We start from the raw sequence: 87,808 nt of genomic DNA on the forward strand, positions 1-87,808 counted from the left end.
TCGCTGAATGTTTTGTTCTGGCGCATGGAGTCATTCATGGCTGTTTGCATCATGCAGCCTTTCATCATGCAGGGCATCATTTTTCCGGCTTTCATGTCGTCCATCATATTGCCCATCATGCCCTGCATCATGGGCATGTTCATGGTGCCATTATGTGCCATGGGTGCGCCCTTGCCGCTGCCCTGCATGCCGCCATGTTGCATGCCTTTGGGGGCGTTGCCCTGCATGCCGCCGTGGTCCATGCCCTTTGGGGCGCTGCCCTGCATGCCGCTGTGCTGCGTTCCATTTTGGGCGTTGCCTTGCATGCCACCATGTTCCATATTTTTGGGGGTGGCAGCAAAGGCCACGCCAGCAAATGCCATGGCAGCCAGAAGCCCCAGGCCCATAAACCAGTTCTTGGTGCGGATCATATTATTTCTCCGTAATGGTAAGAGGGTGTTTTGGGGAAAATTGAAGTATGTTGAATTCAATACATTATAGTAAATATAAAATAACTATACGCTTCTTGCAATTATTTGCAATGGTAATGGCAAGGCATCTGCATGGTGCCTGCCCTGCCAAAGCCATGGGTACTGTGGCGCAAAAAAGGGCATTGCTGAGTGCAATGCCCTGTGGTGCCGTTGACTTTCTGTTGTGGGTGGCGCTTTTATTCGCTAAGCAAAGGCGGGGTGGGGCGCGTTACAGGCTTTATAAGCTTTTGCACCACCATGTGGGCCACCGGGGTGCCGTCTTCCCCCATATCTACCGTGAGTATGCCACGGCCAAATTCAAACAGGCGTTGTCTGTCTTCCTGGGTCATTTCCTGCAACTTGCCGTCGGGGCTTACCACCAGGGCGGCACGCAGTTCAAACTCGCCATCGGCAATGGCCTTGCCCAAGGCCACGGAAAGGGCGGAAAGGGTCAGCTCTGGTTTGGCGTTTTCCACTGTGCAGGCGCTGAACATTTTGCCCGTTGCGGTAAGCACCGTTGCGCCCTGGGGGCTTGCCTCATAAGGGGCGTATGCCGGAATAGCTGCTTTCTTGGCCTGATCTGTCATCATAATAATTTCATTGTTTTCTAAATCGCGCACAAACCATTTGCGGTATATTCTGTCGTATTCGCCAGAGTCAATAATGCGTTGCATACCCTGGTTCAGCAGGCGCTGAATGTCGCCCCGGCCTCTGTTCACGGCAAAGCGCAATTCCGTAATGCCAAGGGGGGTGCCCACCGTGGTAATGGCCCCATAATTCATTTTATTGATAAGGAAATAGGTGTTGGGCACCGGGCCAAAATAAGCAGCCACTTCGTCATTATACAGGGCGCGAATGCCCGCCAGTTTGCCTTCCATGGGCTTGATATTCATGCCCCCGAATTTTTCCAGAAGGCGGTGCTGGTAGGAGCTTTTTTCCACACTCACCCGCTGGCCACGAAGCAATGCAGCCGAAGGAAAGCGCTGGTATATTTTAGTGAACAACCGCATTTGCAGCAAAAAGTTGGGCTTGTTGGCAAACAGGAACATTTTTTCGCGCTGTTCAGTACGGACCATGCTGGAGGTAATGTTAATGGCACCGGATGAAAGCTCCAGCATCACGTTTTCCCATTGTAAGGGCCGCGTGCTCAGCACCACTCCTGGCTGATTGAAAATAGCCCGCACCAGGTCTACCTCAAAGCCCACAGGTTCTCCCCCTGGGTCTTCAAAAGAAAAAGGCGGGAATTCCCTGTCAAAGCCATATACCACGCGGATGGGGGTAGCACCCACGGCAGGGGCCGCGCCAAAAGCAGGCACTGCGTAAAGCATGGTCAGGGCCAGGCACAGGGCCATGCAGCCAAGCACGCAGCGGGAAAAATGGGGGCGGAGCAAGCTCATATGGTTTCCTGTACCCTCATGGGGTGTTTGCACGCCGGGCGCATTCCAAGTTATGTTGCGGTGCGGGGCGTGTGTACGTTACAGTTATTTTTACGTGTGTTCCCGTGGGTGGCAAGAGTACCCCCAGCCAAGGGAACGTAATTTTCATTTTCATGCCATGAAAAGGAGCAGCAATGCCAGCTCAGTATGAAGCAAATGCCCAGCTTTCTTCCCAGGTTGCAAGCCTTATCGGCAGGGTAAGTCAAAAACTTATGGCCTGTGGAACAATGCTTGCCACGGCAGAATCGTGTACCGGGGGGCTTGCTGCGGCCCACTGCACCGAAGTTTCCGGCAGTTCCGCCTGGTTTGTGGGGGGCGTGGTGGCGTATGCCAATGGGGTGAAGGAGCAGGTGCTGGGCGTGCCGGGGGCTGTGCTGGCAGCTCATGGGGCGGTGAGTGGCCCGGTGGTGGAGGCCATGGCCCGTGGGGTGTGCCGGGTGACTGGGGCCGGGGTGGGGGTTGCGGTTTCCGGGGTGGCGGGGCCCACCGGGGGCAGTGTGGAGAAGCCTGTGGGCACGGTGTGGGTGGCGGCTGTTATGGCGGGGGAGCAGGAGCGGGTGCTGGTGCAGCGGTTTGTGTTTGCGGGTAACCGGGGGCAGGTGCGGGAGCAGGCTGTGCAGGCTATGCTGGAAATGGTGGAGGCTGTGCTGGGGTAGGGGAGTGGCGTGTGTTTTTTTTCGGGCATGGTACGTTGGTAAAACTAGCCTTTTTCGCGCAGACGGCGTTGGCGGCGTATTTTCCGTCGGGGCAGACCGTGAGGTCAGCCCCCTTGAAAAATCCACCGCCGCCTTGTTTGCGCCAAAAATTCTATCTTTTCACCAGGGCCTGCTCATACTATGCTCTTTTGCCCTCCCACTGCGTCAGATTTCGTCGTGTATTTCCGTCATGTACCAAAGAGTACACTCCGTCATACACGACTTATCTTCCTTGTGGGAGAACAAAATTTCTATAGTCTGAACAGGCCCTACACGCCATGCCCGAACACCACGTCCGCTCGGTATTGCCTTGCCGAGAGGCAAGGCAAACCTGCGCGGAGGCTAAGGTAGCTGCGCGTTTATTAGCCCACAAAGAAAAACTACCTCCACGCAGGTTGTATTGCCTTGCTCCAAGGCAATACGTTGCGCGGTCATGTGTTGATTTGAGGGAATAATGCTGGAGAGGCGAGCTTCAGGAGGGCATTGCATGGAAGCTTCAGAGGATTTTGTGTGGGTGTTTACATCTCCGGGGGGGAATTTTCCTGGGGGAATTTTTGATTCCAGAGAAGAGGCCACAGCCTGGATTGAAAAGCACACACTGACAGGGACATTAACAAAGTATCCTGTTGGTATAAGCGCTTTTGATTTTGCAGTGCGCAATGGTTGGTATAGTCCAAAGGGCAATTCGCATGACCACAAGATTATGGAAACGTTTAGTTGTGCATCCATGGAACATTATCATTTTGAAGATGGTACTTCTTGAATAAGGAGGGGCTGATGGAAATATCTGATGAAGTTGTGTTGAAGAAAGCGACAATTGTGCGGTGGAATTCTGTACCCTTATTTAATAATAAAGATGCCCTGTTGTTTGTTGACTACCTAGAGCAAATGGACTGTCGTCTTTGGGGGTTTGATGGGTTTGCAGTGACAGATGAATACATTATGCCGTATATGGATTATATTCTTGATTGCTTAAACTCGGATAACGCACCACGGCACGTGGCCCAGGCCCAATGTTTCAAAGTTGCCCGTACCATACTTGCAGAGCCAGGAGCCCAGGATTTGTTTTTTGAATTTGTAATTGGGGATGACTGATTACGGCTGTGGGGGAGAGCTTTGTCCATTTTAACAAAATGCTAACGAGTCTTCCAGGGAATGAAACATGATAGCACTTTATGTGATGTTACTCTTGGTGAGTACAACAATATTCTATGCCATACGCGGTATCATCAGCAATACGAAAGTCCGGTTTGCTATTGCCGCAGGCCTTTTTCTGGTGCTTGCAACCCTCGCTACAGGTATGCTCATCAGGGGGCATATGCCCCCGCCGGGGGCTAAAGCAGTAGACATGGAAGAAATGAAGAGGAAATACCATGAGCTAGGGAATGGCACACCATAGTTGTTACAACCTAATTGTACGATAGGTTATGTCGTATGGTCAGGCTCATAACTCGTGGAACTTGCGCCACATCTTCCAATAATTTCCGCACCTCCTCACTCATACGCAATGCGGTGGTTTAGTCTACCCCTTCTCTATGTCGTGTCCCTTACCTTATGAGGCAGTATTATTTAAAAGTACTTTCAATAATCGCCTTAAATTGCAATGCAACCTCTCTGTCGAATCTCATTGACTGACTTTTTTTGCCAGCCTCTTGTCTTTCTTGGGATCCATAAGTGTCAATTTGTAAAAAAGTAGCTCCATTTGATTTAATTATTGAATATGTAGCAACTACGTCTGTATGGGGTGAGTCTTTTGTTAAATTGATAGGTTGAATTTTTTTAATAAGTGCCATTGTAGTACTCCAATTATTAAAAGTTAATGCCCAATGGATGAAAAAATTACAACAAATGCTTCAACTGCACCGCAACCCGTTTTTCCGTTTTGCCGTCAATTGCGCTTCTGAACGCCAAATAATGCGGGGTGGTGCCATGGAATTCAATAGCTTCCATGTTTTTCCACGTTTCAATAACAAACAGGTGGTCAGGGTTATTCAGGCTTTCCGTGAGCTCATATTCAATGTTTCCATCTTCGGCCCGGCTGCCAGCCACCAGTTTTTCAAAAATGGGCATCAGCTCTTCTTTCATTCCAGGCTTAAGCAGAAGTTCAGCAACGATACGTACAGTGGGCATAATAAGCTCCTTGTTTGAATCCAATAATCAAGGTTCAGGAGGGTGGGAGTCAATTAAATGGCATTTGGGAAACGCTCAGTTATTTCGTTTGGCAAGGCGCTAGCTTTTCTTGAAGCAGGAGTGGACTCTTCCGTCCTCGACTGTTTCAAGAAAAGCGAAGCAACGCCGTCAAACGGAATAAATCAGCGTTTCCTAATTATATTTACACGCCTCTAAACAAGCCATAGCCATGGCCACGGCAATGGCGGCGTTAAGCGACTCCACCTGCGGTTGCATGGGAATGGACAACCGTTTGTCCAGGGGCCAGTGGTCGTCCAGGCCGGGGCCTTCCATGCCCGCCACTAGGCCAACGGCTTTGGGGAAGGCAAAGGAAAATATATTGCTGCCTTTGGGGGAAAGGGCGAACAGGGGCAGGTGGTGCAGTTCTGCTAACCGTGCCAGAGGCGGGCCTTGCATAACCGGGGTCTGGAACAGGGCCGGGCCGGAAGCACGCAGGCTTTTGGGCAGGTATGGGGTGGCGGCTTCTTGCAGCAACACAACGCTGGCCCCAAGGGCCGCAGCGCTGCGCAGGGTGGTGCCCAGGTTTATGGGGTTCTGGAAGGGCAGGAACAGGGTAAGCCCCTCGGGCACGGTTCCATCCCATTCCGGCAAGGGCGGGGCGTGCAACAGCAGCAAAGGCCCTTTGGTGCCATAAATGTCCAGCTCTGCAAACAGGGGCGGGGTGGTAATGAACACGGGCATGCCAGAAGGCACGGGCAGGTGTTCCAGTTCTGCCTCCGTTGTGGCAATAAGGCCCGCCACCCGCTGGGGGAACTGCTGCAACACTTCTGCCAACACCTTGCGCCCCGCCATAATGGCTTCGCCATGTTTTTTAATGCCTTTGGCCTCTGTCAGGCGCAGCCAGGCCTTGTAGCGCGGGTTCTGGGGGCTGGAAATTAGCGTAATGGGGTAATTTTGAGGAAGTGGCATAAGCAGGCAGTGGTGGCAAAAGGGTTGTGCTGCAAAATGGGTTGTGAAGCAAAAAAGGGCTGCAAAGAAAATACCATGCAGCCCATTCCTATCAAATAAACGTCGGAAAGTGAATCTTCTCTGGAGAGCACTGCCTGGACGGGCCGCGTCAATTCTTCCGTCCAGCCCCCACTCCCTAAAGCCGACGGCAGTCGCGAGCGTAGCGAGCCGTGGAGCGACAAGGCGGGGCGCAGGCGGCTATGCCGCCGAAGCATATACCCCGCAGCAGGAGCGTTTTCCTACAGGAATCCCTTCATGGTGGCGAGCACGTAGCCTACAACGCATGAGGTCAGAACCCCCACAGCACCGGGCAAAATAAAGCTGTGGTTAATAACAAAGCGGCCAATTTTTGTGGTGCCGGAACGGTCAAAGTTAATGGCAGCCAGGTCGCTTGGGTAGGTTGGCAGAATAAAGTAGCCATAGCAGGCCGGGGCAAAGGCAATAATCACGCCGGGGTTTACCCCAGCCTTCAAGGCCACAGGCACCAAGGCGGTAAGGGCTGCTGCCTGGGAGTTTACGAACTTGGAAATAATAAGCAGCGCCACGGCATAGCTCCAGGGGTATTTTTCCACCAGGGGCGGCAGCAGGCGCTTCAAGTCTTCAATGTGCGCACCAAAAATGGTGTCTGCCATCCAGGCAATACCAAACACTGCCACAATGGCCACCATGCCGGAGCGGAACACTTCATTCTTGGAAATGCTGGCAGGGCTTGTTTTGGTCACAATAAGAATAAGCGCACCTGCGCACAGCATGAACATTTGAATGGTCAGCACCATGGAAAGGCGCTTGGGGGCAGGGGCTTTTTTAGCGGCTGGGGCTGCCTCGGCCTGCTTTACAGGGGCAGTGCTGGCAGGGGCTGCTTTTGCATCAGCCATTTGTGCTGCCGGGGCAGCAGTGGCTACTGTAGCGCTGGCTGCCTGGGGTGCGGCATTGGTTGCGGTTACCACAGGGGCTGCCGGAGCTGCCGGGGCCTTGGCGGTTGCAGCAGGCTTGGGCATGCTGTCAAAGGGACGCAATTGTTCAAATGCTCCCAAAATACCCACCAGGGCAATGGCACCAAGGAAAATCCACATGGCATACCAACTGGCGCGGGGCAGCTTTTTGTGCAGCAGGCTTTCCCCTTCACCATACACGTACTTGCGGTTTTCAGGTGTTTTGATGAAATTCTGGAAGTCTTCGTCTTTGTCCAGGTCTTTGCCGCGGTGCCAACTGAACAGGCCAATGGCAAGCACGCCGCACAGGGTGGAAGGAATGGTAATGGAGAGCAGCCCGGTGTAGGTAAGTTCAGTACCATGGAAGCTATAGCCTGCCAGCATAGCCACCATGGCCCCCACAGCCACGGAAACAGGGCTGGCAATAATGCCTAGCTGGGCGGCAACGGAACTTGCCGCCATGGGGCGTTCCGGGCGGATATTGTTGGTTATGGAAATATCATAAATAATGGGCAACAAGGTGTACACCACGTGCCCTGTGCCGCAAATCATGGTCAGGCTGGTGCTTACCAGGGGGGCCAGAACAGAAATGTATTTTGGGTGCTTACGCAGCAGGCGCTCGGCTATTTGCAGCATAACGTCCAGCCCGCCAGAAGCTTGCAAGGTGGCAGAAGCGGAAACCACAGCAAGAATGGTGAGCATCACATCTACAGGCGGTTTGCCTGGGGGAATGCCAAAAATGAAGGCAAGCACCACAAGGCCTGCGCCGCCAAGCAACCCAAGGGCTACCCCGCCTTTGCGTGCGCCGTAAAAAAGGCACACCAGTACAAGACCAATTTGTAAAAAAAACTCCATAAATCCTCCATGATAATGTAATATAACAGGGGGAAAGAGCTGGGTGGGGGGTATGCCGCCCCCAGGGAAACATTGAGAACGTGTTTTTATATGTCTTTTCTCAACAAGCGAAAAGCATTTGTTTGGGCATGAAGCTGATGAATACGAATTAATCAGCTATTCCCTAAAAGAAACATGGTGGCAAGGCCAAGGAACAGGAAAAAGCCTGCACCGTCGGTAATGGCGGTCAAGAAAATGCTGGAAGCCTGGGCAGGGTCGCGGCCCAGTTCCTTCAGCACCAGGGGAATGGCCCCGCCAGCCAGGGCGCCCAGTACCATGTCCAGCATCAAAGCGGCCACCATAACAGTGGTCAGGGCAAGGCTGCTGGTGAAGAAATAGACGCTGATAAATACCAGTACACCAAGAATAACGCCATTGGCAGCGCCAATTTTGCCTTCCCGTAGCACGGCAAGCCACGCTTTTTTTCGGTCAAAGCGTTCTGTGGCAAGCTGGCGAATCATTACCGCCAGGGCCTGCTGCCCTGTGTTCCCGGCCTGGTTGGCCACCATGGGCATGAACACGGCAAGAATGGCCATTTGAGCAATGGTGCCATCAAAAAGGTATACCACGCTAGCGGAAAGGGCAGAGTTGACCATGTTCACAATAAGCCAGGGCAGGCGCATGCGCACGGAATCCAGCCAGGGGGTGTCTACTGTTTCGTCCTGGCCTGCACCCACCATGCCCAGCATGTCTTCGCTGGCAAGGTCATGGATAATGTCAATAACGTCGTCGTGGGAAATAACGCCCAGCAGGCGGTTTTCATAGTCCAGCACAGGCAGGGCCATAAGGTTGTAGTGGGCAATAAGCCGGGCCACTTCTTCGCGCCCCTGGTCAAAAGTCACGGAAATAAGGTCTTGGCCCTGGGCCGCTTCGCGCAGGGTTACCCCTGTGGGGCACACCAAAAGGTCGCGCAGGGAAAGAACCCCTACCAGTTTGTCGTCGTGGCTCACTACATAGGCGTAATAGGGAATTTCCTTGTCGGCTATTTCCTGGCGCAGTTTAATAACAGCCTGGTCGGCAGTGAGGCTTTCATCCAGAATCACCACCTCGGTGTTCATAACACCACCAGCGGTTTCCGGGTCAAAAGACATCAGGTTCCGAATCTCTTCTGCATCAGACTGTTCCAGCTTGCTCAGCAGCACGTCACTGTGGTCTTCGTCCAGCTCTTCCAAAACGTCTGCCGCGTCGTCAAACGACATTTCCCCTACAATGCTGGCAGCTTTGTCCGGGTCCAGGCTTTCCAGAATCTCCACCCGCATGTGTTCATCAAGTTCTGTCAGCGCCTCTGCCACTTCATCTTCCGGCATTTGGCTAATAAAGCACACCTGCTGGTCCAGGGAAAGGTTTTCCAGGTGCGCGGCTATGTCTGCCGGGTGGGCCATTTCAGAAGGGTCGAAGGTGCCGCCACAAGGGTGCGGGGCGCTTGGCACAGGGGTGGCAGGTGCTTCAGGGGTGTGGTGTGGGGTAGCTTGGGGTGCCTCGGGGGAAGCTTCGGCGTGCGGGCGGCTGTTGGGGGTCTGCATGGCGTTTGTCCTGGAAAGCTGATAAGGTGAAGGCAGCACCGTGCCAAGCAAGCCAGCACAGCATGAAAAGCGTTGGCCCTATGGTACAAGCAGCATACGAGAGTTTGAACACTTGAAATAGTCGTTTAATGGCGAGCAACGCTCGCCTACGCCTATTGAGTGGCAAGGATTTTTCGTACAAATCCTTGCAGAGCAATGAACTCATTTCATTTGTAATTGCTCTGAAATGGCAGAAAGAGCCTTGGCAAAAAAGAGCGTGTGGGATACACCAGCCTTAGGCACAGTGTGTGGCGTACGCATTCCCACACAGCCCCAGCCGGGTTGTGCAAGGCGGCGGCTGCATGTATAGTCGTTGGTTCAGTTTGTTTCGCGTGTCTTTGGTGGTTCCTGTAAACGGATACCAGCACCTGCTGCATGGGCTTTTACCGTACTCTGGTGTGTTCCGTCAAACATATCAAGGAAACGCTGATTTATTTCGTTTCGCTGCGTTACTTCTCTTTTTTTGAAACAGTCAAGGACAGAAGAGTTGACTCCTGCTTCAAAAAAAGCTCGTGCCTTGCCAAACGAAAAACTGAGCGTTTCCAAAACTCCATTTAAACAATGGCGTCTTAACTTCTTATCACCTCAACCGTGCGGGCACAATCCATGACCCCCCCTTCTTTTTCCGATTTTTTCCAAGGCACTGCCCTTCATTTTTTAGAAAAAGCCGTGGCGTTTGCTCTGGAAGAAGACGGCCAGGAACTTACCAGCGAGCTTGTGTTTACCCACCATGAACGCATGGCTGCATTGCTGGTGGCCAAGCAGCACACCCTGTTGTGTGGCCTGCCCATTGCCCAACTGGTGTTTGCCGCTGCGGCACGCCCAGGGGACGTGTGGCACTTTGAGCCGTTGGTGGAAGAAGGCAGCCAGCTTGCCCCCGGCCAGGTTGTGGCCCGCATGGAAGGCCCGGCCCCCCTGGTGCTGCGGGCAGAGCGCACTATCTTAAATTTTATCATGCGGCTTTCCGGCGTTGCCAATACCACCCGGCTGTATGCCAATGAACTTGAAGGCACTGGGGTAACACTTTTGGATACCCGCAAAACAACGCCGTGCCTGCGCTACCCTGAAAAATATGCCGTGCTTGTGGGCGGTGGGGCCAACCACCGTAAAAATCTTGAAGAAATGCTCATGCTGAAAGATAACCACATTGACGCAGCGGGAAGCATAACCAAGGCCGTGCACTTGCTGCGGGCCAGCCACACAGCCTTGCCCCCCCTTGAAATAGAATGCCGTACCCCGGAAGAAGTGGCAGAAGCCGTGGCCATGCAGCCAGAGCGCATTATGCTGGACAACATGCCCCTGGATATGCTGCAAAAAAGCCTTGCCCTTGTGCCCGGTTTTATTGAGGTGGAAGTGAGCGGCGGGGTAACCCTGGAAACCATACGGGAAAAAGCCCTGGCTGCCGGGGCCCGCAAGCCGGACTTTATTTCCGTGGGGCGGCTTACGCACACGGCGGCTGCGGCAGATTTCAGCATTATTATTAACCGGGCGTAGCCCCTGTGTGCCCGTTTCCCTAAAGGACTGAGTATGTCTGTTGCTGCAAAAATAGAAACCCTGCGCCGCACCCTTGGCGGGCGGCTTACCATAATGGGGCACCACTACCAGCACCAAAGTGTTATTAATCACACTGATTTACGGGGCGATTCCCTGGAACTGGCCCGCAAGACCGCTGGCGTTACTTCCGACTTTATTGTGTTCTGCGGCGTTTTTTTTATGGCAGAATCCGCAGCCCTGCTTGCCCGCCCAGGGCAAACCGTGTGCATTCCCGACCCTTCCGCTGATTGCAGCATGGCCCTTATGGCCCCGGCAACGCGGGTGCGCCGTATGCTTGAACTCCTTGGGACCAATGGGCGCAAAATTATTCCCCTGGCTTATGTGAATTCTTCGCTGGAAGTAAAAGCGGTGGTGGGGGAATACGGCGGGGCTGTGTGCACTTCCGCCAATGCTAAAACCATGTTGCGCTGGGCCATGGAGCAGGGCGACGCGGTGCTGTTTCTGCCAGACAAATGCCTTGGGGCCAACACGGCAAAGCTTTTGGGCGTGCCGGAAGAGGCCATTATGGCCCTGGATATTCGGGCAGACGGCAAGCACATTGACCTTGCCGAGGCCGACAAGGCCAAGCTTTTGCTGTGGCCTGGGCATTGCTGCATTCACACCCGCTTTACCCTGGAGCAAATGGCTGCCATGCGGGCTGCCCACCCTGGGGCGCGTATTGTGGTGCACCCGGAAAGCTTGCCAGCCATTGTGGATGCGGCAGACGCGGCGGGGTCCACCTCGTTCATTATTGACTATGTGGCCAAGGCCAAAGCCGGGGAAACCATTGTGATAGGCACAGAGGTGAACCTGGTGAAGCGCCTTGCCGTGGAACACGCAGGCCGCGTCACTGTGCTGCCCCTGCTGGAAACGGAATGCAGCCACATGGCCCGCACCACGGAAGAAAACCTGCTTGAATTGCTGGAAAGCATTGCCGCAGGCAAGCCCCTGCACGTGGTACAGCCAGATACGGCCCTGTTTGCCCCGGCTAAGGCTGCTCTTGAGCGCATGCTTACCGTCTGCGCTTAGGGACACGCTGATTTTGTTATTTCTTTATTTGGGGAGGCTCTGCCTCCCCAAAGCCCCTCCGCCAAGGGCATCATGCCCTTGGATCCCCACATCGGCGTTCAGTTTTTCGCTTCGCGAAAAACTGAACGATTATGGAGGTCAAGGGGAATGATTCCCCTTGCAGGGGGCATGGGGGATCGGGGAGACAGGCCCTGTGCAGCGCCCTCCGATACACTATGTGCACTATTCCCTCGACTGGATTATAATAAAAGACGCACTGATTAAATAGCAATTTGGAAACGCGTAGTTACTTCGTTTGGCAAGGCGCGAGTTTTTTTGAAACAGGAGTGGACTCTTCCGTCCATGACTGTTTCAAAAAAAGGAAGCAACGCCGCCAAACGGAATAAATCAGCGTTTCCTAAGGAGTGAGCATGGCTTTTCGCATGAGAACCCCAGTACTCGTTATTGGTGCTGGCCTTGCCGGGTGTGTTACAGCGCTTCGTCTGGCAGACCACGGGGTGGACGTTACGCTGTTGGCTTCAGGTGCCGAAGCGGAAAATGCCAACTCCTGGCTGGCTCAGGGGGGGGTCATTTTTCGTTCCAAAGACTCAGCGGATGCCAACGCCCTTGCCAAGGATGTGATGATTGCCGGGCGGCAGCACAACAATGCCTCTGCCGTGCAGTTTCTTGCCCAGGAAGGCCCAGGCGCGGTGGAAGATATGCTCATGCAGCGGGTGGGTGTGCCCTTTGATAAAAGAGGTACCAGCGCCAGCGCTCCGGAAGGGGAGTGGGACTTAACGCGGGAAGGGGGGCATTCCACCCAGCGCATTGTGCACTGTGCCGACCACACGGGCCACACCATTATGGAAAACCTTATCCGCACCGTGGAAGCGCACCCGCGCATTGCCTTTTTGCGTGGCTACACGGCGGTAGACCTGCTTACTTCCCACCACCACACTCGCGGCATGACCTACCGTTACCAGCTTGAAAACCGCTGCTGTGGGGCCTATGTGCTGTGCGAGGCCACCAACGAAGTGCAGTGTATGCTGGCAGACATGACCGTGCTTGCCACAGGCGGGGTGGGGCAGGTGTATTTGCACACCACCAACGCCGCTTCTGCCACGGGTTCCGGCATTGCTATGGCCAGCCGCGCCTTTGTGCGCCTGGAGAATTTGGAGTTCGTGCAGTTTCACCCCACAACCCTGTTCCACATGGAACCACGCCGCTTTTTGATTACAGAAGCCATGCGCGGGGAAGGGGCTGTACTGGTAAACGCCAAGGGCGAGCGGTTTATGCAGCGTTATGATGCCCGCGGGGAACTGGCCCCGCGTGACATTGTGGCCCAAAGCATTGTCACAGAAATTTTGGAAAATGGCGAGCAGTGCGTGTTTCTTGATGCCCGCTCTGTGCCCCATAATTTGACAGACCGATTCCCCACCGTATTCCAGGCCTGCCTGGACAGGGGTATAGATATTCGCCGCCAACCCATTCCTGTGGTGCCTGCGGCCCACTATTTTTGCGGCGGCATTTTAACGGATGAACGCGGGCGCACTTCCCTGCAAGGGCTGTATAGTGTTGGCGAATGCAGTTGCACGGGGGTGCACGGGGCCAACAGGCTTGCCAGCACTTCCCTGCTGGAAGCTGTGCTGTGGGGCCGCAATGCTGGCGATGATATTTATTCCCGCATGCAGGGTGGCCTGCCAGACATGCAAGCCCTGCATGCCGCCATTGTGGACTGGGAATCTACCGGTGATGAAAATAATGATGACCCGGCCCTTATTGCCCAGGACTGGGCCACCATACGCCATACTATGTGGAATTATGTGGGCATTACCCGCACCCAAACGCGCCTGGCCCGTGCCTTTGAAGACCTGCGCGACCTTTCCCGCCGCTTGCATGCGTTTTACCGCAGCACGCCGCCTTCAAAAGATATCATTGATTTGTTTCATGGATGCCAAACAGCGTACCTTATTACGCAATCTGCCTTGCGGAATCGCGAGAGTTTGGGGTGCCATAACAGGGTGTAGGGGGCCGCTTCGCTTGGGGTGGAAACACAAAGTTTTTTCGTTTGGCAAGGAATAATCCCTTGGCACCGTCATCCCTGCGAAGGCAGGGATCCAGTATTCCTAGTGTGTTAGCAGGTTCTTGCGGCGCAAGCGCCACACCATTCTTTTTTTCTTGTTTTGTTTGCCGCTCTGCTAGGGTCAGGGGGCCGCACAAGGGCTCCCTAACCCTAGCGGAGCGGCAAACATAAAAAGGAAAGAGGTAGGAGGCGGCGACACGCCGCACAACTCCCTCGTCTTTTTTTCTGCAATACAACGCATAACGGCAGGGTGTTCCCTGCCGTTATGCCAGCCCTTCATGGTGGGCAATTTCTCCAAAACCTATTTCGGAAACGCTTCCCCACCCTGAATAACCAGTTCCCGCAGGATAAGGTCAATAAAGCGCTGGAAGTTTTGCTGCACTACCGGGGTCATTTCCATTTGCAGGGTTTTCCAGTCTTCCGGTTCCATGCCAATAACCACGGCTTCTGGCCTGTGGCCTGTCAGGTCGCAGGAAATAAGAATATCCACAAGGTCAACCTGATGTTGTGAATCGCTAAACCCAAGGCTTTTGCGCAGGCTGTTGTCTGTAAGGCGGTATATGCTGCCGGGTTTTTCCCCGCCCAGCACGGCGTCCATAACCAGCACCCTGTCTGCATCCAAAAGCTGGGGCATAAGCAATTTGCCCAGCACGCCTCCTTCCATAAGGGTAACGTTGGGGGAAAATGTATAATGCTTTTCCAGGTAATTGGCGGCGTGTACCCCCACCCCTTCATCTGAGTACAGAATATTCCCTACTCCAAGTAGCAGTATGCGCGGTGCGTCCATGGTGTGTTCCTTTGTGAGTTATTGCGCTGTGAAGCGCTCAAATATTTCCTTTGCCATGGCAACACAGCACGGGAATTTTATATTGTACCAGAAATAAGCATATGAAGAAACCGTAATACAGGGAAAAACTGAACATTCCAGTTCTTCTTGAAGAAAGCCATATTGCTTACGGTAAAGGGCAGTGCCTACCGTTCTTTTTCCAGTACCCGATAAAACACGGGCTTTACCTTGGAAAGGCCGCGCTCTTCCAGGCTGCGCAGGGCTTGCTCAATGCTTTTGGTGCTGGCTTCATGCGTCATAATAATAAAGGGAACGCAAGCGGGTGCTTCGGACTGGTCATAATCGCAGGCGTCGCCGCGCTGAATGGCCTGTGCCACAGAAATGTCGTTTTCCGCCATAATGGCGGCAACGTCGCGCAGCACGCCGGGGGAATCAGGCAGTTGCAGGCGAATGTAGTAGGGGCTGGTGGTTTCGCTTTGGGGCAACATGGGCAACTGCGCTTCCCCGGCAGAGCTGGAAAAGCCTGTGTTGTTGGGGTTGGCGTTACGGGCAATGGCAAAAATGTCTGCTGCCACGGCGCTGCCTGTGGGCAAGTCGCCTGCGCCTTTGCCATGCAGGAACAGCGGGCCAACAGCATCGCCATGAATGCGAATGGCGTTAAAGGCACCGTTTACACGGGCCAGCAAAAAGTCCTGGTGCACCAGGGCAGGGTAAACACCGGCTTCCAGCTTGCCATTTTCCACCTTGGCGCTGCCCACCAGCTTAATGTGGTAGCCAAACTCCCGGGCAAAGGCAATGTCTTTGGGCTGAATTTGGGAAACACCCTGCACCGGCATTTCTTCAAACGGCACCACATGGCCCCAGGCAAGGCGAATGAGCAGGGCCAACTTGTGGGCCGCGTCAATGCCTTCCACGTCCAGGGTTGGGTCGGCCTCGGCATAGCCCAGTTCCTGCGCTTTGCGCAGTACGCTTTCATAGGGCAGGCCTTTGCTGGACATTTCCGAAAGAATATAGTTGCTTGTGCCGTTTAAAATGCCCACCAGGGCAAGAATGTGGTTTGCCACAAGCCCTTCACGCAGGGTTTGCACCACAGGAATGCCCCCGCACACGCTGGCCTCAAAGGCAAGGTGCAGGTTTTTTTCTGCTGCCAGGGCAAACAGGGGGGCACCCGCTTCCGCCAGCAAGGCCTTGTTGGCCGTTACCACATGCTTGCCGGCCTTCAGGGCGCGCTCAATAAGGGCGTAGGGGGTTTCAATGCCGCCCATAAGCTCTACCACCACATTAATGGCCGGGTCGTTCAGCAGTACGTCCGGGTCGTCTGTTAGGGTTGCTCCTTCCGGCAGGGAATAGTTCCGTTTTTTGGCGGTATCGCGTACCAGTACGGTACGAATATGAATTTCCCGCCCGGTGCGTGCCATAACGTTTGCTTTGTTTTCATGCAAAATACGCGCAAGGCCAGTACCAACAGTACCATAACCTGCAAGGCCAAGGGTGAGGGGGGCAAGCGTAGGGTTTGTCATGGGGCATCCTTCTTAAACGGTCTCTGTGGGCAGGGGCAAAAAACAGAAGGGAGTAACTGCTGCGTGCCTCTGCACGTGTGCTGTCTGTCCTTGCCATGGGGCACATAGGATTTTCTTAGCCTGTCTTCATGGGTTCTGTAAAGCTCCTTGTCCTCCTTTTCCTGCGGGAAGGCGCGGGGCAGGGCAATGCTGGCAGTTGCCATATGGGGGTGAATCGTTTATACGAAAGCAGATCTTCTATCCAACGCCGCGGTATGCCTTAAGAGCATTTGGCAAGAGACAACGGGTGCAGTGCTCTGCGCAGATTTATCGTAAAACCTGCGTGGCAAATGGGTACATGGCGCACCGCGTTGTCTGCTTTCTTGCAGTGCAACGTGTTCAGGCACAAAAAAACTCGCTTGCAGGTTTTTTTATTCCGCCCGGCGACCACCGCAACCATACGGAGGGGCCATGCTGCACAGCATGACAGGTTTTGGAAGGAGCCTCCTTGAAGAGGAGCGCTGGACGCAGGTTTGGGAAATTCGCAGCGTAAATGGCAGGCACCTGGACATTCGCTGGCGCTTGCCTTATGAGGCGCGGGCCTTTGAAGGCCTGTTTGAAAAAAAAGTCAAAACCTTTGCCTGCCGGGGGCGGCTTGAAATTTCCCTGCACATGCAGCGCCACCGGCAAGATGGCATGTATGCCCGTTTTAATGAAGGCCAGGCCGATGCCATGCTGGAAGCTGTGGCTGCCTTTGCCGCTTCCCGCGGGGACGAATTTGTTCCGGATTACAACCGCTTCCTTTCTCAAACGTCGTTTTGGGAAGACAGCTCCCAGGATATGGAAGATGACCTTGCCCAAAGCCTGGAAGCGGGCCTTGCTGCTGCCCTGGAAGACTGGAATGAAGCACGCATAACCGAAGGCCGTGCCCTGGAGCGTGACCTGCTGATGCGCCTTGCCCACATGGAAGAATGGGCGCAGCGTATTGAGGCACGTGCCCCTGCCATTAAGGAAGAACGCTTTGCCCTGGTGCGTGACAGGGTGGGCGACATTTTAGCCAGCCTTGGGCAGGAACTGGACGAAGGCCGCTTTTTGCAAGAAGTGGTGCTGCTTGCGGATAAAATGGACGTAACAGAAGAACTGACCCGGCTGCGGGCGCATTTTGCCCGCCTGCATGAACTGGTGCCCCTGGGGCGCGACGCCGGGCGCAAGCTGGATTTTACCCTGCAAGAATGCTTTCGTGAAGTTTCCACCTGCGGCAACAAGGTGCAGGACATGCACGTTTCCCGCCTGGTGGTAGATTTGAAAAATGAACTGGAAAAATGCCGGGAGCAAGTGCAGAATGTGGAGTAACGCTCCGGTAGGCGCGGGCCTCTTTATAACGGGGGGCACCGCGTGAGCACAGGAAAACAGCATCTTCTAAACGTGGGGTTAGGAAACTTTGTGGTGGCTTCACGGGTGGTGGCAGTGGTGAACCCTGCCTCTTCCCCCATGCGCCGCCTGCGTGAAGAGGCCCGCCAGGCTGGGCGTATTATTGACGCCACCCAGGGCCGCAAAACACGATCTTTGATTATTACAGACTCCAACCATGTCATTCTTTCCGCGGTTCAGGCGGAAACCATGCGCCAACGCTTCCAGGAGGAAGACGAGTGACTACGATCCAACGAAGCGGTATTGCCTTGGTAATATGCGCCCCTTCTGGCACTGGTAAAACAACGCTGACCAAGCGGCTTATTGCCGAATTCCCCCGGTTTGCATTTTCCATTTCCTGCACCACCAGGGCTCCTCGCTCCGGGGAAGTAGACGGCAGGGATTACAACTTTATTTCGCCGGAAGAATTTAAGCAGCGCCGGGACGCAGGCTTTTTTGCGGAATGGGCTGAAGTGCATGGCAATTATTACGGCACCCCGCTGGAAGCTACCCGTGTGCTGCTGGCCCAGGGGCGCGATGTGCTGTTTGATATTGATGTGCAGGGCGCTTCCCAGTTGCGCCGCACCATTCCTGGGGCGCGCCTTATTTATATTCTGCCCCCCAGCCGGGCTGAATTGGAAAGCCGCCTGCGGGGTAGAAATACGGAAACGGAAGAATCCGTGGCCCGCCGCCTGCAAGCTGCCCACATTGAGCTGATGCAAGCCAGGTGGTTTAACGTGTGGATTGTCAATGACAACCTGGACCAGGCCTGGGAACATTTGCGTGCAGCGTACCTAGCTGCCACTCTCTCCCCAGACTGCCAAACCGACTTGCTGGATGAGCTGCTCAAGGAATGGAGCGTTGGGGCTAAGTAACGCCTGCCGTGCTTCTGCTAGGGAAACACGGATTTATTCCGTTTGGATGCGTTACCCCTAAAGCCGACGGCAGTTGCGAGCATAGCGAGCTGTGGAGTGAGGACTGAGGGTGCGGGTGGCTTTGCTACCCGCACATATCCACGAAGCCCGAGCGGATAGTTGTTGCCGCTGCATAATGTTCTTTTTTTTATGTGCCTTCTGTGCGAGGATGACCATGAGTGTTTTGATTGCCGCCATAGATGTGGCAGATGCTGCCGCCGCCCGCAACGCTGTGGCCCAATTGCCCCAAAGCGTGTGGCTGAAAATTGGGCTGGAACTGTTTACCGCAGAAGGGCCTGCCCTGGTGCGTGAACTGGCAGCCCAGGGGTGGCCCATTTTCCTGGACATGAAGTTCCACGACATTCCCAACACTGTGCGTGGGGCTTGCCGCAGTGCGGCAAAACTTGGGGTGCGTCTTTTGACCATTCATGTGGAAGGCGGGGTCGAAATGGCGCAGGCCGCCATGCAGGGCGCTGCTGAAGGGGCTGCCCTTGCCGGGTTACCTGCCCCGCGTGTGCTGGGCATTACGTTGCTTACCAGCGGGCAGGCAGGCACCCAGGAAGAAACCGAGGCTCTGGTGGTGGCGCGTGCTCTGCAAGCCAAGGCCAGTGGTATTGACGGTGTGGTATGTTCCGGGCTGGAAGCCGCAGCGGTGAAGGCCGCTTGCGGACCTGACTTTTTGTGCTTGTGCCCAGGCATTCGCTTTGCCGGTAGCGGTGCTACGCAAGACCAGAAACGCGTGTGCACACCCGGTGAAGCTGTGGCTGCCGGGGCTGATTACCTTGTTATGGGGCGGCCACTGTTCGGGGCGGAAAACCCCCAGGCCGCTGCCATGCGTGCGTTAGCCGAAATGCAAATTTCAGTGCTTCCCTAGTTTTTGGCAATACTCTGACCATCAGGGAAATAACTATATGAGCGAACAAACAGCAAAGCGTGAAGCAATTAACGGGGTTTTTTCCTCCCAGGAAATGCGCAAGGTGGGCACAGGTACCACCACACGGAAAAGTATTCAAAAAACCATGTGGATTGCCGCGGAACTGCCAGACGGGCAAATTGAAGTGCAGCCCCTGAACCTGAATTATATTCCTTCCGGGCCCAAAAAAGTAGTGAGCCGGGAAGACTTCCTGCAAGGTTTTTCCCCGGAACCTGAGGTGTACCAGTCTCAGGTATTCCCCAAAATGCGGGAATTGAATAAAACCATTGCCACAGCAGAACGCCACCGCAAAAATAAAGAATATTTCAGCGCGGAAATGGAATATAACAACGTGCTGCACGTGGATGAAGAAAACGTAAGGGCCAACTTTGGCCTGGGTATTACCTACCTTGAACGTGGAGATAATGCCAAGGCTGACGATATTTTTGAACGCCTAGTCAAGCTGGACGCTGCCTTTGAACCGGAACACAAGCACCTGTTCAATGAGTTTGGCATTAACCTGCGTAAATCGGGTATGTTGGACCAAGCTATCAGCTATTATTCCAAAGCTCAGGAACTTTCCGGGCAAGACGCCAACCTGTGCTATAACATGGCACGGGTGCTGTATGAAAAAAAGGAACTGGAAAAGTCCCTTGACTTTTTGATCCGTTCGCTGGAACTTGACCCCCGCCTTGAGGTTTCGGTGAAGTTTCTGCTGTGGCTCCTGAACCGCAAGGAAGTGCCTGAATTTTACATTCCTAACGTGGCTGCTGCCTTGCAGCGGGTGAAAGACGCGCAGGAATCCGGGCAAGCAGTTCCTGCACCAGAATAGCACACAGGCATGTAGTTTTTTGGGCGGGGCAGGGTGCAGGGTATGCACTTTTCTCCGCCTTTCATTCTCTAATCCTCTACAATGAACTTTTCCCATGATCCAAATCGTTCGCGCCAAACTCCATGGCATTCGCGTTACAGGCTGCGCCTTGAATTACCACGGCTCCATTACCCTGGACCCTGAAATGTGCGCCCAGGCTGGTATTTATCCGCTGGAATTTGTTGATATCTGGAACAAAAACAGCGGGGCCAGAATTTCCACCTATGTCATTCACGGGCAACCCGGTTCCCGCTGTTGTATTTTGAATGGTGCCGCAGCGCGCACCTGCCAGGAAGGGGATGAAGTGATTATTTGTGCCTCGGAATGGCTGCAATCGCCGCAGGAACTTTATGACCGCGCCCCTGTGGTGCTTACCTTTAACCCGGACAATTCTGTGCAGGAAGTGCTGCGCTACCGGGTGGATGGGAAAGAAAGCGATGCCTTTAATTTTCATATTGAACACTGCGGCACCCCTGGTGAGTCCTAGTAATTTTACTCTCTGTTGAGTTTTATGGGGGGACGCTGTCCCCCCCCACACCCCTTGCAAGGGACGTGAAGCCCCTTGTACACCCCCAAATTTGTTTTACTTTTCTGCAATACGGGAAAGGAAACGCTGATGCGGGGTTTCAAGTGGGAAAGCTGCAAAGGAATAACTATGCATTGGGTGTTACGAAATACGGCACAGCCCCCTGCGGAACACGTGCAGGAGTGGGCAGAGCAGCTTGAAATTTCAAAAGTTCTTGCTGCCCTGCTCTGGAGCCGTGGTTTGCAAACGCCCAAAGCCATGCAGCACTTCATGAACCCTTCCCTGCGTTTTTTGAGTGGGCTTGAAGGGTGGCCCGGCCTGCAGGAAGCGGCCGATTTTTTGGCAGGTGCCCTGCTTGAAGGCCAGAAAGTGGCGGTGTGGGGTGACTACGACGTGGACGGCATTACAGGCACTGCTCTGGTACTGGAATTTTTGCAGGAACACGGGTTCAGCGCTGCGCACCATATTCCCAACCGCCTGGAAGAAGGCTATGGCCTGAACACCGAAGGGGTGGAAATGCTGCACTCCCAAGGGGTGCAGGTGCTGGTTACGGTGGATTCTGGCATTAGCGATATAGAACCCATTGCCCTGGCCCGTCGCCTTGGCATGGACGTTATTGTTACCGACCACCACCTGCCAGGGGACGCTTTGCCCCCGGCTACCCATATTTTGAACCCCCGCCTGCATGAAAACCACCCCTGCCCAACCCTTGCCGGGGTGGGCGTGGCCTTTTTCCTTATGGCAGCTGTGAACGCTGCCCTGTATGCCCGTGGCAGGCAGAAGGTGGATGTGCGCCCCCTGCTGGACCTGGTGGCCTTGGGTACCCTGGCAGACGTGGTAGACCTGCACGGGCAGAATCGCATTTTGGTGAAAAATGGTCTGCTGTTCATTGGTTCTGGTAAACGGGTGGGCATTGCCGCCTTAAAAAGTGCCTGCAACCTTGCCCCTTCAGCCTGGCTGGGGGCTGGGCAGGTGGTGTTTTCCCTTGCACCCCGGCTTAACGCCGCAGGTCGCCTTGGCTCTGGTGAAGCAGCCCTGGAGCTGTTGCTTACCCAGGACAGGGTGCGGGCAGGGGAACTGGCCCAGGAACTTTCCCGCCTGAATGCCGAGCGCCGAGAAGAGGAGGACCGCATTTTGCTGGCCGCCAAGGCCCAGGCTGAACAGCAGGTGGCCCAGGGGCGTAGCGCCATTGTGGTGTACCACCCCACATGGCACCCCGGAATTATTGGTATTGTGGCTTCGCGCCTGGTGGAAGCGTTGCACCGCCCCAGTGTTGTGTTGTGTGAAATGGGCAGTTGTATTAAAGGCTCTGCCCGCAGTGTGCCGGGCTTTGATGTGCATGAAGCGTTTGGCCTGTGCGCCAAGTTCCTTTTGGGCTTTGGCGGGCATAAAATGGCTGCTGGGCTAAGCATGTTGCCGGAGCAGTTGAAATCGTTCCAGGACCAGTTCAACGCCATTGTCGCCAGTACCCATGGGGCAGGAAAGCCGCCACTGTGCAAGCTGGATGGGGAACTTTCCTTCATGCAGGCGTGCGATTTTGATTTTCTGAAAGAACTGGAAATGTTGCAGCCCTTTGGTATGGGCAATGCAGAACCTGTTTTTTATTCGCAACGTGTGCTGCTGCGGGCCATAAAGCCCCGGCGTAATTTTATACAGCTTGAACTGGAAGATGAAGGCTGCGGCATTGTATTGCAGGCAAAGGCCTGGCGGCTGGCACAGGAAATTCCCGCTTCCATGAAAGGAAAGCGTGTTCATGTGGCCTACACCCCGCGCATAGACCGCTATAATGGAGCAGCAACGGTGGAACTTCGCCTGAAGGACTGGAAAGAGGCGGGGGTGCCTTTGGTGATTGAGGCTGAATGAGAGTGTCCGGCTCAATGCGGGCCGTTTTGAGGCAGAAGAGGAAGGAATATTCAGAAGGGGGCAAATGCCCTTTTTTTTATTCCTGCCGGGGGCGTATTCCAATAATATTGGGCAGGGGGGCATTGGTATTGCCTTTGCTTAACAAAAAGCTTTGCCTGCCTTTTAAAATGCTGAACGGAGCATTGGCATCTTGCCGGGGGGCAAGGGAGGCAGGAAAACTGCCTGCGCTGGCAGCCGTGGCAAGGCCGCTAAAAAATAGCCCGGCCTGAGCGCCGCCTTCCACATACATGACTGTGCCAAGGCTCAGGGAAAGGGATTGCAGCAGGGTTGCCAGTTCCACAGGGGTCAGGGGTTCTTCGCATAAAATAAACAAAATACGGCCTTGGGTGTCTTTACCAACCACAGCAATGCTGGTGCGCGTGCCCCCTTCGCTCCAAAGAATGCGCCCGCTGCGGGCAATAAGGCGATAGTTCTGGGCCACCACGTTATATTCTTCCAGCCGCTCGTGCAGGGTGGGGTCGCTTGCTTCCAGCAGGTCTGCCAGGGGCAGCCCGGGTTTTTTGGGTTCTGCCACGAAAAAGGCCCCAAGGTTGGTGCCTACCCGGCTGTTGTTCACATGGGTGCCACCACGCATGTAGCCTGTACTGGTTATGTTGTCTTGCAAATACATGCTGGCGTTTATGCCTGCAGTTAGCCCGTGGGCGTTACCCCAGCCAGCCAGGGGCAGGGCTTTGCCCTGTTCACTGGCCATGTGCAGGGAAAAGCGAAAATGGGAAGGGGCAATGCGCAGCATGGCCAGCAGTGTTCCTTCCGTGGAATGAGGGCTGCTGTTGAACGTTGCTGTGCCAAGTTCCAGGCCAGGCGCCAGGGTGCGCCATTCAAGGGGGGTGGCCAGGGAAGGGGTGGGGCCTGCCACGGCAGGGGGGGCGCTAAGGCAAAGCAGTGCCAGGCTGCATATGAACCGGGCAATGCAGCGGTGCAGCAGGAAAGGGGAGAAGTTCCAAAAAATACCAAGCATAACAAGGCTGCCTACGCTGCGCGGGTGGGAAGGTGGCAAGAAAACCGCAAGGAATGCAGCGGTTGGTGCAATTTAGCCCTTCCTTTTAGAAAGGGCAAGTTCTTTTTATATTGACATATCAGGTTATCCTTATATAATAGGCAACGCACAGAAAAAAACGTCAAAGATTTGGGTATGTACTTGGCTTTGTTCTTTCTTTGTGTAACTATGCAAGCAAGAATTTTCCCCTATATAAAGGGTTTGCGGGGCGAGGCTTGCCTGTTTCTTTCTTTGTGGTTTTGGGAACATTATTTCCCCCGGAACATATCTTCCTTGCTGGAGAACAAAAATCCTTTAGTGTCAATAGCCCTAAAGCGAGGCGCATTTATGAAGTTGGCAGAATCCATTGCGGGCAGCAGCCCCTTTTATTCATTAGAATTTTTTCCGCCAAAAGATGCTGATTTACAGCCAAAATTTTTTGCTACCGTGGAAAAACTGCGGGCGCTGAACCCGTTGTTTGCTTCTGTTACATACGGTGCAGGTGGCGGCACGCAGGAAAATACCCTTGGTATAACTGCACGCCTTGCGGAAAGTGGCCTTGCCCCCATGGCGCACCTTACCTGTGTGGGTGCCACGGAAGAACGCATTGAAGCGTTCCTGACCAGGCTGAATGAAGCCGGGGTAACCAACGTGCTTGCCCTGCGCGGTGATGAACCCCAAGACAGCCAGGAAGACTGGGAAGCAGGCCCGTTCCGCTATGCCAGCGACCTTGTGCGCTTTGTTACGCATCGCTTCCCTCACTTCGGTGTGGCGGTGGCTGCCTACCCCACACCCCACCCGCAGTCGGAAACGTTTGCCAGCGACAGGGCCTATACCCGCCTCAAGCTGGAGGCAGGCGGCGACTTTGCCGTAACCCAACTGTTTTTTGACGTGCGCGAATATTTTGAATTTGTTGCGCAAATGCGGGCTCTTGGGGTAGATAAACCCATAATTCCCGGCGTGTTGCCCATTCAAAGCCTGGAATCCATCCGCCGCATTCTTTCCTTGAGTGGGGGCAGCATTCCTGCCAAGCTTTACCTTTCCTTGGAAGCCGCACAGGAACGCGGCGGCCCGCAAGCCGTGCGCGATGCAGGCATTGCCTTTGCCGTGGAACAAATTCGCCGCCTGCTTGATGGCGGAGCCCCCGGCATTCACCTGTATACCCTGAACCAGGCCGAAACCTGCTTGCGTATAGCGGAAGCAGTGGGGCCATTGTAATTTTTGTTTTCTTCTGTAACAAAGCAGCCCGGTGGTAACACCGGGCTGCTTTGTTTTGTCCAACGTGTAATGAAGGTGCGTTATCTATCGAAATTGGGGAAAGCAAGCCGGAGATATTATTGTTTTTTCAGCGGTTCAATGCGGTCAAACCCCGGCAGGGTAACGCTGCTCACCTTGTCGCCAGAGCAGCCCTGGGCCTGGCCGCTGCCCTTGGGGCATTGCGGGCGCAGGTGGCATGCTTCACAGGCACCTTTAAAAGGGAGGAATGTCAGCACAGCGTAGCGGCGCTCTAGCCCTGGTTCACCCGGCCTAAGGGGGGCAACCCCTGCCTGGGTAAGGGCTGCTTCAAGTGCCGGGGTAATGGCCGGGGCTGCGGCGCAGCCTGCTTCTTCCACTTCCGGCAACAGGTTATGCACCATGCCCATGCACATGACCTGGGCCAGGGCATTAAACATGAATGCTTCTGAAGGGGTTGTTTCCCAAGCGGTGTCCACCGCTTCTTCCACCGGTTCACCCAGCCACACCAGCAAGTAGCTTTGCTCGCCCGCTGTAATTTTGCGTGCCTGGGCGCAGGGTGTCCAGGTATCCCATGCATCGGAAAGGCGGTTCATAATGTCGCCGCCAATGCGTGTTTCCTGGCAGGTGCTCATAAACAGCTCCAGGTCAAACTGGGGGTATGCCTCAATAACGTCTACGGTAAAATCAGCCATATGTTCTCCTTGCTCACCAAGTGGCGCTTGCGGGGGGTGGTAGCCTAATGCGGTGAAGTGTAAGCAAGAGAGGCGTGGAAGTAAAGCAGCGTTTCTACCCGGCCATTTATTCAGGGCTCATTGAGGTTGTGTCTCCACAGGGAGTGTTTTCACAACGTCTCAGGATCTTTTCTTCTGGGCCATTTAATTCATTCTTGGGTGCTTGTGGCCCGCAGCGCAACTTTTACATTGCCATGGGGGTGGCGTATAGCGTAAAAGGAGATACAGTATTTTTTTGCCTATTTCCCCTGCCTTGGGCACGGGGTGCCTTCAATAGCCCATGGCCTGGGCGTATTGTGCAGCGTGTACAGCGAGTACATATCTGTGAAACTTACCAGTAAGGAAACAATCATGAAAAAATCAGACTTGGGACTGCATGTCCGGTTTGAATATGAGCAAGCCCCTGATATGACGCTTACCTATGCCCACGGGGTGTGGGGCGGCGTAAACCCCCAGGGTGAAGTTGAAATGAACTTTTATACGGAAAGCGACAAATTTCCTGATTTTTCTGAGCGGATGGTGGAACCTGATGGCGGCGTTGGTGAAGAAACCGCCCATTACGGGGAACATGGGCGTTCTATTGTGCGCCGTATTAATAACAAGCTCATCCTCAATTACCACACTGCCCGCGCCGTGTGCGACTGGCTGGAAGATAAGCTGGCCATGCTGGAGGCAGAGGCAGAAGACGAAAACCTGCTGCTGGACAGCGATATGCGGTTTCAATAACACCGGGGGCAGCCATGGCACATTCTTTTTCTTGTGTACTTCCCCCGTGTGAACAGGGGCAGCGACTAATTTTTACATGCGCTCCCGTGGAAGAACATCCTCACATTCTGGTGCCGCATTCCCTGTTATTGCCCCAGGGGGCGCTTGCCCCTTTTGCCGTAGGAACTGTGTTGCTGGCCCAGCATGAGTCTGAACCGCTATTCCAGGTGGAAGCCAGGCGGTTTTATGCCAGCGCACGTAACATGGTGGATGGGGCAGAAGCGGTTGTGCTGCGCCCTGTGCTGGGTGGGCAAACAACATTGGGCATTGCCCGGCAGGGCATTTCCCTTGCTGTGGTGACTCTTTCAGATAAAGGGGCAGCAGGCCTGCGCGAAGATGAAAGCGGCCCCCTTATTGCCAGCATGGTAGCACAGGCAATGCCTTTGTGCCGAATTTCGCATTTTCTGCTGCCGGATGACCCAGGTGCCCTGCGGGCCCTGGTGGCAGACCTGGCTCTGCGCCAGGGCTATGACCTTGTTATTACCACTGGCGGAACGGGCCTTTCCCCGCGTGACTCTGCACCAGAAGCTCTTGCCCCGTTGCTGGAGCGTTCATTGCCGGGCCTTACCCAAGCCATGATGGCGGCTTCCCTGGCCAAAACCCCGCGCGCTGCACTTTCACGTGCTGTGGCGGGCACCGTGGGGGCAAGCATTGTGTTTACGCTGCCGGGCAGTAAAAAAGCTGTGCAAGAAAATTTGGAAGCTGTTGTGGGTGCCCTGGAACATGGGTTGCAAAAGTTGCAAGGCGACACCCGGGATTGCGGCATTATGTAATGTACTTCAAGGCTATGGCATGTCATTTTCCCATACACGGGGGCATGTGTTATGAATACAAAAACGGCAGTACCAATGGTGCTGCCGTTTTTTGCTGTATGTTGTGAATAAGTAATGGCGTAACAGGACGTGGCGCTAGGCCAGCTTTTCGTTCTCGTCCAGGCCCAGCAGGTATAGGCACAGGTGGGAGCGCAGTGTTTCCCAGTTTGGGTAGGCTGTGGCGCCTTCTACTGTGGGTGCGTTGCACAGGGTGAACACCCGCTTGCCAAACTGGAGGGAAAGGGCAATTTCCGAAATGGTGCCAAGCCCGCCGCCAATGGCCACCACTGCCACGGCAGCGCGGCTGATAAGGGCGTTCCTGGCAATGCCAATGCCCGTGGCCACAGGCACGGTGACATACGGGTTGCCGCTTTGCCAGTCGCCTTCCGGCAGCAGGCCTACTGAAATACCGTTATTTTCAGCAACGCCCTTGCAGGTGGCTTCCATAACGCCCTGGCGGCCACCGCACAGCACGGTTATGCCCATGTGGGCCAAATCACGCCCCACCTGGTGGGCCACCACAAGTTGTTCCTCCGTCGCTTCCCGTGGGCCAATAACTCCAAGGGGGGGGCGCAGCGGGCTGCCAGATTCTTTTTGCATCCAGCGCAGGGCTTCTTCCGGGCTCAGGGCCTGCATGGTGGCAGTGTCTGCTGCCTCACAAGGAATCCAGGTGCGGTTGGCCGGGTTCCAACGGGTTGTGGGGCTGGCATACAGGGTGTTGTTGTGCAGGTAAAGAGTCATGGTAATATCCTTGAATAAAACTGGTTGTTGGCGAGTGGCAACCGCCCGCAGGCCGGGGCCGAAGTCCGGGATTAAAGACGGGCGAACCAAGTTTTTGGTGCAGCCCCTTGTCTGCTAACCCTAAAGCCGACGGCAGTCGAGAGCGTAGCGAGCCGTGGAGCGACGCAGCGGGGCGTTGGCGGCTTCGCCGCCAGAGCATGTACCCCGATGCTGGAGCGAAAAAAGGTCACGCCGCCAAAAGGAATAAATCAGCGTTTCCCTAATTCTCGGCGTGCTTGCGGTGTTCATGCCGCAACGCAGACATTTCCGCCACGCTCATCATCAGGCTGCACACGCCCAAAAGCACCAGGGAAATGGCCGCAGCCTGGGGAAAGTCGCTGCCCGTGTCGGAAATGCGGCTATACAACAGCAGGGGCAGAATATTTACTTGCGAGCCCACAAGGGCAAGGGCGGTGCCGTAAGCACCAAAGGCCACTGCTGCCACCAGGAAAAAGGCCACTTTAAGGGTGGGCATCATTTCCGGCAGCAGAACATCGCGCAGGGCGGCAAAACGTGAAGCCCCAAGGGAGGTGGCAGCCGTGAGCAGCCGGGTGTCGAAATTGCTCACAACCGGCAACAGCAGCAGCACCACGCGGGGAATAAGGTAGTAACAGTAAGCCAGGGCCAACCCCACAGGGCTGTACACAAGGCCTGCTACCCATTCCGGGGAAACGCCTACTTCAGCCAGCAGCAGGGTGATAAAACCGGAGCGGCCAAAGCATAAAATAAATCCGTAGGCTACAATAAGGCCGGAAAAGGTCAGGGGCAGGGAAATGCAGAACATTACCAGCAGCCGTGCACTTTCCTTCATGCGGGCCAGCTTGAAGGCCACAGGCAGCCCCACAATAACGGAAAGCGCCCCGGCGGTTATGGCAAGCATTACGCTGCCCTGTAAACCACGCAAAAACAGGGGGTCTTGCCATAGGCGTAACAGGGCCTGCCCGCCATCTTGCACAAGTGAGCCAAGCACACTGCCAAGGGGCAGCACAAAAAACATGGCCAGGGTAATAAAACCCGGTGCGGCAAGAAGAAGGAATAGAGGGAGTTTACGGTTCTGGCTGGCGCTCATGCGGTGGGTCCTGCTGCAAGTAAAAAGAAAAGAGAATAAGGTTGAGAAAGCACTGCGTTACTCGTGTTTGGGAAACGCTGAGTTTTTTCGTTTGGCTAGGCGCAAGTGTTTTTGAAAAGGGGGGGTGGGCTCTTTGGCCCTGCCCCCTTTTCAAAAACATGCAGCAACAACGCTAAACGGAAAAACTCAGCGCTTATTTGCCAAGTACTTTTTGGGTCCACGCTTCATCAATAGTCTTTTTGGCCTGGGAAGACTTGATAATATCCAGGGGCTGCACCTGGGGGGCTTCGGGCATATACTGCTTCATGGCTTCAGGAATTTCCACACCCGGCACAGAGGGGCGCACGTAGCCATCCACAAAAATCTGCTGGCCCATTTCAGACATGACAAAGTTCAGCCACAGCTTCCCGGCGTTGGGGTTGGGGCCTTTTTTTACCAGACTCATGGCGTAGGGGGCACTCACGCTGGCTTCACGTGGAATAACCACGGCAATGTCGTCGCCCATGCCGTCCAGCAGTTTTGCTTTCAGGCCGTCCCCTTCATAGGCAATCCAAATGGGAATTTCCCCTTTAATAAACTTGGCATAGGGGGTGGTGCCTTCAGTACGCTGCACGTTGCCTAGCTTGTGCAACTTGGCAAGGTAATCAATGCCGGGCATGACGTTGTCCACAGAACCGCCAGCCCCATAAGCTGCGGCAATGGTCAGTACCTGGCCCTGCCCGGTGGAGCGGGGGTCAAGGTACACAATGCTGTTTTTGTATTCGGGCTTCAGCAGGTCTTCCCAGGACTGGGGCACGTTTTGCACCAGCTTCTTGTTCACCAAAAAGGCTACCACAAGCTGGTGTACCACAAACCATTCGTCGTCTTTATCTTTAAAAGCGGCGGGGAGCTTGTCGAAATTCACGGGCTTAAACCCGGTAAGCACACCTTTTCCCTTGGCATCTACAGCAGACTGGGCAAAATAGTAGGCTGTGTCAGCCTGGGGGCGGCGGCGGGCTTTATCCAGGGCCACCACGGTGGCGCCGGAGCCAAGGTCGTTGGCTACCAGCTCAATTTCCGGGTAGCGCTTTTTAAAGGCCTTGAACTGATTGCCCCAGTTGGCCCAGGTGGGGCCTGTGTCAAAGGAAACAACCATGCCTTCTTCTTTGGCGGCTTCATATAGGGCTTTTTCACCGGGGTAGAGTTCCGCGCCTTCAAAAGCCTGGGCAGACAAGGGCAGGGCAAGCAGCAGGGCTGCTGCCAGGGTTGCGGCGTAGCGTATCATACGTAGTTCCTTTTTGGGTTTATGGGTTGCAGTGGGGAAACATTGGTTGATTGGCATGTGGGAAACGCTCAGTTATTTCGTTTGGCAAGGCACACACTTTTTTTAATGGACTCTTCCTTTCATGAAAGTACCCCTAAAGCTGACGGCAGTCGCGAGCGTAGCGAGCCGTGGAGTGAGGGCGAAGGCTGCGGGCAGCTTTGCTGCACCGCACTTCCCAGCGATGCCCGAGCGGAGAAAGTACCGCTGCCAAACGGAATAAATCAGCGCTTCCTTAGGCCAGGGGAATATCCCCTGGCGGTAACAGGCGCACGTGGTGCGGGTCTATGTGAATGCACCCTACCGGGGTTCTGGCGGTGGTTTCCCCCAGAATGCGGGCGCTGGTCCCTTCTGCGGCCAGTTCAAACCGGCGCAGGGCACCCAAAAATGTGTCGCTTGCCAGTGGTCCACGGAATGTGTTGGGGCACAAGCCTGGGCTTGCGCTGGCTGGTTCCTGTAAGGGCTGCACATGCTCTGGCCGAACCAGCACCGTAACGGCTGCCCCTTCCTTATAAGCGCCAATTTCACATGCTAAGGTGGCAAAGCCAACATCCACCCGGCTTTGGCTGGTAACGGTGCCTTCCCACAGGTTGGCCTGGCCCACAAAGGCGGCTACCAGCCGCGAATTGGGGTTGTCATATAGTTCTTGCGGGGAGGCAAGCTGCACAATGCGCCCCTGGTGCATCAGGGCAATTTTGGTGGCCATGGAAAGGGCTTCTTCCTGGTCGTGGGTCACGTGCAGGGCGGTTATGCCGTGTTCGCGCTGCAATTCGCAAATCTGGCTGCGCATTTCCACCCGCAGGCCCGCATCCAGGGCGGAAAGGGGTTCGTCCAGCAAAAGCACCACAGGGTTGAATACCAGCGCCCTGGCAAGGGCAACCCGCTGCTGCTGCCCGCCGCTCATGCTGCCGGGAAAGCGCCGGGCAAAGGCCCCCAGCCCCACCCGGTCCAGCATGGCAAGGGCACGCTTATGGCGCTCGGCCTGGGAAACACCACGAATTTTCAGAGGGTAGGCCACGTTGTCCAGGCAGGACATAAGGGGGAACAGGGCATACGACTGGAACACCACCCCCATGTTGCGTTCCCGCGCGGGTACGTGGGTTACGTCTTGCCCGTTAACGCGAATGCACCCGCTATCTGGCTGTTCAAACCCTGCCACCAGCTTGAGCATGGTGGTTTTGCCGGAACCGCTTGCCCCAATAACGGCAATAAGTTCACCTTGGGCGGCGTTGATGGAAACATCAAACACGCCCACCCCTGTGCCGGGGTACTGGAAGTTGCACTGTTCAATATCGATGCTCATGAAATACTCTCAATATTATTTGACTCAATTTTACTTTAGTACAAGCTTTCCACCAACATGAGGGGCAAAAAGGAGTAGGCTAAAGGTAAACGACACGTTACGCGGTGTCATTTTGCAAGCAAAATGACACCAATGCTACCCGGCTTGCCAGCCGGACAGCATTAAACACTCTCTTTAGCTCGGGCCGCGGCGCGGGCGGTAAGTGCGCCTGCCCCGGCCCCAATGGCTGCCAGAAATAACAGAATAACGGTGGTAGCGCAGGCAAAGCCTGTGGCCCCATAAAATGCCTGCAACAAGACCACGGGGTAGGTTCTGTTCAGAAAGCCGGCAATGAGGTTGGTTACCTGAAATTCACCAATGGAAATGGCACTTACCACCACAAGCCCAGCCAGAATACTGTGCCGCAGGGAGGGCAGCACAATGTGGAAAAAACGCTGCCCAAAGCTGGCCCCCAGTGATTCTGCCGCCAGTTCCAGCCTGTCCAGGTGCAGGTGGCGAATGTCTGCCACCAGGGTTTGGAACATGTAGGGCAGGGTGGTTACCACATGGGCCGCTACTATAAGGGCGGTGGTGCCAAGCCAGGGGAAGGTGTCGGTGGAAAAAATGATGATATAGCCAAAGCCCAGCACCACAGGGGGGGCGGCAATGGGCATAACCGCTACCAGCCGGGCAACAAGTGTGGCTGTGCGCCCCATGCTGCGGGTAAGGGCATAGGCCAGGGGCACCGTAAGGGCAGTAACAATGGCGCTGGTGCCAAGGGCCACATACAGGCTCATAAGGAATGCCCGGCGAAAGCTTGGGTCGTGCCACACATCCAGGTACCAGCGCAGGCTGAACCCGGTGGGCAAGAGGGTGTTTGTCCAACTTTCACCAAAAGAGCCTACAATGAGCAATATGATGGGAAGGAAAATGTAGAGCAGGTAAATGCCTATAACCATTATTGTTCCTTGTGCAGGCAGCCAGGCTGCCATGGGTAATGTGAGCGCACTGTAGCAAATGGCGTTGTCAAATGCAAACAACACAAATGCCACAAAACATGGGCAAATTTTTGATAAATCTGTACACCCTTTGGCAGAGAAATGTGACAATTTGATGGCAACGCACCCCATATTTGCAAGTGCTCTGTGCTGGTTGTTCAGCGTTCACCTTCCCCTTGACGAAGGGCATTCTCTTTGCCAAAATGTTCTGTACAATAGAAAGGAGTGCGCAGCGAAGTGCTGCCAAAATATATGGAAAAGAAATCAATGCAGTATGATGTTGCCATTGTGGGCGGTGGCCCTGCCGGGCTTTTTGCCGCCTATTGGCTGGCCAAGAATAGCAAGTTGCGTGTGTGCCTTATAGATAAAGGCGAAAGCGTGAAAAAACGTCGCTGCCCCATTGCCAAAACAGGCCAGTGCGTGCAGTGCAAACCCAATTGCCATATTCTTGCCGGGGTGGGCGGGGCTGGCCTGTTTTCCGACGGCAAGCTGAATTTTATTCATAAGCTGGGCAAAACAGACCTTACCCAATTCCTGGGCAAGGCAGAAGCTGAAGCTTTGATTGTGGAAACTGAGGAAATTTTCAACCAGTTTGGCATGGATGGCCCGGTGTACCCCAGTAACATGGACGCAGCCGTGGACATTCGCCAAAAAGCCAAGCATTGCGGCATAGACCTTTTGCTTATCAAGCAAAAGCACCTTGGTAGCGACTGCCTGCCAGGGCACATTGACACCATGTGCATTTGGCTGGAAGAAAACGGGGTGGATATTTTGACCCGTTGCCTTGTGCAGGATGTGCTGGTGGAAGGAAATGAAGTGCGCGGGCTTGTCACCTCCCATGGTGAAATTCTTGCCAGGGCCGTTATTCTGGCCCCTGGGCGGGTTGGGGCAGATTGGGTAGGCGAAGTGGCCCGCAAGTTTGCCATTCCTGTAAGCCAGCGCGGCATTGAGGTAGGGGTGCGGGTAGAAGTGCATAAAGACATTCTCCATTCCCTGACCAACATTATTTATGACCCCACGTTTTTTGTGCAAACCAACAAGTATGACGACCAAACCCGTACCTTTTGCACCAACCCCCAAGGCTTTGTGGCCCTGGAAAATTACCAGGATTTTGTGTGCGTCAACGGCCATGCCTTTTTGCACAGCAAGTCGGAAAATGCCAACTTTGCCTTTCTTTCCAAGGTGGTGCTGACAGACCCGGTTTCCGACAACCAGGGCTATGGCGTGGCGCTTGGCAAGCTTGCCACCCTTATTGGTGGCGGCAAGCCCCTGCTGCAACGCTTTGGCGACTTGAAGCGCGGGCGGCGTTCCACCTGGAACCGCATTAATAAGGGGTACATTGAACCCACCCTGAAAAACGTGACCCCAGGGGACATTGCCATGGCCTTGCCGGAGCGTATTGTCACCAACCTTGTGGACGGCCTGGAGCAACTGCACAGAGTTGTGCCAGGGGTTGCCAATGAGGAAACGCTGCTCTACGCCCCGGAAATAAAGTTTTTTGCTACCCAGGTAGAAAGCGACAATAACCTGGAAACAAAAATCAAGGGGCTGTTTGTCGCGGGTGATGGCCCTGGCGTTTCCGGAAATATTGTGGCGGCGGCTGCCACAGGCATTATTCCCGCCAAGGTGTTAACCCAACGCCTGAAACCATTGTAACGCTGTAATTACTATGCTTTTTCCCTCGCATGGCAGCTTGCAACTGCTGTGCGGGGTTTCTTTTATGCAGACTTGTCAACGTACTTGAAAGCATGCTATTATTTATTAACCGCAAGAAAGCACCATGCGGGGCGTTTATTTAGAGCAGTTACCACCTGAAATAGCCGTTTAATGGCGAGCAAGCTCGCCTACGCCTATTTGACGAGCCACATACGGCTTGCCTTATAGCGGGCTTTTGTAAACTTCTTGCAGAATACATTGGCTTATTTCATTAGTAATTGCTCCCAGCTTTTTTGCTACGGCTATTGCGCATGTACGCCCTTTCTTTCTGCATGCTGTTTTCCATCGCGTAACAATATTGCGGCTTAATACCGCACCCCCCAGTATTTTAGTCCATGGATGCCTGTCTGTTTTCTACCCATTTACCTTAAAAAAACGAGAGTACTATGCCACGTTTTCTTCACGCCATTTGCGGCAATGCTGATAAAACACGTACCACGAAACTGTTTGCTCAAGATGACTGGGTTGAAGTGCGCCTTGACCCTACTGATGTGAACAAGCCAGACGTTGTGGGCTCTTTGCTGGAAATGGACAAGGTGGAAGATGCTTCTATGGATGCTGTTATTACCAGCCATTCCCTGGAGCGTTTGTACCCCCACGAGGTTATTCTGGCCCTGGAAAATATTATGCGCGTATTGAAAGATGACGGTTACTTCATTGTAACCTGCGCAGACATGCAAACCATTTGCAGCCTTGTGGCAGAAGATAAATACCTTGACCCGGTGTACACTTCTTCCGCTGGCCCGGTGGCCCCCATTGACATGCTGTATGGCTACCGGCCTGCCCTGGCTGCCGGGCAATTGCAGTTTGCCACCCATTGCGGCTTCACCAGTAAGGCGCTTACAGGCACTCTGGCTCAGGTGGGCTTTGCTTCCATTTGGGCAGCTCGTAATCCGGATATTCTCACCATTGGGGCCATTGCCACCAAGAAAGAATGCACTGAAGACGAACTGCGGGCTTTGGCTGACAAGCACTTCGGCTAAAGGGCCTATGTAAATGCAACAACGGCTTTTCCCCTTCAGTTGGGGAAAAGCCGTTGTTTTTTTGTATTGGTGCAAGTGGGGCTGCGGTTGTGTCAGTTCTCAACCGCGAGAGCATATTACCTTTGAAACGTTGTAGTCATTTATCCCTGGTAGGTATGAACTACTTCATACAAATGCGCGTCCACTGGGCATTTCAAAGTGAAATTGCTCTAGTTGCCAAATCGCTTTCCCCACTCTTTAAGAATAGCTTCTCTTGCAGCGCCTGCTTTTTCAGGGTCTATGGGCAGGAACAGGCTGAGAGTTCGTTTACTCGCTGCGGTTTGTTTGGCTGCCAGGGAAGGAATAAAGCCGAATTCAATGGCAATGTCGGCAGCTTGCGGGGAAACGGCAAAATCAATTAATGCTTTTGCTTCTTCCGGGTGGGCGCTGTTTTTCAGCAGGGCGGCTGTTTCAAAGTCCCAGCCAATGCCTTCACCGGGTTGGATTATCTGCAAGGCTGCGGGCTTGTTGTCCATCACATTGACGCATGTTTCTGCGGCAATGCCAATGGCAATTTCGCCTTTGGCAGCCATTTGGCAGGGCTGACACCCGTGGTTCGGGTAGCTGGCAATGTTCTTGTTCAGCGCCTGCATAAATTTCCAAGCCTTTTTTTCTCCCCACAGTTGCAGCCAGCCATTCACATTGAGCAGGGCAGTGCTGGAAGAAAGAGGGCTGGCCATGCTAATGGCCCCTTTGTACTTAGGCTTTGCCAAATCGTTCCATGCAGCAGGTACAGGCAGGTTGCGGCGCTGTAATTCTTCCGTGTTCACGCACATGGCCCCACCCCAGGCGTTCAAGGCTGTCCACACGGGCTCTTCTGCGGTGTCTTGCATTTGCGGGGAAACAGCTTCCAAACCCTGGGTGATGTACGGTTCGAGCATAGCTTCGTCACTCAGGCGCATAAGGGCATTGAGGGAAAGGCCGAAAACAACGTCCGCTTTGGGGGCGTTACGTTCAGCCAGCAGTTTTGCCAGAATGTTTCCGGCAGAATCGCGCACCCAGTGCAAGGAAATATCGGGGTTTTCTTCTTCAAAGGCCTTGGTATACAGGGGAAGCAGCTCAGGTTCAATGGCTGTGTACACAACCAGTTGGGTGGCAGCCTGCGCTGAAGGCAGTGCAAAGCAAAGGCATACAAGAATGGTGAACAGGCGCAAAGGCATAACCGCTCCGTAATACTGTTGGTACTGTGCCATGGGAATGTGGTGCGCAAGCCATGTACCTGCGCCAAAAGGCTGCCAGAACAACATTGGGGTGTTATGCAGCCATGTAACCGCTAAGGCAAAAAAGGGAATATTTATTTTGCCCGAAATTCACCACTTTTACCACCACTTTTATACACAAGGCGGCAGTTGGTGATAATAATGTCTTTTTGTACGGCTTTACACATGTCGTACATGGTAAGTGCCGCTACCTGCACAGCCGTAAGGGCTTCCATTTCAACCCCGGTGGCCCCGGCCGTGCGGGCTTCTGCCTCAATATGCACGGTGCTGTTCTGGGCGTCCAGTTCAAACCGCACATCGGCATAGGAAAGAGCAAGGGGGTGGCACAGGGGAATCAGTTCATGGGTGCGCTTTGCCGCCATAATTCCCGCAATTTTTGCTGTGGTCAGCACGTCGCCCTTGGGCAGAGCTTTTTCCTGCAACAAGGCAAATGTGGCGGGGGAAAGCACAACACTACAACGGCTAATGGCCGTGCGCTGTGTTTGGGCTTTATGGCCCACATCCACCATGCTTATTGCACCATCTTCATCCATGTGTGAAAAGCGTGAACCTTCCATATCTGCACCGTTGCTCTAGTCGTCAAGGCCCATGGCCTTGCCCACTTTTTTAATGATTTTCTTGGCCTTGTTCAAAGGCTTTTTTTCTTCCATTTTGGCAAATTCGCGCAGCAGGTCTTCCTGCTTTGCCGTAAGGTGGGTGGGGGTAACCACATTTATGCCTATAAGCAGGTCGCCAAAGGTGCCCCGATTGGGGTAGGGCAAGCCTTTTCCTTCAATACGGAAAATGTGCCCGTTCTGGGTGCCTTTGGGAATTTCCAGGGTAATGGGTTCATCCAGCGTGGGAACGGTGAGTTTTGCCCCAAGGGCCGCCTGCACAAAGGAAATATTTTGTTCCAGCAGCAGGTTTTGCCCCTCTCGGGTAAAGGTTTTGTCGTCTTCCACGGAAAGCACAACGTACAGGTCCCCTGGGGGGCCACCGTTGGCTCCTGCTTCCCCTTCACCGCGCAGGCGCAGGCGGTTTCCGTTATCTACCCCGCCGGGTACAGTAACGGAAAGTTCACGCACCTCACGCTGCACCCCTTTGCCGCGGCATGCGCTGCAAGGGCTGGTAATAACGGTGCCCTGCCCATGGCAGCTGGGGCAGGGAATGCTTACCTGGAAGAACCCCTGGTTGTGGCGCACCTGACCGCTGCCACCGCACTGGCGGCAAGTTTCCGGGCTGGAGCCCTTGGCTGCGCCGCTACCGTTGCATTCGGCGCAGGTGATGTGGCGGGGAATTTTCAGGCTTACCACATCGCCTTTGGCTGCCTGCTGGAAGTTGATGTTCAGGTTGTAGCGCAGGTCTGCCCCGCGCTGGGGCCTGTTACGGGTTGCTCGCCCGCCCATGGAAAAGCCGAACAGGTCGCCAAAAATATCGCCAAAATGGGCAAAAATATCTTCATTGGAGCTGAAGCCACCTTGCCCGGCATTCACCCCGTCATGCCCGAACCTGTCGTAGCGGGCGCGTTTTTCCTGGTCACGCAGCACGTCATAGGCTTCCGCAGCTTCTTTAAAGAAGTTTTCTGCTTCTTTGTCGTCTGGGTTCCTGTCCGGGTGGAATTCCATGGCCTTTTGGCGGTAAGCTTTTTTTATCTCTTCATCCGTGGCGGTGCGGGTAATGGAGAGAATTTCATAATAGTCGCGGCGGATCATTGCAGTAGCTTACTCGTCATTAGGTTCAAGAATGGTGCCCTCAGGCAGGGGGCTATAGTAGGTGTGGTCGTCGGGCTGCACTTTGCCAGCGGCAATTTCGCGCAGGGCAGTTACCACTTCTTTGTTGTTGGATTCCACAAGGGGGTCGTAGCCTTCCCGAAACTGGCGGACACGTTTGATGGCCATTTGCACCATAAGAAAGCGGTTGTTGACGCGTTCCTGGCAATCTTCAACGGTAATGCGGGCCATACAGCCTCCTGTTGCATTGAAGGAAACACTGTTCAGGTGGTTCCTTATGGTTTTGAGCGAAGGGAAACAAAAACACCTGCAGAAAGGACATGCCTTCTGGGGGCTAGGCGTTAGCGTTATTTCCCGTAGCGATTATTCGCTTTTATAGGGCAAGGGCTGATTATGCGGGCACAACCAGCGCTTCCTCGGTTTAAAATGGAAGGAACTCCCAAACAGCCTAAGTGTGTTTAGTGGGGTGAACAGTCAAAGCTAAAGCACATAAAAGAGGATGTCAAGGCAGGTGTGGGTAAAATACGGTGTTTTGTTTCATTATGCAGTGTGTAATACGCCAAAAGCCGCCCAGTGGCGGCTTGGTGGTGAATGGCGTTACTTTTGTAAGGGGGCAGGGGCTTGCGTAGTGCCTTGGGGCTGTGCCGCCAATTATGTGCGTTTTGCGCGTGCTTCTGCCTGCTTTTCAATAAGCCGAATAGCCTTTTGGGCCAGGGCTGTTACTTCTGGCTTGGAAATCTGTTCATCTGCTCCCACTGCATCGCCCTTGTGGCGCAGCTTGTCGGTAATAAGGGAGGAAAACAGCAGCACAGGCAGGTTTTTCAGTACAGGGTCATCTTTTATGCGCTTGCACAGGTTGTGCCCGTCCATTTGCGGCATTTCGATGTCGGAAACAATGCACTGGAGGAAGTCTTCCACGGGTTTGCCTTCGTCTTCGGCTTTGCGCTTAATGCTTAACAGGCGTTCCCAGGCGTCGCGGCCATTGGTAACGGCTTCCACATCAAAGTTGGCCTGCTGCAAGAAGTCCTTCAGCATTTCCCGGATAACGGTGGAGTCGTCTGCCACCAGGGCGCGGTAACGGGCCCCTTTCTTCCAGTCAATGGCAGTGTCCAGGCGCAGGGCAAGCTGGGGGTTCAGGTCGCCCACAATGCGTTCCAGGTCCAGCAAAAAGATAATGCGCCCTTCAAGCTTCACCACACCTGTAATGGTGTTTTGGGTGAGGCTTGAAACATACATGTTTGGGGCTTCCACTTCTTCCCAGCTAATGCGGTGAATGCGGTTCACCCCGGAAACGAGGAAGGCCGTGGTGACGTTGTTGAACTCCGTAACAATAACCTTGGAAACATCGGAGGCAATGCGTTTTTTCCCCAGCCAGCGGCCAAGGTCTACCAGCGGAATAATTTGCGAGCGCAAGTTGAATGCCCCCAGCACAGACTTGTCCCGCACTTCAGGCAGTTCTGTTACTTTGGGCATGCGGATAATTTCCAGTACCTTGGCAACGTTCACCCCGTAGTAGCCCTTATAGGGCTTGCCGTCGGGGCCGTCTACCTCGTCAAGGTAAAATTCAACAATTTCAAGCTCGTTTGTTCCGGCTTCCAGAAGAATATTGGTTTGCGTCATGCAATGCGCTCCTCGTCGTTGTGCTGGCGCACGGCCTTTTTTGAGTAAAGACGTTATTGTGGGTGCCTGCACAATGCTTGCAGGTGTGCTAACAGCAGGCTTACATGTAATATCGGTAGAATATATAAAAACTTGAGAAGAACACAAGCAGATTAATGGTTTTTTTTGCCAGAAGGGTGGAAGAATTATTTTGCGCTATGGCAGGCTAGGCTATTATGCGATTACTATAATAAAGTTGTGGGTATTTTCTGGGGTACATGGCAGGGAACTGCTCATGCGCCTCTCCCCTCAGCAAAATGCCCTTGACAGTATAAGGTAGGAGCGTTTAAGTTACTAACTACGTATTTTCACAAGGTTAGATTTTTTGGTATTATTTTTTTGGGAAGAGTTCGCTGCCACAAGCGTGCATTCCTTTTTTTTCACCATTAAACAAGCTGCGAGGCAAGGGCATGGATGAAAACAAGCACTGCGAGGAAAGTCAGGCTTGCCGTTCAAAATGTTGTTGTAACCCGTTGCCGTTTTTACTCGGCATAGCGGTGGCTCTGGCATTTGGCTGGTGGGTCTTCCCGGGAATGGTCTTCAGCCAGAAAGAACAACCTATCTTTTTTACCCACAAAACACATGTGGAAACTGCTGGCCTGAGTTGTGACACCTGCCACACCTTTGCTGCAGACGGTTCCTTCAATGGCTTGCCACGGCTGGATGCATGTAATTCCTGCCATGCGGGCCTCGACTCGCTGCAAACCCCGGAACCTAACAGTTCTGAAACCCGCCGTGCGCGTGAGGCGGAAGTGAACTTCATCAAAAATTATGTGATGACTGGGCAGGAAGTGCCTTGGATTGTTCACCAAAAACAGCCAGACAACGTATTTTTCAGCCATGCTGCCCACTACAAGCGCTGTTTTAGCTGCCACCTGACCATGAAGGGGAACCTGAACCTTGGTACCCCGGAAAATCCGCAGCGCTTGTGCCAAACGTGTCACCCTTCTCTTGAAGAGCTGGATAAAAACCTGCCAGTAAGTGTGAATGTGCTTACGGGGTACAGCAAAACTACCATGAAAATGGCTACTTGCGAGCATTGCCACGCGCACCCAGGCCACTTCTACAATGACGGCAAAGGGCGCGCTTTCGCTAACAACGCTTGCTTTACCTGCCACAGATAAGGGGTGCATCATGGCATTTGACAGAAGAGCATTCATAAAATTCATGGCTGGGGCAAGCGCTGGCATAATGGTCACCCCGCTTCCCTGGAAATTGTTAGACGACGTGAGTATTTGGACACAAAACTGGGGCTGGATTCCCCGGTTACAGCACGGGCCCAATTCCTTTGTGCCTGTGGTAAGCAAAATGTGCCCATCTGCTGTAGCCATGCAGGTACGCCTTGTGGAAGGCCGCCCCGTGCGGGCGCTGCCCCACCCGGAACATCCCCTTGGTGGCGGGGTTAGTGCACTCAGCGTTGCTGAAGTGCAAATGACCCAAAGCCCGGGCCGCGTGCATGCCCCGCTGCGCCGTTCTGCCGACGGTGCCTACGTTCGCATTACCTGGGCTGAAGCCGGGGAAATGCTGGCAGCACGGCTGAAAGAGGCTGGCGCTTCCACCGCTTTTGTGTGCGGTGATGAAACAGGCTCTACCCTGGACGTAATGGCAGGTTTTGCCGCCGCCATTGGCAGCAAAGACGTGTTCCTTATGCCTTCAGAAGGGCAAGCCGCCGCAGGCGCTGCCAAGGCCATGGGCGTTGAAGCCCAGTTGGGCTATGACCTGGAAAACAGCGATTATGTGCTGGCCATTGGTTCAAACATTCTGGAAACCTGGGGTACGGTGGTACGCAACCGCCGTATTCTGGTTGAAAAGCGCCCCCACCCAGGGGAAAAGGCTGCTCCGGCGGCTGCCCTTGTGTTCGCCGGCCCCATGCAAAACCAAACGGCAGCCCTGGCCAAGCCTTGGGTGCCCATTTTGCCCGGTACAGAAGTGACCTTTGCCTTAAGCCTTGCGGAGGAACTTATTCGCCGTGGGCGCACGGTGAACAGTACAGACTTTAACGCCTTCCGCCGCCTGGCAGAACGCAACAACGCCAAAGACGTTGCCAAAATCACCGGGGTTTCTCCGGAAACTGTGAAGACGGTGGTTGACGCCTTGCTGGCAGCCAAAGCGCCCCTGGTTATTGCCGGTGGTGAAGGCCAGGGCAGTGCCCCGGTAATGGCTGCTGTGGCATTGAACGCTTTGCTTGGCAACATTAACAAGCCCGGTGGCCTTACCCTGCTGCCAGACGCACCCCAGGTTGTGAAAGGGGCTGCTTCGCGCCGCGACGTGTATGCCAACAGCCTGCAAGGCTGGCTTGATGCCAAGAAAATGCCCAAGGCCCTTGTGCTGCATGAAGCAAACCCGGCCTATGCCTTGCCTAACCCGGCAGCGGTAAAGGCTGCCCTTGCCACCATTCCTTTTAAAGTGTGCTTCAGCACCTTTATGCATGAAACAGCCGCCCTGTGCGACCTGGTGCTGCCAGTTCCCATGGGTATTGAACGCACAGACGATATCTTCACACCCTACGGTGCTGGCAAAGGTATTTACTGTGTCACTTCCCCCGTTGTTCCGGCAGACGAAAATGCCAGGGCCACGGCAGACATGCTGCTGTTTATTGCCAAGCAAATGAAGAAAGACCTGGGCTTTGCCAAGTTTGCCGATGTGGTGAAGGCCAAAGCCGAAGGGCTTGGGGCCAAATTGCCCGCCCTGGCCAAAGGCACCCCCAAGGTGCTGGAAGCCACGGCCACAGCCGATGCCCTGCGCCTGCGCCCAGAGCTTATGGACAAGGCTACAGAAGCCAAGTTTGGCAGTGGCACAAAGCTTGTGGTGTTCAGCAAACTGAACCTTGGTACAGCCAATACGGGCATTCCGCCGTTCAACACCAAAACATTGCGGGCCACTGAACTTGCTGGCCACACCATGTTTGCTGTGATGAACGGTGCTACAGCCAAGGCAAAAGGACTGGAGCCCAACGCCCTTGTGGCGGTGCGCGCTGGCAAGCAAAGCATTCCGGCCCGCGTGCGTGTGTTTGAAGGGCTTACGCCTGAAAGCGTGGCCTTGTGCACCGGTCTTGGTCGGACGGCGCTGGATGAGTTCAGCCAGAACAAAGGCGCCAACGTCATGGAGTTACTGACGGCTACCACTGAACCGGAAACAGGACTTTGCGTGTGGTCTAGAACCAGCGTAGAAGTTGTTAAAGCATAAGGACGCATGCCATGTCAGCAGTAAAAGAATTCAATGTCAAATGGGGGATGGCCATTGACCTTGACAAATGCACGGGCTGCGGCGCGTGCATGGTGGCCTGTCAGGCTGAAAACAACCTGGCCCCTGTGCCTGATGCTTCCAACAAGCTTCGTGTGATGAACTGGCTTGTTGTTTATGAGCTTTCCAACGGAAAAGCTTTCCCTGAACACGACGTTGCTTACCTGCCGCGTCCATGCCAGCAGTGTGCCAAGCAGCCTTGCGCCACGGTGTGCCCGGTTATTGCCACTGAACGGAACGAGGAAGGGGGCATTGTAAGCCAAATTTACCCGCGCTGCATTGGGTGCAGGTATTGTATGGCAGCCTGTCCTTACAACGCCCGTTACTTTAACTGGCACGACCCCGTATGGCCGGGTGGCCTTGACAAGGTGCTTACCCCGGATGTTTCTGCACGCCCCCGTGGCGTAGTGGAAAAATGCACGTTTTGCCACCACCGCTACATGAAGGCCAAAGACACACTGCGGGCCAATGGTGAACCCATTATGGTGACAGGAAGGGATGGCCACCGCCATTCCAACATACCCGAAGACGGGTACGTAACTTCCTGCGCAGAAGCTTGCCCCAACGGTGCCATTGTGTTTGGTGACCTGAACAACCCAGAGCATCGCGTGTATCAGCTTACCCACAAAAATCCCAATGCGTTCCGCCTGCTTGAGCGCCTGGGAACAGACACGGCTGTGTATTACCTGAGCAGCCGGGAATGGGTGCGCCGCCAGGGCGACAACTACCTTGCCCATGAAAAAACCGGGCATCCCGAGGCAGTCTTGTTCCCTGGCCACCACGAAAGCCCTAATGACCCGGCAAAGAAGTAAGGGGTAGCGAACCATGGATAAGAATTATAACCTTCCCATTGATGCGGCTCTGTTCCCGGAAGGGGTAGAGCGTTGCTCTTTCTCCCAGTTTCTTGCGTGGCTTACACCCATTATGGCACTGTTCATGTGGGGGCTGTATGCGGCATTCCTTGTGCTTAGCCAGGGGCTGGGCACCACAGGCCTGGACGACCGTTTTGGGTTTGGCCTGTGGATTACCTTTGACCTTGCGGTTATTGCCTTGGGTGCAGGGGCCTTTTTTTCCGGCCTGTTGCGCTACATTCTGAATATTGACCCGCTGAAAAACATCATTAACCTTGCGGTTATTCTTGGTTTTATCTGCTATTCCGGGGCCATGCTCATTCTGGTGCTGGACATTGGCCAGCCCTTGCGGGCCTGGTTTGGTTACTGGCATGCCAACGTGCACTCCATGCTTACAGAAGTAATTTTCTGTATTACCTGTTACTGCATTGTGCTGATTATTGAATACATCCCGCTGATTTTTGAACAGCGCCAGTTGTATAAAAATCCTCTGCTGCATGCCATTGCCCACAACCTGCACCTGACCATGCCCTTGTTTGCCGGTATTGGTGCCTTCCTTTCCACGTTCCACCAGGGTTCCCTGGGCGGCATGTATGGCGTGCTGTTTGCCCGCCCCTATGCCTACCGTGAAGGGTTCTTCATTTGGCCCTGGACCTTCTTCCTGTTTGTTCTTTCCGCTGTTTCCTCCGGCCCGCTGTTCACAGTGCTTGTTACGACCATGATGGAAAAGGTAACAGGCCGTAAGCTTGTTTCCTGGGACATTAAGCAACTGATGGGCAAAATTGCCGGCACCATGCTGCTTGTGTATATTACCTTTAAAATTCTGGACACCTGGGCCTGGGCTTCCGGCCTTATGCCCCGCCAGGGCATGACCTTTGACCAGTTTTTTCATGGGAATATCTACGGGCAGTGGTTACTGTATACGGAAATTCTGCTGTGCGGCGTTGTGCCTTGCTACCTGTTGCTGAAGGCAGATTTACGTAACAACCCGGCTATTTTCTACGGTTCTGCCATTCTTGTGTGCATTGGGGTGACCATTAACCGCTATGTGCAAACTGTGCAGACTCTTGCCCAGCAGATTCTGCCCTTTGACCAGTGGCAGCTTTATATGCCCAACTGGGTAGAATGGGCAGCCAGTGGCCTTGTGGTGGCTTACGGTATGCTTATTTTGAGCATTTCCTACCGCTACCTGCCTGTGTTCCCACAGGAAGTAAAGCTGAACAAGCGCTAGTATACAGGGTATACGAAAACAACAGGGGGCCGCAGCAATGTGGCCCCCTGTTTCGTTTTTGTGTTTCGGGCACCTGTATTTGTGTGCACATCCCTGAAGTATGTATAAGAGCCTCAAGGACGGCTTCTGTATCCTCTTTATTTATCAACCAATTTTTTAATGCGCTAAAAATGAAAAATTACGCTGGATTTTATTGGTAAACAGTATTACTCTTCCTGTAATCATTGCTGAATAGTGTGTGGGCTTATTGCCAGCTTGTTTGTGCGGTTATTTGGAGAGGAACAAGCAAGGTGAACAGCTGCACAATTCATTAATGGTATGTTTTACGGTGTTTTAGTACAGGCATATGCCTATGTCCTTCACAATTTAGGGCAAGGAGGTTGCCATGGATAAGCAGGAAACTCTCTCTGTCTATATTGACAATAATGGCCAGTGGCGCTGGCGTGTACTTGCGGAAGATAACAGAATTATAGCTGGCGCTGAAAACGGGTATGATTCAAAGGCAGATTGCCTGGCAGATGCCGAGGCCAATGGGTTTATTCTGGAAGATGCACTTCCCTTGGATGCTGAGGCCGCCTCACCAGTGTATTTTTAAAATGCTGTGCGCCTTTGCTTATTGATTGCAATTGCTTACTACAAAGCGCCCACAGGAAGTTGACTCCCGAGGGCGCTTTTTTTATGGAGTGGGCAATGCTGCCGCAGCCAGTTCCACCAGTTCTTGGGCCAGGAATTCGTTGCCGGGTAGGGAGGTTATGCCTAATGCTAAGCGGAGTAACTCTCCTTCTGCCACAGGGGAAAAGGTAACGCCCTTACGGGAAATAGCTGCGAATGAGGCCGCAAACAGCCCTATGCCCTCTCCTGCGGCAATACGAGCAAGCAACACATCGTGTTCTTCGGGTTCTTCCATAAACAGCGGTTCATACCCCGCATGGGCGAACACAGTTTTTGTGAAATCAAAAAATGCCGGGTTGCTGTCCCGATGAAACCAGAACAAGGGTTTGCCGTTGAACTCCTTGAGTGCCAACCCTGGTTTTTCCGCTTCCAACCAATGGCTAGGCAGTACCGCGAACAGCGGTTCCGCATAGTGTGTTGCTTGCAACTCCAGCCCTGGGGCATCAAGGGGCAGCGCCACAAAGGCGGCATCCAGTTTTCCCTTCTTCACATCCCGCACTAACTTGAGAGAATCAGAGCGCACAAGGCGCAAACGTTCTCCGTAATATTCCCGCAGGCGTTTTTCCAGGGTTGTGAATGTGCCCTGCTCAAAAGCAGTGGTTAAACCGACTGCCACGCGCTTTTCAGACGCTGTAGAAAATTCTCGTAACTGTTCATAGACGCTTTCCTGCGTTCTCAAAAGAGGCTGAATTGTTTGTAATACCTTGGTGCCCTCGTTGGTAAGGGTCAGCCCCTTGGTATGCCGGGTAAATAACGTGACCCCCAGGTATTCTTCAAGATTTTTCATATGCCTGCTCAGTGGCGGCTGTGACATAAACAGGCGCTGTGCTGCACGGCGTAAATTGCATTCTTCTGCCACCACCGCAAAGTAGCGGAGCAGGCGTACATCAATGGTATCAAGATATGAATTTGTCATACCTTAGAGGTATCACAAAAAGGGTATGATGCAAAGCGTGGTTGACTCCTTATGTTGTTTCATACCAAGTTGCAATCTGTAGGGTTGTAACTTGGTATGAAACAACATAAGGAGATTATATGCAATCAGAACGATACACAAAAGGCCTTGCCATGTTGCAACAGGTAGACGGTAAGGGCGGCGAAGCCGTAGTAGAAAGTTTGCAGGACATAGCGCCAGATTTTGCCCGTTACCTCATTGAATTTCCCTTTGGCGATATTTATTCACGGCCCGGCCTTGACCTCAAAAGCCGGGAAATTGCCGTGATTGCGGCCCTCACGGCCCTTGGCAACGCTACACCGCAGTTGAAGGTGCACCTTGCCGCAGCCTTGCATGTGGGTTGCACGCAGCAAGAAATCATAGAAGTTATTATGCAAATGGCTGTGTATGCCGGGTTCCCTGCCGCCTTGAATGGCCTGTTTGCCGCCAAGGAGGTGTTTGCAGCCCATACGCCATCCCAAAGTTAAGGAACCGTTGGTACTGCTTGATGCTTAAATACACAATGACCTTGGGAAGATTCTTCCCAAGGTCATTGTGTTTATAGAGGGGCAGGTTGCAGTGCCCTGAGAGGTTTTTGTAGTGCAGTGGAGTGTGTCTCTACTTGGCAATGGCCAGGGTGTAGATTTCGTGCGGCTCAAGAATAAGAATAACGCTGCCGTCGCCCATAATGGTGGCCCCGGAAATGCCCTTGAGGTCCCCAAGGTAGGAACTGAGGGGCTTGATAACAATTTCCTGGCGTTCCAGCAGCCTGTCTACCACAAGGCCAAGGCGACGTTCATTGTCTTGTATGACCACAACGGAGAGCATTTCTTGCTGTGCCATGTTGCAGGGCAGGCCAAGCAGTTCGGCAAGGCTCACAATACCCAGCACTTCGCCCCGCAGGGTAACGGCTTTTCTGCCTTTGACGTCGGTTAAGCGGTGGGCTTCAATTTTGGTAGTTTCGGAAACAGCGTCCAGGGGAATAGCGTACATTTCCTGGGCCACGTTAACCATAAGGGCATCAATAATGGCCAGGGTCAGGGGCAGCAGCAAGGTGAACTTGGTGCCTTTGCCCACTTCCGACTGAATGCCAATACTGCCTTTCAGGTTTTTGATGTTGGTACGCACCACGTCCATACCAACGCCCCGGCCGGAGATGTCGGTAATAACCTCAGCGGAAGAGAAGCCGGGGGCAAAAATAAGTTCTATGGCTTCCCTGTCGTCCAGCAGTTTTGCTTCTTCAGCCGTAATAACGCCTTTGCGCACTGCCACCTGGCGCATTACTTCCGGGTCAATGCCTTTGCCATCATCTTCAATTTCAATGGCTACCGAGTTGCCGCGGTAAAAGGCCCGCAACCAAACAGTGCCCTTAGGGGGTTTGTTGGTGGTGCGGCGTATTTCGTCTGGTTCAATGCCGTGGTCCATGGAGTTACGAATAAGGTGCACCAATGGGTCGCCAATAACTTCCACCACGCTTTTATCCAGTTCTGTTTCTTCACCTTCCACTACCAAGTCAACGTCTTTGCCGCTTTTGCGGGAAAGGTCGCGTACAAGGCGTGGGAAGCGGGAAAACACAGAAGCCACAGGCACCATGCGCACCTTCATAATGGTATCTTGCAGGTCGTCGGAAATACGCGCCATGGCGTATGTTGTTTCCGAAAGGTTCTGGGCGATAAGACCGATGTCGTGCTTGTCGCTTGCTTCCAATTGGCGGGAAATCATGGTGTAGCGGTTGCGGTTAATAATCAGCTCGCCAATGAGGTTCATAAGGTGGTCAAGCTTTTCGTGGTCAACCCGAATGGTGGAAGATGTTTTGGCTGTGCTTTCTTCCTGCTTTGCCGGGGCCTTGTTGCCCCCGCTGTTGCCCTGGGTGGGGGCAGGCTTTGGGGCAGGGGGGGCACTGGCAGCAGGTGCTTCCACTTTTTCTGCGGAAGGCGGAATGGCTTCCAGGGCCTGGGCTGTTTGTTGCAGCGGCGTTTCTGTGGCAGGCTGCACGGCAGGGGGCTCGGCTGGCAGGGCGGCTTCCAGGCCCGGAATGGCATTGCCCACCATGTCAATAATAATGGCGCATTCCTGTTCCAGCAGGTCTGCCATCATGGAAAAGTCCAAGTCCGTTTCCCGGCCTTGTTTCACAATATTTGCGGTGCGCTCTGTGTATGATTTTATTTCATCCAGGCCCATAAAACTGCACGAGCTTTGCACCGTGCTCAAGGCGCGGAACATGGCGTCGGCATAGATCTGGTTTGTGCCGTCAGTTCTGAACCCTTGCAAGGCTTCATCCAGCAGTACTTTTTGCTGGGCAATGGTGCTTTTGAAGGCTGAAATTTTTTCCAGCTCTTGGCTTGCGGCCTGGGTGTTCTGTACCGAAATGGCAGGGGGGGCCTGCTCACTGGGCGCAGAAGGCTGCACATCCTGGTTGCGTAGGCTTTCCGGCAGCTCTACTGCGCCACCAGCCACAGCCTGGCGTAATTTAATGAGCAAGTCTTCGGGGTCCAGGGGGGAAACACGGGAGGTGGAAATATCGATGTTCGTCACAAGGGCGTCTAGTGTGTCCACCACCAGCAACAGCAGGTCCACCAGGGCAGAGCTAACCGGGTATTCATTTTTTCGCACAGAATTGAGCAATGTTTCTGCTTCATGGGTAAGGCTGTTTACTTCAGCAAACCCAATAATGCCGCTGTTGCCCTTGAGGTTGTGGAAAAAACGGAATAAGTCGTTGACCAGTTCGTCGTGCTGTTCGTCGGGGTTTTTTTCCAGTTCCAGCAGGCCGGTCGTGAGGCAGGACGTATTTTCCTTGGCCTCTTCCATAAAGTCTTTCAGGTGGCTCTCTCCAAAGGCCGTGAGCTGATACCCCTCTTTACGGGGCAAGCGGGCAAGCCAACTGGGCACATCACCGGAAGATTTTTCCTCTATTTCCTGGGGGATTGCGGCATCTTCCCCTTGTAGCTGTTCAGGGGCTTCTTGCGTTGTGGCTTGGGGTGCCGGGGCAATGGGTGCAGGGGCAGCGGCTTGTGGCGCAGGGGCAGGAGCTGCTTTGGGGGCACCCCCGTGGGCAAGCTGTGCTTCCAGCAGGGAGTCCAGGGTAACTATAAGGGGGGCAGTGTCTACGTCCCCTTCAGTATTGGATTTTTCAAGGTTGTCAATAATTTGGCGTAAGGCGTCGGTGGAGGCAAGAATAACATCCATTATTTCGGAGTTAACAGCAATGGTGCCTTTGCGCAATTCATCCAAAATATTTTCAGCCTTGTGGGCCAGGCCGTTTATGCGGTTAAGACCAAGAAAGCCGGAAGCACCCTTAAGGGAATGCATAGGGCGGAATATTTCGTTGAGCAACGAAAGGTTGTCTGGGGCTTTTTCAAGCTCCAGCAGGTTCGGCTCAATGGTTTCCAGGTGCTCTTTGGCTTCAATAATGAAGTCGGCAAAGAGTTCGGCATCTATAAAATCTTGGCTCATAATCTATCCTTTCCTGGCGTAAAACCTTATGCCCCATGCTGCGGCACCCCTATTCATGAGCGGGAGTGCAAATTTGAGGTGTTCAATGATTTATGCAAAAATCTTGCCATATTTCTTGGGGCATTGTGGTTTTGAAAAGAGGCATTTCTTTCCTGTAACACGCCGGGCAATGCAAAATAATCCATGGTGATAAGAGAATGGAGCGATATGCTTCGCGCAAGTGAAAGCCACTTGCTTGGGGAGGCATATAATCTACTCATTTTACAGGAAAAGTGAATTTTCCTTATGCGTGGATTATGGTCATTTTGCTGCGCAAAAAGACAAAGAACAACACGTCATCAGTGTTTCCCTAGCCAAGCAGCATACGCACGTTGGTTATCATGGCAGTGGGCTGGGCTGGTTTTACCATGTACAGGTTTGCGCCAAACTCTATGCCAAGCTGAATGTCTTTTTCCTGCGATTCAGTGGAAAGCACCACAATGGGCAGGTCTTTGTATTGGTCTTGTTCCCGAAGGTTTTTGATGAATGTCAGTCCATCCATAACAGGCATATTAATATCGCATATAATGAGGTCAACGGGTTCAGCGGCATACAACTTTTCCAGGCCGTCCAGCCCGTTTTCTGCCGTGGTTACCTTAAACCCTTCTTTCTTCATTATAAACGCCACAAGGTTGCGTACTGTTTTGGAATCATCAACAATAAGAATATGCTTGGACATGGCCGATTCCTCTCTCTACAGGATGCTGGTCACTATTTTGTCAACGTAAACTATGCTCACAAGTTGTTCGCGCAGTTTTACCACCCCTGCAATCAGGTCTGTGGTCACCCCAAGGTGGGCTTCAATGTTCCAGTCAATGTCGGTTTGGGGCACCCGGTACATGGTGTGAATGCGCTCTACCAAAAGCCCAACCTGAAGGCCAAGACGCCTGCACACAATGATGAAGTTGTCATCAGATTGCCGCGGGCTGGGCACTTCAAGCACATGGCGCAACATAATGAGCGGGGTTACTTGCCCGCGTAGGTTAATAACCCCTGCTACCAGCGGGGGCGAAGCAGGAAGCTTGGCAATGGGCTGAGTGCGAATAACTTCCTGCACGGCTGCCACAGGCACAACAAATTCCTGGTTGCCAAGGTAAAAGCCCACCATGAGCAGGTCGGTGGCCTCACGCAGGTTTTGATACAGCCCGTCGTTTTCAGGTTCTTTGTAGGTGGTAAGGGCTTCTGCCTGCTCAAAATGAATTTTGGAGGTTTCTGCCTGTGCCCTGGCAGTGGCAGCCACTTTAGCCTGCGGGGCGGGTGCTGCCACTTTGGGCTGCATTTGCGGAGCAGGTGCTGTCACTTCGGACTGCATTTGCGGAGCAGGTGCTGTCACTTCGGGCTGCATCTGCGGAGCAAGAGTTGTAATTTCAGGCTGCACTTGCTGGGCAGGAGCAGCAGCCAAGGGTTGCACTTGCGGGGCGGGTGCTGCAACTTCAGGCTGAATTTGCGGGGCGGGTGCGCTGGCAGGCAAGTTCAACCCTGCCAGAATGGCTCCGGCATCTGCCCCCATGTATTTCTCAATAAACGCCTGTTCAGCCGAGGTAAAGCCAGTGCCTTTGTCCTCGGTTTCTGAGAAGTTGCAGTCGGAAAAATATTCTTCAGGGCTTTTCATAACGCCATAATCTCTTGTGCCAAGGCTTCATATTGTTTTGCACCCCGTGAATTGGGTGCGATTTCGTAGATAACACGACCATGGGCGCTTGCCTCACGAAAGCGGGTATCCATGCCTATGGTTGTTGCAAACATGCTGTGCCCCATTTTACGGGAGAGCAGTTCCAGCACTCTGGAGCAAGCGCCAGCCCGTTTGTCGTATAATGTGGGCAACACTCTGTAGCGCACAGGGGCTGGCAGTATTTTGTTCAGCACTCCAATGGTATCAAACAGAAGCTTCAGGCCATGCAAGGCAAGAAAGTCTGTTTGAATGGGAATAATGAGCCAATCTGCCGCCACCAGGGCATTTACCAGTAAAATTCCCACATGGGGGGGGCAATCCAAAACAATGTAGTCGTACTCTTGCCGCACAGCTTCTAATGCTGTGCGCAGCACGGCACCTTTTCCGGGGCGTTCACGCAGGTCTATTTCAAGTTCTGCAAGGCGTACGCTACCGGGCACCACATCAAACCCTGCCGATTCATGCACAATGCGTACCTGTTGCCAAAGGGCCGGGCTTTCCGGTATTTGTGCCATAAACACGTCATAAGTGGTGTAAGGCGTTTCTTCCGGATACAGGCGCAAGTGAATGGAGGCATTGGCATGTGGGTCCAGGTCCAGCAACAAAACCCGTTTCCCTGCTCTTGCAAGGGCGGCCCCCACGCTAACAGCGGTGGTGGTTTTGCCCACTCCTCCCTTCTGGTTTGCTATGGTTAGCACAACGGCGCGTTGCATGCGTACCGCCCTATTCTTTTTTCCGGTACACAATGGTGCCGGTGTGGTGTTCAGGGTGGAACGTGCGGGAAATGCTGTGCAGCGATTCCGAGTGCCCAATAAGCATACAGCCGCCGGGCAGCAGGTTATCGTAGAATGATGCAATGACCTGCTTCTTCATCTCATCGTCAAAATAAATGATAACATTACGGCAGAAAATAATGTGGGAGCGATCAACCCGTTTGAGCAGGGCGCGGTCGCTGAGGTTAGTGTGCCCAAAAGAAACAAGGCGCTTAATTTTGGGGTCTACCGTGTAGTTTGTTCCTTCTTTTTTGAAGTATTTATTAATAATATCCAGGGGGGTGGTGCGCAGGGCGTATTCGCTATAAACACCCTTACGGGCAGAGGCAAGAACAGCTTCTGAAAGGTCGTTGGCGGTTATTTTAATGTCCCATGAGCTGATTTCTGTTTTCAGCACATCATGCAAAATCATGCTTATGGTGTAGGGTTCTTCCCCTGTGGAACACCCGGCAGACCAGATGCGCAGGCGCTTTTGCCCTGCGGCCCTGAGCTTTTCCAGTTCCTTGGGCAGCACCACTTCCTGAAATACTTTCAGTTGCGGCGGGTTGCGGTAAAAGCTGGTTTCGTTTGTGGTAATGGCTTCAAACAGCTTTACCATTTCCGTGCGGCGGTTAGCGTCAAACTTTAAATACTGGTAGTATTCATTGAAGTTTTTCAGGTTCAGCTCGCGCAGGCGGTTGCCAAGGCGGTTTTCCACAAGATATTTGCGGGTATCGGCAATGTAAATGCCGCTTGTTTCGTAAATGAAGTTCCGCAATTGAGCGAATTCTTCCTGGGTTGCTTTTATGTCGCGGGCTCCAGCCCCAGGAGAAGTGGAAAAAAGTGCCATGTGTTTATTCCCCCGCCCGTGTTCGAATTTGTTCAATGGCGTTTTCTGCGGCCGCCTGAATGTCTGCATCGTCATTGTTCAGTTGCGAAAGGAGTGCGCGGAACGCAATTTCGCCGCCAATAACCCCCAGTGCTTCAATCCCTTTCATGATAACCAGTGGGTCTTCTTCTTGCCCAATGCACTCCACCAGCTTTTCCACACTCCAGTGGGCATTGCGCTGGCTGAGTTTTTCAAGGCTACGAATGCGCACCCATGGGTCTGCATCATACAGGGCTTCAAGCAGAAGGGGGCGTGTAATTTCTTCCTTCATGCAATTGGAAGCTTCAATAACAGCAATGCGCACGTCCTGGTCACTGTCTGTAAACTGGTTGGTAATGGCTGTGGCAATGACGTCTGGCATGGGCAAAATGCGTGAAAGCCCCTCAACTGCCAGGGCACGAACCCTTGCTGCGCTGTCTTGCAGGGCTTTTTGCAGGTCTTCCTGGTATGTTTTGGGGGCAATTTGGCCCAGGGCATACACACCCATCATGCGCTGGTCTGCATCTTGTGTGTGTATCATACGTACAAGATGGTCCAAAATACGGGGTGAACGCAAGGCTACGCAGGCAAGAATAGCTGCTTCTTTCACGTCGTCGTAAGGGTGGACAAGCAGTTCAATAATATCGTCTTCCGCCCCTTGGGGGCTTCCTTTGGCTGCCAGAAACTCAAGGGCGCCGCGCAGCACAGTGCCATCAGTGTGGCGTTGCAGTGCCTGAAGGAAAAAGGGCTGGTCTTCCGGCGTTGCAATTTTGGCAAGTTCCACAATAATTATGCGCTGAATGTTGCGGGGGCTTTCCCAGAACAGGCGGCTGAGCAGGGCGACTTTATCCACCCCGGGCATACGCAAAATTGCGGCCAGGGCAACCTGCGTTGTGGCTTCATTAGGGTCACGCACGGCGCTTTCCACAGCTTTGGTCATGCCAATGCGGGCAATGGCATCCACACAGCGTTCCAGGCGTTCCATGTCTTCTTCCTGGTCCAGGGTGGAAGCCAGCAAGATAATACGTTGGGAAGCTTCTTCCCCGCCCACGGTGGCAAGCCCTTTAATGGCTGCATCCTGAATGGTTGTGTCGTCGTCTTCCATGGCTTGCATGAGGTAGTCCCGCAGGCGGGCTACCTCTTTTGCGCCCAAAAGGTTCAGGGTGTGTTCCCCCAAAATGTTGATAATGGCCTTTACCGTGAGGTTGGCCAGGGGGGTAGGGGCGTCTTCCAGGCGCTTTAGCAACAGGGGAACAGCTTTGATGTTTCCCATTTGCCCCAGGGCGTCAATAATGCTGGACGCCACCAGGTCGGAAGCTTTGTCCAGGGCCGCAAGCATGAAAGAAACGGAAGACTCCGCCCGCAGTTTGGTAAGTGCTTCAATAACAGCAAACTGTACCCATTCTTCATCATGCAGGGCTTTGTTCAGGCATTCCGCGGCCTCCATTTTGGCAAGGGAACCAAGGCTGATGGCCGCCTGGTAGCGCACGTTGACTTCCGGGTCGTGCAAAAGCGCATGGCACAGGTGCGGAATGGCCAGGGGGCTGTTTACGGAGCCGAGGATATCGGTAATAAAAATACGGATATCAGGGTCGTTGCTGTGCAAAAGCTGGGTAAGGGCGTTCAGGTCTTCCGCGCCGCGTTCGCGCAGAATTTCCATACCCATATTACGTATGGGGGCATCTTCACAGGAAAGGAGGGGAATGGCGCCTTGCACCACTTTGGGTCCGCCAATTTTGCGCAGGGCATAGTCTGCGGCTTCCTGAACACCTTTGTGCTTGCTTTGCAGGTGGGCAAACAACAGGGGCACAGCTATTTCCAGGCGTATTTTTCCGGCAAGGTAGGCCCCTTCCCTCATTTCTTCAGGGTCTGCGCTTTGCAGCAGGGTCATTGCGGTTTCTTGTGTAGGCATACAAAGGGCTCCCGTTTGTAATTCTGTGAGAACGAGGGGAGATGCTCCCCGCCATTCATGTACTATGAATGGATGAGTCTTACCGCGTGAAGTGGCTAAGAATAGTTGGCCCCATGTGGTCAATGTCCACTATTTCATCGGCAAGTTTTGCATCAACAATAGCTTTGGGCATACCATAAACAACACAACTTGCTTCATTTTGTGCAATGGCAAAGCCGCCCTTGGCTTTAAGTACCTTGGTTCCTTCCAGGCCATCGTTGCCCATGCCTGTTAGAATAACACAAAGCGCACGTTTGCCAAGGGCATTTCCGGCGGAAGCCATAAGCTCGTTGGCAGAAGGTTTGTACAGGGCGCTTTTGGGTTCTTCCCCCACCACCCCAAACAGCACTCCCCCGCGCATTTCAAGGCGCAAGTGCATTCCACCCCGGCACACATACGCTGTGCCGGGCTTAAGGCGAACCGTTTCAGCAATTTCTTCTACTTGAATGGCGCATTGGCCGTCCAGGCGTTTGGCAAATGGCCCGGTAAACGACATGGGCATGTGCTGGGCAATAAGCAGGGGCACCGGAAAATTTCCCGGCAGGGAGGAAAGCACTTTTTGCACCGCAGGTGGCCCCCCGGTGGAAACGCCAATGCACACTACATCAAAGGGGGCCCTGCCAAAACGCACGGGCACTTCCCCCCCCCCGGCCACCGGGCTGGAAGAGCGGGCAGCACTTGCCTGGCTGGGTTCATGCCCCAAGGTGTGCGTTGTGCTGGTTCCTCGGTCTGAAAAGGTTCCTCGTTCTACAAAGGTAGGTCTTTCAGGAGCGGCTGGGCGGCTGCTGTCAATGGTGCTCATTTTGGCACCAGTACCTGTGCTGCCCATGGCTGGGCTGGCAGAACCGGGTTGGGCATTGCGGCTTTTGCTGCGGTGAATAAGGCGCATTAAGGCTTTGCGCCGTGCCAGGGCACGCACCCGTGAGGCCAGTTCTTGTTGCAGGGCGACAATGTCCAGGCTGCCGGAAGCAGGTTTGGCAATGTAATCCAGGGCACCAATGTCCAGGGCTTTGAAGGTAACGTCTGCCCCTTCTGTGGTGAGCGAGCTAATCATGATAACCGGGGTAGGGGCTTCTTCCATAATGCGTTTCAGGGCGGTTATCCCATCCATGCGGGGCATTTCCACGTCCATGGTTATCAGGTCCGGGTCAAGGCTGGTAACCATTTCCAGGGCTTGCATGCCATCAGCCGCCATGCCCACAATTTCAATATCGGTTTCTTTTTCAAGCAGCATTTTCAGGGTGCGCCTGATAAAGAGGGAATCGTCCACAATAAGCACTTTAATCACGTCTTCTCCTTTATAAACACTGCTACTTTTGCCAAACCGGCTGCCGCAGTTAACGGACGGTGAGGCAGACCTTGCCTGCCTTGCTGACAGAAAAGAAGGGTAAGATAAAAGCGTGCAGGCAAGAATAGGTGGAAGTGTTTCCAAGAATATACTCAATTGGCAGAAATAACGCGAGTGTTTTCTGCGGTACACGTGGTTTTTCACCGAAATTACTTAGTAAAGACCATTGCAATACTACGCTTTACATGCTTTTTCATCATGCTTTGTCCTGCCTGCGCAAGCAGAAATATGGCCTAAACGACAAAGCCTGAGCATTTTACAGGGAAAATAAATTTCCTTTATTCGTATTTTTGGGGTCGTCTTCCCTGCGGGAAGCCGCTTCAAGGCAATTTTGCAATAGTTTTGCGTAATGGCAGGGGGCAAGTTGCGTTTATTGGGGCTGCATGCCGTGGCTTTCGTGTTGCTGAACAACAAGAAGTAAGGCATACTTTTTTCTGAATTGAATGGCAAGATGAGACTTTTGCCCAAGAGTCTCAGGGCGGCTTCCGTTAAGAAAACACTGATGCAGTGGCACTTGGGAAACGCTCACTAAAACAAGAGGTATGCAATGGCCAGCTCCCGGCAGCAACGATTGAACCAGCTCAGGCAAGAGTTGTATGACGCGCAGCAGCGCGTTATGCACTTGCAACATACTATTGCTCACCATGCTGCCCTTGTGGGGGAAGGGATTGAACCCCACAGCAGTATGGGCCAGCCAGTGCGCGGCCAAGGCGCTGAAGACGATATGTTCCAATATATAGGCCTTGTGGAAAACGAAGACGACATGAGCAATTTTATTGGTTCGGATGACCAGCCAGAAACAAAACCACGCCTTGGGGCAGAAGCGCCTTCGCAAATTAAGCCTAAAAGTTCTGTTTCTGTTTCCCCTCAGGTGCTGCAACTGGTGCATGGGCACCCCAATGATACGGTGGATTTTGCCGTGCCCGGCCCGGCCCCTTTGTTTGCCCAGGCAGAAGAGAGCAATGGGGCTGGCCTCACCCCTGGGCACAGTGCAGAACAGATGGATGATGCAGCGGGTGCGCTGCACCCCGTGCACACTGTGTGTGAGCCTGTTCCAGGGGTGTGCCCCGCAGAATTTTGGGAGTGGGATATAACGGCAAACGCGGTGCATACCTCCGCAGCGTGGCCCCCGCCCCCCTACATGGAAGAAGAGCACTCCGCCACTGCGCTGGAACAGTTGTTGCGCAGCGTGCATGCCATAGACCCTGTGCCCCTTGAGCGGCGTATTGATGCGCTGCTCTCCGGGGCGTTTGACCGCCTTTCCCTGCCGGTGCGTGTGGCAGTGGCCCCGCAAACCGGGGTTACGTGTTTGCACATGCTGTGCCACAGGGACGCCGGGCGTATGCCTGTGCGGCTATCGGCTTTGTTGCTGGCTGGGGCGCAGCCTTCAGCCTATGGCAGCATAGCCGGAGAAGCTGAATGTGCCCTTATGGGGGGGCGGTTTGGCAGCGGTGATATTGTTGCCCATTTTGATACCAAGGAGCGGTTGCTCTATTCCAGCCCTTCCCTTGCGGCCTATGCGCTGCCCCCGGCCCGCGGTTTTGTGGGGGAGGCATTCCCCCCTATGGGCAGCGGCACCCAGGCCATTGAAGCGGCTGTGCGCAAAGTGTTTCTGGAAAAAGTACCCCATTGTGAGCAGGTAACGCTGCATTCTTCATTGCTGGGCACTTTTGAGGCGGAATGCCGCTTCTGGCCGGAAAAAGGCCCGGATGGCACAGTGCTGTTTGTTCTGGCCCAAATACGCGACACCCAGCGCGCCCGGCGCATGGCGGAAAGTTACTACGCCTTGTTCCATGGCATTGAAGAAGGGTTTGTGGTGTGTGAACTGGACCCCCCAAGGCCTGCCGGGGCACAGGTGCAAGCCCATGAACTGCGTGTGTTTTCCATGAACCCTGCCTTTTCCCGGCTTTTCTCCCTGGAAGGAACTGGGGCAGGCCATTCCCTTGCCGCACTTTTGGGGCCAGACGCAGAACCGCTTATGGCAACGTGCCTTCGCCCCATGCTGGCAGGGGGGAAAGCCGTTACCGCCACCTTTACCAGCCATACGCGGGGCCTTTCCTTTGAAGTAACAGGCTACCCCACGGAGCAGGGCCGCTTTGCCTGCATGGTGAAGGATGTAACGGAAAAAGTGCGCATTATGCAGGCCATGCGCCTGAACGAGTCGCGCTTTGCCGCTTTGTACCGCCTTTCCCACATGGACGCTGCCCCGGAAGAGGAAGTGGTGCAATTCTCCCTGGACCACGCGGTGGAACTTACCAGCAGCAACATCGGGTTTTTGTATGTTCCGGCAGAACCGGGGGAATCAGCCCAGCGGTATTTTTGGTCGCGTGAAGTGCAAGACATGTTTGATGGTTTCCCGCCCGCAACAGTGCCAGATGCCCTGCTGCTGCGCCCGGCGGGTGAAATGGCCACAAGCCTGCGGCGAGGGGAAATATTTAATGAGCCCTTTGCAGAACACCCCGTGTGCATTGGGGAGCAGTTGGACATAAGCCGGTTTATGGTTGCCCCCATTATTGAGGACGAGCGGGTGGTGTGTATTGTGGGGGTGGCAAATAAGGCCGCTGCCTATGAGGCCGCAGACTTGCGCCAGTTTGAGCTGTTTATTAATGGCATGTGGTTTCAGTTGCGGCGGCGTTGGGCTGTGCAAACGCTGCAACGGGCCAAGGATGAAGCAGAAGCCGCCAGCCGTGCCAAAAACGAGTTTCTTGCCAACGTAAGCCATGAACTGCGCACCCCGCTTAACGGCATTTTGGGTATGTTGCAGTTGTTGCAGCAATCAACCCTTAGCACAACCCAACTGGAATATGTGGTTACAGCCAACTATTCAGGGCGCAGCCTTTTGCGTATTATTTCCGATATTCTGGACTTTTCCCGCATTGAGGCAGGCCGGTTCTTCCTGGAGCCACACCTTTTTGATTTTGCCACCACAGTACGTTCCACCCTTGGTATGTTTGTGCATGAAGCTGAACAAAAGCGCATTAAGTTTGTGCTGCGTATGGGCAGCAACATTCCCAAGGTATTGTTGGGCGACGATGCCCGCCTGCGGCAAATTATTTTTAACCTTGTGGGCAATGCCTTCAAGTTTACCGAATCAGGGGACGTGGCTGTGGAATGCAGCCTGCTGCCCTATTGCCCAGAGGGAAAGGTGTGCATGTATGTGGCGGTGAAGGATACCGGCATTGGCATACCCGATGAACGCCTGAATGATATTTTTACAGCCTTTACCCAGCTTGATGGTTCAAGCACCCGCAAGTATGCAGGCACGGGCCTTGGCCTTGGCATTGTGCAGCGCCTTATGCAGCTTATGGGCGGCACCCTGGCTGTGGAAAGTGAGGTGGGCGTTGGCACCACCATTCACTGCTCCATTCCCTTTGGAAGAGCGGAAGAAGAGCCGGAAGAAGAAAAAGTGGTGGAAGAACACCCTGTGAAGGCTCGGCCCCTGGATATTCTGGTGGCTGAAGATGACCCGGTGAACCGCCTGACCATTCGCAGCCTGCTGCAAAAACAAGGGCACCGTGTGGTGTGTATGAACAATGGACAGCAAGCCCTGGAGGCTTTGCAACTGCGATATTTTGATTGCCTTATTACCGACATTCAGATGCCTGTGATGGATGGAACCGAAGTTGCCATCCGCATTCGGGAAGGCAGCGCCAGCGACATTGCCCCCACAGCGGTGGTGGAAGAAATGCTGCAAATGGGAGAAGGGCCACACACGCTCCTGCCTGTTTCCACCACAATACCCCTTGTTGCCCTTACCGCCCACGCCATGACGGGTGATAAGGAATATTACCTCAGCCTTGGCATGGACTATTACCTTTCAAAACCCATTATTGCCACTGAACTGGAAGCCACGCTTAACCGCATTGCGGCTGGGCTTGCCACCAAAGCCCACCCATGACACCATTGATGCCTCACCCGCCCGTTGCCTCCCTTGATTTTACTGAAACTTGTTCCGCCCAGGAATTTCCGGAAGAACGGACTGTGGGCGTCCCTTTATTCTTGCAGCAGGCTGAAGCAATGCCTGTGCTGGATGTGCGTTCCCCCGCAGAATTTACCCAGGGCCATGTGCCAGGGGCCATTTCTTTGCCGCTTCTTGATAATGACCAACGGGCAGAAATTGGCACGTTGTACAAGCAGCAAGGGCGCGAAACGGCCTTTGCCCGCGGCCTGGAGCTGATAGCCCCCAAAATCCCCTATTTTCTGGAAGTGGCGCAACAGGTAACCGCCCATGGGGCCGGCCAGGATATAGCTGTGTATTGCTGGCGTGGGGGTGAACGCAGCCTTGGCATGGCGCGCTTGCTGCATGGCGCAGGCTATGGCGTGTGGCGGCTTGGTGGGGGGTATAAGGCCTTCAGGAATTATGTGTTGGACCTGTTCCAGCAACCCGTGCGCCTGCTTGTGCTTGGGGGGCAAACTGGGGTGGGGAAAACAGACGTGCTGCATGCCATGGCAGCCCAGGGTGCCCAGGTGGTGGATTTGGAACACTTGGCCCGGCACCGTGGTTCTGCTTTTGGCAGCTTGCCCCATGAAGGGCAGCCCACGTGTGAGCATTTTGAAAACCGCTTGGCCATGGCCCTGCGGTGCTGTTCGGGAGCGCGGCCCGTGTGGGTGGAAGATGAATCGGAAAAGCTTGGCAGGGTGCGTATTCCCCAGGCCCTTTTTCAGGTGAAGGAAGCTGCCCCTGCTGTGCTGCTGGAAGCTGGCACTGCGGAACGTTTGGTCCGTATTGTGGAAGAGTACGGCACATTGCCCCCAGCTTCTTTGGCGAAAGCCCTGGAAAAAATTCAAAAGCGTCTTGGTTCACAGCAATACCGTGCAGCGTTGGCGCTTTTAGAAGCCGGGGAAATTGCTTCCCTGGCAGGTCTTTTGCTGGTGTATTATGATAAGGGCTATGCCCGGCAAATGCGCAAGCGCGCGTATGCCATGACCATTACGGGGACAACGCCGCAAGAGACGGCACAGCGCTTGCTGGCCCTGGAGGCACAGCTTGTGCAGCCGTAGAGCGGTTGTACGCTTTGTGTTTTTGATTGGGCGTGGCACCCTGTCGTAGGGCGCGAGCCTTCCTTCTATTCTTCTTGGCTATTTTGTGCCCTCTCGCGTGCCTGGCTTTGGCCAAGCGCGGGGGGGCATTTTTTTTACAAACACAAAGTAAGACCATTGCAATACTGCGTTTTGCAATGGCCTTATTTTGGAATAATCATAACGCATTTTACAGTTGCATTGCTTCAGTCTGTTTTCACGCGTGTTGTTTTTGCTTGTGGCGCTTTTAGTATATGTATCTTAGTATTGTTGTATCAGAATCTACATTGCACGGCTAAGCATATTGAATTGTTAGAATTTATTATAACTTGCTGGTTTTGTTGGTTTGTTGTTGCGTAAAGTTCGTTTTTTTGATAATGGTAATATTGGTGTACAGTGTTGACGAATATAATGCATGCTATTTGCTTGTGCGCATAATTGATTCAAAAACATCCAATTTATACGCAATGTTATTATGATTCTCTATGAAGGCGTGTCGTTCAGGAGGTTGCAAGCAAATGGTTGTCATATGCGTGTTGCAGCAGGTGCATACCCTATGGGCCTGTGGTTGCAAAATGTTTACGTAGGGGGACAAAAATGGATACTGGAAGGCGTTCGGTTTCCTTGCAAATGGCTGTCACTGTGGCGGCAAGTGTCATCATGACAGTGATTGCTGTGCTGTTCATCGTGCATGGGTATTCTGGCTTAACGCAAAGCATTCTTTCCGCAACGGAAGTGAGTGTTGGGTATGCCACCAGGGCGGTGAACCAGTCGTTGGAAAAAACGTTGCTGCCAGCGGAATTTACCCTGCGCATGCTGCGCCAAACAGCCATTGGTGAAGCAAAAACCGTGGAAGAACGGCTGGAAATGCTGCCAGCGTTTGCGGAAGCATTGCGGGCTGCCCCCATAGCTGACGCGGTGTTTATGAGCTATGGGACAGACGAACTTTTTCTGCTACGCCGCTATGCCCAAAACCTAGGCGCCCTGCAATTACACGCCCCTGCGGGAAGCGTGTTCGTGTTGCAAACCAAAACCCTGAATGCTGAAAATACCTTTGTGCGTGAAATTCGTTATTACGATGATAACCTCATGCTGCTGGGCACGCACACCACAGATACCTTTAATATTACCCCCAGAATGATGGCCTGGTATGAAGCGGCCATGAGCCATTCAGGCCCTACCACCACCAGGGCGTATGCCTTTGTAGACACTGGCGAGGTAGGCATAAGCATGGTGGAGGCAACTCCGGGGGGAGATGGTGTGCTGGGGGTGAATTTGCCCACCAGGAATATCAGTCAGTTGCTTGTGCGCCTGCGCATGACACCACACACGCAAATAGTGCTAGTAGATGACACCGGGCGTGTGGTGGCTGCCTCGGAAGCAGAAATGCTGGACACGCAATTGGTAGGAGATGATGGGGCTGTGCCCATTACGGCATTGCATCATGTTTTCTTTGAACAGCTTGCCACACAGCAAGAAACCACGGGGGTGCAACGCAATAGAAACGGCAGTCTGTTTGGCGCTGTTTCCCCCTTGCGTCAAATTTATGGAAATGAGCTGCGCATGCTCATGGTTATTCCGGAAAACGAACTGCTGCTTATGGCGCGGGAAAGCCTGCCCCGCTATTTAATGCTTGCCTTTGGTACATTGCTGTTGGCAGTGATGACAGCATTAATAGCAGGGTGGTGGTTGGCCCGGCCCCTGGTCAATTTAGCCCAGCAGGTTGTTGCCTTGAGTGATTATGACTTCACAGCGCCAGTGCAGGTAAGCACACGGTTCAGGGAAGTGCGTCGCCTGGGCTTTGTGTTGCGTGACATGGCATCAGCCATACGGAGCATGCGGGAAATTTCGCGGATTTTGAACAGGGAGCCTAACCTGGAATATATGCTGGAAGCTGTGCTGGAACACCTGTTGCTTTTGGCGAAACGTTCTGCCGGGGCTGTTTATTTGCGTGGTTCAGGCAATAGTTTGCAAAAATCGGCTGCCATGGGAAAAGACTTTCCTGAAGAGTTGCCCGTGGGGGACGCCCAGTGGCATAAAGAGGCCGTGCTGGCTGCATTCACCGCAACGCTGGGCAACGACTATTTGTTTACCCCATTGCTCAACCGGGAAGGCACGCTGATTGGCGTATTGTGCATCGACTACCCCCGCGCCTTGCAGCAACAGGAAGGCACGCACTTTGAGCAGCTCACACAATACCTTGAAGGAATTGCTGGTTCCGCTGCGGTGGCGGTGGAAATGCGCCAGCTTATTCTTACCCAAAAAGCCCTGCTGGAAGGCATTATAAGCCTGATGGCAGACGCTATTGATGCGAAGTCGTTGCACACTGGCGGGCACTGCCGCCGGGTGCCGGAACTTGCCTGCATGATTCTGGAAGCCATAAAAACCTCTCAGCAGGCACCTTTTACCACGTTTTCCCTTTCCCCGGATCAGGAAGAAGAATTCCGGGTTGCGGCATGGCTGCATGACCTGGGGAAAGTGACGACCCCGGAATATGTGGTGGATAAGGCCACAAAACTGGAAACACTGTATAACCGCATTCATGAAATTCGCATGCGTTATGAGGTACTGCACCGTGATGCGCTTATTCAATGCCAGCAGCGCATGTTGCAGGACGCTGCCCCGGAAGAAGCCTTACAGGAATGCCAGCAAACACAGGCCCGGCTGCAAGAAGAATTTGCCTTTGTGGCCCGGTGTAATATTGGAGCAGAGTCCATGCGGGATGAAGATATGGCCCGCTTGCATGACATAGCCAGGCAAACCTGGGTGCGGCATTTTGACAGTTCCCTTGGCCTTTCGCGCGATGAGCAAAAGCGTAACCTTGCGGCACATACCCCGCCGCCGCCAGTGGAAGAACCCCTGCTGGCAGACAAGCCCTGGCATGTTGTGCCCTGGGGCAAGGTAGTGCCCCCTGTGTGCAAAGATGACCCAAAGAATATTTGGGGGTTTGATATGAAGATTCCTGAATGTATGTATAATTACGGTGAATTGTATAATTTGTGCATACGTTTTGGGACTCTTACGGCTGAAGAGCGCTTCAAGATTAATGACCACGTGGTGCAAACCATTTGTATGCTTTCAAGCCTGCCCTGGCCGCCAACCCTGGATAATGTGCCCCGCATTGCCGGGGGCCACCATGAGATGCTTGTGGGCAATGGCTACCCGCAGCAACTGGAGGCAGAAGAAATGGGCCTGCTGGAACGGATTATGACAATAGCAGACATTTTTGAAGCTCTTACGGCCCCGGACAGACCCTATAAAGAAGGGAAAACACTGCGCCAGGCCCTGGGAATTCTTGCAGATATGGTGCGTAAAGGAAACCTGGATAAAGATATTTATAACCTCTTCGTGCGGGAAAAAATCTATCTCGCCTATGCCAAAAAGTTTGTGAAACCGGAACAGATTGATAATGTGGCAGGCGAGGAGTTTATGGTGCCGTAAAGAATAACGAGAGTTAATTGTGGGATGGATTTACTTGGGGAGGCAGAGCCTCCCCAAGTAAATCCGCCAAGAGCATGATTGGCTCGGCCCTTCCTGAGCCTCGGGCTTCGGCTCCCGCCATGTGGGCGGTTCTCAATTGTGCCTCCTGCACAATTGTCCTCTTGGAACGCCGATGCGGGGGCAGGGGGAATGATCCCCCAATACAAGTCAATGCGCAGTTAAAGGCTATTGAGGAAACGGTGAGTTTTTGTGTTTGGCTAGGCACGAGCCATTTTTAAAGGGGGGCTGGACTTCTTTGGTCCTGCCCCCCTTTAAAAATGGCGAGTAACACCGCAAAACACAAAAACTCACCGTTTCCTAATAGATCCAGAGAAGCTCGCGGTATTTGGGCAAAGGCCAGCGGGCGTCGTCCACAAGGCTTTCCAGGGCATCTGCCTCAGCCCGGCAAGCCGTCATTACAGGCAGGAGCAGGTCGCGGCAAAAACGAGCTTTTTCCACCACAGACCCTTTAATTTCCATGCACCGGGGCAGCTCTTCATCCAGCCTGTCCAGGGCAATCATCAGGTCGCGCACATGGCGGTTCACGCGGTCAAGCTGCAACTGGTGCGTTTCCCACACCCCTTCATCGCATCCTGCCTTGCGCAATGACCCAATGGTTTCCGCCAGCTTACGCTGCCAGGAAAGGGAAGGGGGCAGAATAAGGGTGCGCCCCATTTCCAGGGCCACCTGGGCTTCAATCATGAGCACTGTAATGTATTCGTCCAGCAAAATGTCGCGGCGTGAATGGACTTCACGCGGGGAAAGCACCCCGTAGCGGCTCAGCAGGGCAATGTGTTCGTCTGTGTTAAAAAGCTCAATGGCATCCACGGAATTGCGCAGGTTGGGCAGGCCGCGTTTTTCAGCCTCTTTGGGCCAGGCTGTGCTGTAGCTGTCTCCTGCAAACAGTACCGGGGCATGGGCGGCAAACTCTTCACGCAACAGTTTGTTCACGGCATCAAGGAACGGGGTGCCTTCTGCCACAGCCGCTTCCAGAATGGTTGCATAGGCGTCCAGTGCTTCCGTCACGGCCGTGTTCACAAGGAACGTAATGGGGGCAGCACTTTGCAGGGAGCCGGGGGAGCGAAACTCAAACTTGTTCCCCGTAAACGCCACAGGAGAGGTGCGGTTTCTGTCTGTGGCATCGCGCGGCAGTGCGGGCAGTGCGCTTACACCAATGCGCATAAATTCGCGCTGTTTTCCCTTGCTTTGGGTGCCGGCAATAATGCCTTCCACCACTTCCATAAGTTCATTGCCCAGGAACATGGAAAGAATGGCCGGGGGCGCTTCGTGGGCGCCAAGGCGGTGGTCGTTGCTGGCCGTGGCGGAACCGATGCGAATGAGGGAAGCATACTTGTGCACGGCACGGGCTGTGGCACACAGGTACACAAGGAACTGGGCATTTTCCTGTGGTGTATCACCGGGGTCCAGCAGGTTGTTGCCCTCGGAATCTTGTAGCGACCAGTTGTTGTGCTTGCCGCTGCCGTTTACCCCTTTGAAGGGCTTTTCATGGAGCAGGCACACCATGCCGTGGTCACGGGCCACACCGCGCAAAATTTCCATAATGAGCATGTTGTGGTCAATGGCAATGTTGGCTTCTTCATACAGCGGGGCCAGCTCAAACTGGGCCGGGGCCACTTCGTTGTGGCGTGTTTTCAGGGGAATGCCCAGGCGGTACAGGCGCTTTTCCACGTCCATCATAAAAGCCAGAATACGCCCGCGAATGCTGCCGTAGTAGTGGTCGCCCATTTCCTGGCCCTTGGGGGGGCGTGCGCCAAACAGGGTGCGCCCTGTGTTTACCAGGTCGGGGCGCTGCAAAAAGAATTGGCGGTCAATTAAGAAATATTCCTGCTCAATGCCCAGGGCCACGTTCACGTGGGTGGCGCGGTTGTTGCCAAACAGGCGCAAAATACGCAAAGCCTGCTGGGAAAGTGCCTGGGTGGAGCGCAAAAGCGGGGTTTTACGGTCCAGGCATTCCCCGGTGTAGGAACAGAACGCCGTGGGAATGCACAGGGTTTTGCCGTTAAGGCTTTCCTTCAAAAATACAGGGGAGCGCGGATCCCATGCGGTGTACCCCCGTGCTTCAAAGGTGGTGCGAATGCCGCCAGAAGGAAAGGACGAAGCGTCGGATTCTCCCTTAATAAGCATTTTACCCGAAAATTCGTTAATGATTCTACCAGGGCCACTGGGGGTTAAAAAGGCATCATGCTTTTCTGCGGTAAGGCCTGTCATGGGCTGGAACCAGTGGGTGTAGTGGGTGGTTCCTTTGTTCACTGCCCATTCTTTCATGGCATTGGCAACAATGTCAGCCAATTGCGGGTCAAGGGGGGTGCCTTCATGAATGGTGGCCTGGAGCCGCTGGAACACGTTGGCAGGCAGGTAGCTGCGCATGGTCTCTTCGCCGAACACCAGTTCTCCGTATATTTCTTCCAACGGGGCAGCTTGGTAGTCAATATTCTTATTGAGGGGGCGGGTAGAGGCAATGTGGGAAATGGTGCTTTGACGCAAGGCATTACGCGTACTCATGGGGGCATTCTCCGAAGGTTTCCGGTTGCGTAGGGCATAGCTTTCCTATGCCAAGCAATTCATTTTGGAAACGCTGAGTTATTCCGTGTTGCTGTGTTTCTCAGGTTTTTTGCAACGGGGCAGGGCCAAAGAGCCCATCACCCGTTGCAAAAAAAGCTCGTGCCTTGCCAAACGAAAAACTGAGCGTTTCCTCAATGTCATTTAATAGTTCGTTACTTAAATCTTTGTGCGGGGGCCGTCAATGTCTCTTTGGTCCGGCGGGCCGTGTAACGGTGTGCAAAAGCAAGAAACTCCCCGCAAGCACGTGCTTGTGGAGAGTTTGAATATGCAGAACAAAAAACACGAGAATTACTTGACAGGGGAAACAGTGACACGGCGCTGGTTGGTTGCCTTTACCCCGCTGGCACTGGTCTGTTTTTTGGCAAGGGCCACTGTTGTTTTGGCCTTTTTGGTTTTAGCGGGCTTTTTGGGGCTGCGCAGCATAAAGGTGTTTCCGTCTTTGGAAGCTTCAATAATAGTCGCTTCGGAAAGCAGTGTTTTGCCTGTTCCCCGTGCCTTGCGGGCCTGCTTGAATGATTTGAAGGGGCCAAGGGCCACAATGGCGTTATTTTTTGCAGATGAGGTGGAATGCATAATTTTCAGCGGCTTACCTTGCATTTTTGTTTGCAGGGCCTGCAATTGTTTTTGGGCCTTTGCTTCGGGCAGGGCGGGGGTAAGGCGCAGGTAAAAGGCGTTTTCCTGGTCAATGGGGGTGCCGTCTGGTTTACTTACCACTTCAATGGCGGCCCGGCCCACGCCAAGGGCCATAAGTCCCAAAGACTTTGCGGCCCGTTTGGAAACGTCCACCAGTCTGTTTCCGCCAAAGGGGCCCCTGTCAGTCACTTCCACAAGCACATGGCTGTTGTTGTTCAGGGAATACACGCGGAGTACAGTGCCAAAGGGCAGGTTGGGGTGGGCTGCGGTAAAGTCGTTCTGGTCGTAGGTGCGCCCGCTAGCGGTGCGTTTACCGTGAAATTCTTCGCCATACCAGGAAATTTTACCGGCTTTGTTGCTGCTGGTATTGGCGTTAGCAGTTAGGGGAACAAGGCACAGGGTAACTGCACAGGCCAGGGAACAAAGGCGAAAGACAACGCCATGGAAAACACCTAGGCTGCGCCCGGTGCTGCGGGGAAATGCGATATGTTTCATAAGGTCAAATGGCTGGCCTGGCGCGAAAAGCAAGCATGAAGCTGCAATCCACTTCCACCGGAATGTTCCGGTGTCCCAACTGGGAACAGGGCCTTTTTGTTTGGCAAGCACAGGCGTTATTGAATAAAACCAGGGGCAGGGGCATGCAAAAACACAGTGTTACTGGGCCTGCCTGCCTGTGCGCTTTTTATTGAAACTGTACATGCAGTATACCGGGGGGGCAGGGCTGAGGCAATCTTTTTTTAATTCAATAAAATCGGTGTGGTAACGTATTTAATAGTGAATTTGAAAATTTAGTCAAGCAATTGGGTAACTTCTTGGGCTGATGTTATTTTATTCTTTTTTGTGTCTTGCAGGGCAGTGGGAAATGGCTTCAGTACCATGTTTGCATTTGGCTTATGCCCAGGAATGAACCGTTACACAAAGCCCTCCATGAATACAAGGGAAGCCGGGGAAAGCACCAAAGCCGGGCGGCTTAGTCCTTTGCCTTGGGTTTCTTCCTTGGGAATGCGGTGTATGGAATTGGCTTCGCCGCTGGCATCGTGCAGCAGCAGGGTGTTACCTTCCACGCCTGCAATGGTTGTCCAGTGGGAAACCACGGGCAGGGGCACCCCCGGTAAAAAACGGTGAAAGCGCACAATGGCGGCCCGCCTGGTGGCTGTGGGGCAAAACCAGGCGTGCAGGTGTTGCCACAACACGCCGTTAAGGGCGGCATTTACGGGGTTGTGGCACTGTTCCTGGGTGGTGTCTTCATCCAGCATGAAAAAAAGGGGATTTTCTTCCACCTCTTCCACACCAATGCGTTGGGGGCGGGGGATAAGGCATTGGGAAAAGGGTTGCTCCACAAGGCAGGGCAATGGTTTGTGGCAGCACCAGCGTTCCAGCATATAGCGCACAACCCAGTAGTGGTCTGTGTGGTTGCGTAAAAAGGCGCGCCAGGCCGGGGGGTGGGCGGCAACTGCTTCCATACTATACAAATAAATGTGGCGCGCCTGTTCCAGCCCCAGGTTGTGGCACAGGGAAAGGGCGTTGATAACGGCATAAATGCCACATGCGTAGTCGAGGGTGCCTTGTAAATAACGGCGCATGGCAAACCTTGCGGGAAATGGCCAGCAGCAACAGGTGGGTGGCTGGGTTAGGGGGTGAACTGCCAGATACTGGACGAAATATGGTGTGTGTTGTAGCGCCTTCTGTAAGCGGGGGCAAGGTGTAAGAAGGATAAAAGAATAAATTCGTGCTGGACAGGGCGGCAAGAAGTGGCTATGCTTACTGAAATACTATATGCGGATTTATTGATATGAAAACCATTGTTGACCCACTTCTTTTGCAAAACCAGTGCCTTGCATGGCGTGGTGAAGGCAAAAGCATTGCCGTTGTTCCCACCATGGGGTTTTTCCATGCGGGGCATGAGTCGCTTATGCGCCAGGCCCGTACCCTGGCAGACAAGCTTGTGGTAACGCTGTTTGTAAACCCCAGCCAGTTTGGGCCGGGGGAAGATTTAGGCGCATACCCCAGGAAGCTGGAACAAGATGCAGCCATTGCCCAGGGCCATGGGGCAGATGTTTTGTTTACCCCTGCGGCGGAAGAAATGTATGCCCCAGGCCATTCCACGTGGGTGGAGGTGGGGGGCGTAAGCCAAGGCCTTTGCGGGGCTTCCCGGCCCGGCCATTTTCGTGGTGTAACCACGGTGGTGGCCAAGTTGTTTTCCTTATGCCAGCCCACAGTGGCGGTGTTTGGGGAAAAAGACTGGCAGCAACTTGCCGTTATTCGCCGCATGGTGCGTGACTTGTTCCTGCCTGTTTCCATTGTGGGCATGCCTATTTTTCGTGAAGCAGACGGCCTTGCCATGAGTTCACGCAACGCCTACCTTACCCCGGCGGAACGGGCCGAGGCTGTGCATATTTCCCATGGTGTGTTCCTGGCCCGCAAGCTTGCCTTGCAAGGGGCCTCCATTCCCGAGGTAAAGGCCGGGGTGCTGACCTACTGGAACACGCACCTGCCCTTGGGCTCCCTTGATTATTTGCAGTTTGTGCACCCTGAAACAATGCAGCCAGTGGAAAATTTTTCCACACCGGTGCTGGTGGCGGTAGCCATGAAGGTGGGCAAGGCGCGGCTTATTGACAATTGCCTTATTGCCCCGGTTGCCTAGGGAAACGTTGATTTATTCCGTTTGGCGGCGTTATGTCTCTAAAGCCGACGGCAGTCGCGAGCATAGCGAGCTGTAAGTATTTCGTTTTGCTTGGCTGGGGGCACCGTTGCAAGCCTGGCCCGAACATTGCATTTGCACTGGATACCATTATTTCAATTTTGAGGAGCCCTTATGATTCCAGCGAAAGGAACGTACTTTTTTACTTCTGAATCTGTTACTGAAGGTCACCCAGACAAAGTGGCAGACCAGATTTCAGACGCTGTGCTGGACGCCCTGCTGGAGCAGGACGCTAATGCCCGCGTTGCCTGTGAAACATTGGTAACCACTGGCATGGCATTTATTGCCGGTGAAATTACCACCACTGCCTATGCAGACCTGCCTACCATTGTGCGCAGCACCATTAAGCGCATTGGCTACGACAGCTCTGACATGGGTTTTGACTGGCAAACCTGTGCTGTTATGTCTTCCATCGACAAGCAGTCCCCCGACATTTCCCAGGGTGTGGATAAAAAAGATACGGAAGACCAGGGCGCTGGCGACCAGGGCATGATGTTCGGGTTTGCCTGTGATGAAACCCCCACCCTTATGCCTGCCCCCATTTACTGGGCGCACAAACTTTCTGAGCGCCTTACCGAAGTGCGCAAAGAAGGCATTTTGCCCTACCTGCGGCCTGACGGGAAAACCCAGATTTCCTTTGAATACGTGGATGGCGTTCCCCGTTTCATTAAAAACGTGGTTATTTCCAGCCAGCATTGCCCCACTGTGAGCCAGGAACAACTGGTAGCGGAAATTCAGGACAAGGTCATTATTCATACCCTGCCTGCTTCCATGTTCAACCCCGCAGAGTGCGATATTCATATTAACGCCACCGGACGTTTTGTGGTGGGCGGCCCCATGGGGGATAGCGGCCTTACAGGGCGCAAGATTATTCAAGACACTTACGGCGGCATGGGCCTGCATGGCGGCGGCGCGTTTTCCGGTAAAGATGCCTCCAAGGTAGACCGTTCCGGTGCCTACATGGCCCGCTACATTGCCAAAAACGTGGTGGCAGCAGGGCTTGCTCCTAAGTGTGAAGTGCAAATTGCCTACTGCATTGGCGTGGCCCGGCCCGTTTCAGTGCTGTGTTCTTCCCTTGGCACAGGGCATTTGCCCGACACCGTGCTGACCAAGGCTGTGAACGAGGTGTTTGACCTGCGCCCTTACCACATTACCAAGCGCTTGGACCTGAACCGTCCCATCTTCTCCAAAACATCCTGCTACGGCCACTTTGGCCGTGAATTGCCGGAGTTTAACTGGGAGAAGACGGATGCGGTGGCGGACCTTAAAACCGCCGCCAAAGTCTAGAGAGCGTCTCTTTTTCCGTTTTGCGGCGTGACCTTCTTCGCTCGGGCTACGTGGAGATGTGCGGGTAGCAAAGCTACCCACACCCTCCGCCCTCGCTTCACGGCTCGCTACGCTCGCGACTGCCGTCGGCTTTAGGGAAAGGGGGGCAGGGTAAAAGAGCCTTGCACCTACTTCAAAAAAAAGCTTGCGCCTTGCCAAACGAAATAACTGCGCGTTTCCCAAATGCATTGAAACCGGGTCTCTCTTAATGGAGAGGTCCGGTTTTCGTTTAGGAACGTTTACTTCCCTTTCGCAACGCCCGAGCGGTGAAAGGAAATGCTGCATTTTTTCGTTTGGCATTGGTAGCTACCCTAAAGCCGACGGCAGTCGCGAGCATAGCGAGCCGTGGAGTGAGGGCGGAGGGCGTAGGCGGCTTAGCCGCTGAAGCATCTCCACGATGCCCGAGCGGTCAGTCGAAGTCGGTGAAGAGAGCACCTATATGGAGCGGCCCAAGGGTTGTTTTGGCGTTTTGTTCCCGCATGCGCCAGAAGGCCTGTTGTATCTGGTCGGAAGTAATGCCGTTGCGCATGGCGGTGTAGGCTTCAATATAGGCGGCAAGAATGTCGCATGTTTTCACCAGTTTCCCGTCTTTGGGGTCATACCTGTTGTCATTGTAAGTGCCTTGCAGGGCATCGAAGGAAACAGTGTGCAGGGTGCCGTTTTCCACCACGGTTTCATTAAATTCCGAGCCTGTGGCCAGGCCAAGGTAAAAGCTCATGCGCTCGGTAATGTCCTTGTGTCCTTCTGTGAGCAGGGGGGTGAACACCCGGCGTTCCAGTTCGTTATTTTCGTATTCTTTAATAAGGGTTTCCAGGTCTTCAAACGACTTTTTCACCGGGGAAATGATGTCGCGGGTAAGCAGTTCCGGCAGGTCGTGGAACAGGCCGCAGAAAAAGTTGTTTACCCGGCGGGCCGGGCATGCCCCAAGGCCCATGCTGAAAAAATAGGAAAAACAGGCTACAATGAACATGTGCCCCATAACGGATGTTTCCGGCACACGCGGCGTTTGCGACCAGCGTTTTTGGAAGCGCAACTGCCCGCACAGGTTGGCAAACCGGGCCAGGGCAGAAATATTCTGGGTTTTCTTGTCTTTCTTGCCGGGCAGGAGCAGTTCAAGGCCTTCAATAAGTTGGGGCATGCCGGGCAGGTTGGCATAGCTGGCCAATTGCTCCTGAAAGCGGTGCTCAATATCAGCCAGCTCGTCATCAAAAGGCTGGTTGTGGGGTTGCAGCAGGCGAAATTCCCAGACGCTGGAATACAGGTGGGCTGCACCAAGAATATCTGCCGCAGGACCCTGGGGCTTTGCCTGCAATACGGAACGGGTGAAGCGCTCCCAAAAGTTTTCGTTGAGGGGGCGCAGGTGGGGTTCCACTTCTGCAATGGCCCATCTGGCAAGCTGCTGGTAATGCTCCGGGTTGTCTTTAATGCGGTAAAGAATGGGGGGCTTGATGTCGGTAATAATCAGCCGGAACAGATAGTCAAAAATGCCGCCTTCCACCACCGCTTCTTCCAGGGCCAGACGCTCTTCAAAGCTCATGTTCTGGCTGGCAAGACGGCACAAGAGCCAGGCCGTGATCATTTTATGGGCTTGCTTGTCTATTTCAATAAACTCCATGGGGCGGAGCTTATCGTTCCAGCGCTTCATGTATGCGCCGGAAAAAACAAATTGCAATAGCCCTTTGCGAATGTTGCCTGTCATGGTGGTTTCCTTTTATTCTTTCTTTCGCTTCTGCGGCGGGGTATATGCTTTGGCGGCGTAGCCGCCTGCGCCCCGCCTTGTCGCTCCACGGCTCGCTACGCTCGCGACTGCCGTCGGCTTTAGGGTGGGTTCGTACGCAACCTGAAAAAAACAACTTGAGTGTCTTTGGGAAATGCTCAGTTTTTCGTTTGGCAAGGCACAAGCTTTTTTTGAGGGGGGTGCTGGGCTCTTTGGCCCTGCCCCTCCTTAAAAAAAGTGAAGTAACGCAGCCAAACGGAAAACTGAGCGTTTCCCTAGCGTCTTCCCTGCTTGGCGACTGTCCCATTATCCAGGTACAACTCATGGGTAAACAGGCTCGGCACTTCCGCCGGGTGGTGGGTTACATACATAAGCTGCACCCCGGCCTGGGCCAGGGGCTCCAGGCTGGCTAGGTAATGGTCCCGGCTCTGCGGGTCCAGCCCGGAACATGGTTCGTCCAGCAGTAGCAGGGCCGGGGAACACATCATGGCGCGGGCCAACAGCACCCGCCTGCCCAGGCCGCTGGAAAGGGTAGAAAATGGCTTGCTGGCTATGTCCCCCAGCCCAAAAAAACACAGCCAGGCATGGGCCTTGTCATATTCTTCCGGGCTTGGGGTGTCGTATATACCTACTGCTCCGGAACGCCCGGAAAGAACAATGTCCACGGCGGGCAGGTCGTAGCCATATTCGTACTGGAGCCTGTCGGAAACATAGCCCACATGATGGCGGAAAAAGGGCAGGTCTGGGCGGCATTGCCCGCACCATAGCACGTCCCCGCCATAGGCGGCAATTTCTTCGCCATACAAAAGCCGTAGCAAGGTGCTTTTGCCTGCGCCGTTTTCCCCTGCCACTACCCAGTGCTGGCAGGGCTGAACGCTCCAGGAAATGTCGTGCAGTACTCGCGCCCGGTCTATGAAGACTTCCACATCATGCAGCATAAGCACCGGGGGGGTGCCTTGCTGTTTTTCCAGGCTGGGGGGCGTGCATGCCAGTTCTGTGCCCAGTGTGGCCTGATGGGCATGCCACAAGGCAAACCGCTGGCACAACGGCTGGATATTTTCTAACGGTGGATTGTGGGAAATGGCAGTACGTGCCTCAGGGGCGCAGGCTTCGGTATGCACGCCGTGTGAATTCTCTTCACGCCCTTGTGCTTCGGGCTGGCGTAAATACAGGCACATGCGCCTGTTGGCACAGGCATAGGCTTTTGCTGTGGGGTGCTGTGCCCCACAGGGGTAAAATCCACTGGGAACAGCAAGGCCATGCTTGGGCTGCTCCTGCCCGGCCTGTTCTTGGGGGGCAATGGCCAGGGCGGTGGTGACAAAATGGGGAATGTCTTCGCTGCGGTGGGCTGTGAATACAAGGGTGGAACCGTGGGTGGCGGCATGTTCCAGCAAAATGCTGACGGAACCTCTGGCTGTTTGGCTCAGGCCGTCATAGGGTTCATCCAGTAGCAGCAGGGCAGGCTGGGCAACCATGGCGCGCAATAGCAGTAATAGGCGCAATTGCCCTTGGGAAAGAATGGAAATGGGCATATCCAGCAAGGCGGTGGTGCCTGCCTTTTGGGCCAGGGTGCGGGCCGTTCGTTGCTGGGCTTCAGTGGCAGTGCCATAGACCATGGCTTCATTGCTGAAGCCGGAAAGCACCAGTTCTTCCCCGCGAATGCGCCAGCCCTGGCGCACATAGCGTGCCTGCTGGGCAGGGGAAACCAGCCGGGTGTGTTCCCTGGCTATAATGGGGGAAGTTTCCGTTTGGCCTTGGTCAAAACACCAGGTTATGCCGCCTGCGTCTTGGCCCACCGGGCGCAAAAAACCGGCAGCAAGTTCCAGCAGGGTGGATTTGCCCACCCCGTTTGGCCCCATAACCGCCATGTGCGTGCCAGGAAACACGCTAAAGCACAGGCCTGTGAGAATGCTGGTGGTGCCCCTTTTTGCCTCAACCCCTTGCATGGAAAGCAAGGGAGCAGGGTGTGTTTGACTCATGCGCCGTGCCCTTGCGGCTTGGTACAGAGCATGGCGTGCCCTGCGGAAAAAGGCAGAACCTGCGGTGTGCCCTGGCTAAAAATCAGGCTGTGGGCGTAGCCAAATTGCTGGGCATAGTGGGCAAGTTCGGCAAAGGCGAAGGCCGGGGTGTTTTCGCAGTGGGCGTCTGCCCCAAAGCTAATGGGCAGGCCAAGGGCCGCAGCGCGCTGTATAATGGCTGGGCAGGGGTATACTTCCTGGCAGTTTTTACGCAACCCGGCAGAAGAAACTTCCATGGCCATGCCTGTTTCTTTCATGGCTAGCAGGGCGGCATCTATCAGGGCAGGGGCCTGTGGCGTGGCAAGCCAGTGGTGAAAATCTGCCACGGTATGAATTTTAATCAGGTCCGGGTGGGCTGCTACGTGGAAAAGCCCTGTGCGGCACATGCGTTCCAGGTCTTGGTAATAACGGGCATAGGCGGTGAAGCGCTGGGCCTGGGAAATGCCTTCCCATTCCTTTTCCGGTCCGTCAAACCCCCATGTACCCTGAAAGTGCAGCCCGCCAATGATATAATCATAGGGGTATTCGGTGCACAGGGCGCGGGCGTAGTCTTCCTGCCCGGCAATGTAGTCTACCTCAAGCCCCAGCAGCACGGTTATGCCTTCCTGGGCCGCAGTGGCTTTCAGGGCCTGCACTTCAGCAATGTAGGTGGCAAAGGTGGCCCGCAGGTTTTCCTGGTAGTCTGTGGCATAGCAATACCCTTCCGGCCTTGGGGAATGCTCTGAAAAGCCAATAATGCTCAGGCCTTTTGCTTTTGCTGCTGCATACATGGCTGCGGTGCTGGCAACCCCGTGGGAATGGCTGGTGTGCATATGCACGTCTGCCACAATGGGCAGTGAGGAAGATGAAGAACGTGTTTGCAAGAGAGTGCCTTTAGTTTTTTGGGCTGTTTTTTACACGGCTCAAGGCTTTTTTTACGGCAAGTTCCACTTCATTTTTTGTTACTGGGTCACGCAGAACAATGCTGCCCCCCTGCACATAACGGGCGGGTAAAAAGTTCAGGGCACACGCATACACATCATACACGGCGTCGCTGCCCAGGCTATTTTCCGGCAGTGCGGCAAGGGCGTTTGCCAATGCTTCGGCCACGCGTATTTCGTTGCGGTTGCGTACTGTGGAAAGATCAATGTCCCCAATCATGTACTTTTCGTTCTTGTTGGTCATAAGTTCACCTTCCTATCTTTCTTACAGGGTGTATACATTACTTGGGGGCGGCTCGGCAAGGGGGAGCAAGTTATGTGTTTTGCATATGCGGCCTTTATTCGTGACGCCGGGTGTTGTGCGGTGGTCGCCATGTGTGGTATATCCCCTATGCCGGAAGGACCACTCTGGTATTATCGGCAAACATAAGGAGAATACTCATGGCTGCGAAAAAAATTCTGTGCCTTGCAGGCGATTTTGTGGAAGACTATGAACTTATGGTGCCTTTTCAGGCATTGCTGGCAGTGGGGCACAAGGTAGATGTGGTGTGCCCGGGTAAAAAGCCGGGGCAAACCATTAAAACAGCAATTCACGACTTTGAAGGCGACCAGACCTATACGGAAAAGCCGGGGCACCTTTTTGCCCTGAATGCCGACTTTGACGCGGTAAAAACCCAAAACTATGATGCCTTGCTCATTCCCGGTGGCCGCGCCCCGGAATATTTGCGCCTGAACGAGCGCTTGCTGGATATTGTGCGGGAATTTGATGCCGCCAAAAAGCCCATTGCTTCAGTGTGCCACGGCCAGCAAATTCTGGTTTCCGCAGGGGTGCTTAAGGGCCGAACCTGCACGGCCTATATTGCGGTAAAGCCTGACGTGGAAGGCGCAGGGGCCACGTGGTGCGCCATAAATGAAACAGCTACCAATGCCTGCATCGACGGCAACCTGGTAACTGCCCCGGCCTGGCCCGCCCACCCAGAGTGGATTGCAGCATTCCTGAAGGTGTTGGGGACGAAGATTACGTTGTAAAGGCCTTGCTTTGAAGAGGGGGTAAAGCAATTTCACTTTGAAATTGCTCGGTGGACGCATACCGAATACTCCCTTGCATACCCACCCGCACCCAAAAACACGTATCACACGGCTGTTGCCCCGCGCAACAGCCGTTTTGTATTAGTGCACCGGGGGGGATTTTCCTGCATGCAAGGCTGGGCCGCACCTGCCACAGGCAGCACTGCACTATGCAGGGGCATTGGGGGTGCTTTGGGGGGGGCGGGGCCAGGCAAGGAAACCTTTTGTTTGCACTTAGTGCCGGAAAACGCTATGCCCTGTACGCGCTCTTTATTTTGAGGGGGGCATGAGTTTTTGATTTACAGGAAAACGCCGCCAAACGGAATACATCAGCGTTTTCTTACAGCAGGAGATGGTATGGCACTTATCAGCATGCAGGGGGTAACCCTGAACCTTGGCGGCAAAACCGTGTTACGCAACGCCGATTTTTTTCTTGAGCCAGGGGAACGGGTGTGCCTTATGGGGCGCAATGGCGCTGGTAAGTCTTCCTTGCTCAGCTTGCTTTCCGGGCAGCGTCAGCCGGATTCCGGCATTGTGGTGCGGGGGGTAGGGGCCTTTGGGCATATGCCGCAAGATGTGCCCGCCTCGTGGCAAGGCACCGTGTTTGCCGTTACGGCCATGGTCCTTGGGCCGCAAGGGGCAGGCCTTGCCGCTGCCTATGATGCCACTACCGCAGGTCTGCCCTGTGAACTTTCCCAGGAAGGGTGGGAATATTATGGCGAGGTGCTGGGGGTTATTAACCGCCTGGGCCTTACGCCGGAGGCAGATTTTGCCTCACTCTCCGGCGGGACAAAACGCCGTGTGGCACTTGCCCGGGCATTGCTTGGGGCAGAAGATTTGCTGCTGGACGAACCCACAAACCACCTGGATATTGAGACCGTTACGTGGTTGGAAGATTTTTTGCTCCGCCGGGCACGCAGCCTTGTGTTTGTGAGCCACGACAGGGCCTTTATCCAGCGCCTTGCCACCCGCTTTGTGGAAGTGGACAGAGGGGGGGTGCACAGCTACGCCTGCACTTATGACCAGTATGAGGAACGGCGCGAAGCCCGCCTGGATGCGGAAGAGCGGGCCTTTGCCCTGCACGACAAAAAACTGGCGGCAGAAGAGGTGTGGATACGCCAGGGCATTAAGGCCCGGCGCACCAGGAACATGGGGCGAGTGCGGGCGTTGCAGCGCCTGCGCGGGGAACGGGCTGCCCGCCAGCAACGCCAGGGCAATGTGGTGCTGCAAGCGCAAGAAGCGGCGCGTTCCGGCAGCCTTGTGCTGGAAGCGGAAAACCTTGGCTTTGCCTACCCTGGGGAAAAACCGCTGTTCACGGGTTTTTCCACTGTGGTGCAGCGGGGCGACAAAATTGGTCTTGTGGGGGCAAACGGGGCGGGGAAAACTACTTTGCTGCGGTTGCTACTGGGGGAATTGGAGCCTTCGCACGGCAGTGTACGCCTGGGCACCCGGCTGGAGGTGGCCTATTTTGACCAGATGCGGGCAGGGCTGAACGCCAGTGCCTCGGTCATGGACAGTGTGGCAGACGGCAACGACACCGTGGTTATTGGGGGCAAAGCGCGCCATGTTGCCGGGTATTTGCAAGATTTTTTGTTTACCCCGGACAGGCTTCGCCTTCCTGTGGGGGTTCTTTCCGGTGGTGAACGTAACCGCCTGCTGCTTGCCCGCCTGTTTACCCGGCCTTCCAACGTGCTGGTGCTGGACGAACCCACCAACGACCTGGACATGGAAACCTTGGAATTGCTTGAAGAATTGCTGGGCGACTATAATGGCACAGTGCTGCTGGTAAGCCACGACAGGCGCTTTTTGGACAACCTGGTGACCAGCGTGTTTGCCCTGGAAGGGGATGGCGCTGTGCATGAATATGTTGGTGCCTACACAGACTGGCTGCGCCAGCGCAGAACTGTTGAGGCAGGCAATGCCAGTGCAAAGAGCGACGACAAAAATGAAGCAAAGCCTGCGTTGGGTGATGAGGCAAAACGCCAGGGAGCGCGGCCAAGAAAGCTTTCATTTAATGAACAGCGGGAATTGACCAAACTGGGGCAAGAGCTGGAAGCGCTGCCAGGGCTCCTTCACGCCTTGGAAGAAGAACAGGCCCAACTTGAAGCGCAACTGGCAGTGCCAGACTTTTTTACAAAAGATGAACAGGGGTTCCATGACGCTGCGGCGCGCCTGGAAGCGGTGGAAGCAGAACAAACTGCCCTGCTGGAGAGGTGGGAATTTGTTGAAGCGAGGCTCACTATTCTTGATGGGGCTTAATTTGTTTGGGGGACGCTTTCCCCCAACCCCCCTGCAAGGGGCGTGACGCCCCCTGCCCCCCCATATACGCCCGTGGCGAAAGGGGCAGAGGAGGCAGAGCCCCCCATGATTACTCTAGGCTTGGCTCTTGCTGTTCCAGGGGGCATTCGTCTTCAGCAGCAAGGGCAGCCACAAGCAGCAGGCGGCTTTTTGCCCCTGTTTTGCGCAGCAGGCCTTGGGCGTAAGTGCGCACGGTGCTTTCCCGCAGGTTAATTTGGTATGCCATTTCGCTGGAAGAGAGGCCTTGGGCCAGCATTTCCAGAATTTGCACTTCCCGGTTGCTCAGCCTATACTTTTCAGAAAATTCTGTTATTTTTTCCGACCGATACGGCCTTGGCTGCAACGCTTCGTGGGTGAATTCTTCGTCCTTGAATTCCTGTTTGTCAGGAAGTGGTGAATCTTCAAACATATTCTGGCAGGCCCGTGCTACAAAGGGCAGGCCAGCAAGGCTTAGGGCGGCAAACAACGTAAGTATTGTAAACAGTATTTTTCCGAACATTTCTTCTGAAAGTATAAAAGCAAGTTGTTGCATGCCCAACTGGCTTAACATGGAAAGTGCCGGGGTGAGCAGCCCAAGCCAAATGGCAATTTGGGGCCTGTTGCAGCGCAGGCTGAACAGCCCACATGCCAGAATGCATATAAATGTCTGCATTTTTATGCCAATAATCAGCACAATGGCAGAGGGAGCCTTGGGCGTAAAAGGCAAAACAAGGCCCATGGCAGCAATAGGTAAAAGCAGCAGGGTTATTGCCAGAATCCATTGCAGCGAATGCTCCCCTTTTTTGTTCACCCACAAGCCAAAGGAAAGCAAAATGCCAGCCAGGGCAACGTTTGCATAGAGCTTGTAAAACGAAAACGAAAAAGAGAGTTCCGGTGCATTCAGCACAAACTCTGTTATTCCAAGCATCAGGAAGCAAGGGACCACAATCCAGATAAATGGCAAGAGATTGTGCAGAGAAACCTTAGTCCCCTGCGTTTTTTGCGTGTTGGGGTATGTAATGAACAGTTCCCAGGCAATAAGGGCAAATACGACGCAAAACATGGCTCTGGCAGTATTAATAAAGGGCAAATAGATATGGGCAAAATAATCAAGGGGCACATCCCCTACAAATTTACTTGACTGGTCCAGTGGTGGAATCATTGCCCATATCATGCTGATGAGTGCGCCACTTATGCCCATAAGGGCAGCGTGCATGCCCTGGAGTGCCGGGTGGAATAACAGACGTGAGGCCACTGGAATTAACATGGCCCACAGCATGGGCTGCATGAAGTTGATGAAGAGTGTTCCCGACAGGGGCATTATGCCTAATATTTGTAATAGTAGGGACGTTATGGCAGGCAAAAGTAGCCCCAAAAGGACAATGCAACGCCCAACAAGAGCTTTGCGGCTTGTTTGAGGCATGAATTGTTCAATAACGGGTAACAAAAAGCTGGAAATGGTAATGCCGCAAAAAAAGCCCAGAACAGAAAAGGGCAGGTGGGTTATTGGTATTCCGCGTTTTTGAGCAAAAAAGGACGATAGCGTATGCACGGCAACGAATGTAAGTATGCCGAAGAGCCAGAGGGTATGCCCCTTGAGCGTGAGGAGTGAAGAATGGCTATGCCGCTGCATGGTGCTGAACCCTGTTTTCCGGAAGCCTGTGGTGTGTGGGAATTACTATAAGCAACTGCCAGAGAAGTGTGAAAGAGCAGATGCCTAGAGGGGGGCTTGCGTGCCTGACTGAACTGGCCTGAAAGAGCAGAAAAGACGCGAACGAGTAAAATAAATCTATCACAGGGCTTCATAATGCGCAACGGTTGTGTGTTATCTTATAGGAAAAACAGGCTGTTATTGGGTCTTTTTAACATCCTTTACTGTGGGATGGGAATCTCTATTTGGCTGATATTTCGTCACTTTTTTGAGATGGCACGGGAAAGAGTAACAGGAAAAAAAGTTTACAGTGTTACCTAATTGAACGCGGATTGTTTCCGTTTCGCGGTGCTGTTTCCCCCATGCCAACAGTAGCCGAAAATCTGGGAATAAATGATATGAATGTGTTGGTTGAGTTAATGAAAGAGTATGGCACAAGAGCATCGCAACTTTGCAATGCGCTGTGGAACAGAAAGGCAGCGTTTCACAGGGAGCATGTTCAAGGGAACGTTGTCCTTGAAGTATGTGTAATTGCTACTGTTATGGCTTTCTTACAGGCCCTTGGGCTTCCCCGGGCTGGCTTTTTGCCTAGCGGGGCATAGTTTTCCCCAGGGCAATAAGGCGGCAGGCCCGTTCGGCGGCATCGCACAGCAGGGGGTGGGCGTTGGCAACGCATTCTTCAAGGCTGGCAATGGCGCATACCACGCTGGCCAAGCCGTCTATGCCATGGCTGTACAGGGTGTTTGCTTCTTCCCCCAGCGCGCCGGAAAGGCACAATACTGGCTTGCCATAAGCCTTGGCGGCCTTGGCAACCCCCACAGGGGCTTTGCCATACATGGTCTGGCTGTCTGTTCTGCCTTCTCCGGTAATAACAAGGTCGGCCTTGGCCACCCGCGCCGCAAAGTTGGTTGCTTCCAGCACAAGGGAAACCCCAGGCACCAATTGGGCAGGGGTATAAAAAAGCAGCCCGGCCCCCAGCCCCCCGGCTGCCCCGGCCCCTGGGGCGTTTATCATGTCTTTTCCCGTGGCGCTGGCGCTAACCTTGGCAAACTGGTGCAGGGCTGCGTCCAGTTGTTGCACCTGCTGCGCAGTGGCCCCTTTTTGCGGGCCAAACACGGCAGAAGCGCCCCGTGGGCCACACAGGGGGTTGTCCACATCACACGCCACAAGCAGGCTGGTTTTGGCCAGCAAGGGGTGCAGGTTGGCAAGGGTAACCCCTTTCAGGCTGGCAAGGGCTGCCCCGCCGGGGGGCAGGGGGGCACCTTGGGCATCATGAAAAACAGCCCCCAAAGCACGCAGGGCTCCGCTGCCGCCATCATTGGTGGCGCTGCCCCCAATGCCCACCACCAGCCGGGGCAAGGTGGTGTGTTCCGGGTCGCTTTGGGTTACTTCGCTGCTGTGCAACGCTTCCAGGGCCGTGGCAATTAACTCCCCTGTGCCATGGGTGCAGGCGCGCAGGGGGTCGCGTTCATGGGTGTGTAGCAAAGGCAGGCCGGAAGCTGCCGCCATTTCCACCACAGCGGTGCGCCCGCCACCAAGCATGCCCCATACCGCTTCAATGGGGCGGCCCAGGGGGTCTTGCACGGTGTGGGTGTGCAGGGTGCCGCTTGTGGCGTTCACCAGGGCTTCCACAGTGCCTTCGCCGCCATCTGCCATGGGGACCATGTCTATTTCTGCATGGGGAAAAACGCGCAGCACCCCTTGGGCCATGGCCTTGGCTGCTTGCAGGGCTGAAAGACTCCCTTTGAATGAATCCGGGGCAATGAGTACGCGCATGGGTACCTCGTAAGGGGAAAATGGGCAGGGGAATGAAGAATGCACAGGCTGGCGTGGGGCCAACACTGCCGGGTGAATTATGGCACCTGGGCAGAACAAACAGGCCACATGCAGTGGCTGTTGCGTGGTACCATAATATACGCCAAGGGGCTGACGGCGGCAAGACACTGCAACAAAAATAAAAATGACAAAAAATGAAAAAAAAGCTTGCAATGTTTAGTGAGTTTCGCTAAACCTCTTTCTCGCACGCCGGGGTAGCTCAGTTGGTAGAGCAGAGGACTGAAAATCCTCGTGTGGGCGGTTCAATCCCGTCCCCCGGCACCATTTTTCGGACTGCGAAAGTCCATAGAAGGCCGGAATCACTAGAGATAGTGGTTCCGGCTTTTGTTTGTTTTGCGTGGTGGGGGGGTAGTGAGGAGTGCAGACGCGGGAAAGGCAAAACAGACATGTATAGACCCGCCCTTTAAGTCAAGACTTTTCTGAACAAAAGATACGAATGCGGTCATGTATTCGGCATCTTTCCGGGGTTCACCCCTGTGCCATGATGGTATTCGCGCTTCCGGTTCTTATCACACCCTCGGCATTTTCTGCCTGTGTCTGTCTCAGAGTTTCCGGAAGCCGGTTCGACCGTTTGCCCATCAAGTCTTGAACATTCGTCAGGTAGGAGATTTTTTCAAGTTTCTTTGAGATAAGTTATTTAGGGCAAAGCGCACCTGTACTCTTCTCCGCGAGCCAAAAGTACCCAGATTGCCCTTGCAGTTTTGTTGGCTAGGGCTACGGCAGCAATGTGTCTACCTCGCCTCGCGGAGATATTTTGCACCTAAATTTGACTAGGAAGTTGAGAGTCAGGTCGCAACAGAGCGTACCGTGTAACAATTCGTGCTCCTTGGATAAGTAGTCTTCGAATGCAGCCATTGCCTCGTTTGCTAATCCCCATAAGCTTTTGTTTACCCCCTGAAGAATGTTCCTTGGGTGTTAAGCCGAGGCTGGCAGCAAATGCTCTACCGTTTTTAAACTGTGTCGCGCTGCCCACATGTGCCACAATGGCTGTAGCGGTGAGGGGGCCGACTCCAGGAATTTTTTGGAGACGCTTACATGCATCATCATTTTTGGCATAAACCATAATTTTGGCTTCATACTTGGCGACCGCCGAGTCGAGGTCCACAAATTCTGCATAGAGTTCCGACAGGTAATCTCTGGCTTGCAAGCTCAGTCCATTCTCAAGTTCTTCAATTATGCCAGGAAGAAGCCTTCGCGCATAGGTTATCCCCTTGGGGATCACAATACCTTGCTCCATGAGCAGAGCCCTCACCTGATTGACGAGAGATGTTCGCTCCCTCACCTTGCGTTCCCGAATCCGGTGCCATGCGCTCATGTCTTGTTGTGCTACAGTCTTAACAGTTACAAACCGCGTGGAAGGGCGTCCAACGACTTCGCATATAGCCCGTGCATCGGCGGCATCTGTTTTGTTGTTGAGCACAAACGGCTTGACGTGCCGAGGGGAAATCATTTTCACTGTATGCCCAGCATCAAGCTTGGCTATTTCCCGTGCCCAGTAATGCGCACCGCCACATGCCTCAAGCCCGACCAGGGAAGTGGGAAGATTCGCAAAAAATGCTAGCACAGCCCCCCTTTTCAGCTTCTTGTTAAAGACATCTTTTCCATGCTTATCAACACCGTGGACTTGAAAATATTGCTTGGCAATGTCCAGCCCGATACAGCATACTATTCCCATGACCCGCCTCCTTGGCTTTAAGTGAATCGCAATGATCACTTTTGGCACTTTGATGCCGCCGAGTCTACGACTCTCTTGGGGGCGGGTCTATCCCATCACACCCCCGCCGCCAGTAAAACCGACGCCCGTGCAAGCAACGGTAAAGCCTGTGGCACCGCAAAGGGGTGGTTTTGCAATTCCGCCAGACATTCCGCTGCATGAGTTGTAGCGGTAAGTATAGATTTATTTAAACAAAAAGCCCCATTTTGGGGCTTTTTGTTGTCAGAACGAATCTAAACTTATTATTTATAATTATTCTATGCATTAATTGGAATACGCTCACCCATGCCGCCACTTGTTCCGGCTCCGCCCAGTCCAGCCGTTCCCGTCCCTCCCATGCCTCCTCCCGATCCTTCTGAGGCCTTTTGGAGTTGGTCATTAAGCATCATTAACTGTTGACTTAACATGTTGATTTCGGCCTCAATCGTTTTTACTTCAGCATTGCCAGTAAGAGACTCCACGGCGGCGTCAACAGTGTCTTCTGCCGGATCTTCGCTTGATTTCGTCTTTGTTCTTCCACTTGTTGCCTGCGCTTCTGCCAAGCGCGCAGTGGCCTCTTCTAGCTTCTTTTTTACTTGTTCAATCTGTTTTCGGATTTGATCCAGTGGGTTGGTCTTAGATTCTTGCTCTTCGCTTTGATTAGCAATCAGGCCAGATGAGCTTTGAGGTCTAGCTTCATCATTGCCAGACTCTTCGGATAGTTTCCTAGCTTCCTCGGAAATAGTTACCTTGTCTCCGGTTTGCTGAGATTGACTAACGGTAGCGTTTTCTATGGTGTTACCAGTTTGACTCGTATTATTAGCTTTTTGAAGAGTGTCTTCCTGGAGAATATACAACAATTTGCTTTCTGGTGTAATATTGGCAATCATTGGGCAACTCTCTTTTGCTTTGGGTGAGTTTTTATACAATAATATTAATAGAAGGTGTTACCACCGCAGGGGTTGGGGTTGCCATTTCTGGCGCAGAGGGCAGAACAGCATCAGCAGCAGGCTCCGGATTTGAAGCGGCTACTTCCGGGGCAGGAGTAGGGGGTGATCCCTCATTGCCTTCGATAGGCAGGCTTTCTATTGGGTTGCCATTTGCATCTTTAGGAGCGGCAGCCTCTTGAGCTTTTTCTTCAAGGTCTTCTTTGGTTGCTTTCAGATGTGTTTCTTCTGCTGATTTGACAACTTCATTATTCTGATGCCAGAAAATTTTCTTTTCAGCTCTTTTGAGCACAGCATATCGTTCACCAGAAGAACTGGCGCTTTCGTACTCGGCTTTGGCTGTCTGCAAAATAGATGTGAGCGCATTCTGCTGCTGGTCTTTCATTTCATCGTTTGCTTTCATGCCAATAAGCATCGCCTGGATATACCTTGATTCCTCTTTTTCGGCGGAAGCAAAGTTTCTGGACATTAAATTGGGAGAACTGGCAGACACAGAAGACGGAAAAGCGTCCAAAGATTCCTGCGTTTGTATAGCTAAATTTTGCGGCGTAGCATCAGAGGTGGGCAGCACTTCCTCCTGTTCTTTTTGAAGAGAACGGAGCATGCCAAATAGATTATTTCCAGTTCCTTGTGAAATACTGCCTATCATAACGAATCACCTCGTTTTGAGTATCATCATTCCTTATCTTTGTTATCGGTCTTTTTATTTTTTCCATTAGGTGGTAATTACTTTTTTTGTTTTTTCTAGCGTGAGCATAATTCAAACGAAGGGACCAGGATTGAACTGGCGGCACAATTCCATGGCAAAAATTTGTTGGTAAAATTGTTGGTAAAATTTTTACCAACAGCTTATTTTATCCTTTATTTAAGTACTGTAAGGTTATATTTCAATCCCGTCCCCCACACAACAACGGCCTGCATATTACTATGCAGGCCGTTGTTTTTTTGTGGGGAGGTAACGCTCAGTTTTTCGTTTGGCAAGGCACGAGTTTTTTGTGGCAGGAGCCAGACTCTTCTGTCTTGCCCTGCCAATGCTTGCGCATCCTTCCCTAAAGCCGACGGCAGTCGCGAACGTAG

At 53.8% G+C, this 87,808-nt stretch carries 73 protein-coding genes, 1 tRNA gene and 1 pseudogene (1 of these 75 only partly in view); 33 read left to right on the plus strand and 42 right to left on the minus strand.

Features of this window, described 5'->3' with window-relative positions; all coding sequences use genetic code 11:
• Together G497_RS19395 and G497_RS18355 are read right to left on the minus strand one after the other, a co-directional pair.
• On the minus strand, positions 1 to 410 hold the beginning of the coding sequence (locus G497_RS19395; RefSeq protein WP_051258149.1) for a DUF305 domain-containing protein. 424 nt of this gene lie to the left of the window's left edge; the window shows 410 of its 834 coding nt (coding positions 1-410); its start codon is at positions 408 to 410; its stop codon lies off the left edge, out of view.
• A 236-nt stretch (positions 411 to 646) separates the two neighbouring features.
• Entirely contained in the window at positions 647 to 1,846 is a 1,200-nt protein-coding gene (locus G497_RS18355; RefSeq protein ID WP_051258150.1) for a cytidine deaminase-like protein, read from the minus strand.
• 173 nt (positions 1,847 to 2,019) lie between these two features.
• Between G497_RS18355 and G497_RS0113730 the strand changes: the two genes are divergently transcribed.
• The 4 genes from G497_RS0113730 (at position 2,020) to G497_RS0113745 (ending at position 3,979) form a co-directional block, all read left to right on the plus strand.
• Positions 2,020 to 2,541 carry a CinA family protein gene (locus tag G497_RS0113730; RefSeq protein ID WP_084516318.1) on the plus strand — a complete coding sequence of 174 codons (522 nt, stop codon included), beginning with the start codon at positions 2,020 to 2,022 and terminating at the stop codon, positions 2,539 to 2,541.
• A gap of 526 nt (positions 2,542 to 3,067) precedes the next feature.
• A complete protein-coding gene (locus G497_RS0113735) occupies positions 3,068 to 3,343 on the plus strand; it encodes a DUF7710 domain-containing protein (RefSeq protein WP_027188574.1) in 276 nt (91 codons plus the stop codon).
• 14 nt (positions 3,344 to 3,357) lie between these two features.
• Positions 3,358 to 3,675, plus strand: a complete 318-nt coding sequence (locus G497_RS0113740; protein ID WP_027188575.1) for a hypothetical protein — start codon at positions 3,358 to 3,360, stop codon at positions 3,673 to 3,675.
• Positions 3,676 to 3,742: 67 nt separating this feature from the next.
• Positions 3,743 to 3,979, plus strand: coding sequence for a hypothetical protein (locus G497_RS0113745; protein ID WP_027188576.1), 237 nt, complete (start codon positions 3,743 to 3,745; stop codon positions 3,977 to 3,979).
• Between the two features lie 166 nt (positions 3,980 to 4,145).
• Here the strand turns inward: G497_RS0113745 and G497_RS0113750 are convergent, their stop codons facing one another.
• From G497_RS0113750 to mgtE, 5 genes are all read right to left on the minus strand, one after another.
• Complete coding sequence (locus tag G497_RS0113750) at positions 4,146 to 4,373, minus strand: hypothetical protein (protein ID WP_027188577.1); 228 nt, start codon at positions 4,371 to 4,373, stop codon at positions 4,146 to 4,148.
• Positions 4,374 to 4,419: 46 nt separating this feature from the next.
• A complete protein-coding gene (locus G497_RS0113755) occupies positions 4,420 to 4,710 on the minus strand; it encodes a putative quinol monooxygenase (RefSeq protein WP_027188578.1) in 291 nt (96 codons plus the stop codon).
• A 192-nt stretch (positions 4,711 to 4,902) separates the two neighbouring features.
• The gene (locus G497_RS18360; protein WP_034637997.1) at positions 4,903 to 5,679 is read right to left on the minus strand and encodes a TrmH family RNA methyltransferase; all 777 of its coding nucleotides are present in this window, start codon (positions 5,677 to 5,679) and stop codon (positions 4,903 to 4,905) included.
• 278 nt (positions 5,680 to 5,957) lie between these two features.
• Positions 5,958 to 7,505, minus strand: a complete 1,548-nt coding sequence (locus tag G497_RS0113770) for an anaerobic C4-dicarboxylate transporter (RefSeq protein WP_034637998.1) — start codon at positions 7,503 to 7,505, stop codon at positions 5,958 to 5,960.
• Positions 7,506 to 7,657: 152 nt separating this feature from the next.
• Positions 7,658 to 9,067, minus strand: a complete 1,410-nt coding sequence (gene mgtE / locus G497_RS18365) for a magnesium transporter (protein ID WP_084516319.1) — start codon at positions 9,065 to 9,067, stop codon at positions 7,658 to 7,660.
• Positions 9,068 to 9,712: 645 nt separating this feature from the next.
• On the opposite strand from mgtE, the gene nadC reads away from it, so the two are divergent.
• The 3 genes from nadC (at position 9,713) to nadB (ending at position 13,674) form a co-directional block, all read left to right on the plus strand.
• The gene (gene nadC / locus G497_RS0113780; RefSeq protein WP_027188580.1) at positions 9,713 to 10,600 is read left to right on the plus strand and encodes a carboxylating nicotinate-nucleotide diphosphorylase; all 888 of its coding nucleotides are present in this window, start codon (positions 9,713 to 9,715) and stop codon (positions 10,598 to 10,600) included.
• Positions 10,601 to 10,633: 33 nt separating this feature from the next.
• A complete protein-coding gene (locus tag G497_RS0113785; protein ID WP_027188581.1) occupies positions 10,634 to 11,668 on the plus strand; it encodes a quinolinate synthase in 1,035 nt (344 codons plus the stop codon).
• 410 nt (positions 11,669 to 12,078) lie between these two features.
• Positions 12,079 to 13,674: an L-aspartate oxidase gene (gene nadB / locus G497_RS0113790; protein WP_027188582.1), complete on the plus strand. Its 1,596-nt coding sequence runs from the start codon at positions 12,079 to 12,081 to the stop codon at positions 13,672 to 13,674.
• A gap of 357 nt (positions 13,675 to 14,031) precedes the next feature.
• Here nadB and G497_RS0113795 read toward each other — a convergent pair whose 3' ends face one another.
• Complete coding sequence (locus G497_RS0113795) at positions 14,032 to 14,517, minus strand: HyaD/HybD family hydrogenase maturation endopeptidase (protein ID WP_027188583.1); 486 nt, start codon at positions 14,515 to 14,517, stop codon at positions 14,032 to 14,034.
• Positions 14,518 to 14,702: 185 nt separating this feature from the next.
• The gene (locus tag G497_RS0113805) at positions 14,703 to 16,037 is read right to left on the minus strand and encodes a homoserine dehydrogenase (RefSeq protein WP_027188584.1); all 1,335 of its coding nucleotides are present in this window, start codon (positions 16,035 to 16,037) and stop codon (positions 14,703 to 14,705) included.
• A gap of 450 nt (positions 16,038 to 16,487) precedes the next feature.
• On the opposite strand from G497_RS0113805, the gene G497_RS0113815 reads away from it, so the two are divergent.
• The 7 genes from G497_RS0113815 to recJ all read left to right on the plus strand — a co-directional run bounded on the left by G497_RS0113815 (position 16,488) and on the right by recJ (position 22,513).
• A complete protein-coding gene (locus G497_RS0113815; RefSeq protein WP_027188586.1) occupies positions 16,488 to 17,369 on the plus strand; it encodes a YicC/YloC family endoribonuclease in 882 nt (293 codons plus the stop codon).
• 42 nt (positions 17,370 to 17,411) lie between these two features.
• Positions 17,412 to 17,669: an extracellular matrix/biofilm biosynthesis regulator RemA family protein gene (locus G497_RS0113820; RefSeq protein ID WP_027188587.1), complete on the plus strand. Its 258-nt coding sequence runs from the start codon at positions 17,412 to 17,414 to the stop codon at positions 17,667 to 17,669.
• A gap of 5 nt (positions 17,670 to 17,674) precedes the next feature.
• Complete coding sequence (gene gmk, locus G497_RS0113825) at positions 17,675 to 18,301, plus strand: guanylate kinase (RefSeq protein WP_027188588.1); 627 nt, start codon at positions 17,675 to 17,677, stop codon at positions 18,299 to 18,301.
• A gap of 214 nt (positions 18,302 to 18,515) precedes the next feature.
• Complete coding sequence (gene pyrF, locus G497_RS0113830; RefSeq protein ID WP_027188589.1) at positions 18,516 to 19,214, plus strand: orotidine-5'-phosphate decarboxylase; 699 nt, start codon at positions 18,516 to 18,518, stop codon at positions 19,212 to 19,214.
• 37 nt (positions 19,215 to 19,251) lie between these two features.
• A complete protein-coding gene (locus G497_RS18370; RefSeq protein WP_051258151.1) occupies positions 19,252 to 20,085 on the plus strand; it encodes a tetratricopeptide repeat protein in 834 nt (277 codons plus the stop codon).
• Between the two features lie 94 nt (positions 20,086 to 20,179).
• Complete coding sequence (locus G497_RS0113840; RefSeq protein ID WP_027188590.1) at positions 20,180 to 20,611, plus strand: aspartate 1-decarboxylase; 432 nt, start codon at positions 20,180 to 20,182, stop codon at positions 20,609 to 20,611.
• 168 nt (positions 20,612 to 20,779) lie between these two features.
• Positions 20,780 to 22,513 carry a single-stranded-DNA-specific exonuclease RecJ gene (recJ, locus tag G497_RS0113845; RefSeq protein ID WP_034638103.1) on the plus strand — a complete coding sequence of 578 codons (1,734 nt, stop codon included), beginning with the start codon at positions 20,780 to 20,782 and terminating at the stop codon, positions 22,511 to 22,513.
• A 76-nt stretch (positions 22,514 to 22,589) separates the two neighbouring features.
• Here recJ and G497_RS18375 read toward each other — a convergent pair whose 3' ends face one another.
• A complete protein-coding gene (locus G497_RS18375) occupies positions 22,590 to 23,531 on the minus strand; it encodes a phosphodiester glycosidase family protein (protein WP_051258152.1) in 942 nt (313 codons plus the stop codon).
• Positions 23,532 to 23,897: 366 nt separating this feature from the next.
• Between G497_RS18375 and G497_RS0113855 the strand changes: the two genes are divergently transcribed.
• Positions 23,898 to 24,767, plus strand: a complete 870-nt coding sequence (locus G497_RS0113855) for a methylenetetrahydrofolate reductase (protein WP_027188592.1) — start codon at positions 23,898 to 23,900, stop codon at positions 24,765 to 24,767.
• 116 nt (positions 24,768 to 24,883) lie between these two features.
• Here the strand turns inward: G497_RS0113855 and G497_RS0113860 are convergent, their stop codons facing one another.
• Entirely contained in the window at positions 24,884 to 25,477 is a 594-nt protein-coding gene (locus G497_RS0113860) for a hypothetical protein (RefSeq protein WP_027188593.1), read from the minus strand.
• A 390-nt stretch (positions 25,478 to 25,867) separates the two neighbouring features.
• Between G497_RS0113860 and G497_RS0113865 the strand changes: the two genes are divergently transcribed.
• Complete coding sequence (locus G497_RS0113865) at positions 25,868 to 26,242, plus strand: hypothetical protein (protein WP_027188594.1); 375 nt, start codon at positions 25,868 to 25,870, stop codon at positions 26,240 to 26,242.
• Between the two features lie 86 nt (positions 26,243 to 26,328).
• A complete protein-coding gene (locus G497_RS19975; protein ID WP_245576398.1) occupies positions 26,329 to 27,054 on the plus strand; it encodes a MogA/MoaB family molybdenum cofactor biosynthesis protein in 726 nt (241 codons plus the stop codon).
• 135 nt (positions 27,055 to 27,189) lie between these two features.
• Here the strand turns inward: G497_RS19975 and G497_RS0113880 are convergent, their stop codons facing one another.
• The 5 genes from G497_RS0113880 to G497_RS0113900 all read right to left on the minus strand — a co-directional run bounded on the left by G497_RS0113880 (position 27,190) and on the right by G497_RS0113900 (position 32,483).
• The gene (locus tag G497_RS0113880) at positions 27,190 to 27,834 is read right to left on the minus strand and encodes a TIGR00725 family protein (protein ID WP_051258153.1); all 645 of its coding nucleotides are present in this window, start codon (positions 27,832 to 27,834) and stop codon (positions 27,190 to 27,192) included.
• Positions 27,835 to 28,093: 259 nt separating this feature from the next.
• Positions 28,094 to 28,942: an ABC transporter permease gene (locus G497_RS0113885; RefSeq protein ID WP_084516321.1), complete on the minus strand. Its 849-nt coding sequence runs from the start codon at positions 28,940 to 28,942 to the stop codon at positions 28,094 to 28,096.
• A 193-nt stretch (positions 28,943 to 29,135) separates the two neighbouring features.
• Positions 29,136 to 30,206, minus strand: a complete 1,071-nt coding sequence (locus tag G497_RS0113890) for an extracellular solute-binding protein (protein WP_027188597.1) — start codon at positions 30,204 to 30,206, stop codon at positions 29,136 to 29,138.
• 271 nt (positions 30,207 to 30,477) lie between these two features.
• Positions 30,478 to 31,545: an ABC transporter ATP-binding protein gene (locus tag G497_RS0113895; RefSeq protein WP_027188598.1), complete on the minus strand. Its 1,068-nt coding sequence runs from the start codon at positions 31,543 to 31,545 to the stop codon at positions 30,478 to 30,480.
• A 161-nt stretch (positions 31,546 to 31,706) separates the two neighbouring features.
• The gene (locus G497_RS0113900) at positions 31,707 to 32,483 is read right to left on the minus strand and encodes an ABC transporter permease (RefSeq protein WP_051258166.1); all 777 of its coding nucleotides are present in this window, start codon (positions 32,481 to 32,483) and stop codon (positions 31,707 to 31,709) included.
• Between the two features lie 291 nt (positions 32,484 to 32,774).
• On the opposite strand from G497_RS0113900, the gene G497_RS0113905 reads away from it, so the two are divergent.
• Both G497_RS0113905 and G497_RS0113910 read left to right on the plus strand, forming a co-directional pair.
• On the plus strand, positions 32,775 to 34,178 hold the full coding sequence (locus tag G497_RS0113905; protein ID WP_027188600.1) for an NAD(P)/FAD-dependent oxidoreductase: 1,404 nt from the start codon (positions 32,775 to 32,777) through the stop codon (positions 34,176 to 34,178).
• A gap of 446 nt (positions 34,179 to 34,624) precedes the next feature.
• Positions 34,625 to 35,221, plus strand: coding sequence for a methyltransferase domain-containing protein (locus G497_RS0113910; protein WP_027188601.1), 597 nt, complete (start codon positions 34,625 to 34,627; stop codon positions 35,219 to 35,221).
• Positions 35,222 to 35,430: 209 nt separating this feature from the next.
• Here the strand turns inward: G497_RS0113910 and G497_RS18385 are convergent, their stop codons facing one another.
• The 5 genes from G497_RS18385 to G497_RS0113935 all read right to left on the minus strand — a co-directional run bounded on the left by G497_RS18385 (position 35,431) and on the right by G497_RS0113935 (position 39,809).
• Complete coding sequence (locus tag G497_RS18385; protein ID WP_169727011.1) at positions 35,431 to 36,453, minus strand: extracellular solute-binding protein; 1,023 nt, start codon at positions 36,451 to 36,453, stop codon at positions 35,431 to 35,433.
• A 101-nt stretch (positions 36,454 to 36,554) separates the two neighbouring features.
• On the minus strand, positions 36,555 to 37,037 hold the full coding sequence (gene moaC / locus G497_RS0113920; protein WP_027188602.1) for a cyclic pyranopterin monophosphate synthase MoaC: 483 nt from the start codon (positions 37,035 to 37,037) through the stop codon (positions 36,555 to 36,557).
• A gap of 15 nt (positions 37,038 to 37,052) precedes the next feature.
• Positions 37,053 to 38,171, minus strand: coding sequence for a molecular chaperone DnaJ (dnaJ, locus tag G497_RS0113925; RefSeq protein WP_027188603.1), 1,119 nt, complete (start codon positions 38,169 to 38,171; stop codon positions 37,053 to 37,055).
• Positions 38,172 to 38,180: 9 nt separating this feature from the next.
• Positions 38,181 to 38,420, minus strand: a complete 240-nt coding sequence (gene rpoZ / locus G497_RS0113930; protein ID WP_027188604.1) for a DNA-directed RNA polymerase subunit omega — start codon at positions 38,418 to 38,420, stop codon at positions 38,181 to 38,183.
• A gap of 420 nt (positions 38,421 to 38,840) precedes the next feature.
• Entirely contained in the window at positions 38,841 to 39,809 is a 969-nt protein-coding gene (locus tag G497_RS0113935) for a chemotaxis protein (protein WP_027188605.1), read from the minus strand.
• Positions 39,810 to 40,381: 572 nt separating this feature from the next.
• Here G497_RS0113935 and G497_RS20745 point away from each other — a divergent pair.
• The 5 genes from G497_RS20745 (at position 40,382) to G497_RS0113960 (ending at position 45,768) form a co-directional block, all read left to right on the plus strand.
• Complete coding sequence (locus G497_RS20745) at positions 40,382 to 40,972, plus strand: cytochrome c3 family protein (protein WP_051258154.1); 591 nt, start codon at positions 40,382 to 40,384, stop codon at positions 40,970 to 40,972.
• A 10-nt stretch (positions 40,973 to 40,982) separates the two neighbouring features.
• Positions 40,983 to 43,034: a menaquinone reductase molybdopterin-binding-like subunit QrcB gene (gene qrcB, locus G497_RS0113945; RefSeq protein WP_027188607.1), complete on the plus strand. Its 2,052-nt coding sequence runs from the start codon at positions 40,983 to 40,985 to the stop codon at positions 43,032 to 43,034.
• 11 nt (positions 43,035 to 43,045) lie between these two features.
• Complete coding sequence (gene qrcC, locus G497_RS18390) at positions 43,046 to 43,903, plus strand: menaquinone reductase iron-sulfur cluster-binding subunit QrcC (RefSeq protein WP_051258155.1); 858 nt, start codon at positions 43,046 to 43,048, stop codon at positions 43,901 to 43,903.
• A gap of 13 nt (positions 43,904 to 43,916) precedes the next feature.
• Positions 43,917 to 45,173, plus strand: coding sequence for a menaquinone reductase integral membrane subunit QrcD (gene qrcD / locus G497_RS0113955; protein ID WP_027188608.1), 1,257 nt, complete (start codon positions 43,917 to 43,919; stop codon positions 45,171 to 45,173).
• Between the two features lie 385 nt (positions 45,174 to 45,558).
• Positions 45,559 to 45,768, plus strand: coding sequence for a YegP family protein (locus tag G497_RS0113960; protein ID WP_027188609.1), 210 nt, complete (start codon positions 45,559 to 45,561; stop codon positions 45,766 to 45,768).
• Between the two features lie 81 nt (positions 45,769 to 45,849).
• Here the strand turns inward: G497_RS0113960 and G497_RS0113965 are convergent, their stop codons facing one another.
• Positions 45,850 to 46,761 (minus strand): LysR family transcriptional regulator, encoded by a 912-nt coding sequence (locus G497_RS0113965; RefSeq protein WP_027188610.1) that lies wholly within the window; start codon positions 46,759 to 46,761, stop codon positions 45,850 to 45,852.
• A gap of 119 nt (positions 46,762 to 46,880) precedes the next feature.
• Between G497_RS0113965 and G497_RS0113970 the strand changes: the two genes are divergently transcribed.
• Positions 46,881 to 47,267: a carboxymuconolactone decarboxylase family protein gene (locus G497_RS0113970; protein WP_027188611.1), complete on the plus strand. Its 387-nt coding sequence runs from the start codon at positions 46,881 to 46,883 to the stop codon at positions 47,265 to 47,267.
• Between the two features lie 130 nt (positions 47,268 to 47,397).
• Here G497_RS0113970 and G497_RS0113975 read toward each other — a convergent pair whose 3' ends face one another.
• The 7 genes from G497_RS0113975 to G497_RS0114005 form a co-directional block, all read right to left on the minus strand.
• Positions 47,398 to 50,232: a chemotaxis protein CheA gene (locus G497_RS0113975; protein WP_027188612.1), complete on the minus strand. Its 2,835-nt coding sequence runs from the start codon at positions 50,230 to 50,232 to the stop codon at positions 47,398 to 47,400.
• Positions 50,233 to 50,581: 349 nt separating this feature from the next.
• On the minus strand, positions 50,582 to 50,950 hold the full coding sequence (locus G497_RS0113980) for a response regulator (protein WP_027188613.1): 369 nt from the start codon (positions 50,948 to 50,950) through the stop codon (positions 50,582 to 50,584).
• A gap of 15 nt (positions 50,951 to 50,965) precedes the next feature.
• Positions 50,966 to 51,883 (minus strand): chemotaxis protein CheW, encoded by a 918-nt coding sequence (locus G497_RS19400; RefSeq protein ID WP_051258156.1) that lies wholly within the window; start codon positions 51,881 to 51,883, stop codon positions 50,966 to 50,968.
• Positions 51,880 to 52,656, minus strand: coding sequence for a ParA family protein (locus G497_RS0113990; RefSeq protein WP_027188614.1), 777 nt, complete (start codon positions 52,654 to 52,656; stop codon positions 51,880 to 51,882). The genes G497_RS19400 and G497_RS0113990 overlap by 4 nt, the downstream gene beginning before the upstream one ends.
• Positions 52,657 to 52,666: 10 nt before the next feature.
• Positions 52,667 to 53,545 (minus strand): CheR family methyltransferase, encoded by an 879-nt coding sequence (locus G497_RS0113995; RefSeq protein WP_027188615.1) that lies wholly within the window; start codon positions 53,543 to 53,545, stop codon positions 52,667 to 52,669.
• A gap of 4 nt (positions 53,546 to 53,549) precedes the next feature.
• The gene (locus tag G497_RS0114000) at positions 53,550 to 55,475 is read right to left on the minus strand and encodes a HEAT repeat domain-containing protein (protein WP_027188616.1); all 1,926 of its coding nucleotides are present in this window, start codon (positions 55,473 to 55,475) and stop codon (positions 53,550 to 53,552) included.
• 79 nt (positions 55,476 to 55,554) lie between these two features.
• Positions 55,555 to 56,802 (minus strand): chemotaxis-specific protein-glutamate methyltransferase CheB, encoded by a 1,248-nt coding sequence (locus G497_RS0114005; protein ID WP_027188617.1) that lies wholly within the window; start codon positions 56,800 to 56,802, stop codon positions 55,555 to 55,557.
• A gap of 676 nt (positions 56,803 to 57,478) precedes the next feature.
• Between G497_RS0114005 and G497_RS19405 the strand changes: the two genes are divergently transcribed.
• The 3 genes from G497_RS19405 to G497_RS0114020 all read left to right on the plus strand — a co-directional run bounded on the left by G497_RS19405 (position 57,479) and on the right by G497_RS0114020 (position 65,322).
• Complete coding sequence (locus tag G497_RS19405; protein WP_169727012.1) at positions 57,479 to 60,760, plus strand: hybrid sensor histidine kinase/response regulator; 3,282 nt, start codon at positions 57,479 to 57,481, stop codon at positions 60,758 to 60,760.
• Complete coding sequence (gene mnmH, locus G497_RS0114015) at positions 60,757 to 61,863, plus strand: tRNA 2-selenouridine(34) synthase MnmH (protein ID WP_084516323.1); 1,107 nt, start codon at positions 60,757 to 60,759, stop codon at positions 61,861 to 61,863. Before G497_RS19405 ends, mnmH begins: the two co-directional genes overlap by 4 nt.
• 615 nt (positions 61,864 to 62,478) lie before the next feature.
• Complete coding sequence (locus G497_RS0114020) at positions 62,479 to 65,322, plus strand: HD domain-containing phosphohydrolase (RefSeq protein WP_027188619.1); 2,844 nt, start codon at positions 62,479 to 62,481, stop codon at positions 65,320 to 65,322.
• Positions 65,323 to 65,679: 357 nt separating this feature from the next.
• Here the strand turns inward: G497_RS0114020 and G497_RS0114025 are convergent, their stop codons facing one another.
• The 3 genes from G497_RS0114025 to G497_RS0114045 all read right to left on the minus strand — a co-directional run bounded on the left by G497_RS0114025 (position 65,680) and on the right by G497_RS0114045 (position 70,160).
• Positions 65,680 to 67,884, minus strand: coding sequence for a glutamine synthetase III family protein (locus G497_RS0114025; RefSeq protein WP_034638002.1), 2,205 nt, complete (start codon positions 67,882 to 67,884; stop codon positions 65,680 to 65,682).
• 348 nt (positions 67,885 to 68,232) lie between these two features.
• On the minus strand, positions 68,233 to 69,072 hold the full coding sequence (locus G497_RS19410) for a septal ring lytic transglycosylase RlpA family protein (protein WP_156908129.1): 840 nt from the start codon (positions 69,070 to 69,072) through the stop codon (positions 68,233 to 68,235).
• Positions 69,073 to 69,488: 416 nt separating this feature from the next.
• On the minus strand, positions 69,489 to 70,160 hold the full coding sequence (locus G497_RS0114045; protein ID WP_027188622.1) for a hypothetical protein: 672 nt from the start codon (positions 70,158 to 70,160) through the stop codon (positions 69,489 to 69,491).
• A 209-nt stretch (positions 70,161 to 70,369) separates the two neighbouring features.
• On the opposite strand from G497_RS0114045, the gene panC reads away from it, so the two are divergent.
• Positions 70,370 to 71,221 (plus strand): pantoate--beta-alanine ligase, encoded by an 852-nt coding sequence (panC, locus tag G497_RS0114050; RefSeq protein ID WP_027188623.1) that lies wholly within the window; start codon positions 70,370 to 70,372, stop codon positions 71,219 to 71,221.
• Between the two features lie 171 nt (positions 71,222 to 71,392).
• Positions 71,393 to 72,565 carry a methionine adenosyltransferase gene (gene metK, locus G497_RS0114055; protein ID WP_027188624.1) on the plus strand — a complete coding sequence of 391 codons (1,173 nt, stop codon included), beginning with the start codon at positions 71,393 to 71,395 and terminating at the stop codon, positions 72,563 to 72,565.
• Between the two features lie 448 nt (positions 72,566 to 73,013).
• On the opposite strand, the gene G497_RS0114060 is transcribed toward metK, so the two are convergent.
• The 4 genes from G497_RS0114060 to G497_RS0114075 form a co-directional block, all read right to left on the minus strand.
• Complete coding sequence (locus G497_RS0114060; protein WP_027188625.1) at positions 73,014 to 74,303, minus strand: HD domain-containing protein; 1,290 nt, start codon at positions 74,301 to 74,303, stop codon at positions 73,014 to 73,016.
• Positions 74,304 to 74,596: 293 nt separating this feature from the next.
• Complete coding sequence (locus tag G497_RS19415) at positions 74,597 to 76,300, minus strand: ATP-binding cassette domain-containing protein (RefSeq protein WP_051258160.1); 1,704 nt, start codon at positions 76,298 to 76,300, stop codon at positions 74,597 to 74,599.
• Positions 76,297 to 77,202, minus strand: coding sequence for a histidinol-phosphatase (locus G497_RS18415; protein ID WP_245576399.1), 906 nt, complete (start codon positions 77,200 to 77,202; stop codon positions 76,297 to 76,299). The genes G497_RS19415 and G497_RS18415 overlap by 4 nt, the downstream gene beginning before the upstream one ends.
• A gap of 10 nt (positions 77,203 to 77,212) precedes the next feature.
• Positions 77,213 to 77,503, minus strand: coding sequence for a late competence development ComFB family protein (locus G497_RS0114075; RefSeq protein ID WP_027188626.1), 291 nt, complete (start codon positions 77,501 to 77,503; stop codon positions 77,213 to 77,215).
• A gap of 197 nt (positions 77,504 to 77,700) precedes the next feature.
• Here G497_RS0114075 and G497_RS0114080 point away from each other — a divergent pair, with 197 nt between their 5' ends.
• The gene (locus G497_RS0114080) at positions 77,701 to 78,288 is read left to right on the plus strand and encodes a DJ-1/PfpI family protein (protein ID WP_027188627.1); all 588 of its coding nucleotides are present in this window, start codon (positions 77,701 to 77,703) and stop codon (positions 78,286 to 78,288) included.
• A gap of 396 nt (positions 78,289 to 78,684) precedes the next feature.
• Entirely contained in the window at positions 78,685 to 80,586 is a 1,902-nt protein-coding gene (locus G497_RS0114090) for an ATP-binding cassette domain-containing protein (protein WP_027188628.1), read from the plus strand.
• A gap of 109 nt (positions 80,587 to 80,695) precedes the next feature.
• Here the strand turns inward: G497_RS0114090 and G497_RS0114100 are convergent, their stop codons facing one another.
• Complete coding sequence (locus tag G497_RS0114100) at positions 80,696 to 81,871, minus strand: response regulator transcription factor (protein WP_169727013.1); 1,176 nt, start codon at positions 81,869 to 81,871, stop codon at positions 80,696 to 80,698.
• Between the two features lie 972 nt (positions 81,872 to 82,843).
• Positions 82,844 to 84,031, minus strand: coding sequence for a glycerate kinase (locus G497_RS0114110; RefSeq protein WP_027188631.1), 1,188 nt, complete (start codon positions 84,029 to 84,031; stop codon positions 82,844 to 82,846).
• 248 nt (positions 84,032 to 84,279) lie between these two features.
• On the opposite strand from G497_RS0114110, the gene G497_RS0114115 reads away from it, so the two are divergent.
• Positions 84,280 to 84,355: transfer RNA gene (locus G497_RS0114115), tRNA-Phe, on the plus strand.
• A 373-nt stretch (positions 84,356 to 84,728) separates the two neighbouring features.
• On the opposite strand, the pseudogene G497_RS18425 reads toward G497_RS0114115, so the two are convergent.
• The 4 genes and pseudogenes from G497_RS18425 to G497_RS20510 all read right to left on the minus strand — a co-directional run.
• Positions 84,729 to 85,766 (minus strand): annotated as a pseudogene (locus tag G497_RS18425) (IS110 family RNA-guided transposase).
• Positions 85,767 to 86,062: 296 nt separating this feature from the next.
• Positions 86,063 to 86,674, minus strand: coding sequence for a hypothetical protein (locus G497_RS0114125; protein ID WP_027188632.1), 612 nt, complete (start codon positions 86,672 to 86,674; stop codon positions 86,063 to 86,065).
• Positions 86,675 to 86,705: 31 nt separating this feature from the next.
• Positions 86,706 to 87,380: a RodZ family helix-turn-helix domain-containing protein gene (locus G497_RS0114130; RefSeq protein ID WP_156908130.1), complete on the minus strand. Its 675-nt coding sequence runs from the start codon at positions 87,378 to 87,380 to the stop codon at positions 86,706 to 86,708.
• A gap of 212 nt (positions 87,381 to 87,592) precedes the next feature.
• Positions 87,593 to 87,808, minus strand: a 216-nt coding sequence (locus G497_RS20510; protein ID WP_211228766.1) for a hypothetical protein, incomplete at its 5' end; no start/stop codon positions are given.

Source organism: Desulfovibrio cuneatus DSM 11391 (assembly GCF_000430005.1).
In the GTDB taxonomy this organism is placed as follows: domain Bacteria; phylum Desulfobacterota; class Desulfovibrionia; order Desulfovibrionales; family Desulfovibrionaceae; genus Frigididesulfovibrio; species Frigididesulfovibrio cuneatus.

Excerpts from the sequence above, each read along its gene's own strand:
- G497_RS18355 (WP_051258150.1), bottom strand. The coding sequence starts at position 1,846 with ATGAGCTTGCTCCGCCCCCATTTTTCCCGCTGCGTGCTTGGCTGCATG.
- G497_RS0113730 (WP_084516318.1), top strand. The coding sequence starts at position 2,020 with ATGCCAGCTCAGTATGAAGCAAATGCCCAGCTTTCTTCCCAGGTTGCA.
- G497_RS0113735 (WP_027188574.1), top strand. The coding sequence starts at position 3,068 with ATGGAAGCTTCAGAGGATTTTGTGTGGGTGTTTACATCTCCGGGGGGG.
- G497_RS0113740 (WP_027188575.1), top strand. The coding sequence starts at position 3,358 with ATGGAAATATCTGATGAAGTTGTGTTGAAGAAAGCGACAATTGTGCGG.
- G497_RS0113745 (WP_027188576.1), top strand. The coding sequence starts at position 3,743 with ATGATAGCACTTTATGTGATGTTACTCTTGGTGAGTACAACAATATTC.
- G497_RS0113750 (WP_027188577.1), bottom strand. The coding sequence starts at position 4,373 with ATGGCACTTATTAAAAAAATTCAACCTATCAATTTAACAAAAGACTCA.
- G497_RS0113755 (WP_027188578.1), bottom strand. The coding sequence starts at position 4,710 with ATGCCCACTGTACGTATCGTTGCTGAACTTCTGCTTAAGCCTGGAATG.
- G497_RS18360 (WP_034637997.1), bottom strand. The coding sequence starts at position 5,679 with ATGCCACTTCCTCAAAATTACCCCATTACGCTAATTTCCAGCCCCCAG.
- G497_RS0113770 (WP_034637998.1), bottom strand. The coding sequence starts at position 7,505 with ATGGAGTTTTTTTTACAAATTGGTCTTGTACTGGTGTGCCTTTTTTAC.
- mgtE (WP_084516319.1), bottom strand. The coding sequence starts at position 9,067 with ATGCAGACCCCCAACAGCCGCCCGCACGCCGAAGCTTCCCCCGAGGCA.
- nadC (WP_027188580.1), top strand. The coding sequence starts at position 9,713 with ATGACCCCCCCTTCTTTTTCCGATTTTTTCCAAGGCACTGCCCTTCAT.
- G497_RS0113785 (WP_027188581.1), top strand. The coding sequence starts at position 10,634 with ATGTCTGTTGCTGCAAAAATAGAAACCCTGCGCCGCACCCTTGGCGGG.
- nadB (WP_027188582.1), top strand. The coding sequence starts at position 12,079 with ATGGCTTTTCGCATGAGAACCCCAGTACTCGTTATTGGTGCTGGCCTT.
- G497_RS0113795 (WP_027188583.1), bottom strand. The coding sequence starts at position 14,517 with ATGGACGCACCGCGCATACTGCTACTTGGAGTAGGGAATATTCTGTAC.
- G497_RS0113805 (WP_027188584.1), bottom strand. The coding sequence starts at position 16,037 with ATGACAAACCCTACGCTTGCCCCCCTCACCCTTGGCCTTGCAGGTTAT.
- G497_RS0113815 (WP_027188586.1), top strand. The coding sequence starts at position 16,488 with ATGCTGCACAGCATGACAGGTTTTGGAAGGAGCCTCCTTGAAGAGGAG.
- pyrF (WP_027188589.1), top strand. The coding sequence starts at position 18,516 with ATGAGTGTTTTGATTGCCGCCATAGATGTGGCAGATGCTGCCGCCGCC.
- G497_RS18370 (WP_051258151.1), top strand. The coding sequence starts at position 19,252 with ATGAGCGAACAAACAGCAAAGCGTGAAGCAATTAACGGGGTTTTTTCC.
- G497_RS0113840 (WP_027188590.1), top strand. The coding sequence starts at position 20,180 with ATGATCCAAATCGTTCGCGCCAAACTCCATGGCATTCGCGTTACAGGC.
- recJ (WP_034638103.1), top strand. The coding sequence starts at position 20,780 with ATGCATTGGGTGTTACGAAATACGGCACAGCCCCCTGCGGAACACGTG.
- G497_RS18375 (WP_051258152.1), bottom strand. The coding sequence starts at position 23,531 with ATGCTTGGTATTTTTTGGAACTTCTCCCCTTTCCTGCTGCACCGCTGC.
- G497_RS0113855 (WP_027188592.1), top strand. The coding sequence starts at position 23,898 with ATGAAGTTGGCAGAATCCATTGCGGGCAGCAGCCCCTTTTATTCATTA.
- G497_RS0113860 (WP_027188593.1), bottom strand. The coding sequence starts at position 25,477 with ATGGCTGATTTTACCGTAGACGTTATTGAGGCATACCCCCAGTTTGAC.
- G497_RS0113865 (WP_027188594.1), top strand. The coding sequence starts at position 25,868 with ATGAAAAAATCAGACTTGGGACTGCATGTCCGGTTTGAATATGAGCAA.
- G497_RS0113880 (WP_051258153.1), bottom strand. The coding sequence starts at position 27,834 with ATGACTCTTTACCTGCACAACAACACCCTGTATGCCAGCCCCACAACC.
- G497_RS0113885 (WP_084516321.1), bottom strand. The coding sequence starts at position 28,942 with ATGAGCGCCAGCCAGAACCGTAAACTCCCTCTATTCCTTCTTCTTGCC.
- G497_RS0113890 (WP_027188597.1), bottom strand. The coding sequence starts at position 30,206 with ATGATACGCTACGCCGCAACCCTGGCAGCAGCCCTGCTGCTTGCCCTG.
- G497_RS0113895 (WP_027188598.1), bottom strand. The coding sequence starts at position 31,545 with ATGAGCATCGATATTGAACAGTGCAACTTCCAGTACCCCGGCACAGGG.
- G497_RS0113900 (WP_051258166.1), bottom strand. The coding sequence starts at position 32,483 with ATGGTTATAGGCATTTACCTGCTCTACATTTTCCTTCCCATCATATTG.
- G497_RS0113905 (WP_027188600.1), top strand. The coding sequence starts at position 32,775 with ATGGAAAAGAAATCAATGCAGTATGATGTTGCCATTGTGGGCGGTGGC.
- G497_RS0113910 (WP_027188601.1), top strand. The coding sequence starts at position 34,625 with ATGCCACGTTTTCTTCACGCCATTTGCGGCAATGCTGATAAAACACGT.
- G497_RS18385 (WP_169727011.1), bottom strand. The coding sequence starts at position 36,453 with ATGGCACAGTACCAACAGTATTACGGAGCGGTTATGCCTTTGCGCCTG.
- moaC (WP_027188602.1), bottom strand. The coding sequence starts at position 37,037 with ATGGAAGGTTCACGCTTTTCACACATGGATGAAGATGGTGCAATAAGC.
- dnaJ (WP_027188603.1), bottom strand. The coding sequence starts at position 38,171 with ATGATCCGCCGCGACTATTATGAAATTCTCTCCATTACCCGCACCGCC.
- rpoZ (WP_027188604.1), bottom strand. The coding sequence starts at position 38,420 with ATGGCCCGCATTACCGTTGAAGATTGCCAGGAACGCGTCAACAACCGC.
- G497_RS0113935 (WP_027188605.1), bottom strand. The coding sequence starts at position 39,809 with ATGACGCAAACCAATATTCTTCTGGAAGCCGGAACAAACGAGCTTGAA.
- G497_RS20745 (WP_051258154.1), top strand. The coding sequence starts at position 40,382 with ATGGTCTTCAGCCAGAAAGAACAACCTATCTTTTTTACCCACAAAACA.
- qrcB (WP_027188607.1), top strand. The coding sequence starts at position 40,983 with ATGGCATTTGACAGAAGAGCATTCATAAAATTCATGGCTGGGGCAAGC.
- qrcC (WP_051258155.1), top strand. The coding sequence starts at position 43,046 with ATGTCAGCAGTAAAAGAATTCAATGTCAAATGGGGGATGGCCATTGAC.
- qrcD (WP_027188608.1), top strand. The coding sequence starts at position 43,917 with ATGGATAAGAATTATAACCTTCCCATTGATGCGGCTCTGTTCCCGGAA.
- G497_RS0113960 (WP_027188609.1), top strand. The coding sequence starts at position 45,559 with ATGGATAAGCAGGAAACTCTCTCTGTCTATATTGACAATAATGGCCAG.
- G497_RS0113965 (WP_027188610.1), bottom strand. The coding sequence starts at position 46,761 with ATGACAAATTCATATCTTGATACCATTGATGTACGCCTGCTCCGCTAC.
- G497_RS0113970 (WP_027188611.1), top strand. The coding sequence starts at position 46,881 with ATGCAATCAGAACGATACACAAAAGGCCTTGCCATGTTGCAACAGGTA.
- G497_RS0113975 (WP_027188612.1), bottom strand. The coding sequence starts at position 50,232 with ATGAGCCAAGATTTTATAGATGCCGAACTCTTTGCCGACTTCATTATT.
- G497_RS0113980 (WP_027188613.1), bottom strand. The coding sequence starts at position 50,950 with ATGTCCAAGCATATTCTTATTGTTGATGATTCCAAAACAGTACGCAAC.
- G497_RS19400 (WP_051258156.1), bottom strand. The coding sequence starts at position 51,883 with ATGAAAAGCCCTGAAGAATATTTTTCCGACTGCAACTTCTCAGAAACC.
- G497_RS0113990 (WP_027188614.1), bottom strand. The coding sequence starts at position 52,656 with ATGCAACGCGCCGTTGTGCTAACCATAGCAAACCAGAAGGGAGGAGTG.
- G497_RS0113995 (WP_027188615.1), bottom strand. The coding sequence starts at position 53,545 with ATGGCACTTTTTTCCACTTCTCCTGGGGCTGGAGCCCGCGACATAAAA.
- G497_RS0114000 (WP_027188616.1), bottom strand. The coding sequence starts at position 55,475 with ATGCCTACACAAGAAACCGCAATGACCCTGCTGCAAAGCGCAGACCCT.
- G497_RS19405 (WP_169727012.1), top strand. The coding sequence starts at position 57,479 with ATGCACTTGCAACATACTATTGCTCACCATGCTGCCCTTGTGGGGGAA.
- mnmH (WP_084516323.1), top strand. The coding sequence starts at position 60,757 with ATGACACCATTGATGCCTCACCCGCCCGTTGCCTCCCTTGATTTTACT.
- G497_RS0114020 (WP_027188619.1), top strand. The coding sequence starts at position 62,479 with ATGGATACTGGAAGGCGTTCGGTTTCCTTGCAAATGGCTGTCACTGTG.
- G497_RS0114025 (WP_034638002.1), bottom strand. The coding sequence starts at position 67,884 with ATGAGTACGCGTAATGCCTTGCGTCAAAGCACCATTTCCCACATTGCC.
- G497_RS19410 (WP_156908129.1), bottom strand. The coding sequence starts at position 69,072 with ATGAAACATATCGCATTTCCCCGCAGCACCGGGCGCAGCCTAGGTGTT.
- G497_RS0114045 (WP_027188622.1), bottom strand. The coding sequence starts at position 70,160 with ATGCGCCGTTATTTACAAGGCACCCTCGACTACGCATGTGGCATTTAT.
- panC (WP_027188623.1), top strand. The coding sequence starts at position 70,370 with ATGAAAACCATTGTTGACCCACTTCTTTTGCAAAACCAGTGCCTTGCA.
- metK (WP_027188624.1), top strand. The coding sequence starts at position 71,393 with ATGATTCCAGCGAAAGGAACGTACTTTTTTACTTCTGAATCTGTTACT.
- G497_RS0114060 (WP_027188625.1), bottom strand. The coding sequence starts at position 74,303 with ATGACAGGCAACATTCGCAAAGGGCTATTGCAATTTGTTTTTTCCGGC.
- G497_RS19415 (WP_051258160.1), bottom strand. The coding sequence starts at position 76,300 with ATGAGTCAAACACACCCTGCTCCCTTGCTTTCCATGCAAGGGGTTGAG.
- G497_RS0114075 (WP_027188626.1), bottom strand. The coding sequence starts at position 77,503 with ATGACCAACAAGAACGAAAAGTACATGATTGGGGACATTGATCTTTCC.
- G497_RS0114080 (WP_027188627.1), top strand. The coding sequence starts at position 77,701 with ATGGCTGCGAAAAAAATTCTGTGCCTTGCAGGCGATTTTGTGGAAGAC.
- G497_RS0114090 (WP_027188628.1), top strand. The coding sequence starts at position 78,685 with ATGGCACTTATCAGCATGCAGGGGGTAACCCTGAACCTTGGCGGCAAA.
- G497_RS0114100 (WP_169727013.1), bottom strand. The coding sequence starts at position 81,871 with ATGTTAATTCCAGTGGCCTCACGTCTGTTATTCCACCCGGCACTCCAG.
- G497_RS0114110 (WP_027188631.1), bottom strand. The coding sequence starts at position 84,031 with ATGCGCGTACTCATTGCCCCGGATTCATTCAAAGGGAGTCTTTCAGCC.
- G497_RS0114125 (WP_027188632.1), bottom strand. The coding sequence starts at position 86,674 with ATGATTGCCAATATTACACCAGAAAGCAAATTGTTGTATATTCTCCAG.
- G497_RS0114130 (WP_156908130.1), bottom strand. The coding sequence starts at position 87,380 with ATGATAGGCAGTATTTCACAAGGAACTGGAAATAATCTATTTGGCATG.